The 115,343-nt window shown below is 28.7% G+C and carries 103 protein-coding genes, 1 tRNA gene, 3 riboswitches and 2 other annotated features (2 of these 109 cut by a window edge); of the genes, 93 read left to right on the top strand and 11 right to left on the bottom strand.

Translation table 11 applies throughout. The features are described 5' to 3' along the window. Together ABHC41_RS08085 and ABHC41_RS08080 are read left to right on the top strand one after the other, a co-directional pair. Positions 1 to 405, top strand: the 3' portion of a protein-coding gene (locus tag ABHC41_RS08085; protein WP_092923344.1) for an ATP-binding protein. Its footprint begins 189 nt before the window's first position; only the last 405 of its 594 coding nucleotides appear in the window; its start codon lies off the left edge, out of view; the stop codon is at positions 403 to 405. A gap of 138 nt (positions 406 to 543) precedes the next feature. Further along, entirely contained in the window at positions 544 to 1,068 is a 525-nt protein-coding gene (locus ABHC41_RS08080; protein ID WP_092923347.1) for a peptidylprolyl isomerase, read from the top strand. A gap of 288 nt (positions 1,069 to 1,356) precedes the next feature. Here ABHC41_RS08080 and ABHC41_RS08075 read toward each other — a convergent pair whose 3' ends face one another. Further along, positions 1,357 to 2,271: a manganese-dependent inorganic pyrophosphatase gene (locus ABHC41_RS08075; RefSeq protein WP_195238339.1), complete on the bottom strand. Its 915-nt coding sequence runs from the start codon at positions 2,269 to 2,271 to the stop codon at positions 1,357 to 1,359. A 589-nt stretch (positions 2,272 to 2,860) separates the two neighbouring features. Between ABHC41_RS08075 and adhE the strand changes: the two genes are divergently transcribed. After that, a complete protein-coding gene (adhE, locus tag ABHC41_RS08070; protein ID WP_092923353.1) occupies positions 2,861 to 5,497 on the top strand; it encodes a bifunctional acetaldehyde-CoA/alcohol dehydrogenase in 2,637 nt (878 codons plus the stop codon). A gap of 74 nt (positions 5,498 to 5,571) precedes the next feature. Here the strand turns inward: adhE and ABHC41_RS08065 are convergent, their stop codons facing one another. Further along, a complete protein-coding gene (locus ABHC41_RS08065; protein WP_092923356.1) occupies positions 5,572 to 5,907 on the bottom strand; it encodes a hypothetical protein in 336 nt (111 codons plus the stop codon). Between the two features lie 214 nt (positions 5,908 to 6,121). Beyond that, complete coding sequence (locus ABHC41_RS08060) at positions 6,122 to 6,373, bottom strand: hypothetical protein (RefSeq protein WP_092923359.1); 252 nt, start codon at positions 6,371 to 6,373, stop codon at positions 6,122 to 6,124. A 143-nt stretch (positions 6,374 to 6,516) separates the two neighbouring features. Between ABHC41_RS08060 and ABHC41_RS08055 the strand changes: the two genes are divergently transcribed. From ABHC41_RS08055 to ABHC41_RS08025, 7 genes are all read left to right on the top strand, one after another. After that, the gene (locus ABHC41_RS08055) at positions 6,517 to 7,245 is read left to right on the top strand and encodes a YkgJ family cysteine cluster protein (protein ID WP_092923362.1); all 729 of its coding nucleotides are present in this window, start codon (positions 6,517 to 6,519) and stop codon (positions 7,243 to 7,245) included. 12 nt (positions 7,246 to 7,257) lie between these two features. Beyond that, positions 7,258 to 8,169: an MBL fold metallo-hydrolase gene (locus tag ABHC41_RS08050; RefSeq protein WP_092923365.1), complete on the top strand. Its 912-nt coding sequence runs from the start codon at positions 7,258 to 7,260 to the stop codon at positions 8,167 to 8,169. Between the two features lie 57 nt (positions 8,170 to 8,226). Next, positions 8,227 to 9,027, top strand: coding sequence for a GTP pyrophosphokinase family protein (locus ABHC41_RS08045; protein WP_092923368.1), 801 nt, complete (start codon positions 8,227 to 8,229; stop codon positions 9,025 to 9,027). A gap of 121 nt (positions 9,028 to 9,148) precedes the next feature. Further along, entirely contained in the window at positions 9,149 to 9,841 is a 693-nt protein-coding gene (locus ABHC41_RS08040) for a metallophosphoesterase (RefSeq protein WP_092923369.1), read from the top strand. 92 nt (positions 9,842 to 9,933) lie between these two features. After that, on the top strand, positions 9,934 to 10,737 hold the full coding sequence (locus ABHC41_RS08035) for a hypothetical protein (protein ID WP_092923371.1): 804 nt from the start codon (positions 9,934 to 9,936) through the stop codon (positions 10,735 to 10,737). 112 nt (positions 10,738 to 10,849) lie between these two features. Next, entirely contained in the window at positions 10,850 to 11,413 is a 564-nt protein-coding gene (locus ABHC41_RS08030; protein WP_092923372.1) for a hydrolase, read from the top strand. A 31-nt stretch (positions 11,414 to 11,444) separates the two neighbouring features. Beyond that, positions 11,445 to 11,930, top strand: a complete 486-nt coding sequence (locus tag ABHC41_RS08025; protein WP_092923374.1) for a hypothetical protein — start codon at positions 11,445 to 11,447, stop codon at positions 11,928 to 11,930. Between the two features lie 89 nt (positions 11,931 to 12,019). Here ABHC41_RS08025 and fba read toward each other — a convergent pair whose 3' ends face one another. After that, positions 12,020 to 12,883 carry a class II fructose-1,6-bisphosphate aldolase gene (fba, locus tag ABHC41_RS08020; protein ID WP_092923376.1) on the bottom strand — a complete coding sequence of 288 codons (864 nt, stop codon included), beginning with the start codon at positions 12,881 to 12,883 and terminating at the stop codon, positions 12,020 to 12,022. Between the two features lie 174 nt (positions 12,884 to 13,057). Here fba and ABHC41_RS08015 point away from each other — a divergent pair, with 174 nt between their 5' ends. From ABHC41_RS08015 to ABHC41_RS07965, 11 genes are all read left to right on the top strand, one after another. After that, a complete protein-coding gene (locus ABHC41_RS08015) occupies positions 13,058 to 13,387 on the top strand; it encodes a DUF1904 domain-containing protein (protein ID WP_092923379.1) in 330 nt (109 codons plus the stop codon). Next, entirely contained in the window at positions 13,387 to 14,109 is a 723-nt protein-coding gene (locus tag ABHC41_RS08010; protein WP_092923382.1) for a pseudouridine synthase, read from the top strand. The genes ABHC41_RS08015 and ABHC41_RS08010 overlap by 1 nt, the downstream gene beginning before the upstream one ends. 22 nt (positions 14,110 to 14,131) lie before the next feature. After that, positions 14,132 to 15,487, top strand: a complete 1,356-nt coding sequence (rlmD, locus tag ABHC41_RS08005) for a 23S rRNA (uracil(1939)-C(5))-methyltransferase RlmD (protein ID WP_271893587.1) — start codon at positions 14,132 to 14,134, stop codon at positions 15,485 to 15,487. Positions 15,488 to 15,742: 255 nt separating this feature from the next. Continuing rightward, positions 15,743 to 16,447, top strand: coding sequence for a GntR family transcriptional regulator (locus tag ABHC41_RS08000; protein ID WP_092923388.1), 705 nt, complete (start codon positions 15,743 to 15,745; stop codon positions 16,445 to 16,447). A 109-nt stretch (positions 16,448 to 16,556) separates the two neighbouring features. Then, positions 16,557 to 16,868, top strand: a complete 312-nt coding sequence (locus tag ABHC41_RS07995; RefSeq protein ID WP_092923391.1) for a PTS sugar transporter subunit IIB — start codon at positions 16,557 to 16,559, stop codon at positions 16,866 to 16,868. A gap of 22 nt (positions 16,869 to 16,890) precedes the next feature. Further along, the gene (locus ABHC41_RS07990) at positions 16,891 to 18,207 is read left to right on the top strand and encodes a PTS transporter subunit EIIC (protein ID WP_195581618.1); all 1,317 of its coding nucleotides are present in this window, start codon (positions 16,891 to 16,893) and stop codon (positions 18,205 to 18,207) included. 33 nt (positions 18,208 to 18,240) lie between these two features. Further along, on the top strand, positions 18,241 to 19,551 hold the full coding sequence (locus ABHC41_RS07985; RefSeq protein WP_166506035.1) for a 6-phospho-beta-glucosidase: 1,311 nt from the start codon (positions 18,241 to 18,243) through the stop codon (positions 19,549 to 19,551). Between the two features lie 9 nt (positions 19,552 to 19,560). Further along, positions 19,561 to 20,286: a chitin disaccharide deacetylase gene (gene chbG / locus ABHC41_RS07980; protein WP_092923397.1), complete on the top strand. Its 726-nt coding sequence runs from the start codon at positions 19,561 to 19,563 to the stop codon at positions 20,284 to 20,286. A 12-nt stretch (positions 20,287 to 20,298) separates the two neighbouring features. After that, entirely contained in the window at positions 20,299 to 20,616 is a 318-nt protein-coding gene (locus tag ABHC41_RS07975; RefSeq protein WP_092923400.1) for a PTS lactose/cellobiose transporter subunit IIA, read from the top strand. 233 nt (positions 20,617 to 20,849) lie between these two features. Beyond that, the gene (locus ABHC41_RS07970) at positions 20,850 to 21,506 is read left to right on the top strand and encodes a hypothetical protein (protein WP_092923403.1); all 657 of its coding nucleotides are present in this window, start codon (positions 20,850 to 20,852) and stop codon (positions 21,504 to 21,506) included. Positions 21,507 to 21,568: 62 nt separating this feature from the next. Further along, a complete protein-coding gene (locus ABHC41_RS07965; protein ID WP_195238333.1) occupies positions 21,569 to 22,939 on the top strand; it encodes a DUF3298 and DUF4163 domain-containing protein in 1,371 nt (456 codons plus the stop codon). An 88-nt stretch (positions 22,940 to 23,027) separates the two neighbouring features. Here ABHC41_RS07965 and sleC read toward each other — a convergent pair whose 3' ends face one another. Beyond that, complete coding sequence (gene sleC, locus ABHC41_RS07960) at positions 23,028 to 24,302, bottom strand: spore cortex-lytic germination protein SleC (protein WP_092923409.1); 1,275 nt, start codon at positions 24,300 to 24,302, stop codon at positions 23,028 to 23,030. A gap of 113 nt (positions 24,303 to 24,415) precedes the next feature. Between sleC and ABHC41_RS07955 the strand changes: the two genes are divergently transcribed. The 10 genes from ABHC41_RS07955 to ABHC41_RS07910 all read left to right on the top strand — a co-directional run bounded on the left by ABHC41_RS07955 (position 24,416) and on the right by ABHC41_RS07910 (position 34,094). Next, positions 24,416 to 25,141 carry a PrsW family glutamic-type intramembrane protease gene (locus ABHC41_RS07955; protein WP_092923412.1) on the top strand — a complete coding sequence of 242 codons (726 nt, stop codon included), beginning with the start codon at positions 24,416 to 24,418 and terminating at the stop codon, positions 25,139 to 25,141. Further along, on the top strand, positions 25,138 to 26,436 hold the full coding sequence (locus ABHC41_RS07950) for an RsmF rRNA methyltransferase first C-terminal domain-containing protein (protein ID WP_092923415.1): 1,299 nt from the start codon (positions 25,138 to 25,140) through the stop codon (positions 26,434 to 26,436). Before ABHC41_RS07955 ends, ABHC41_RS07950 begins: the two co-directional genes overlap by 4 nt. A 220-nt stretch (positions 26,437 to 26,656) precedes the next feature. Further along, the gene (locus ABHC41_RS07945) at positions 26,657 to 27,457 is read left to right on the top strand and encodes a hypothetical protein (RefSeq protein WP_092923418.1); all 801 of its coding nucleotides are present in this window, start codon (positions 26,657 to 26,659) and stop codon (positions 27,455 to 27,457) included. A gap of 31 nt (positions 27,458 to 27,488) precedes the next feature. Beyond that, the gene (lepB, locus tag ABHC41_RS07940; RefSeq protein WP_092923421.1) at positions 27,489 to 28,022 is read left to right on the top strand and encodes a signal peptidase I; all 534 of its coding nucleotides are present in this window, start codon (positions 27,489 to 27,491) and stop codon (positions 28,020 to 28,022) included. A gap of 9 nt (positions 28,023 to 28,031) precedes the next feature. Continuing rightward, positions 28,032 to 28,793, top strand: coding sequence for a TIM barrel protein (locus ABHC41_RS07935; RefSeq protein WP_092923424.1), 762 nt, complete (start codon positions 28,032 to 28,034; stop codon positions 28,791 to 28,793). A gap of 36 nt (positions 28,794 to 28,829) precedes the next feature. Beyond that, the gene (locus ABHC41_RS07930; protein ID WP_092923426.1) at positions 28,830 to 30,497 is read left to right on the top strand and encodes a nucleoside kinase; all 1,668 of its coding nucleotides are present in this window, start codon (positions 28,830 to 28,832) and stop codon (positions 30,495 to 30,497) included. Between the two features lie 95 nt (positions 30,498 to 30,592). Next, positions 30,593 to 31,510, top strand: a complete 918-nt coding sequence (glsA, locus tag ABHC41_RS07925) for a glutaminase A (RefSeq protein ID WP_166506030.1) — start codon at positions 30,593 to 30,595, stop codon at positions 31,508 to 31,510. Positions 31,511 to 31,592: 82 nt separating this feature from the next. Beyond that, entirely contained in the window at positions 31,593 to 32,144 is a 552-nt protein-coding gene (locus ABHC41_RS07920) for a transcriptional regulator (RefSeq protein WP_092923432.1), read from the top strand. Between the two features lie 92 nt (positions 32,145 to 32,236). After that, positions 32,237 to 33,073, top strand: a complete 837-nt coding sequence (locus tag ABHC41_RS07915; protein WP_166506029.1) for a deoxyribonuclease IV — start codon at positions 32,237 to 32,239, stop codon at positions 33,071 to 33,073. Positions 33,074 to 33,098: 25 nt separating this feature from the next. Next, positions 33,099 to 34,094 (top strand): aldo/keto reductase, encoded by a 996-nt coding sequence (locus ABHC41_RS07910; RefSeq protein WP_176579621.1) that lies wholly within the window; start codon positions 33,099 to 33,101, stop codon positions 34,092 to 34,094. Between the two features lie 113 nt (positions 34,095 to 34,207). Here the strand turns inward: ABHC41_RS07910 and ABHC41_RS07905 are convergent, their stop codons facing one another. After that, complete coding sequence (locus ABHC41_RS07905) at positions 34,208 to 34,612, bottom strand: RusA family crossover junction endodeoxyribonuclease (RefSeq protein WP_092923441.1); 405 nt, start codon at positions 34,610 to 34,612, stop codon at positions 34,208 to 34,210. 64 nt (positions 34,613 to 34,676) lie between these two features. On the opposite strand from ABHC41_RS07905, the gene queG reads away from it, so the two are divergent. The 12 genes from queG (at position 34,677) to thrS (ending at position 49,533) form a co-directional block, all read left to right on the top strand. Then, entirely contained in the window at positions 34,677 to 35,576 is a 900-nt protein-coding gene (gene queG / locus ABHC41_RS07900; protein ID WP_166506028.1) for a tRNA epoxyqueuosine(34) reductase QueG, read from the top strand. Between the two features lie 94 nt (positions 35,577 to 35,670). Continuing rightward, positions 35,671 to 37,905, top strand: a complete 2,235-nt coding sequence (locus ABHC41_RS07895) for an ATP-binding protein (protein WP_166506027.1) — start codon at positions 35,671 to 35,673, stop codon at positions 37,903 to 37,905. A gap of 208 nt (positions 37,906 to 38,113) precedes the next feature. Beyond that, positions 38,114 to 38,740, top strand: a complete 627-nt coding sequence (gene nth, locus ABHC41_RS07890) for an endonuclease III (protein WP_092923450.1) — start codon at positions 38,114 to 38,116, stop codon at positions 38,738 to 38,740. A 199-nt stretch (positions 38,741 to 38,939) separates the two neighbouring features. Continuing rightward, positions 38,940 to 39,410 (top strand): tRNA (uridine(34)/cytosine(34)/5-carboxymethylaminomethyluridine(34)-2'-O)-methyltransferase TrmL, encoded by a 471-nt coding sequence (gene trmL, locus ABHC41_RS07885; RefSeq protein WP_092923453.1) that lies wholly within the window; start codon positions 38,940 to 38,942, stop codon positions 39,408 to 39,410. Positions 39,411 to 39,448: 38 nt separating this feature from the next. Continuing rightward, entirely contained in the window at positions 39,449 to 40,297 is an 849-nt protein-coding gene (locus tag ABHC41_RS07880) for a DegV family protein (RefSeq protein ID WP_092923456.1), read from the top strand. A 319-nt stretch (positions 40,298 to 40,616) separates the two neighbouring features. Next, positions 40,617 to 41,666: a BMP family ABC transporter substrate-binding protein gene (locus tag ABHC41_RS07875; protein ID WP_166506026.1), complete on the top strand. Its 1,050-nt coding sequence runs from the start codon at positions 40,617 to 40,619 to the stop codon at positions 41,664 to 41,666. 276 nt (positions 41,667 to 41,942) lie between these two features. Beyond that, a complete protein-coding gene (locus ABHC41_RS07870) occupies positions 41,943 to 43,511 on the top strand; it encodes an ABC transporter ATP-binding protein (protein ID WP_092923462.1) in 1,569 nt (522 codons plus the stop codon). Next, positions 43,504 to 44,595 carry an ABC transporter permease gene (locus ABHC41_RS07865; RefSeq protein ID WP_092923465.1) on the top strand — a complete coding sequence of 364 codons (1,092 nt, stop codon included), beginning with the start codon at positions 43,504 to 43,506 and terminating at the stop codon, positions 44,593 to 44,595. The genes ABHC41_RS07870 and ABHC41_RS07865 overlap by 8 nt, the downstream gene beginning before the upstream one ends. Next, positions 44,595 to 45,530: an ABC transporter permease gene (locus tag ABHC41_RS07860; RefSeq protein ID WP_092923468.1), complete on the top strand. Its 936-nt coding sequence runs from the start codon at positions 44,595 to 44,597 to the stop codon at positions 45,528 to 45,530. The genes ABHC41_RS07865 and ABHC41_RS07860 overlap by 1 nt, the downstream gene beginning before the upstream one ends. Before the next feature lie 169 nt (positions 45,531 to 45,699). Continuing rightward, positions 45,700 to 46,473, top strand: coding sequence for a putative sporulation protein YtxC (locus ABHC41_RS07855; protein ID WP_092923471.1), 774 nt, complete (start codon positions 45,700 to 45,702; stop codon positions 46,471 to 46,473). Positions 46,474 to 46,611: 138 nt separating this feature from the next. Next, the gene (locus ABHC41_RS07850; protein ID WP_092923474.1) at positions 46,612 to 47,214 is read left to right on the top strand and encodes a DUF445 family protein; all 603 of its coding nucleotides are present in this window, start codon (positions 46,612 to 46,614) and stop codon (positions 47,212 to 47,214) included. Positions 47,215 to 47,266: 52 nt separating this feature from the next. Further along, positions 47,267 to 47,485 (top strand) — a binding site (T-box leader). 128 nt (positions 47,486 to 47,613) lie between these two features. Then, positions 47,614 to 49,533 (top strand): threonine--tRNA ligase, encoded by a 1,920-nt coding sequence (gene thrS, locus ABHC41_RS07845; RefSeq protein WP_092923477.1) that lies wholly within the window; start codon positions 47,614 to 47,616, stop codon positions 49,531 to 49,533. A gap of 46 nt (positions 49,534 to 49,579) precedes the next feature. Here thrS and ABHC41_RS07840 read toward each other — a convergent pair whose 3' ends face one another. Further along, positions 49,580 to 50,983, bottom strand: coding sequence for an AAA family ATPase (locus tag ABHC41_RS07840; protein ID WP_271893614.1), 1,404 nt, complete (start codon positions 50,981 to 50,983; stop codon positions 49,580 to 49,582). A gap of 417 nt (positions 50,984 to 51,400) precedes the next feature. On the opposite strand from ABHC41_RS07840, the gene infC reads away from it, so the two are divergent. The 19 genes from infC to ABHC41_RS07745 all read left to right on the top strand — a co-directional run bounded on the left by infC (position 51,401) and on the right by ABHC41_RS07745 (position 70,920). Further along, positions 51,401 to 51,910 carry a translation initiation factor IF-3 gene (gene infC / locus ABHC41_RS07835; RefSeq protein WP_092923484.1) on the top strand — a complete coding sequence of 170 codons (510 nt, stop codon included), beginning with the start codon at positions 51,401 to 51,403 and terminating at the stop codon, positions 51,908 to 51,910. A 27-nt stretch (positions 51,911 to 51,937) separates the two neighbouring features. Next, a complete protein-coding gene (gene rpmI / locus ABHC41_RS07830) occupies positions 51,938 to 52,132 on the top strand; it encodes a 50S ribosomal protein L35 (RefSeq protein ID WP_092923487.1) in 195 nt (64 codons plus the stop codon). Positions 52,133 to 52,190: 58 nt separating this feature from the next. Further along, the gene (rplT, locus tag ABHC41_RS07825) at positions 52,191 to 52,547 is read left to right on the top strand and encodes a 50S ribosomal protein L20 (RefSeq protein WP_092923489.1); all 357 of its coding nucleotides are present in this window, start codon (positions 52,191 to 52,193) and stop codon (positions 52,545 to 52,547) included. A gap of 298 nt (positions 52,548 to 52,845) precedes the next feature. Beyond that, complete coding sequence (locus ABHC41_RS07820) at positions 52,846 to 54,222, top strand: TrkH family potassium uptake protein (protein ID WP_166506024.1); 1,377 nt, start codon at positions 52,846 to 52,848, stop codon at positions 54,220 to 54,222. Positions 54,223 to 54,275: 53 nt separating this feature from the next. Further along, on the top strand, positions 54,276 to 54,947 hold the full coding sequence (locus ABHC41_RS07815) for a TrkA family potassium uptake protein (RefSeq protein ID WP_166506023.1): 672 nt from the start codon (positions 54,276 to 54,278) through the stop codon (positions 54,945 to 54,947). Positions 54,948 to 54,949: 2 nt separating this feature from the next. Then, positions 54,950 to 55,747, top strand: a complete 798-nt coding sequence (locus ABHC41_RS07810) for an RNA methyltransferase (protein ID WP_166506022.1) — start codon at positions 54,950 to 54,952, stop codon at positions 55,745 to 55,747. 54 nt (positions 55,748 to 55,801) lie between these two features. After that, positions 55,802 to 56,032, top strand: a binding site (T-box leader). Positions 56,033 to 56,086: 54 nt separating this feature from the next. Then, entirely contained in the window at positions 56,087 to 57,106 is a 1,020-nt protein-coding gene (pheS, locus tag ABHC41_RS07805) for a phenylalanine--tRNA ligase subunit alpha (protein WP_195581622.1), read from the top strand. Positions 57,107 to 57,121: 15 nt separating this feature from the next. Further along, positions 57,122 to 59,512, top strand: coding sequence for a phenylalanine--tRNA ligase subunit beta (gene pheT, locus ABHC41_RS07800; protein ID WP_195581623.1), 2,391 nt, complete (start codon positions 57,122 to 57,124; stop codon positions 59,510 to 59,512). An 18-nt stretch (positions 59,513 to 59,530) separates the two neighbouring features. After that, positions 59,531 to 60,130 (top strand): cell division protein ZapA, encoded by a 600-nt coding sequence (gene zapA, locus ABHC41_RS07795; RefSeq protein WP_092923503.1) that lies wholly within the window; start codon positions 59,531 to 59,533, stop codon positions 60,128 to 60,130. Between the two features lie 107 nt (positions 60,131 to 60,237). Continuing rightward, a complete protein-coding gene (locus ABHC41_RS07790; RefSeq protein WP_271893618.1) occupies positions 60,238 to 62,649 on the top strand; it encodes a U32 family peptidase in 2,412 nt (803 codons plus the stop codon). Positions 62,650 to 62,749: 100 nt separating this feature from the next. Beyond that, the gene (locus tag ABHC41_RS07785) at positions 62,750 to 63,319 is read left to right on the top strand and encodes an HD domain-containing protein (RefSeq protein ID WP_092923509.1); all 570 of its coding nucleotides are present in this window, start codon (positions 62,750 to 62,752) and stop codon (positions 63,317 to 63,319) included. Positions 63,320 to 63,585: 266 nt separating this feature from the next. Beyond that, positions 63,586 to 64,713: an XRE family transcriptional regulator gene (locus tag ABHC41_RS07780; RefSeq protein WP_271893620.1), complete on the top strand. Its 1,128-nt coding sequence runs from the start codon at positions 63,586 to 63,588 to the stop codon at positions 64,711 to 64,713. Positions 64,714 to 65,080: 367 nt separating this feature from the next. Then, positions 65,081 to 66,514: a potassium/proton antiporter gene (locus ABHC41_RS07775; RefSeq protein ID WP_092923521.1), complete on the top strand. Its 1,434-nt coding sequence runs from the start codon at positions 65,081 to 65,083 to the stop codon at positions 66,512 to 66,514. A gap of 327 nt (positions 66,515 to 66,841) precedes the next feature. Next, positions 66,842 to 67,234, top strand: a complete 393-nt coding sequence (locus tag ABHC41_RS07770; protein ID WP_092923524.1) for a DUF3887 domain-containing protein — start codon at positions 66,842 to 66,844, stop codon at positions 67,232 to 67,234. A gap of 73 nt (positions 67,235 to 67,307) precedes the next feature. After that, a complete protein-coding gene (locus tag ABHC41_RS07765) occupies positions 67,308 to 67,466 on the top strand; it encodes a hypothetical protein (protein WP_166506018.1) in 159 nt (52 codons plus the stop codon). Positions 67,467 to 67,581: 115 nt separating this feature from the next. Beyond that, positions 67,582 to 68,085, top strand: a complete 504-nt coding sequence (locus ABHC41_RS07760) for a hypothetical protein (RefSeq protein WP_202819462.1) — start codon at positions 67,582 to 67,584, stop codon at positions 68,083 to 68,085. Positions 68,086 to 68,092: 7 nt separating this feature from the next. Beyond that, a complete protein-coding gene (locus ABHC41_RS07755; protein WP_092923527.1) occupies positions 68,093 to 69,007 on the top strand; it encodes a GNAT family N-acetyltransferase in 915 nt (304 codons plus the stop codon). A 177-nt stretch (positions 69,008 to 69,184) separates the two neighbouring features. After that, the gene (locus ABHC41_RS07750; RefSeq protein ID WP_092923530.1) at positions 69,185 to 69,706 is read left to right on the top strand and encodes a sigma-70 family RNA polymerase sigma factor; all 522 of its coding nucleotides are present in this window, start codon (positions 69,185 to 69,187) and stop codon (positions 69,704 to 69,706) included. Positions 69,707 to 69,717: 11 nt separating this feature from the next. After that, the gene (locus ABHC41_RS07745) at positions 69,718 to 70,920 is read left to right on the top strand and encodes a DUF4179 domain-containing protein (protein ID WP_092923533.1); all 1,203 of its coding nucleotides are present in this window, start codon (positions 69,718 to 69,720) and stop codon (positions 70,918 to 70,920) included. Between the two features lie 57 nt (positions 70,921 to 70,977). On the opposite strand, the gene ABHC41_RS07740 is transcribed toward ABHC41_RS07745, so the two are convergent. Next, on the bottom strand, positions 70,978 to 72,432 hold the full coding sequence (locus tag ABHC41_RS07740; protein ID WP_166506016.1) for an aminoacyl-histidine dipeptidase: 1,455 nt from the start codon (positions 72,430 to 72,432) through the stop codon (positions 70,978 to 70,980). A gap of 282 nt (positions 72,433 to 72,714) precedes the next feature. On the opposite strand from ABHC41_RS07740, the gene ABHC41_RS07735 reads away from it, so the two are divergent. From ABHC41_RS07735 to ABHC41_RS07720, 4 genes are all read left to right on the top strand, one after another. Then, positions 72,715 to 75,093: an endonuclease MutS2 gene (locus ABHC41_RS07735; protein WP_271893629.1), complete on the top strand. Its 2,379-nt coding sequence runs from the start codon at positions 72,715 to 72,717 to the stop codon at positions 75,091 to 75,093. Positions 75,094 to 75,190: 97 nt separating this feature from the next. Then, positions 75,191 to 75,634, top strand: a complete 444-nt coding sequence (locus tag ABHC41_RS07730) for a DUF523 domain-containing protein (RefSeq protein WP_092923543.1) — start codon at positions 75,191 to 75,193, stop codon at positions 75,632 to 75,634. A gap of 167 nt (positions 75,635 to 75,801) precedes the next feature. Next, positions 75,802 to 77,502: an arginine--tRNA ligase gene (gene argS / locus ABHC41_RS07725; protein WP_092923546.1), complete on the top strand. Its 1,701-nt coding sequence runs from the start codon at positions 75,802 to 75,804 to the stop codon at positions 77,500 to 77,502. 279 nt (positions 77,503 to 77,781) lie between these two features. Continuing rightward, a complete protein-coding gene (locus ABHC41_RS07720; RefSeq protein ID WP_271893632.1) occupies positions 77,782 to 78,738 on the top strand; it encodes a hypothetical protein in 957 nt (318 codons plus the stop codon). On the opposite strand, the gene ABHC41_RS07715 is transcribed toward ABHC41_RS07720, so the two are convergent. Further along, positions 78,735 to 78,935: a hypothetical protein gene (locus ABHC41_RS07715; protein WP_092923549.1), complete on the bottom strand. Its 201-nt coding sequence runs from the start codon at positions 78,933 to 78,935 to the stop codon at positions 78,735 to 78,737. The genes ABHC41_RS07720 and ABHC41_RS07715 overlap by 4 nt on opposite strands. A gap of 163 nt (positions 78,936 to 79,098) precedes the next feature. Between ABHC41_RS07715 and ABHC41_RS07710 the strand changes: the two genes are divergently transcribed. From ABHC41_RS07710 to ABHC41_RS07595, 24 genes are all read left to right on the top strand, one after another. Continuing rightward, positions 79,099 to 80,856 (top strand): B12-binding domain-containing radical SAM protein, encoded by a 1,758-nt coding sequence (locus ABHC41_RS07710; protein ID WP_271893635.1) that lies wholly within the window; start codon positions 79,099 to 79,101, stop codon positions 80,854 to 80,856. A 122-nt stretch (positions 80,857 to 80,978) separates the two neighbouring features. Next, positions 80,979 to 82,121, top strand: coding sequence for a tetratricopeptide repeat protein (locus ABHC41_RS07705; protein ID WP_092923555.1), 1,143 nt, complete (start codon positions 80,979 to 80,981; stop codon positions 82,119 to 82,121). Between the two features lie 97 nt (positions 82,122 to 82,218). Beyond that, positions 82,219 to 82,301: riboswitch (cyclic di-GMP riboswitch) on the top strand. Positions 82,302 to 82,450: 149 nt separating this feature from the next. Beyond that, positions 82,451 to 82,532: riboswitch (cyclic di-GMP riboswitch) on the top strand. A gap of 151 nt (positions 82,533 to 82,683) precedes the next feature. Next, positions 82,684 to 82,765, top strand: a riboswitch (cyclic di-GMP riboswitch). Between the two features lie 74 nt (positions 82,766 to 82,839). Next, positions 82,840 to 86,007, top strand: coding sequence for a SpaA isopeptide-forming pilin-related protein (locus tag ABHC41_RS07700; RefSeq protein ID WP_271893638.1), 3,168 nt, complete (start codon positions 82,840 to 82,842; stop codon positions 86,005 to 86,007). A 136-nt stretch (positions 86,008 to 86,143) separates the two neighbouring features. After that, positions 86,144 to 87,055: a bifunctional enoyl-CoA hydratase/phosphate acetyltransferase gene (locus ABHC41_RS07695; protein WP_166506011.1), complete on the top strand. Its 912-nt coding sequence runs from the start codon at positions 86,144 to 86,146 to the stop codon at positions 87,053 to 87,055. 402 nt (positions 87,056 to 87,457) lie between these two features. After that, a complete protein-coding gene (gene cooS, locus ABHC41_RS07690; RefSeq protein WP_092923564.1) occupies positions 87,458 to 89,380 on the top strand; it encodes an anaerobic carbon-monoxide dehydrogenase catalytic subunit in 1,923 nt (640 codons plus the stop codon). Positions 89,381 to 89,595: 215 nt separating this feature from the next. Continuing rightward, positions 89,596 to 90,375, top strand: coding sequence for a carbon monoxide dehydrogenase accessory protein CooC (locus tag ABHC41_RS07685; protein ID WP_092923567.1), 780 nt, complete (start codon positions 89,596 to 89,598; stop codon positions 90,373 to 90,375). A 136-nt stretch (positions 90,376 to 90,511) separates the two neighbouring features. Next, positions 90,512 to 92,188 carry a formate--tetrahydrofolate ligase gene (locus tag ABHC41_RS07680; RefSeq protein ID WP_092923570.1) on the top strand — a complete coding sequence of 559 codons (1,677 nt, stop codon included), beginning with the start codon at positions 90,512 to 90,514 and terminating at the stop codon, positions 92,186 to 92,188. Positions 92,189 to 92,275: 87 nt separating this feature from the next. Further along, positions 92,276 to 92,908 carry a cyclodeaminase/cyclohydrolase family protein gene (locus ABHC41_RS07675; protein ID WP_092923574.1) on the top strand — a complete coding sequence of 211 codons (633 nt, stop codon included), beginning with the start codon at positions 92,276 to 92,278 and terminating at the stop codon, positions 92,906 to 92,908. 67 nt (positions 92,909 to 92,975) lie between these two features. After that, the gene (locus ABHC41_RS07670; RefSeq protein ID WP_092923577.1) at positions 92,976 to 93,848 is read left to right on the top strand and encodes a bifunctional 5,10-methylenetetrahydrofolate dehydrogenase/5,10-methenyltetrahydrofolate cyclohydrolase; all 873 of its coding nucleotides are present in this window, start codon (positions 92,976 to 92,978) and stop codon (positions 93,846 to 93,848) included. 24 nt (positions 93,849 to 93,872) lie between these two features. Continuing rightward, entirely contained in the window at positions 93,873 to 94,550 is a 678-nt protein-coding gene (locus ABHC41_RS07665; RefSeq protein ID WP_092923580.1) for a methylenetetrahydrofolate reductase C-terminal domain-containing protein, read from the top strand. A 32-nt stretch (positions 94,551 to 94,582) separates the two neighbouring features. Continuing rightward, positions 94,583 to 95,464, top strand: coding sequence for a methylenetetrahydrofolate reductase (locus ABHC41_RS07660; protein WP_166506009.1), 882 nt, complete (start codon positions 94,583 to 94,585; stop codon positions 95,462 to 95,464). A gap of 94 nt (positions 95,465 to 95,558) precedes the next feature. Further along, positions 95,559 to 96,950, top strand: a complete 1,392-nt coding sequence (lpdA, locus tag ABHC41_RS07655) for a dihydrolipoyl dehydrogenase (protein ID WP_166506008.1) — start codon at positions 95,559 to 95,561, stop codon at positions 96,948 to 96,950. Positions 96,951 to 97,010: 60 nt separating this feature from the next. After that, entirely contained in the window at positions 97,011 to 97,781 is a 771-nt protein-coding gene (locus tag ABHC41_RS07650) for a carbon monoxide dehydrogenase accessory protein CooC (protein WP_092923588.1), read from the top strand. 19 nt (positions 97,782 to 97,800) lie between these two features. Further along, positions 97,801 to 98,745 carry an acetyl-CoA decarbonylase/synthase complex subunit delta gene (gene acsD / locus ABHC41_RS07645; RefSeq protein WP_271893646.1) on the top strand — a complete coding sequence of 315 codons (945 nt, stop codon included), beginning with the start codon at positions 97,801 to 97,803 and terminating at the stop codon, positions 98,743 to 98,745. Positions 98,746 to 98,773: 28 nt separating this feature from the next. After that, positions 98,774 to 100,150: an acetyl-CoA decarbonylase/synthase complex subunit gamma gene (acsC, locus tag ABHC41_RS07640; protein ID WP_240275529.1), complete on the top strand. Its 1,377-nt coding sequence runs from the start codon at positions 98,774 to 98,776 to the stop codon at positions 100,148 to 100,150. Between the two features lie 126 nt (positions 100,151 to 100,276). Continuing rightward, positions 100,277 to 101,089 carry a carbon monoxide dehydrogenase/acetyl-CoA synthase methytransferase subunit gene (acsE, locus tag ABHC41_RS07635; RefSeq protein ID WP_092923597.1) on the top strand — a complete coding sequence of 271 codons (813 nt, stop codon included), beginning with the start codon at positions 100,277 to 100,279 and terminating at the stop codon, positions 101,087 to 101,089. 41 nt (positions 101,090 to 101,130) lie between these two features. Further along, positions 101,131 to 103,257 (top strand): acetyl-CoA decarbonylase/synthase complex subunit alpha/beta, encoded by a 2,127-nt coding sequence (gene acsB / locus ABHC41_RS07630; protein ID WP_092923600.1) that lies wholly within the window; start codon positions 101,131 to 101,133, stop codon positions 103,255 to 103,257. 24 nt (positions 103,258 to 103,281) lie between these two features. Next, the gene (gene gcvH, locus ABHC41_RS07625) at positions 103,282 to 103,656 is read left to right on the top strand and encodes a glycine cleavage system protein GcvH (protein ID WP_092923603.1); all 375 of its coding nucleotides are present in this window, start codon (positions 103,282 to 103,284) and stop codon (positions 103,654 to 103,656) included. A gap of 225 nt (positions 103,657 to 103,881) precedes the next feature. After that, on the top strand, positions 103,882 to 105,822 hold the full coding sequence (acsV, locus tag ABHC41_RS07620) for a corrinoid activation/regeneration protein AcsV (RefSeq protein ID WP_240294393.1): 1,941 nt from the start codon (positions 103,882 to 103,884) through the stop codon (positions 105,820 to 105,822). Positions 105,823 to 106,044: 222 nt separating this feature from the next. Beyond that, complete coding sequence (locus ABHC41_RS07615) at positions 106,045 to 106,230, top strand: CooT family nickel-binding protein (protein WP_092923609.1); 186 nt, start codon at positions 106,045 to 106,047, stop codon at positions 106,228 to 106,230. 33 nt (positions 106,231 to 106,263) lie between these two features. Next, positions 106,264 to 106,683 carry a DUF3842 family protein gene (locus ABHC41_RS07610; RefSeq protein WP_092923612.1) on the top strand — a complete coding sequence of 140 codons (420 nt, stop codon included), beginning with the start codon at positions 106,264 to 106,266 and terminating at the stop codon, positions 106,681 to 106,683. Between the two features lie 12 nt (positions 106,684 to 106,695). Next, positions 106,696 to 107,001 (top strand): zinc transporter, encoded by a 306-nt coding sequence (locus ABHC41_RS07605; RefSeq protein ID WP_092923615.1) that lies wholly within the window; start codon positions 106,696 to 106,698, stop codon positions 106,999 to 107,001. A 264-nt stretch (positions 107,002 to 107,265) separates the two neighbouring features. Next, positions 107,266 to 107,356, top strand: a tRNA-Ser gene (locus ABHC41_RS07600). Positions 107,357 to 107,434: 78 nt separating this feature from the next. Next, a complete protein-coding gene (locus tag ABHC41_RS07595) occupies positions 107,435 to 109,000 on the top strand; it encodes a ClC family H(+)/Cl(-) exchange transporter (RefSeq protein WP_195238306.1) in 1,566 nt (521 codons plus the stop codon). A 75-nt stretch (positions 109,001 to 109,075) separates the two neighbouring features. Here the strand turns inward: ABHC41_RS07595 and ABHC41_RS07590 are convergent, their stop codons facing one another. Continuing rightward, a complete protein-coding gene (locus tag ABHC41_RS07590) occupies positions 109,076 to 109,990 on the bottom strand; it encodes a ribonuclease H-like domain-containing protein (RefSeq protein WP_166506003.1) in 915 nt (304 codons plus the stop codon). Positions 109,991 to 110,103: 113 nt separating this feature from the next. Here ABHC41_RS07590 and ABHC41_RS07585 point away from each other — a divergent pair, with 113 nt between their 5' ends. Together ABHC41_RS07585 and ABHC41_RS07580 are read left to right on the top strand one after the other, a co-directional pair. Beyond that, complete coding sequence (locus ABHC41_RS07585; protein ID WP_176579620.1) at positions 110,104 to 112,146, top strand: ATP-dependent helicase; 2,043 nt, start codon at positions 110,104 to 110,106, stop codon at positions 112,144 to 112,146. Positions 112,147 to 112,245: 99 nt separating this feature from the next. Beyond that, complete coding sequence (locus ABHC41_RS07580) at positions 112,246 to 112,701, top strand: hypothetical protein (RefSeq protein ID WP_195238305.1); 456 nt, start codon at positions 112,246 to 112,248, stop codon at positions 112,699 to 112,701. Positions 112,702 to 112,718: 17 nt separating this feature from the next. Here ABHC41_RS07580 and ABHC41_RS07575 read toward each other — a convergent pair whose 3' ends face one another. Beyond that, complete coding sequence (locus ABHC41_RS07575; protein ID WP_092923629.1) at positions 112,719 to 113,714, bottom strand: asparaginase; 996 nt, start codon at positions 113,712 to 113,714, stop codon at positions 112,719 to 112,721. A 972-nt stretch (positions 113,715 to 114,686) separates the two neighbouring features. Between ABHC41_RS07575 and ABHC41_RS07570 the strand changes: the two genes are divergently transcribed. Then, positions 114,687 to 115,343, top strand: the 5' portion of a protein-coding gene (locus ABHC41_RS07570) for a cysteine desulfurase family protein (RefSeq protein WP_092923635.1). The gene runs 495 nt beyond the window's last position; the window shows 657 of its 1,152 coding nt (coding positions 1-657); its start codon is at positions 114,687 to 114,689; the stop codon falls past the right edge of the window.

Genomic DNA, 115,343 nt, shown 5'->3' with positions numbered 1-115,343 from the left:
CAAAAGAGAATAGAAGATGAGTTATCAACATTTGATTATGCTCTAACAGACTATGCTACTTTCGTACCTTACATATATGGAAGATTTATGTTAGGAAATAAGGAAAGAAGTAAAAAAGAAATACAAATACTTAAAGATTTATACTGTCTAGCAATAGAAGATATACAAAACTATGACACTATAATATATGTGCCACGAGAGTTTGGATATGTGCAAGATGGTGTAAGATGGCAAGATGAAGAAATCGCTCTTAAAATAGATGAAGCTATATTAAGTTTCTTAAAAGCTGAGAATGTAAACTTTGTAGAAGTTAAAGGCTCTACAAAAGAAAGAGCTAAGCAAATATTAGAGTTATTAGATATAAAATATCAAGATACTCCACAATTAGATGGAGAAGAAAAATAAGCTACTATTATATAGTAGCTTATTTTACTTATACAAAAATAATTACTTTATAATTCAAATATGTAGAGAATTATTTCAAAGTTAGTATATAATAATAAATAGAAAATACATAAAGATAAGAAGAAAGGAATTAAAAAAATGGAAACTAAAAACCCAATAGTAACTATAGAAATGGAAAATGGAAAGAAAATAGTAGCTGAATTATATCCCAATATAGCTCCTAACACAGTTAAAAACTTTGTAACACTAGTAAACCAAGGATTCTACAACGGAGTAGGGTTCCACAGAGTAATAGAAGGATTTATGATACAAGGTGGATGCCCTAATGGAAATGGAATGGGTGGACCAGGATATTCTATAAAGGGAGAATTCAGAGGAAATGGATTCACTAATAACTTAAAGCATGAAGCTGGAGTATTATCTATGGCTAGAACTATGGCTCCAAACTCAGCTGGATCACAATTTTTCATAATGCATAAAAATTCTCCACATTTAGATGGACAATATGCTGCATTTGGTAGAGTAATAGAAGGAATGGACGTTGTTAATGAAATAGCTACAACTGCGACAGATAGAGCTGACAAGCCTAAGACTCCTCAAATTATGAAGTCTGTAACAGTGGAGACATTTGGAAAAGATTATTCAGATGTTGAAAAATGCTAGTTAGTTTCTAAAAGGTAAAAAATAACTATTTACAATCTAACTAAATTATTTTAAAATATTATAAGGTTTAATCCTAACCGAAACACACAAAACACACAAAATACAGAAATTAAACCATTTTATTAATCTACATTATTTATAAGTAGACGATTTAAATTTATAACATATGAAAAAGGAGCTAATCTATATTAAAGATAGCTCCTTTTTCTATATATTAAATATATTATAGTAAACAAAAAAGTATTTATAAAAGATTATAAAATCATTATAAATACTTTTTATTTATTATTATAAATTATTCTTAATAGCAGAAGTTAAATTTGGAACTAATTGTTTCTTTCTAGAAACTACACCCTCAGCAAATACTCCTTGATGAGCTTCAACATTAAATGCTTCAGATATTACTTTATCTTCAGCTTTGTATATTAGGTAAGAACCTTCTTTTATTATGTCAGTTATAGCAAGAACTAACATATCGTAATCAGTAGAGTTTATATAAGATAAAAATTCATCTTTTTTATCAAATATAGAATCTATATCTAAAGTGAATACTTGACCTATACCAACTCTTTTTCCACTCATATCAAATTCTTTAAAGTCCATATTAACTATTTCTTCTATGCTGTATTCATCTAGTGAAGTACCAGCTTTAAACATATCCATAGCATAGCTTTCCATATCAACATCAGCTATTTTACTTAATTCCTCACAAGCTAACTTATCTTTTTCTGTAGTAGTTGGAGATTTAAATAATAATGTATCTGATAATATAGCAGATAATAAAAGTCCAGCTATATGTTTTGGAACCTCAACATTATTTTCTTTAAACATGTTGTAAATTATAGTACAAGTACATCCAACAGGCATTACTCTAAATGATATAGGTACATCTGTAGTTATACCACCTATTTTATGATGGTCAATTATTTCTACTATATTAGCATTTTCTATAGCATCTGCACTTTGAGCGTATTCATTGTGATCAACTAAAACTACATTTTTATTAGTTAAATCATCTATATTTAATATTTGAGGAGCTTCAACATTGAAGTGATTTAAAGCGTATTGAGCTTCTTTTCTTACCTCCCCTAAAGCATAAGCAGTAGCTTCTTCACCTAATTGATTTTTTAGGTAAGCTAATGAAATTGAAGAGCATATAGAATCTGTATCTGGATTTTTATGCCCGAAAACTAGTAATGTCATACAAAAAAACTCCTTTCACAAAATTATGTATTAATTTTAAAAATAAACCTCTATATAAGAGAATAAAACACTATATCTATAATTAATAGTACCAATATTTAATATGTATTATAAATATATTTGTTAATAACAAAGATATTATATCAAAATAACTAAAAAAATTGTTTAAAAAATAAAAAATTTAAAAAAGTATATTATATTATTGCCAATTTTAGTAATAGCGATAACAAATAGGGTATTCCTGTGAAAATATATAGTATATTGAAATATTATTAAAATAAGTAAATTAAAAATTACTATAATATTCAATCTAATGTAAAAATACAAAAATAAATAGTTTGATTAAAAATTAACTATTAGAATTAAATGAATTTTAAATACTTAAAGTAAGATTTTAAAATAAATTTTAACTTATAAACAAAGATGCAGAAAATTAAAACAAACTATAAAAACGATTTCATAAAACAAATAAGATAAAAATTTAACAAAAAATATTGACAGTTTTATTTATGTGATGTATTATCTAAACATAGATAGTTTGTTAAATAACTAACACAGTTTTATATAAATTGCCTGGGAGGAAAGCATAATGACTAAAGATTTAAAAAAAGTTAAAAATGTAAAAGAAAAGCAAGAACTAACTGTAGAAAGTATGATAAACGATTTAGTAACAAAAGGAAATAAAGCTAAAGAGGAAATGTTAAAATTAGACCAAGAAGCAGTAGATAAGATAGTAAAAGCTATGGCTAAGGCTGGTCTTGATAAGCATATAGAACTTGCACAAATGGCAGTAGAAGAAACTGAAAGAGGAATATTTGAAGATAAAGTAACTAAAAATATATTCGCTACAGAATATGTTTATAATAGTATAAAATATACAAAAACTGTTGGTGTAGTAGAAGAAAATGATGAAGAAAACTACATGATGGTTGCAGAACCAATAGGAGTTATAGCAGGTGTTACACCTGTTACTAATCCAACTTCAACAACAATGTTCAAATCATTAATAGCTATAAAAGGAAGAAATCCAATAATATTTAGCTTCCATCCATCAGCTCAAAAATGTTCAGCAGAAGCTGCTAGAATTTTAAGAGATGCAGCTATAGAAGCTGGAGCTCCAGAAAATTGTATACAATGGATAGAAGAACCATCATTAGAAGCATCAAGTGCTTTAATGAAAAATAACAAAGTAGCATTAATATTAGCTACTGGTGGACCTGGAATGGTTAAGGCAGCTTACTCTTCAGGTAAACCAGCCTTAGGGGTTGGGGCAGGAAACGTACCTTGTTTTATAGAAAAATCAGCAGATATAAAACAAGCCGTTAACGATTTAATATTATCAAAAACATTTGACAATGGAATGATATGTGCTTCAGAGCAAGCAGTTATAATAGAAGAGCCAATATACAATGAAGTAGTAGATATAATGAAGGGATACAATTGCTACTTTGTAAACAAAAAAGAAAGAGAATTATTAGAAAAAACAGTTATAAATCCAGAAACTAAAACATTAAATCCTAATATAGTTGGGCAAAGTCCTTATAAGATAGCTCAAATGGCAGGATTTGAAGTACCTAAAGATGCTAAAATGTTAGTAGCTGAAATAGAAGGTGTAGGTATGGATTACCCATTATCAAAAGAAAAGTTAAGTCCTGTACTTGCTTGCTTAAAAGTTAAAAATGCTGAAGAAGGAATACAAAGATGTGTAGAAATGACTGAATTTGGTGGATTAGGTCACTCAGCGGTTATACATTCAGAAAATGATGACATAATACTAAAATTTAGCGAGAAAGTAAGAACAGGAAGATTATTAGTAAATGCGCCATCTACTTTCGGAGCAATAGGAGATGTATATAACGTGAATACACCATCATTAACACTAGGATGTGGATCTATGGGTAATAACTCAACTACAGATAATGTATCAGCGGTAAATTTAATAAACCTTAAGAAAGTTACTAAGAGAAGAGTAAATATGCAATGGTTTAAAGTACCTGAAAGAATATATCATGAAGTTGGATCTATACAATACTTAGAAAAACTACCACAAGTTGAGAGAGTAATGATAGTTACTGATAGAATGATGGTTCAATTAGGATATGTTGAAAAATTACAATATCATTTAAGAAAAAGAAGAAACCCAGTTATGATAGAAGTATTTGCTGATGTAGAGCCAGATCCATCTGTTGATACAGTGTTAAATGGTGCTGATGCTATGAGAAAGTTCAAGCCAGATACTATAATAGCTTTAGGTGGAGGATCTGCAATGGATGCTGCTAAAGGTATGTGGTTATTCTACGAAAATCCGGAAGCAGACTTTGAAGATTTAAGACTTAAGTTTATGGATATAAGAAAGAGAATATATAAATTCCCTAAATTAGGAAGACAAGCTAAGATGGTGGCTATACCAACTACTTCAGGAACTGGTTCAGAAGTTACTTCTTTCGCAGTTATAACTGATAAAGTTAATAATATTAAATATCCTTTAGCTGACTATGAGTTAACTCCAGATGTAGCTATAATAGATCCTACATTTGTAATGTCTGTGCCAGCAGCTGTTACTGCAGATACAGGATTAGACGTATTAACTCATGCTATAGAAGCTTATGTTTCTGTAATGGCAACTGATTATACAGATGCTTTAGCTATGAAAGCTATACAAATGGTATTTGAATATCTACCAAAATCATATAAAGGAGCAAATACTCAAGAAGGTAAAGAAGCTAGAGAAAAAATGCACAATGCATCTTGTATGGCAGGGATGGCATTTGCCAATGCATTCTTAGGAATTAACCATTCATTAGCTCATAAGTTAGGATCAGAATTCCATATACCTCATGGTAGAGCAAATGCTATATTATTACCATACGTAATAGAGTACAATGCATCTATGCCAACTAAGTTTGCTGCATTCCCAAGATACAAATCTTTTGTAGCAGATAAGAAATATGCTGAGATAGCTAAGATGTTAGGATTAAAAGCTAACACTACAGAAGAAGGAGTTAAGAGCTTAGTAGAAGCTATAAGAAACTTAATGAGAGAATTAAATATGCCAATGACTATAAGAGAATGTGGTATAGAAGAAAAAATATATATGGGAGCTATAGAAAAGTTAGCATTAGATGCTTTTGATGACCAATGTACTCCAGCTAACCCAAGACAACCATTAGTATCAGAGTTAGTAGAAATATATAAGACAATATATGGAGATAAGAAAACTAAGTAAATAGTTCAAAAATTAAGAAAGTATATTGAACATTAAAATATAAAATAAAGAGGGGCCTTATTAAGGCTCCCTCTTTATTTTATAGACTTGTACATAACAACTTTTTCATATTCATTTTTTATGCTTATTATAGAATTAGAGATATTAATTTCAAAATTGGCAAAAGCAGAGAATAAATCAATGTCTCTCATTAAATGCATAGTAATAATATCGCTCTCTTTGTTTAATCTTAATATAATAGACCTAACAAATGGAAACTGTACTCTTGAATTAAAGAAATTTGAATCTTCTAGTTTAATATCTAAGCTGCGATAGTTTAAGTCTATAAATAAGTCTAAATCATTTTCTTCTTCCCTTATGACTCTGTATTCAAAGTCTGTATCTAAGTTTAATTTACCGAAAGTTACCATTTTACAACCTCTTCTACCGAAAGTTTTTTTATATATTATACATTATAGAATGATAGCTAACTATACATTTGTAAAATGTTTTGAAAAATAAAAAGCCTTCGTTGGGGGAACGAAGACTTAATTTGGGGGAGATTGAGTTAAATATTTAATTTTATATTACTATTATGGACAGATAACTTTAATCTATACATAAATTTATAAAATATTTTTAAATCTATCTCTTCTTGTTTATAAACTTAGGTCCAAGGTATTTTCTTATATCGTCATCAGATGAAAAATCATCTATAAGAATTTCTCTACCACTTTCTTCTAGCACAACTAGAACTTCACAGTCACCTTGTAAGAAGAACTTTCTAACTGTTTCTTCTCTAACTTCCCTAACTTTAGTTATATTTTTCTTTTGTTTTTCATAATCCTTTGTATAATAACTATCCATCATGTTTATTATTTTTGTATATCTAGTCATGATTACCTCCTGTATGTTAAATTGAATATTTATTTCTTAAGTAAATATTTTTCTTCACTTAACTAATTCGTATCACACTAATAAAAAGTGTGATATAATAAGTTTTTGTATTAACCTAATAATTATAACAAGGAGTAATAATAATGGCTAGTATAAATAGAAATGATATTTTAAATTGTATAAATTATTGTAAGGAAAATGAGCTGTTTGATAAGTTAAATGATACTTACAAATCACTACCAAGTGGAGATTGTACTGGCTGTGGTAATTGTTGTATGGAATCAGTAGGTATAAATTTAATTGAATTTATTAATATATATAGCTACTTATTAGACAAAGATGAATTAAGAAAGACAAGTTTAAGTAAAATTATAGACTACTATTTTTTAGAATTTACTAAAAAGAGTGCGTGTCCATTTAAAGATGAAAATAACAGATGTTTAATATATGAAGTGAGGCCACTAAATTGTAGAATTTTTGGTCATTGGAAAAAAGAGGATTATAATAAAAATTTATCAAATATAACTAAAAGGAATAGAGAATATAGTGATCTTATGAAATCAAAGTATGGATTTGATATAAGTGAAAAAGTTGTTAATTACAAAATAAAATACTGTGAGGATTTTAAACCCCAAAATGGATATTTAGATAAATCGACTAGATTAAGTTTTGCAGATGAGCTAATGATACTAGATTCTAAGTTATATTCTAAAGGTATTATAGATATAGATTTTAAAGATAGAGGTATAGTTGAATATTTTATAGAAGCTTTATTAAAAGATGATACTGCTTACAATATAAAAATAAGATTATCAAAAGATGAAGAGGTAAGAGAGATAGCATTAAAAAGATTAAAAAAGATACTATTATAATTAGGTGATTAAATGGAGCTTAAAAAAATAAAAGGAAACACATTTTATATAAAGGGTGGAACTAACACTGGTGTTTATATTTTTGATGATAATAAAGCTTTGATAATAGATCCTGGGTTAGCTGGTTCAAGACCTAAGAGAATTATAAATATGTTAGAAGAAAAAAATATCAAGGTAAATTTTATAATAAATACACATGAACATGATGATCATTATGGAGCGTGTAACCAATTTAAAGAGTATTATAATGATATTTGTATATTATCATCAGATGAAGCTAAATTATATATAGAAAAGCCTTATCTATTTGGCAAATATATAATGGGTGGTAAATATAATAGATTTTTTGTGGATAAATTAAAAAATAAATCATTAGATGAAATAAAAGTAGATAAAATAGCAAAAGAAGGAAGTCTGTTATTAAATAATGAAGAATTTGAAATAATAGATTTAAAGGGACATACTGAAGGAAGCATAGGAATATTAACTAAAGATAAAGTTTTATTTACTGGAGACCTTCTAATAGGCTTAGATATGCTTAAAAAGTATGATTTCTTATTTTTGTATGATATAAAGAAAGAAATAGACTCAATAATGAAATTAAAAGAAATAGATTTTGATTATTTAGTCTTAGGGCATAGTAAAGAAGTAATAAGTAAAAAAGATTCTAAGTTTATAACAGAAATGCATTTAAATGCTATTGATAAGTACTTAAATAAAGTAAGAGAAGATTTAAATGTACCAATAACGTTAGAAGAATTATTAAAAAAAATTATAATAGATAATAATTTAAAGTGCAATTATAAAGAATATCATTTTTTTAAGTCATCTTTAGTTTCGATGATAAGCTATTTAGCTGATTTAGATGAAATAGACTATATATTAAATGATGGAGAATTGCTTTATTGTACCAAAAAAAAATAAATTATGCTAAAATAGATATGTTAAAAAAGACTCAAAATAAGATAAAGGGTGAGTACGATGGAATTTGAAAAATGGGATGAAATACTAACACCTTATGACCATGCAGTAGAAGAATTAAAAGTTAAGTTTAAGAATATAAGAAAAGAATTCTTAGCAAAAGGAGAATACTGTCCTATAGAGTTTGTAACAGGAAGGACTAAAAAAATAGCTTCTATAATATCTAAATCAAAGCGCCTAGGAATTGAAGATATAGAGGGTGAGATGGAAGATATTGCAGGTATAAGAATAATGTGTAAGTTTGTAGAAGATATATATACAGTAGTTGAACTTATACAAAATAGATGTGATATGAGTATAGTATATGCAAAAGATTATATAAAAAACTTTAAGGATAGTGGATACAGAAGTTATCATGTTATAATAAAATATCCTATAAATACGATAGCAGGTTCAAAAGAAATATTGTGTGAAATCCAAATAAGAACTTTAGCTATGAACTTTTGGGCAACTATAGAACATTCTTTAAAATATAAATATGAACATTACATACCAGAGGAATTAGCAGTTAGATTAAGAAGAGCATCTGATGCAGCATTCCTATTAGATCAAGAAATGAGCGAGATAAGAGAAGATATAATGAAAGCTCAAGTTATGTGCCAGGTAAAATCAGTTACAGTAAGAGATGTACTTAGTAAGATTCAAGAATTATATAATCTAGGAGAAACACATAAAGCGCTTATATATCAAAGAAGGCTAGATAAAATAGATAATGAACAAGATATAGAAGAAATATTACATCTTCAAAGTGAGGTAGATAATTTATTAGAATTTTACAATAACAATAATAAAGTTAGATAGAGGTTATCCATATTCATGGATAACTTTCTTTATATAATAGTATAGTAATTGAATTTAAATTTAAACTATAGGTATTAATATAGAATATATAAGAAAAGTTACATAAGAAAGGAAAAAAGACATGAACTTATATGCAATAGGAGATTTACACTTTTCAACATCAGTAAATAAGCCTATGGATGTTTTTGGAAAGAATTGGATAGGTCATGAGGAAAAGTTAATAGAAGACTGGAAAGAGAAAGTAAGTGATGAAGATTTAGTATTAGTATTAGGAGATACTTCTTGGGGAATAAATCTAGACGAAGCAAGAAGTGATTTAGATATAATAGATAATTTGCCGGGGAAAAAGATATTTATAAAAGGCAATCATGATTATTGGTGGACTACTGTAACAGCATTAAATAAGCAGTATGATAATATGAACTTTTTACAAACTAATTTCTATGAATACAAAGATTATGCTATTTGTGGAGGAAGAGGATGGATATGTCCGAATGATTTTAAGTTTGATGAAAATGACGCTAAAATATATAAGAGAGAAGAAAATAGGATAAGAATATCTTTAGAAGCTGCTAAGAAGAAAGGACATACTAAATTTATAGTTATCACTCACTATCCTCCTACTAATGATAAACTTGAAGAATCGTTATTCACTAAATTATATGAAGAATATAAAGTTGAAAAAGTTATATATGGACACTTGCACGGAAAAGAATCATTTAAAATGGGATTAAGAGGTGTAAGAAATGGAATTGAATATATATTAGCATCTTGTGATTACACTGATTTTAAATTAATAAAAATATTAGATTAATAATCTTAAAATTGTAAATACTATTATATATGGTTAAAATATGAAAATTGGGGGATTTTTGTTTAAATATACAAAAGAAGGAGATGTTAATGATGAGATGGATATTAGTATTCTTATTTTTGTATCTTATCCCCTTGATAATATTATTTAGAAATTATAAAAATTTGAGAAGATCGTACATATATAGTAGTATTTATGTTGTATTAGTTACAATGATAGTAGCAACAAATCTTTATATGAGTGGATTAAATAAAATCAGAGAAGCTATATATTATTACAGTTATGTTAATGATGAGCCATACGAATATAAGGATAATGTAGGCAAAGAAGAGAATATTGATGAAATTTATAAAGTAGATAAGCAAGACAGTGAAGTGTATGAAAGTAAAGGAGATAAATCAAATGAAGTAGCACTAGAATCAAAAGAAGTAGAATTAAATCAGGATAAAGAAGTAGAAGTTATTAAAAAAACTGATAAAGAAATAATTAGTGATTTCAAAAAAGAAATTTACAATATAGAAAGAAAAGCATTAATTCCTATGAGGGATTGTATTCCTTATACAAAAAATATATCTGAGAGTATAAAAAAATTACCGACTATAGAAAATGACTTAAAATATGCCAGCAAAAAATGTAAAGAAGTTATAGAACTTTATGAAAGTATGGATATACCTAGTCTTTCAGATGAACAATATACTACAATACTAAGCAATGCAAGAGATGATGTTAAAAAGGCTTATGAGCTAAGAGAAAAGGCTATGAACGAGTCTATAAACTTAGTAGAAAGTAAGAATCCAAAATATATTGGAAAAATAACAGAGTATTTAAGCTTATCTGATGAGCACATAGCAAATTTTAAGGATAGAATAGATAAGCTAAGTCTAAATATAAAATAACAAAAGCTTATCTTTTATGATAAGCTTTAAATATACTATAATGCATAAATTTTGATTTATAATATAACATATGATATAATTTTCGATTATAACGTTAATCAGGGAGGTATGTATGGGAAGATTAAATATATGTATAGATATAGATGGAACTATAACAAGTCCATATCATTTTATTCCGTACTTAAATGAGATATATAATAAAAATATAAAAGAAGAAGAATGTGTAACTTATAACTGGGAACAATTATATGGTGATACCATGGATGAAATATTAAATAAATTCCATAGTAGCTGTATGCATTCTTATGAAGAAGCAGAAATAGTAGAATATGCTAAGGACGTTATAGAAAAGTGGTTAGCTAATAGCCACAACTTATATTTTGTAACGGCAAGAGATAAAAGTCTTACAGAGATAACTACAAGATGGTTAAACGATAAAGGATTTTCTGATATAGATGTTCACTTATTAGGTAGTCACGATAAAATAGCTAAAGCTAAAGAATTAGAATGCAATATATTTATAGAAGACAATCCATCAAATGCAATGCAACTTGCAAGTGAAGGTATGAAAATACTACTAATAAATACCAACTACAATCAAGGTGTAGAACATGATAATATAACAAGAGTAGACACTTGGAAAGACATAGATAAATTCATAGAATTGTACAAGTAAACATAGCAATACTATAGGGGGAGGTGGTCTTATGGTCGAATTAAAAGTAGAAAATCGAAAAGGCAATATAAGCATAAATAGCAATGATGTTAAAGAAATCATCAAAATAAGACCAGATATAGAATATACAAGAGATATATCAAATACAATTAATCAAGATGGTATAATGGCATTTGACTGCAAACTGTCTCAAGATGTATTTAATATGCAAGATATAGAAGATGTACTAGATGAAATAGGAGAAGACTTAGACGAAAGCTATTTCCAAGTATTATTTGAAGATGTAAGAGCATATTTAAAAGATGCTACAGATGAAATTGAAGAAGAACTTCAGGATAAATATTTATTTGATAATGTAAGATGTTTCTTTGATATTTATAATATAGATGAATCTTTTACAGATTTTAAATTTGTATTTTTAGTTAGCTTCAAGGATATAAAAATAGCATCATTAGCTAACCTATCTAAAATAGTAGGAAAAAGACAGTTAGTAGGAGCATCAAAATTCTATAGCTAAGGATTATAAATAATATAAAAGATTAATATAGAAATAAAAAAGAGCATCTGTATACAAAGATGCTCTTTTCATTTAATTTTTAAAAGGAATTAAGCTTTATTTATTGATCCGAATAATTCCATTTTTTCTTTAACAGTAGTTTTTATAGATTCAAACCCTGGAGCTAAAAGCTTACGAGGGTCAAATCCTTTACCTTCTAAGTCTTTACCAGCTTCTATATACTTACGAGTAGCATCAGCAAATGCTAATTGACACTCAGTATTAACGTTTATTTTAGAAACACCTAATGATATAGCTTTTTGTATCATTTCAGCAGGTATACCAGTTCCTCCGTGTAATACTAATGGCATGTTTCCTGTAGCATTATTTATAGCAGCTAAAGCATCAAAGTTTAATCCAGCCCAATTTTCTGGATATTTACCATGTATATTACCTATACCAGCAGCTAGCATATCTATTCCTAAATCTGCTATTAATTTACATTCAGCTGGATCTGCAACTTCACCAGCACCAACAACACCGTCTTCTTCTCCACCTATAGAACCAACTTCTGCTTCTAAAGAAAGACCTTTAGCATGAGCTAATTCAACCATTTCTTTAGTTTTAGCTATATTTTCTTCGATTGGATAGTGAGAACCATCAAACATTATTGAAGAGAAACCAGCTTCCATAGCTTTTTTAGCTCCATCGTAGCTTCCGTGGTCTAAATGAACAGCAACTGGAACAGTTATGTTTAATTCTTCCATCATTCCTTCAACCATATTGACTATAGTTTTAAAACCACACATATATTTAGCAGCACCTTCAGATACTCCTAATATAACTGGAGAATTGTTTTCCTGAGCAGTTAATAATATTGCCTTAGTCCATTCTAAGTTATTTATGTTGAATTGACCTACTGCGTATTTTCCTTCTCTAGCTTTTTGTAACATGTCTTTAGCTGAAACTAACATATATAAACCCTCCATACAATTAATTATTAAAAATAATCAAATATAAAATTTACCCATCAATTAATATTATAACCCTAATACAAAAAAAGTACATAGTAAATTGTAATAACTAGTAATTAAAAGTATAATAATATCTATAACTAAATAAATTTTAAGAAAAGAGAGGAATTATATATGCCACAAATAAAAGTAAGAGGTATAAATGAAAATGATATATGTAAAATAAGTGAAAATATGATAGATAAATTAGTGGAAGCAGTAAAATGTCCTAGAGATTATTTTGAAATAGAATGTATAAAATCTGTAGCAATAAGAGACGGAAAAATAGCAGATGTATATCCATTTGTGGAAGTAGCTTGGTTTGATAGAGGACAAGAAGTCCAAGACACAGTAGCTAAAATAATAACAGATAGTATAAGGGATGGATTAAAAGTAGAAAGTATGGATTTAGCATTTACTGTTTTTGAAAAGGAAAAATACTATGAAAATGGAGAACATTTTTAATGGCTAAAAAATTACGTATAGATAAAATACTTTCTAATATAGGATATGGTAGTAGAGCGGAAATAAAAAAATACTGTAAGCAAGGTATGATATCTGTAAATGGAAAAAATATAAATAATCCAGGGATTCAAGTTGACCCAGAAAATGATAAAATACTTTTTAATGGAGAAGAAGTAAACTATAGAGAATTTGTGTACATAATGTTAAATAAACCAGATGGATATATATCGGCGACTTTTGATAAGCATGACCCAATAGTATTAGACTTAATAGATTCATCATACTATGTTTTTGAACCATTTCCAGTAGGTAGGTTAGACAAAGATACAGAAGGGCTATTGGTATTAACAAATGATGGACAACTTGCACATAGGGTATTATCACCAAAAAAGCATGTACCAAAAACTTACTATGCTAAAATAGAAGGAATTGTAACAAAAGAGGATGTAGTTGCTTTCTCAAAAGGAGTTACGCTTGATGATGGATATGAAACTATGCCGTCACAACTTAAAATATTAAAGAGTGATGAAATATCAGAAATAGAACTTACTATACATGAAGGAAAATTCCACCAAGTTAAAAGAATGTTTGAGAGTGTAGGTAAAAAAGTAGTATACTTAAAAAGACTGTCTATGGGAAAATTAGAGCTAGATAAAAATCTAGAGCTAGGAGAATATAGAGAATTAACAGAAGATGAAATAAAATTATTAGAAGAAAGATAACAATTGAGCGGAGGTAGTTTTAGTGAAAAGAAGAGACATAATAGAGTTTGAAATAGATAAAATGGAGTTCGGTGGAACTTCTGTAAGTTTATATGATGGAAAAGATATATATATGAAGGGCGGAATAACTGGACAAAAAGTTAAAGCAGTAGTCCAAAAAGCTAGAAGTAAAAAAGCTGAAGTTAAAATGCTAGAACTTCTAGAAAACTCACCGCTAGAAACAGAAGAGCCATGCAAACATTTCAATCAATGTGGAGGATGTAGTATATTATCAGTTCCTTATGAAAAACAACTTCAAATAAAAGAAAGACAAGTAATGGATTTATTCTTACAACAAGAGTTATTTGGATTCAAATTCTTAGGAATACAAGGAAGTCCTGAGCAAAGAATGTACAGAAATAAAATGGAATATACTTTTGGAGATGAGGTTAAAGATGGTCCACTATCTTTAGGTCTTCACAAAAAAGGAAAGCATATAGATATAATAACTGTTGATGGATGTTATTTAGTAGACCAAGACTTCATAAATATATTAAAAGCTACTGTAGATTACTTTAATGAAAAGCAAATACCATATTACAGAACATTTAATCACAAAGGATACTTAAGAAACCTTGTAGTTAGAAAAGGTATAAATACTAAAGAGATGATGGTAAACATAGTTACATCTTCTCAACTAGACTTTGATATGACTGAGTATAAAAACATGCTTTTAAATTTAGGTTTAGATGCAGAATTAGTAAGTATACTACACACTATAAATGATGGATTAGCAGATGCAGTAAATTGTGATGAATTAAGAGTTCTTTATGGAAGAGATTATATACAAGAAGAAATATTAGGGTTAAAATTCAAAATATCTCCATTCTCATTCTTCCAAACAAATACTAAAGGAGCAGAAGAGCTTTACTCTATAGCTAGAGAGTTTGTTGGAGACCACAGTGACAAGGTAGTATTTGACTTATACAGTGGAACTGGTACTATAGGACAAGTTATGGCAGGATCTGCTAAGAAAGTTTATGGTATAGAAATAATAGAAGAAGCTGTAGCAGCTGCCAATCAAAATGCAAAATTAAACGGTTTAACAAACTGTGAATTTATAGCAGGAGATGTTGCTAAAACAGTAAACAAATTAAAAGAAAAGCCAGATTTAATAATAGTTGACCCACCAAGACCAGGTGTACACAAAGATGCTATAAGAGATATATGTGGATTTGATTCTAAGGAAATAATATATATATCTTGTAATCCAAAGACATTAGTATTAGATTTAGTTGAATTTAAAAACTATGGATACGAAGTAGAATTAGTTAAATGTATGGATATGTTCCCAAATACACCTCATGTTGAAACTGTTGTTAAGTTAAAAAAAGCTTAATATAGATTATATCAATAAGACTACCTATAAATTTAGGTGGTCTTATTTTAAGTGTAAAGCAATTAAAAACTTTGTATACTTTGAATAATTTGATTTGAAATATTAACCAAAGACTATATAAAAGATATAATAAAGGAGTGTTATTATAAAAATTATATCAAAAGAGTTTATAAAAGTTACAAATTAATATATTATTAAATGTATATACAATTAAATAGGCAATAAGTTCATGTCTAAAGCCGAGGGAGGAAAGTTATGGGTCAACCTATATATAAAATAATAGAGAACTATGTAAAAGAATTAATTAATTCAGGAAAATTAAATCAAGGAGATTTAATACCATCAGAACATCAATTATGCGAAGAATTTAATGTAACAAGAATGACTGTTAGATCAGCACTTAATAATCTAGTTAAAGAAGGATATATAGCAAGGAGGAGGGGTATAGGAAGTATAGTTTTAGGAAGTAAGGTATATGACAATATATCTTCTATAAGTGGTTTTACAAAAGAGATGAATAGCAAAGGATATAAAGTATCAAGTATATTAGTTAGTTTAGAAAAAATAGAATCAGATGATGAAATTTCTGAAAAGCTAAATATAAGTGAAGGTGATTATGTTTGGGAGATAAAGAGAGTTAGACTAGCAAATGATAAGAGATTATCGTATATGATTACATATATGCCAGATAAACTATTTCCAAATATAAATGAAACTCACTGCAAGGGTTCTTTATATGAATATGTTGAAGAAGTTAGCGGACGTAAGATAGCTATATCAGAAAGAGAAGTAGAGGCTGTCATATCTAATGATGAGTTAGAAGAAAATCTAAAATTGGATAGAAAAGAACCGTTATTATATATAAAGCAAGTTTGCAGACTTGATAACGGTGAAGCATTTGAATACTCTCATACATACCATTATGGTTATACTTTAACCGTTAACGCTATATCTAAATAAAAATACATATAGTGTGAAAATGTTTTCTTGAAATGTCTATACATTTAATATATAATAAATGTATAGACATTTAAATTTTAATAAAATATATTTTGGGGAGGTACAAAAAATGGTAAAAATAATGTTAGCTTGTTCAGCGGGGATGTCAACTAGTTTACTAGTTACAAAAATGGAGGCTGCAGCAAAGGAAAAAGATATAGAGGCAGAAATATGGGCTATATCAGAAGTTAACTTAGATAGGGAAATAGGAAATTGTGACGTTTTATTATTAGGACCGCAAGTTAGATATATATTAGGTAAAGCGACAGAGATGGCTAAGCCACACAATGTACCAGTAGAGGTTATAAATATGATGCACTATGGAACATGTAATGGTAAAGCTGTATTAGATAGAGCAATGGAGTTATATAATTCAAAGTAAATTAAAAAGGGGGATAATCAAAATGGAAGCATTAATGAACTTTATGGAAAGACATTTAGTTCCAATAGCATCTAAGGTTGGCTCACAAAGACACTTAGTAGCAATAAGAGATGGTTTCATTGCTATGATACCAGTAACTATGGTTGGGGCATTTGGATCACTTATAAAAAACTTACCATTAAAACCTTACCAAGATATGTTAGCTAACACTACAGTTGGTCAACAAATATCTGCACTTGGAGGCGATTTATGGTGGGGATCACTTGCAATGATGTCATTATTTTTAGCTGTGTCAGTAGCCTATTCTTTAGCAAAATCATATGAAGCAAATGGTTTACAAGCAGGACTTCTAGCATTATGTGGATTTTTAGTGTTATCTCCTCAAACTGCAGACATAGTAACTGAGGCAGGAGAGGCAGTTTCAGGGTGGGGGTTTATACCTTGGGGTTATGTGTCAACTAATGCACTATTTACTGCTATGGTAGTAGCACTAGTAACAACAGAAATTTATGTAAGATTATCTAAAGTAACTTGGTTAACTATAAAAATGCCAGATGGTGTACCACCAGCAGTTTCTAGATCATTTGCAAAATTATTACCAGGAGTAATAGCGTTATTTATAGTAGGTATAATAGGTATAATAGTAAAACTTTTATCAAACGGATTATTTATAAATGATTTATTATCAACATATTTATCGAAACCTTTAACTGGTATGGCTGACTCTTTAGGAGGGGCTGTGTTTACAGTATTGTTTATCCATGTTTTATGGATATTTGGATTACATGGTGCAAACATAGCACTTCCTGCAGTAGAGCCAATATTAATGGAATTAGGTGGTAAAAATGCTGAGTTAGCATCAGCAGGAGCAACAGAAGGTTACCATGTATTTGCAGGAGCATTTTTAGATGCATTTGTATACTTAGGTGGTTCAGGGATGATACTTGGATTAATAATAGCATTAATAATAGCAGGTAGAAGACGTAAAGAAATGATAGCTTTAGGTGGACCACCAGCATGTTTCAATATAAGTGAGCCTATGATATTTGGTATGCCAATAGTATTAAATCCAATATACATGATTCCATTTGTACTAGCGCCAGTATTATGTACAATAACTTCATACTTAGCTATATCCAGTGGGATAGTAGCACCAGTTTTAATGGCAAAAATTCCTTGGATAACTCCTCCAATATTTAGTGGAATAATGGCTACAGGGCATTGGACTGGTGGAGCATTAGCAGCAGTTAACTTAATAATATCTGTTGTTATATATTTACCATTTGTAGTTGCAGATGAAAGAATGGCAAAAAAAAGATTAGCTAAACAACAAGGTTAGTTAATAATCATAGAGATTGGGTGGTAGAAGATTATGAAAAAAGGTCTTAAGATAGTTACAATAGGGGGAGGATCAAGTTATACCCCCGAATTAATAGAAGGATTTATAAAAAGATATAGTGAGCTACCAGTTAAAGAACTATGGCTTGTAGATATAGAAGCAGGGAAAGAAAAATTAGAAATAGTAGGTAATCTTGCCAAGAGAATGATTAAAAAATCTGGATTAGATATTAAAATTAACCTTACATTAGATAGAAGAGAAGCTTTAAAAGGTGCAGATTTTGTAACAACTCAATTAAGAGTTGGATTATTAGATGCTAGAATAAAAGATGAAAGTATTCCTTTATCACATGGAGTAATAGGTCAAGAAACTAATGGTGCAGGAGGGCTGTTTAAAGCCCTTCGCACTGTACCAGTTATACTAGATATAATAAAAGATATAGAAGAGTTATGTCCAAATGCATGGTTAATAAATTTTACAAATCCAACAGGTGTAATAACTGAAGCAGTATTTAAATACACAAACTTCAAAAACTATGTAGGATTATGTAATGTTCCTATAGGTGTTAGAAATGGAGTTGCAAAGTTATTTGAAGTAGAAAGTGATAGAATATATATGGATTTTGCTGGACTTAATCATATGGTATATGGGCTTAATGTTATTTTGGATGGCAAAGATGTCACAAAGGAAGCAATAGATAAGTTTGTAAGTTCTAAAATAAGTATGGAAAATATAAAGGCAATAGATTTTAACCCAGAGTTTGTTAAAGCTTTAGGTGCTATACCTTGTCCATACCATAGATATTATTATAAAACTAAAGAGATGCTAGATGAAGAATTAGAAGAATTTAAAAAAGGTAAAGCAAGAGGTCAAGTTGTTAAAGAATTAGAAGGGCAACTATTTGAACTTTATAAAGATGAAAGTTTAGACATAAAACCACCTCAACTTGAGAAAAGGGGAGGAGCATATTATAGTGATGCAGCTTGTAACTTAATAAGTTCTATATACAATGATAAAAGGGATATACAAGTAGTTAATACATTAAATAATGGAGCCATAAGAAACTTTAGAGATGATCAAGCTGTTGAAGTTAGTAGTGTAATAACTAGCGAAGGACCAAAACCTTTATCAATGGGATATCTTCCGCAGTGTACTGATGGTTTAGTAAGTGATATAAAATCTTTTGAAATATTGGCAGCCAAAGCAGCCGTATATGGAGATTACGAAAGTGCATTATTAGCACTTTGTATCAACCCATTAATACCTTCAGATGATTTAGCAAAAACTATATTAGATGAGATGTTAGAGGCTCATAAAGAGTACTTACCTCAATTTAATAAGTAGGTGAAATTTATGACTAAACTTATAGTAAATGCAGATGATTTTGGATATTGTAAAGCTGTAAATTACGGGATAATATCAGCGTATAAAGAAGGAGTAGTAAAATCTACAACAGTTATGGCTAATATGCCAGGATTTGAGCATGCTATGAAACTTTTAAAGGAAAATCCAGGTTTGGCATGTGGAGTCCATATGACTATTAGTTGTAATAGACCAGTACTTCCTAATTTGGAAAGCCTAGTAGACGGAAATGGAAGATTTTTTAGGCGAATCACTAATGATGTAATAGATAAGATGAACTTAGATGAAATTTATGAAGAACTTTGTGCTCAAATAGAAAAAGTAAAGAAATACACTGAAATTTCTCATCTTGATAGTCATCACCATGTTCATACTTTAAAGAAACTACAGCCAGTTATTGAAAGGATAATAGAAAAGTATAAGTTACCAATAAGAGGTGGATTTGAATATAATCTAGAATATTCAAAAGTAGTACCTATGTTAGATACTTTTTATAGTGATAATGTGGAAATTGATTACTTTAAGAAGAATATAAATACTTTAAAAGAATATGACGCTTTAGATATAATGACTCATCCAGCATACTTAGATGCATATATTTTAAACTCTACATCTTATGCAATGCAAAGAACAAAAGAGCATGAGATATTGACATCAGAGGAAGTTAAAAAGTATTTAAATGATAACTTTGAATTGAGTAGTTACAGGGACATTTAGGAGGTTTTTTAAATGGATGAAAAAATATTTGAAATATCATTTGGCATAATAGGATATGCAGGGGACGCAAAAGGATTAGCTTTTGAAGCAATAGCCCAAGCTAAAAAGGGGAATATAGAAGCAGCAAGAGAAACTATGAAAAATTCTAAGGAAGTAATAACTAAAGCTCATAGATTCCAAACAGAGCTTATACAAGGTGAGGCTAATGGAAGCAAAACAGAAGTGAGTGTTTTATTAGTTCATGCACAAGATCATTTGATGAATGCCATGAATTTTCAGCAGTTAGCAGAAGAGTTTATAGATTTATACGAAAAATTAGAAAGTAAGTAAAATATTTTTTTATACAAAAGGGTATTGAATTAAATTCAATACTCTTTTGTATTTTATAAAAAGTATATTGATTATATTCTTTAAGATAGTTTGTCATATATTTTTAAATATATATTAAGTTGTATTAATATAGTCAAATTATGATATAGCAAATTGTGTAAATTAGAGGAGTATTAATACTTAATGAAGAAAATATACTAAGTAAATGTAAAGTATATCAAGGGGGGACATTAATGAAAAAAGGGGATTTTATATGGGGAGGAATTCTTCTTATCTGGATACTTATATTAGTTATACCAGTTAGTAGGGATTTATTCATTACTGTAACAGGAGAGTATCCATATGTAAGTGGATTTATTAAATTTGCGGTCTTAGCTACAATGGGAGAGTTACTAGGTATGAGAATAAGTTATGGGTACTGGAAGCAACCAAATGGAGTTATGTTTAGAGCGATTATTTGGGGTGTAATAGGTATTGTTATAACATTAGGATTGCCAGTATTCTCTAAAGGTGTAGAGGCTGCTCAAGAGATGGGAAAGCTTCCTTTTAAAGAGTCTATTTTTGCACATGCATTTTTGACAAGTGCGATTATGAATATATTACAATCACCAGCAGTATTTTTATTTCATAAGTGTACAGATACGTACATAGATATAAGACATTATAAAAATGGAGGAAGAGTAAGTCTTAGAGATATAACAAATAAAATCGACTGGTATACGTACATTGATTTCACAGTGTTAAAAACTATACCATTTTTCTGGATACCTTGCCATACGATTGTATTTTTATTTGAACCACAATATCAAGTTATAGTGTCTGCATTTGCATCTATAGCACTAGGGCTTATACTAGCAATGGCAAATAAATCAAAATTAAAAAGTTTTTAGTAGAATAAAAATATAATAAATTCAAAACATAGTAATGCAATTATGTTTTGGAGGAATTATAAATGAATAAAAAAAGAAATATAAGAGTATTTATGTCATTAATATGTATAGCATTACTATCTTTAATACTTTTATATAATACTGAGTTAGTAGATATATCAAGTAAAGTAAAAGCTAACATAGTAGATAGTATAAAAACAGTAAAGGTTACTGAAGAAAGAAGTAAAATAGAATGTAAAAATTTATCAATAACAGTTAGAATGCCTAAATTATATTGTGATAATAAAAATGCTGAAAGGTACATTAATTCTTTTATCAGAAATAATATAAATAGTTATATAAATCATAAGAGGCAAGATATAGAATTACAAAATAATAAACAAAAAACTAATATATTATTAGAATATAATTTAGCGTTTCAAAGTAAAGATGTAATCAATATAGTTATAGTAAAAGAAACTAAAAGTGGAAAAAATAAATTTTCAACCAACAAAGAAAGTTATGTTTTTGATTTAAAGACAGGGCAAAGAATATATATAGATAATCTTTTAGGAGAAGATGAAAACTATAAAGAATTAATAAAATCTTATATAAATAAGACTATAGATGAAAATAAAATAGATATAGACAAAAATCTAGTAATTATAGATAAGGAAACTAATTTTATAATTGTAGACGGGGGATTATCAATAATATTGGACCAAAATAAAGATGGTAAGATGAGAGAATATGAATTTAAAGTTCCATATGATGTTTTTAATAACAAGGTAAAATCAATAAACACAAAAAATATAATTGCAAATGTAGATACGCAAACAATTACTCAAAATAATAAATATATAAATAGTATATTAAATATTCCTATAATAATATCTTCAAATAAGGATATAGATAAAGAATTAAATTATAAAATTAGAAAAGATATAATGGATTTTTATAATAAAGTTTATGAGAGCGCTAAAAACTATTTTGATAATGTTGATGTATCAAAAGATAAATTTGTTGCAAATGTGGATTATGAAGTTAAAAAAAATAGTGATGATATATTAAGTATAAAAGTAACTTACCATCAATATAGTGGAGGAGCTCATGAAGACTATGAAGATATAAGTTATAATATAGACATGAGAAGTGGAAAAATATTAAAATTAAGCGATTTATTTAAGCCAAACTCAGATTATATAAAAGTAATAAATAATGAGATTAGAAGGCAAATAGAGGAATTAGTTAAAAATAATAAGGAGTATGAAGGTATATATCAATTTGAATCAATAGAAAAAGACAATAAGTTTTATATAGAGGACAATAATATAGTTATTTACTTTGATTTATATAAAATTGCACCATTTGCAGCAGGGATACCAGAATTTAAAATAAATAATAGTATAATAAGTCATATGTTAAAAGAAGAATACTTAGAAATACTAAAATAGATAATAATAAAAAGCTTTACTATTTATATCTAATAAAAATTAGATCATAATCAGTAAAGCTTTTATTATTTAGAAATATATTTTATATCTATATTGTAGGATTTAAAGAAGCTATTTTAGTTACAGCTACATATATTCTAGATATTTCGTACCATGTTTTAAAATCAACAATACCATTTTTAGGTAGGCCAAAAATTCCTTGAAATACTTTAACAGCCTCAGCAGTAGATTCTCCAAAAATGCCATCTTCTTTAACTTTAGGTATTAGAGGGTATGAATTAGAGATTGCATTAAGTTGGTTTTGAATAGTTTTAACATAGTTATTATTAGAACCTACTTGTAAAATTTGGCCAGGGAAAGATATAGGAACACCACTTACGATAGGTGCTTTTTCAAAGATTATTTGCTCACCATAAAATGATCTTAATATACTTTCATAGTCTTTACCTTCATCTCCAAGGTATTTACTTCCCCATTGAGTCATTTGATTTGGGCATTGAGATTTTACACCATCACAATATTGAGCTAAAAGGGGCTGTCTAGAGGTAGGTGGTCTTTTTATAAAAGTATTAAATATATCATCAACTACAACATTAATAGTATCAAAGAAGTTTCTATTATTAATAAATTTATGGTCAAAAGCAGTAGTAGAAGTAATAGTATAGCTATAGCCTTTATTTCTGTACCATTCAGTAAATACTCTATTTAAAGTGAATGAAACTATAGCTATTACATTAGCATAAATAGTTTGTTCAGGCCACGTAGAATATATTTCAGAAGAAGCTACGTTTTTTATATAGTCTTTAAAAGGTATCCAATAGTTAGGAGCTGAAGTATCTTCAGGCATTCCATCATGAACGACTATAAATTCTGGAACTACTGGATTATCAAGAACAACAAACCCAGTAGGAGGTGGTAGAGGTTTTAAACTACTTTCAGGGATTTTAGGCGGATAATCTCCATATAGGGTATGGTCTGGAATATCAAATACTTGTTCATTTTGTCTGGAATAAGAATTTCTAGATCTAGTTTTTAAATTAACAGGAACTGTTTGTCGAGCTTCTACAGTAGCTAAGATCTGCGTACCGTCTATTAAAACTGTTTCATAACCATCTTTAGACACCTCAACAGAATAAATGCTATATGGTCTTATAGGTGAAGAAGGATCTAGTGAATAATTTACATCTGGAGCATCTAGTGTTAAACCTGTGATTTGACCAGAAGAGTCTGTTTTTAAGTTTTCGTAAACTTTAGTTAAACGTTGCTCTGACTCTGGAATAGAGTAGATATTAACAGTAGCATTTTCTATTGGTTGATTAGTATTGCTATCTATAACACTAACCGTTAAGAAACCATCTTGCATGCAATCACCCCTTAAAAATAGTATCTTATTATTTTATAGTATGAATAAACATCTTATTTTGTTAAGGAAAATGGAAATAATATAGATTATACAAAAAAGAAAGAAGTGATTATATGAACATAAATATATTTACATTGGCCATAGCACCAACTATAGCTTATATATTTTGGATATACCTAAAAGATAAATATGATAAAGAACCTATAAATAGGTTAGCAAAGTTTTTTTTATTAGGAGTATTTATGGGGATAATTGCTCTTATTGTAGAGCTTTTATTATTGAAATTAGATATATTAACAGGATATACAAGTATAATATATATATCTTTTATAGTAGCAGGTATGACAGAGGAAGGATTAAAGGCAATTGTATTGATTCCAAATCTTTTAAGAGAAAAATATTTTAATGAAAAACTAGATGGAATTATTTACTCCATGTTTTTGTCATTAGGATTTGCAACACTAGAAAATGTATTATATATCTTAAAAGAAGATAAAAGCACAGTGATGGAGGTTGGATTGATTAGAGCTATAATATCTACACCAGCTCACATGTTATTTGCAATAACCATGGGATACTATATATCTAAATATAAATTTAGTACAGAGAAATTTAAAAAAAGAGAATATTTAATACTATCTGTTTTAATACCAATTTTAATACATGGAGTTTTTGATTTTATATTGATGATAGAGTATAGATGGTCTATTATATTGTTTGTGGTTTATATAATTTTTTTATGTAAATTAAACTTAGACAAATTAGATAAATACATAATTAGTTCAAAAAATAGATTTAAGAGAAGAAAAAAGAGAACGAGGAAGGACGATAAGAATTGACAAAGCTACCTGAAAGATTTTTAAGTGATATGAAAGAAATACTAAAAGATGAGTATGATGAATTTATAAAAACATATGATGATAAAAAAACTACCGGCCTTAGAGTTAATACATTAAAAATAAGTAAAAATGACTTAGATAAATTAAATTTATTTAAACTAGAACAAATACCTTGGGTAAATGAAGGCTTTTATTATGATGAAGATATAGATAGACCCGGCAAAAATCCACTACATGAGGCAGGAGCATATTATTTACAAGAACCATCAGCTATGAGTGTTGTGCCAAAGTTGGATATTAAAGAAGGTGAAAAAATTCTAGATATGTGTGCTGCTCCAGGAGGAAAATCAACATACATACTATCAAAACTAAATAATACAGGATTATTAGTATCAAATGAAATAAACCCAATGAGAATAAAAGCACTAGGAGAAAATCTAGAGAGATTTGGAGCTAAAAATTGTATAATAACAAATACAGACTCAAATAATCTAAAGAAGGTATTTAGAGGATACTTTGATAAAATAGTAATAGATGCTCCTTGTTCAGGGCAAGGAATGTTTAGAAAAGATGAAGTTGCTATAAGTGATTGGAGCTATGCAAAAGTATTAGAATGTCAATCTATTCAAAGAGAAATAATAAGAGATGGATATGAGATGCTTAAAAATGGAGGTACGTTAGTATATTCTACATGTACATTTGCGAAAGAAGAAAATGAAACAGTTATAAATGAGTTTATAGAAGAATATGAAAATGCTAAGCTTATAGAGATGGAAAGATTATGGCCTCACAAGATAAAAGGAGAAGGTCACTTTGTAGCTAAAATACAAAAAAATGAAGAAGAGGATATAAAAACTAAAGAATTAAAAGTTAAAAGATTAGATACAGAATTAAAGGATTTTAGAGAATTTGAAAAGAAATTTTTAAATGAGTCAATAGGAAATAAATTTGATATAAGAGGAGAAAACTTATATCTATTGCCAGAAGAAAGTCCAGAAACTAAAAAATTAAAAGTTTTAAGATATGGACTTCATTTGGGAATACTAAAGAAAAATAGGTTTGAGCCATCACATGCATTGTCTCATTATTTAAATCCAAATCAAGTTAAGTATACAGAGAATTTATCAATACAAGATGAAGAAGTATTAAATTATTTAAGAGGAAATACCATAAATACAGGACAAAGTAGAGGATGGGTATTAGTAACAGTAGAAAATATACCACTAGGGTGGGGAAAAGAATCCAATGGAGTATTAAAAAACCACTATCCGAAAGGTCTTAGAATAAAATACTAAAGTAGCTATAAAAAGGTACTAAGTTATAACTTAGTACCTTTTTATAGTATATATGTAGACACACTTATTTTAAATTTATAGATAAATATAATTATTATATATATTATTCAAAAAAGCCTTAATATATTATATTTAATATGAGCTTTTTTACATAATATAAACCTTCTAGTTTAATAATAAACATATGTGTATTAAAAAGAGGTACAACTAGGAGGGAAATATGAATCCATTAGATAAAAGTAAAGAGTATGTTATATATAAATTTTTACAAAGATATGATTATGATGCGGTAATTGATGTATTAGAAGAAGTTGGTATAGTCGAAGGAGATCTATACCTATTAATGGAATCATCTAAGTATGCTATAAACTTTGACTTTAAAAAAGCATCGATAAGTTTAAAAAAGATGAGCAGTGAGATGTTAAGTAGAAGAGAGATAAAAAGATTGGTTTCTAACCTAGAAAATCTAGAAAATGGAGAACCTGAAGACATATTATCAGAGCTCATAGAAAATATGAAGATACAAATTGTTAATGAAGAGTATATTGATTTTTTGGGAAGGTTATATAGATTAAAGGAAGCATTATTTAAATATATATTTGTAAGTACTAAGGAAAATAAAAAATATAAAGTAAATATGCATGGTTATATGGTATCAAAGAAAAATATTCTATATACATTAAAAAAGAAGTATAATATATATAATGGAAATCTAATAACTGGGGTGACTAACTATATAAATAGGTATATTAAAAAAACAAAAAGAATGGAAAAGGTTGTTGATATATTAAATGGAGAAAGACTAGAAAATTTAATTAAGATTAGACATGAAAGCCCAGTTGGACATGGATTTAAAGGGGTTAGCAAAGAAGATATTGAAGAGTTATATGGCAATCCCATGGAAGTAGTTCAGGACTTAGTTAAAGCATGTGAATTACTAGACTTAGGTATAAAAATGGATAAATATGATAATATAAATGAGATGGCTATACAAATGATAGGAAGTTACACCAATTATTAACTAAATTAAAATTTAGGAGGAGATTATTAGAATGAGTGAAAAATTAAAAAAAGAAGCAATAGAGTGGATTAAGGTAATAGCTACTGCTCTTATTTTTGCATTTATAATAACTCAATTTATAAGACCTACTTTAGTTAAGGGAGAATCTATGTATCCTACTTTAAAGGAAAATGATTATTTAATAATTAATAGAATGGCTTATAAAATAGGAGAGCCAAAAAAGGGAGACATAATAGTATTCCATACGAATTTACTTCAAGACAATGGAAAACCTAAAGACTTAGTAAAGAGAGTTATAGCAACCGGAGGAGATCATATTAAGATAGAAAATTCCAAAGTATATGTAAATGGAAAGTTATTAGATGAACCATATATACATGATAATTATACAGATGGATATATAGATATGACAGTTCCAAAGGGTGAAGTATTTGCAATGGGAGATAATAGAGAGAAGAGTTTAGATAGTAGATATGAAGATGTCGGGTTAGTAAATGAAAAAAATATAATGGGTAAGGTAATGATAAGGTTATATCCATTTAATAAAATAGGAACTGTAAAATAGGTGAATTACATGAAAATTGGTATATCAGCATTATTATATAATCTTGATGAAGCAATAAATTTGTGCAAAGAGATAGATGAAATAAAACATATAGAACTTGGTATAGATAACTTATATGAGTGTGATGAGATATACAAATATATAGACAAGCTTAAAGAATTAAATGTATCTTTAAGTATTCATTTACCTATGGAGTTAAACTTGTGTGAGAATATAGAATTTATTAGACAATCTTGGGTAAGATTTGTAGAAGAAATGAACTATAAATTAAAACATTTAAATATTTGTTACTACAATCTTCACCTAGGGTATGTTATATCTGATAGATTAGATAAAAATAGAGAAAAATATTTAGATATATCATGTAGTATGTTAAATGATATTATAAATAAGACGAAAGCTAATATATCAATAGAAAATACTTATTCTAATAATGGTGATTTATCAAATGTAGGTAACAAACTATATGATTTTGAATATATATTTAATAAAGTAGAAAATGAAAAATTATGGTTTTGTTATGATACAGGCCATAATCTAATCAATAGGGATAATTATATAGACAAATTACATAACAAGATTAGAATAGTTCATTTAAGTGACAATGATGGAAAGAAAGATATACATATAGGGATAAATAAAGGTATATTAGATAAAAAAGAAGTTAAAACTATCATTGACTTAGAACCAGAGTTCTTAATATTAGAGATAAAATATCATGATATAAAGGAAAGTATAGAATATATAAAAGAGATTAAAAAAGAGGTTTAAATACCTCTTTTTAAGTATAAAAGAAAGGAGATTACTATGAAAAATATAACTATCAATGTAGAAGGAAATGAAAAAGTTTATAAAATAGAAAAAGATTCTCCAGGAGTAAAACTAGAAAGTATAGTAAAAGAAATAGATAAAGACTATAAAGGATACATAACATTAGGAGTTATAGACAACAAACTAAGAGAATTAAATTATAGTATAAACAAAGACTGTAAATTAAGTTTTTTAGATACAACTAGCGAAGATGGATTAAGAGTATACTTTAGAACTGTGTCATTTATATTTATAATGGCTTGTAACGAAGTATTTAAAGATTGTCGAGTAGTAATAGAACATTCTCTATCAAAGGGATTATATTGTGAAGTTCATAAAGATGGAGAATTGATAGAGAAAGATGTAGAAGCTATAAACAAAAAAATGAAAGATATAATAGAGTCTAATTATAAAATAGAAAGAATAGACACTAATAAAGAAGAAGCAATAAAAATATTTAAAGATAATAAAATGTATGAGAAAGCAGAGCTTCTTAAATACAAGGAACATGATGATGTAAAGATATATAAGTGTAACAATCATATAAATCATTTCTATGGATATATGTTACCATCTACGGGATATATAAAGACATTTGATTTAAAACCATATAAAAATGGAATAATAGTATTAGGTCCAAGTGAAGAAAATAAAAATATACCAACTAAATTTAAAGAACAGCCTAAGTTATCGAGTGTATATCATGAAGCGGAGAATTGGTCAAAGCTTATGGGAGTAAGTAAAGTAACTACACTTAATGAGGTAATAGAAAGAAAAGAGTATGGAGAAATTATAAGAACAGTAGAAGCTCTACATGAGAAAAAATTATCTCAAATAGCAGATATTATAAAAGAAAAAAATAAGAGAGTTATATTAATAGCAGCTCCTTCATCATCAGGTAAAACAAGTTTTGCTCATAGATTATCAATACATCTTAGAGTCAATAATCTAAATCCTGTATCAATATCTTTAGATGATTACTTTGTTAATAGAGAGCATACTCCACTAGATGAATTTGGAAATTATGATTTTGAGTCTATATATGCAATAGATTTAGAGAGATTTAATAAAGATTTAAAAGATTTACTAGAAGGTAAGGAAATAAGTTTACCTAAGTTTAATTTTAAATTAGGAATAAGAGAAGAAAAAGGAAAGAAGTTAAAAATAAAAGAAAATCAGCCAATAATATTAGAAGGAATACATGGATTAAATCCTATGCTAACATCATCAATACCAGATGAAGATAAATTTAAAATTTATATAAGTGCCCTAACTCAAATTAATTTAGATGACCATAATAGAATACCTACAACGGATTTAAGGTTAATAAGAAGAATGGTTAGAGATTATAATTTTAGAGGTTATAGCGCAGAAAAGACAATAATGCAGTGGGAATCAGTAAGACGTGGAGAGAAGAAAAATATATTCCCATATCAAGAGGAAGCGGATATAATATTTAACTCTGCATGTATTTATGAATTAGCAGTATTGAAAAAGTACGCAAAACCATTACTAGAGGAAATTGATAAGGAAAATAGTTCATATATAGAAGCTAATAGACTTTTAAAGTTTCTTCAATATTTTGTTGAGTTATCAGACATATCAGATATACCACCAACATCAATATTGAGAGAGTTTGTAGGTGGAAGTAAAATAGTTGATTAATACTATAAAACCCCTGATGTTGACAGAATATCAGGGGTTTCTGTATTATATATTTATTAGATATTTGGAAACGTAATTAAATTAGGAGGAGAAGTATGGAAAAGATTCTTGAAGAAGTATTAAATTCAAATAGGAAATATACAAATTATGGACAGGTAGCAGGATACATACCAGAATTAAAGAAAGCCAAAAGAGATGATCTGGGTATATGTGTAATAGATAAAGATAACAACATATATAAAGCTGGTAATTGGGATACTAAATTTACGATTCAAAGTGTATCTAAAATAGTTGTTCTTGCGATGGCGTTGATGGATAATGACTGGCAATATGTTTTTTCTAAAGTAGGTAAAGAACCTAGTGGTGATCCATTTAACTCAATAATGAAATTAGAAACAAATGATACTAAAAAGCCAAGTAATCCAATGATAAATGCAGGTGCTATAGTAACTACATCTTTAATAAAAGGTGCTAGTTTAGAAGAAAAAGAAGAAAGAATGTTAAAGTTCTTTAGAAAATTAGCTAAAAATGATAACTTGGGAATAAATTATGATGTGTATAAGTCAGAGAAAATGACCGGAGATAGAAATAGAGCTATGGCTTATCTTTTAAGAAATGACGGGTTTATACAAGGAGATGTAGAAGAATTATTAGATTTATACTTTAAACAATGTTCGATAGAAGTTGACACATTAGATTTAGCACGAATAGGAGTTAATCTTGCATCTTATGGTGTAGACATAGAAACTGGTGAAAGAATAATAGATGAAAAAGTATCAAGGATAGTTAAGACATTTATGGTTACATGTGGAATGTATGACGCATCAGGAGAGTTTGCTATAAAAGTTGGAATACCTGCAAAATCAGGAGTTGGTGGAGGAATACTAGCATCTGTTCCAAATACTATGGGTATTGGAGTATACGGACCAGCTCTAGATAAAAAGGGAAATAGTATAGCTGGTATAAAGATACTAGAAGAATTATCTCAAAAGTTAGAACTTAACATATTTTAAATTATAGAATTTTTTGACAACTACAAGTCCTTAATATATAATTATCTTATAAATAAAACAATTTTTTTATAGGGGTGGGGGAATGAAGGAAGTACTAGTGCTTAGGGACTTAGAATGTATAAAAGCAATTGCACATCCTAGAAGAATAGACATTTTAAAAACATTTGATAAATCACCACTATCAGCAAAGCAATTATCACAATTATTAGATGAGCCTCATGCAAAAATTAACTATCATATAAAAACTCTTTATAAGGTAGGAATTTTGGAGTTAGTAGAAGAAAAGATAAAATCTGGAATAGTAGAGAAGTACTATTACCCGAGTGCAAAAAATATAGTTATTGGGCAAAAGATTCTTAACTTCTCACTAACAGATGAAGAACAACTTAGTATATCTAAGTTTGAAAACATGAGCGAATTATTTTATAGTGCAGCAGAGGGAAATAGGTTGCTTGATGAAAGTATAGTTGAATATCAAAATATATCACTTACGGAAAGTGAACTTATAGAGTTAAATAATGCAATTAAGATAAAAATACAAGAAATCGTAGATTCTAGAAATACTGATGAAAATGAAATAGGATATAACATATCAGTATTGGCAATACCAGTAGAAGAAGCGATTAGCATATAATAAGTATCGACCTTTGTTGATACTTATTTTTTTGGGTATAATTAAAATATAAAATAAATCAAAATATGATAAAAGACATAAGGAGAGTAAATATGATTATAATAGGACCACATATATCAATAGCAAAAGGATATGCAAAAGCTGCAAAAACAGCAGTCGAAATAGGAGCTAACACATTTCAATTCTTTAGTAGAAATCCAAGAGGAGGAAATGCCAGAGAATTTGATACAAAAGATATAGCAAACTTTCAAGAAATAAGAAAAGAAAATAACTTTGGCCCATTATTGGCACATGCACCATATACTATGAACTTGGCAGCTGCTAAAGATGATGTATATGAATTTGGAAGAAAAGTCATAAAAGAAGATATAGAAAGAATGGATTCTTTAGGAATAGAGTATATATGTTTCCATCCAGGCAGCCATGTTGGTGGAGGGATTGATGCTGGAATAAATAAGATAATAGCAGCACTAAATGAAGCCTTAACAGGAAATGAAAATATAACAGTTCTTTTAGAAACTATGTCTGGAAAAGGTACTGAAATAGGATTTGAGTTTGAACAAATAAAAAGAATTATAGATGGTGTAGAACATAATGAAAAACTAGGGGTATGTTTAGACACTTGCCATATATTCTCAGCAGGATATGATATAGTAAATAACTTAGATGAAGTTTTAAATCAATTTGATGAAATCATAGGATTAGATAGATTGAAAACAATACATTTAAATGATAGTATGATGGGATTTGGTGAAAAGAAAGATAGACATTCAGTAATAGGAGAAGGTAAAATAGGATTAGATGCTATTATTAATTTTATGACACATCCAAAGATAAAGGATTTACCATTTTTCTTAGAAACACCTCTTGAAGATGAAGGTCATAAAAAAGAAATAAAAATGCTAAGGGATATAATAGAAACTAAATAGTAAAGTTTAAGTGGAGGGAAGTAGATTGAGAGAATTAGGTAAAACTAATATGAAGGTTAAAAGAGTAGGATTTGGGGGAATACCTATACAAAGAATTACCCAAGAAGAGACTAATAAAGTAATAAATGAACTTGAAGCACAAGGAATAAACTTTATAGATACAGCTAGAGGATATACAGTTAGTGAAGAGTATATAGGAAATGCAATTGAAGAAAAAAGAGAAAAATTTTTTATAGCCACAAAGAGTATGTCTAGAGACTATGAGGCTATGAAAAATGATATAGAAATAAGTCTTAAGAACTTAAAAACAGATTATATAGATTTATATCAACTACACAATGTAAAAAGTGAAGAATATGATGAAATATTTGCAGATAATAAAGCATATAAAGCTTTGTTAGAAGCTAAAAAAGAAGGAAAAATAAAACATATAGGAATAACTAGCCATAGTTTAGAAACTATAGAAAAGGTAGTTGAAAATGATAAATTTGAAACTATACAGTTTCCTTATAATATAGTTGAGAATCAAGCAGATGAAGTATTTAAAAAAGCTAATGAGAAGGGTATAGGAATAATAGTAATGAAACCTTTAGCAGGAGGAGCACTAGATGATGCAACTTTAGCTATTAAGTATATATTATCAAAAGATTATATTGATGTTGCTATACCAGGTATGGAAAGTATAGAGCAGGTAAAGCAAAATAGTGCGGTACTTAATAATCTAGAATTAAATGAAGATGACAATAAAAAAATAGAAGAAATAAAAAGTACATTAGGCAAAAGATTTTGTAGAAGATGTGAATATTGCTTACCATGTCCAGTAGGAGTAAATATCCCAGCCAATTTTTTACTAGAAGGATATTATACTAGATATAACCTTAAAAAATGGGCAAAAGAAAGATATGCATCTACAGTTGGTAAAGCTAATGAATGTGTAAATTGTGGGTTATGTGAAACTAAATGTCCATATAATTTACCAATAAGAGAAATGTTAAAAGAAGTATGCGCTAAACTTGGTTAATAAAAAGAGAACTTAATTTAGATTAAGTTCTCTTTTTAGATATAAAATCTTATAGCTTATATAGTTTTTAGAAAAAATAATCAAAGTAAAAATCAAAAAGTTTATGTTACTATTTATTTTTTAAGAATGCTATAAGAAACATCATATTCAGAAGCAGGATAAAGTTCTATTTCAACACGAGGATTTTCTTTATCTATAAAATCAAATAATAATACAGGTTTTAACTGTTTATCATTTTTTATTATTCCACTTTTTTCTATTCCATCACATATACTTTTAGGATAGTTATGTAAATCGCCCATACGTTTATTAGGGAAATATAATTTTAAAATAGTTATTAAATCTTCTTCTATAGTTTCTCCATCATATTGTTGGTTTATATAACCTGCTATCATGTTTTCATAGGCTAAATATTTAGAGTGTTTACCTTTTGATGGCATCCATGCTTGACCATGGACGTTGTGAAGTTTAAAATTAGACTTACTTATTGGTCTACCTGGGATTGTTAATTTAATCAATTTATCACCATCCTTACATCTTAAATATTATAAAGCTAATAAAAAATTAATGGAAGGGAATTTTATGAATAAAGAAAAATTAAAAGAGTACTTTAAATCATTGGGCTTAGATACAGTAGGCATAACAGGAGTTAATGTAAACTATGAATTAGAAAAAAAATTAAAAGAAAGAATAGAAAAAGAACATATTACTGGAATGGAAGAACCTATTTTAGAAAACAGAATTAATCCTAAAAATATAATGAAAGATGCTAAATCTATAATAGTATGTGCCTTTCCATACCATATAGATAATGAAAAAGAGTCAAATTTATCTAGATACTGTAGAGGTTTAGATTATCATATAGTAGCGAAAGAATTATTACAGAAAGTATGCGATTATTTAGATGAGAATATCGAAGGATTTGAATATAAAATATTTGTAGATAATGGTCCATTAGTAGATAGAGAATTAGCTTATTTGTCTGGAATAGGGTATTTTGGAATAAATAATAATATAATAACAGATAAATATGGTTCTTATGTATTTATTGGTTATATTATAAATAATTATGAATTTTCTTTAGATAAGCCATTGGATAAAGAATGTATGAAATGTGGAAAATGTGTAAAATATTGTCCGGGAAATGCTCTTTTAGGAAATTATGATATGAACCCTAGAAAGTGTTTATCATATATAACTCAGAAGAAAGAAGAATTATCTTTAGAAGAAGTTAAAGCAATTAAAAATAGTGGGAAAATTTTTGGATGTGATATATGCCAAGAAGTATGTCCTCACAATAAAAATATAAAAGAAACTCATATAGAAGAATTTATGAAAGATTTAATATTAAATTTAGATTTTGAAGAAATTGATGAAATATCAAACAAAGAGTTTAAAAGGAGATATGGAAATAGAGCTTTTAGTTGGAGAGGCAAAAAAATAATAAAAAGAAATATAGAAATAATATTAGAAAAGTCTTAGTCTTTTAGATTAAGACTTTTTTTATAGATATATCTACGAAACTTTTACAAGCTATACAACATAAAATGTATAAAAGAGTTGAGGAGGTATACATATGTTAGTGTATAAAAACACATCAGAAATAGAACCTCTAGAAAGTATATTGGGGCAAGAAAGAGCTATTGAAGCTATGGAGATAGGTCTTAAAATAAACAACCCTGCGTATAATATATATTTAGCTGGAGAACCAGGAACAGGAAAAACTACTTATGCAATGAAAGCTCTTAAAAAATATTCATTAGAAAAAGATACACATAAGGATTGGTGTTATGTGTATAATTTTGAGCATCCAAGAGAGCCAATAGCTATAGGATTAAGAAAGGGATCTGGGAAAATATTTAAAAAAGATATAGAGAAATTAATTGAGACTTTATTAGATGAATTGATAGAAGCTTTTGAAAGTGAAGATTTTGAATTAAGCAAAAATCAACTTGTAGAAGAGTATGAAATAGAAAAAGATGCTTTGCTTAAGCAGATAAAGAAATATGGAGAAGAAAAAGGATTTAAGCTAAAAACTAGTAAAGTTGGAATGGTATTTATGCCAATAGAGGAAAATGGAGAAGAAGTAGATGATGATGAATTCTATAAATTAAAAAGAGAGTTAGAAAATATGGCAATACAAGTTGCATATAAAATAAGGGATTTAGAAGATGCAGCAAAAGATGCATTGCTTGACCTAGAAGAGGAAACTGCAAAGTATATTATTGATCCACATATAGATAACCTTAAAGAAAAGTATAAAGAGTATGAAAAGGTAAATTTATATCTAGATAATATGAGGAAAGATATATTAGAGTATGTTTATTTATTTTATATGAGTGAAGAAGAATTAAAAGATAAATATGATAAAGAACATTTTATAAAATATAAAGTAAATTTATTTGTAGACAATGGTGGAGATAAAGAAAACGAATCAGCACCAATAATCACAGAAATAAATCCTAGTGTATCTAATTTATTTGGAAAAGCAGAATATGATTATAATAATGGAAGTATAAAAACTGATTTTACAAAACTTATACCAGGGGCCATACATAAAGCTAATGGAGGATATCTAGTATTATACACAGATCAACTGCTTAGATATGGGTTATCTTGGGATATTCTAAAGAAAACGATTCAAACTAGAAAAATAAGTATAGATACGCAAACATCTATAACTCCAGAAAGCATACCTATAGATGTAAAGGTAATTCTTATAGGTGATAATTATATGTATAATCTTTTATATCATTATGATAAAGATTTTAGTAAGTATTTTAAGATATTAGTGGATTTTGATAATGAAATGGATGAAAGTGAAATTAATAGAGATGGAATAGCTAGATTTATAGCATTACAATGTGAAAAAAATAAATTAAAACATTTTACCTATGAAGCAGTAGAAGAAGTTATAAAGTTTTCTATAAGACTATCAGGTGATAGTTTTAAAATATCTACTCAGTTTAACAAAATACTAGAGATTATAATTGAAGGTGATGCTTATGCCACAATTAGAAATGCAGAGTTTGTAGATAAAGATGATGTAAAAAAAGCAATAAATGAAAGAAGGAAAAGACTTAGCAGGATAGAAAGTAAAATGGATGAATCCTTAGAAAATGGATTTACTTTAATAGAAACAGAGGGGTGTAGAGTAGGAGTTATAAATGGGCTCTCTGTACTAAATATGGGTGAATATTCATTTGGTAGACCATCTAGAATAACAGTAACTACTAGCCCTGGAAATAAAGGCATAGTAAATATAGAGAGAGAAGTAAACATGAGTGGTCCAATTCATAATAAAGGCGTATTAATATTAGGTGGATATCTATCTGAAAACTTTGCAACGGACTTTTTATTATCTCTAAATGCATATATATGCTTTGAACAAAACTATGGTGGAATAGATGGTGACAGTGCTACAGGAGCAGAATTATATGCACTTATATCTTCTATAAGTAAAATTCCTTTAAAGCAAAATATTGCAGTTACTGGTTCTATGAACCAAAAAGGGGAAATACAAGTTGTAGGAGGAATAACTGAAAAAGTAGAGGGATTTTATTATACTTGTAAGAAAAAAGGATTAAGTGGAGAACAAGGAGTTATAATACCTAAGAATAATAGAAGAAATTTAGTTTTATGTGATGAAGTTAGTGATGCTATAAGAGACAATAAATTTAAAATATACGAAGTAGAAAATGTAAAAGAAGCTATAGAGATTTTAACGGATATGAGTTTTGAAGATGTTAAGAAAAAAACAATAGAAAGGCTTAAAGAATTTAGCAATATAAATAAGAAGTTAAAAGACTAGTTTTATTATAAATTTCATGGGTAAGATATAAAAGGAAGTAAAATTATTTAAAATTTTACTTCCTTTTATAGAATATCAAAATACTACAGTATATAAAATTAACATATAGATTTAAATTTTATATAGAGATTAATAATTAAAATTTTACACATATATATAAAAATAATATAAATAATAAATAATATACAAGATAATGAGGGAGTCTAAGATGAAAAATATAAATAAGATATTAGATATATTAGAAGAAACTTATCCTGATGCTAAATGTGAATTAAATTATACTACGCCATTTGAACTTTTGATTGCTACAATACTATCAGCTCAATGTACAGATGTTAGAGTAAATAAGGTAACAGAAGAGATGTTTAAAAAATATAATACTCCAGAAGCTTTTGCTAAATTAAGCATAGAAGAAATTAGTGAAGAAATAAAAAGTTGTGGATTATACAAAAGCAAAGCTCAAAAAATAAAAGAAACATCAATTAAAATTTGTGAACTTTATAATGGACAAGTTCCAGATAGTCTAGATGAATTAATTAAGTTGCCTGGAGTGGGAAGAAAAACAGCTAATGTTGTACTTAGTAATGCTTTTGGACAAGATGCTTTAGCTATAGATACTCATGTATTTAGAGTTGCTAATAGAATAGGTATGGTAAATACGACAACTCCAGAAAAAACAGAATTTCCATTAATGAAAGTTATACCTAAGAAAAGATGGTCTCATTCTCATCATTTATTAATTTTTCATGGAAGAAGAATATGCAAGGCAAGAAAGCCAGAGTGTGAAATATGTCCTATACAAAAGTATTGTAAGTACTATAAAGAAAATAAATAGGACCTCTTGTTTTAAATACAAGAGGTTTTTATGTTTTTATGAAGAATTAAATTAGAAGACTGCATTATTGTTATAAACGTAATTTCTGTTATAATATAATTTAGAATATTAGAGTTTTAAGTGATAAGGCATAATAAAATTGAACGTACTTTAATATAGGTAAGTATAGTTGTTATTTAAATAAGTAAGGAGGGAAAATATGTCATTAAATATAGTTTTAGTAGAGCCAGAGATACCTCAAAATACTGGAAACATAATAAGAACATGTGCAGCAACAGGCACAAACTTACACTTAGTTAAACCTTTAGGATTTTCTCTAGAAGATAAGTATTTAAAAAGAAGCGGACTTGACTATTGGGATATAGCCAATATAAAGTATTATGATAGCTTTGAAGAAGTTGTAGAAAAAAACCCTGAAGGTAAGTTTTTCTTCGCAACTACTAAAGTCAATCAAGCTCACTCAGATGTTGATTATGTAGATAATTCATTTATAGTTTTTGGAAAAGAAACAAAAGGATTACCAAAAGAATTAATAGAAGCTAACTTAGAAACATGTATAAGAATACCAATGTTAGACATTGAGAAAGCAAGGTCGTTAAATTTATCTAACTCAGTTGCTATAGTTGTTTATGAAGCATTAAGACAATTAGATTATCCAAAAATGAGATAATAAACTAACCTTACTATAAAGTAATAAGGGGGAAGTACATGAAAGATATAAAAATAATATGTGATAGTTTATCAGATATACCTAATGAATTAATAGAAAAATATGATATAGAAGTAGTACCATTAACTGTAATCTTAAATGAAAAAGAATATAAAGATGGTGTAGATATATCAAATGATGAATTTTATAAAACTCTTAGGGAAGAGAATGTATATCCAAAAACATCTCAAGCTACATATGCTCAATTTAAAGAAGTATTTGAAAAATACGTTAATCAAGGAAAAAGAGTACTATATATAGCAGGTTCATCAGTTGCAACAGGAACTTATCAAAGTGCTGTTATGGCTAAAAATGATACAGATGGAGAAATATATACATATGATTCTCAAGCATTTTCTTATGTTATAGGAATATTAGTAGTTGAAGCTGCAAGAATGGCATCAGAAGGATATGATATAGATGAGATAATGAAAGCCATAGAAGAGTTAAGAGATAAGACTTATGTTTTATTCTCAGTAGATACGTTAGAATATCTACAAAAAGGTGGAAGAATATCTTCAACTAAAGCGGCTATAGGAAGTATATTAAATATTAAGCCAATATTAGATATAAAAAATGGTTTAGTTGCTCCAGTTTGCCAAGTTAGAGGCAAAAAGAATGTCATATCTAAGATGATAGAATTAGTAAAAGATAATTGTGGAGAAAATCTACAAGACCAAACAATATGTATTGGATACAGTGATGATTTTAAAGAAAGAGAAAGATTAACTGAAGCTGTTAAAGCTGAATTTAATCCAAAAGATATACTATATTTCCAAATAGGATCTTGTGTTGGTTCTCATGCAGGTCCAGGATTAACTGGAATAGTATGCATTAAAAATAAATAGTGTAACATAAAAAAGAGTCTTAAGCTTAAGACTCTTTTTTTATTTTTCTACTTATAATGACTTAATAAAATAAAATGGCTTAAAACTAATAGTTTGAAATTAAATAATAATATTTTCTGTAAAGTGATATATAAATTATATTTTACATATATATTTAATTAATAAATGAATTATTATGTTTAAAATAAGTCTTAAACACAAATTTTTAAGAAAAATAATATAATTTGCCATAAAAATAAATTTTTATGTAGAAAAAGTTTTTAAAATAGTGTACAATATAAATAAATAGTACACTATATTTAAAATTGGGAGGAAATACATGAAACTTAAAAAGTTATTAACTTTAGGGTTAACTGTAGTTATGAGTGCTAGTATGTTAGTTGGATGCTCATCTAGCAAGAATGCAGACTCTTCAGAGGCTGCTGAGGGGAATGAAAAAGTAATTAGAGTAGGTATGGTTACTGATGTTGGTGGAGTAAACGATGAATCATTCAACCAATCTGCATGGGCAGGCCTTGAGAAAGCTAAGAAAGAGTACGGAGATAAAATAGAAGTTAAGTACTTAGAATCTAAGCAAGATGCTGACTATGTTCCAAATATAGAAACATTTGTAGATCAAGATATGGATTTAATAATAGGTGTAGGATTTAAATTAGCAGATGCTATAAAAGAAGCAGCTGAGCATTATCCAGAAAATCAATTTGCTCTTATAGATGCTGCTTATCCAAAACAACCAAAAAATGTTACATCATTATTATTTGAAGATAACGTATCAGCTTATTTAACAGGATTAATAGCTGGTAAAATGACTGAAACTAATAAAGTTGGTTTCATAGGTGGTGTAGAAGGAGAAGTTATAGATAGATTTGATTACGGATATAGAGCAGGTGTTAAAGCTGCTAACCCAGATGCAAAAGTAGTAGTTCAATATGCAAACAGCTTTACTGATTCAGCATTAGGAAAGTCTATAGCTAATCAAATGCACAAAGATAATGTAGATATCATATTCTCTGCTGCAGGTGCTGCAGGTATAGGAGCTATAGAAGCAGCTAAAGAAAATAATAAAAAAGCTATAGGTGTTGACCAAGACCAAAACAAGTTAGCTCCAAACAATGTAATAACTTCAGCTATGAAGAATATAGATGTTGCAGTATTTAACTTAGTTAAGTCTATGATGGATGGAACTTATAAAGGTGGACAAGTTATAGTAAACACACTAGACATGGATGGAGTTGGAATAGCTCCAACTAGTGATAAGAATGTTCCACCAGATGTTTTAGAATATGTTCAAAAAGAAGCAGAAAAAATAAAATCTGGTGAAATAAAAGTTCCACAAAATGAAAAAGAATATAAAGAATTAAATAAATAACATTAAAGGCTATCCTGTAAGAATAGGATAGCCTTTAATATTTAAAAATAAATTATATATAAATTGGAAAGAATAAAACTATGTAATAAATCGTATTTTCCATACAATTAGATAAATATGATGTATAAATAAGTTTTAATTTATATATAATGTACAACAAAAAGCGATAAAAAATGACTTTTTTATCAAAAATAGTTAAAATAGTTTGTTATATATACGATATTTTAGTATAATAAAAATACTAGAAATTTAAATTAAGGAGGGTAAGAAAGAGCGATGAATAATAGTAATGTTAACTACAGTCAAAAAGTTGTAGAAATGAAAAATGTAACAAAAAAATTCGGAAACTTTGTCGCAAATGATAATATAAATTTGACTGTACATAAAGGGGAAGTACATGCTCTTTTAGGTGAAAATGGAGCGGGTAAATCTACTTTAATGAACATATTATATGGATTATACCAACCAACATCAGGAGAAATATACATAAATGGTAAATTAGTTGAAATGGATAATCCAAATGTTGCTATAGCAAATGGTATAGGGATGGTTCATCAACATTTCATGTTAGTACAACCATTTACAGTAGCTCAGAACATAATATTAGGTACTGAGCCTACAAAAGGACTTGGAGCTGTAGATATAAACAAGGCTATTGATGATGTAAAAGCTATATCTGAAAAATATGGTCTATATGTTGATCCAAATGCAAAGATAGAAGATATATCAGTTGGTATGCAACAAAGAGTAGAAATACTAAAAGCATTATATAGAGGGGCAGAAATATTAATACTAGATGAACCAACAGCAGTTTTAACGCCACAAGAAATACAAGAACTTATACAAATAATAAGAAACTTAACAAAAGAAGGTAAGTCAGTAATAATAATAACTCATAAATTAAAAGAGATAAAAGCAGCTGCAGACCACTGTACAATAATTAGAAGAGGTAAATATATAGATACAGTAAAAGTATCAGATGTTACAGAAGATGATTTAGCAGCTATGATGGTTGGTAGAGAAGTTAACTTTAAAGTAGACAAAAAGGAAGCTAAGCCAAGTAATGTTGTTTTAGAGATAAATAATTTAACTGTTAAAGACAATAGAAAAATATCAGTAGTAGATGAATTATCGTTAGAAGTAAAAGCTGGTGAAATATTAGGGATAGCTGGTATAGATGGAAATGGGCAATCAGAATTAGTTGAGGCTTTAACAGGCCTTAGAAAAGCTGAATCTGGAAGTATAAAAATAAATGGAAAAGAATTATTAAATAAAAATCCAAAAGAAATGTTTAACAATGGTATTAAAAATATACCAGAAGATAGACATAAGAGAGGATTAATACTAGACTTCACAGTAGCAGAAAATACAGTTTTACAAAACTATAAAGATAAGAGATTCTCTAAAAATGGAATATTAAATAAAGCTGCAATAGAAAAATATGCAGATGAAATAATAGAAAGATTTGACGTAAGACCTACAGATCATACTGTTAAATCAAGAGCTTTATCTGGAGGTAACCAACAAAAGGTTATAATAGGTAGAGAGGTTGACAATATAGAGGTAGCAAGAGCCACTACTAAAGAGGCACAATTATTAATAGCAACTCAACCAACAAGAGGATTAGATGTTGGAGCTATAGAGTTCGTTCATCAAGCATTAGTTAAACAAAGAGATGAAGGAAATGCAGTACTATTAGTATCATTAGAACTAGATGAAGTTATGAATGTATCAGACAGAATAGCTGTAATATATGAAGGAAAAATAGTTGGAATCGTCGATGCAAAAGATGCAGATGAAAATACATTAGGATTAATGATGGCTGGAGGTGAAGATAATGAGTAGTAAGGTAAATAAGAAAAAACTATCTTTAGCTGATAATACTATTTTATTTTCTATTATCTCGATAGTTTTAGGACTATTAGTAGGAGCAATAGCATTAATAATAGCAGGGTTTAATCCAATAGAAGCTTATTCAGCTATGATAGATGGTGTATTTGGAAAACCAAAGTTTATAGCTTGGGCTATAATAAGATCAACGCCACTTATATTAACAGGTCTATCTATTGCATTTGCATTTAGAACAGGACTATTCAACATAGGAGCTGAAGGGCAATTTATAGTAGGTTCTTTAGTAGCAACTATCGTAGGAGCTGGGGTACAATTACCAGCAATAATACACGTACCACTTACTCTTTTAGCAGCAGCATTGGCTGGAGCTGTTTGGGGGGGATTTGCTGGTTGGTTAAAATCTAAGTTTGGAATAAATGAAGTTATATCAACTATAATGCTTAACTGGATAGCATTTTACTTAAGTAACTATATGATAAAAAATACTTGGTTAGCTAGACCAAACAGTGAAGCATCAATTAGTATACATGACTCGGCTAGCATAGGTATAAGTTGGTTAAATGGATTAGTAGGACCAGCTACTAAAGTTAACTGGGGTATAGTTATATCAATAATACTTGTTTTAATAATAGCATTCATATTATTTAAAACTACTTTAGGTTTTGAATTAAGAGGAGTTGGATACAACAAATTTGGTGCTGAATATGCAGGTATAAATGTTAACTCAGCAATATTAAAATCAATGGCAATAGCAGGTTTACTTGCTGGTATAGCTGGAGCTATACAAGTTATGGGTGTATCAAATAACATAACAATATTAGCAGCTCAAGAAGGTTATGGATTTGATGGTATAGCAGTTGCTTTAATTGCAAATAGTAATCCAATTGGAGTTATATTCTCAGGATTATTATTCGGAGGGCTTAAGTATGGATCAACTAAGATGCAAGCTATAGGGGCTCCTTCAGAAGTAGTAAATATAGTTATAGGATCTATAGTATTCTTTATAGCATTAAGTAGTGTATTAAGAAATTTATATATAAAAATGAGAGATAAAAAAAATAAAGGGGGAATTGCATAATGGAAGATTTAGCTTTAATCATTAGTACCACTTTAATGTACTCTACGCCCCTTATATTTGCAGCATTAGGTGGAGTATTTTCAGAGAATTCAGGTATAGTTAATATAGGACTAGAAGGAATGATGACAATAGGAGCATTCTCAGCAGCAGCAGCAGGTGTTCTTATAGGAAATCCTTGGATAGCATTTTTAATTGGTGGATTAGCAGGTGGACTATTTGCTTTAATACATGCATTTGCAACAATAACTTGTAATGCAGACCACACAATATCAGGGGTTGCAATAAACTTATTAGCTCCTGGGGTAGCATTATTTACATCTAAGATAATGTTTGATGGTGCAACAATGACACCAACAATACCAATGGAAAATAAAATACCAAGACCTTTACATGGTTTATTTGAAACAGGAAGTATATTAGATACAATATTTAATTCATATGCAACAGTATTTTTAGCATTTATATTAGTTGCAGTAGTTTATTATGTACTATATAAAACTAAATTTGGTTTAAGAGTTAGAGCAGTTGGAGAACATCCAGGTGCAGCAGATACATTAGGTATAAGTGTTGCTAAAACAAGATATGCAGCAGTTATAATATCTGGTATATTAGCAGGTTTAGGGGGAGCATCAATGAGTTTAGCTGTTGTTTCTTCATTCAGACCTACATTAATATCAGGTCAAGGATATATAGCATTAGCAGCAGTTATATTTGGTAAGTGGAGACCTCAATGGGCAATGGTAGCTTGTCTATTATTTGGATTCTCTACAGCATTATCAGTATTCTTTGGTAATCCGTCATTGCCATTTAGCATAAATGAAAACTTATTATCTATGATACCATATGTTGTAACATTAATAGTTTTAGTTATCTTCGTTAAGAGTTCTAAAGCACCAGCAGCACTTGGTAACCCTTATAAAAAAGGTGAAAGATAATCAAAAAAATGATAGCTTAAAGCTATCATTTTTTTTAAAAATTAATATAATATGAATTAAAAATATAAAAACACATATAATAAAATCTATAAGATATATTGATATAAACAACTATCTTGAAATAATTATCTAGGTTCCTCTTAAATCAAGAAAGGATCACAAGTTAGGTATGAAGACAATAAAAGTGAGTTTATTATCAGAAGAAAAACTTTATGCTAAAAATATTTTTTCTAAAAGCAAGAATATATCAGAGGATAATGAAATTGTAGAAATTGAACTTGATATTAATGAGAATAACAAATCTACTATAAATGGGATATCTAGTATAGTAATGAAAATTATAAGAGATAAAATATTAAAAGACCATATAGATAAGGAATATAGTAATATTTATCCAGATGAAAAAGATGAAATATATATATATTCTTTAGAAATATTAAAAAATAAGGAACCATTTATAGAAGAATCCATACGGCAAAAGCTGCTAGATTATATAAGGACAAATGACTACATAAATTTAGATGGATTTGTTAATTTTAGGATGAAAAATTTTAAAAAATACATATTAGCTGTAACAGATAGGGCAGTAGAAGAATACATAATTAAAAAGGACCAAGATGAATTTATAAAGGTTCTTAAATATTTTATAGAAATTCAAGATGATAAAATTGACTTAGTGAAAGTGCATATAAAAGACGAAGATACTTTTCTTATATATGATAAAAATGGCAATAGAATAAATGAAATGAATAATGAAGATATTGTAAATATGGTTATAGAAGAAAACTTAAATTCAGAAGATTTTTTAATAAGCACTTTACTAAGTTTATGCCCTAAGAAAATAGAAATACTAGATACATTAAAAAATAATATATCTAAAGAAATGATAAATACCATAAAATCTATATTTGGAGATAAGGTTAGTATAGTATATCAAAATTAAAGAATATAGATAATTCTTCTTAACTAATGTAAGTTATGTTAATATTATACAATAATTAGATAGCTTTATTTATTAAATGAAAAAGCTTATAATTATGTAAGATATGGACAGAATTAATATTAGTAAGGAGATTGCAAAATGGATAATTTATTAAAAGTTTTAATACTTGCGATTATAGGGGGCGTAATAGGATATATTACTAATATAATAGCAATAAAGTTAATATTTAGGCCTATTAATCCAATAAAAATACCTATAATTAATACAGAAATAATCGGTATAATACCAAAAAGAAGAAGTGAAATAGCAACTAATATAGGTGAGATTATACAAGATGAATTTTTATCTATTGATGAAATACTTAATCAAGTTATTACAGATGAAGATAAGGATAAAATAGCAGAGTATATACAAATTAAAATAAAAAGTATATTAAATGAAAAAATGTCATTTGCACCAAGTTCAATAAAAAATCTTATACAATCTTATGTATCAGATATGATAGAAGAAGAAATAAAAAATAGTATAGATGATTTAAGTAGTGAAATGATAAATAAGGCTAGTAAAAGAATAAATATCCAGCAAATGATAGAAGATAAGATTAATGAACTTGACTTATATGAATTAGAAGAAATAATTCTTAAAGTTGCTAAAAATGAATTAAAGCATATAGAGATCTTAGGATTTGTATTAGGTTTTGCAATAGGAATAGTGCAAGGAATAATAATAGTAATTCTATAATATTATGGTTGATAGAACTATTACTATCTGATATAATGATACTAACTTAATAGAAATTGCGATGAAAAGGACAAGTAAAATAGAAACAATTTCCAGAGAAGATGAGTCACCGGCTGAAAGCTCGTCTAAATATGTCTATTTGAAAACTACCTTGGAGCAGAATTTAGTAGCATATGTGAAAGTATTCGGTTGACTACCTTATAGTCGTCTTAAGAGGGTGTATTATATACATCAACTTGGGTGGAACCGCGAATTTATACTCGTCCCAAATATATATATTTGGGTCGAGTTTTTTTAATTTCATGAAATAATAAAAATGATTTAGGTAATTATATTTAGATATCAGTATATCTAAATAAATAGGAAATAAATTAAAAAATAATAGAGGAGGTAACAAAAATGGTTAAAGTAACTTTAAAAGATGGTTCAGTAAAAGAATTTGAACAAGGTATCTCTATCATGGATGTAGCAAAATCTATAAGTGAAGGCTTAGCTAGAGCTATAGTAGCAGCATCTGTAAATGGAGAAGTAGTAGGTTTAGACTATAAAATAAATGAAGATTGTGAATTAAACTTATTTAAATTTGATGATGTAGAAGGAAAAGATGTATTTAGACATACATCAGCTCATATGTTAGCTCAAGCTATAAAGAGATTATATCCAGAAGCTAAGCTTGCAATAGGACCAAGTATAGAAAATGGATTCTACTATGATATAGACTTAGAGCACAGATTATCAGCTGAAGATTTAGAAAAAATAGAGAAAGAAATGAAGAAAATAGCTAAAGAAGATTTAGCTATAGAAAGATTTGAATTACCAAGAGAAGAAGCTTTAGCTTGGGCTAAAGAAAATGGTGAAGATTATAAAGTAGAGCTTATATCAGAGTTACCAGAAGGGGAAGTAATATCTTTCTATAAGCAAGGGGACTTTACTGATTTATGTAGAGGGCCACATTTACCATCAACTAAGAAGGTAAAATCAGTTAAGTTATTAAATGTAACAGGAGCTTACTGGCGTGGAGATGAAAAGAACAAAATGCTTCAAAGAGTATACGGAATATCTTTCGAAAAGAATAAAGATTTAGAAGAATACCTACACATGTTAGAAGAAGCTAAAAAGAGAGACCATAGAAAATTAGGTAAAGAATTAGAGTTATTCTTCATACCAGAAGAAGGTCCAGGATTCCCATTATTCCTACCAAAAGGTATGGAACTTAAAAATGCATTATTAAACTTCTGGAGAGAAGTTCATAGAAAAGATAACTATGTAGAAATAGAAACTCCAATAATATTAAACAGACAATTATGGGAAACTTCAGGTCACTGGTTCCACTACAAAGAAAATATGTATACTGTGGGTATAGATGAGCAAGATTTCGCTATAAAACCAATGAACTGTCCGGGAGGAATGTTATTCTACAACTTCAAGCCACATTCATACAGAGATTTCCCTATGAGAGTTGCTGAATTAGGTAGAGTTCATAGACATGAATTATCTGGAGCATTACATGGACTTATGAGAGTTAGAGCATTTACTCAAGATGATGCACATATATTCATGTTACCAGAACAAATAAAAGATGAAATAAAAGGTGTAGTTTCATTAATAGATAGTGTTTATAAGGTATTTGGATTCGAATATCATATGGAGTTATCTACTAGACCAGAATCTTCTATAGGAACTGATGAAGAGTGGGAAGTAGCTGAAAATGGATTAAGAGAAGCTTTAGAAGAGTTAAATTTACCATATAAGTTAAATCCAGGAGATGGAGCATTCTACGGACCTAAGATAGACTTCCACTTAAGAGATTGTTTAGGAAGAACTTGGCAATGTGGAACAATACAATTAGATATGCAATTACCTCAAAGATTTGATATAACTTATATAGGTCAAGATGGTGAAAAGCATAGACCAGTAATGATACACAGAGTTGCATTCGGAAGTATAGAAAGATTTATAGGTATATTAATAGAGCACTATGCTGGTAAATTCCCAGTTTGGTTAGCTCCAACTCAAGTTAAGATATTACCTATATCAGATAAATACAATGATTATGCTAAGGAAGTTAAAAAAGCTTTATTTGACAAAGGTATAAGAGTTGAAATAGATGATAGAGCAGAAAAAACAGGATTCAAGATAAGAGAAGCTCAGCTTCAAAAAGTACCTTACATGTTAATAGTAGGAGAAAAAGAAGAAGCTGATAAGAAAGTATCTGTTAGATCAAGAGATAATGGAGAAATAGGAAGCTTAGACTTAAATGAATTCTTAGAAACTATATTAAAAGAAATAGAAGAAAGAACTAATATAGAGTTAGCCTAATAAAGAAAAAGGGTATTAATAAAATTTTATTAATACCCTTTTTTGATTAATTTATAAATTGTTTAGTTATCAAAGACTTTAATTCTTCATGAGTCATAGTTTCATTATCAAATAAATGTTTAGAAACTACATGTAGATCATTTATATTATCCTTTAAAAGACTTAAAGTTTCATTGTAACAATTTTGGACAATATCATTGGCTTCTTTTTGAACTTGTTCAGACATAAATGTTTTTACATTTCCATCTATAGTCATAAATCCTAAGTTACTCATACCATACTCACAAACCATTTGATTTGCTATATCTGTTACCTTTTTTAAGTCATCTTTTGCGCCTGTTGATTTATGATTAAAAATTATTTCTTCAGATGCTTTACCTGCTAATAAAATTTTCATTTTACCAATTAATTCTTCTTTTGTGTAGATATATCTATCTTCATCAGGTAATTGGAGAACATACCCTAATGCTTGTCCTCTAGGTATTATTGATATTTTTTGTATAGGACAAATTCCAAGTATATTGCTAACAATAGCATGTCCTGCCTCATGATAAGATACTATTTGTTTTTCTTTTTCTATTAACTTAGAGTTTTTAGATTCAAGTCCTGCAATAACTCTCTCAAGTGCTTTATCAAAGTGATCAGTTGTTATAACATCACTATTATCTCTAACTGCAAATATAGCAGCTTCATTAGCTATATTTGAAAGATGAGCACCGTTAAATCCATGAGTTTTCTTAGCAAGTAATTCCAAATCTACAGATGGATCAAGAGGTTTATTGTTTGTATGAACTTTTAAAATTTCACATCTAGTATGATAGTTAGGAGAACCTATGTGTATATGTCTGTCAAATCTTCCGGGTCTAAGGAGAGCTTCATCTAAAAGATCAAGTCTATTAGTAGCTCCTATTATTATGACATTTGAGTCTTTAGTGAATCCATCCATTTCAACTAATAATTGATTTAGTGTTTGATCTTTTTCGTTATTACCTTCAAGATGTCTTTTTGCTCCAATAGCATCTATTTCATCTATAAAAATGATGCTAGGAGATTCTTTTCTAGCTTTTTCAAAAAGTGTTCTTACACGCTTAGCACCTACACCAACGTATTTTTCAACAAACTCAGAACCAGTAACATTGAAAAAAGATGAATTTGTCTCACCAGCTACAGCGGATGCAAGTAATGTTTTACCTGTACCAGGAGGTCCATAAAATAATACTCCTTTTGGTATTTTAGCACCCATTTTTTTGTACTTATCAGGAGACTTCATAAAATCTACTATTTCAAACAACTCTTCTTTTACTTCATCTAAACCAGCTACATCACAAAATGTAGTTTTAGGTTTAGTAGAAGCCGAGTCTTCCTTAGGAGATTCTTTCTCAAGTTTAGTTTGAGCAAATACAGGTACTGGTTTGTTAATCTTTTTAAAGAAATTGTCTAACATTTTCATAGTCATACACCTCAGATAAAAAATTGTTTATTGGTTTTATAATTTCTAACAAACCAAAAACCATCGAAAAATCATTTGTTTATATTTAAGTATAACCAAAACTTTGTTTAATCATTACTAAGAATATAAATTTTAGGTTAGTTATACATATTATGAGAATTAAAAAATTTAAAAAATAATAAAAAAATAGTTGCAAATAATATTTAGAAGTGATATATTATATAGAGTAATTAATAACAAAAGCAAGTAGAAGTCCGCTTCTCACCTTTCGACTTAGGTTGTCTGGTAAATATAAGTTCAAAACTTTAAATATATTATTTCAATATGTTTAGGTTTATATAAATTTGTTGACTTATATGGCGGGTGATTATATCATTCGCCTTTTATTTTATATAAAAAATTTGGAGGTGTCCTACCATTAGCAAGGAATTAGCAATCAACGAACAAATAAGAGAAAAAGAAATAAGAGTTCTTTCACATGATGGAGAACAATTAGGAATAATGTCAGCTAGAGAAGCTCAATTAATAGCTAACGAAAGAAACTTAGACTTAGTTATGATATCACCTAATGCACAACCACCGGTATGCAGAATAATGGATTATGGTAAGTATAAGTACGAACAAGCTAGAAAAGAAAAAGAGTCTAAGAAAAAGCAGAAAGTTGTAACTGTTAAAGAAGTAAGACTTAGACCAGGTATAGAATCAAATGATTTAAATACTAAGGCTAACAACGCTATAAAGTTCCTTAAAAAAGGAGATAAAGTTAAGGTTGAGCTAAGATTTAGAGGTAGAGAATTAGGACATAAAGATCTTGGAAAAGAAGTAATGCTTAAGTTTATAGATATAGTAAAAGAGTTTGGAGAACCAGCAAAGCCACCAAAATTTGAGGGCAATAACATGGTTGTAATCATAGATCCAAAAAAATAGATGATAAACTGAGAGGAGGAAATAAAAATGCCTAAAATGAAAACTCATAGAGGAGCTGCTAAAAGATTCAAAAAAACTGGAAGTGGAAAATTAAAGAGAGCTAAAGCTTTCAGAAGACATATATTAACTAAGAAAGCTGCTAAAACTAAGATGCAATTAAGAAAAGCAGGAATAGTTAGTGAAGGTGATGCTAGAAGAATAGCACAATTATTACCATACTAAAAATCGGATTAAATTAAAATAGAAATTTTAAAAGAGAAAAACAAAGGAGGTCACAGAGATGGCAAGAGTTAAAAAAGCAATGAACGCTCGTAAAAAGCATAAGAAAATATTAAAGCTTGCAAAAGGATTCAGAGGATCTAGAAGCAAGTTATACAGACCAGCTAATACATTCGTAATGAAGGCGTTAAAGAACGCATATATAGGAAGAAAGTTAAAGAAGAGAGACTTCAGAAAACTTTGGATACAAAGAATAAACGCTGGAACTAGAGCTCATGGATTATCATACTCAAGATTCATGAACGGATTAAAATTAGCAGGTGTTGAAGTTAACAGAAAGATGTTATCTGAAATGGCTATAAACGATCCTCAAGGATTTGCTAAATTAGTAGAAGTTGCTAAGTCAAAATTAGCTTAATTAAATAGTTAAGTTCATAAAAAGCCTTTGAATAAAATTCAAAGGCTTTTTTTATATCCATAAAATTATAGATTTTATACTCTATAAAAAAATAAAAAATTATATAATATGAATACGTTTTGTTAAAAATATGTAAAGGAAGTTTATAAATTGTGAATATTTTAAATAGGCCAATTTACATATCCTTTATTGTTTTTATATAGGTTTTGGAATATAATATAGTAATAATTGAAAAGAAGGATGTATCTAATGAGAAAAAACTTATTAGCTATAAAGTGAGAAGGAGGCATAAATACAGATGAAGACCATATTTAAGCGATTTATTGCTCTTATAAATAAAATGCAACCAACTCAAGTAATGGTTTTAGGGTTTGCTAGCGTTATATTAATTGGAGCGCTTCTATTAAATCTTCCTATAGCAACTCAAAGCGGAGAAAGCATCGGATTTATAGATGCCTTATTTACTTCAACATCAGCTGTATGTGTAACAGGATTAATAATGGCAGATACGGCAACTTATTGGAATGGATTTGGACACGTAGTAATAATACTACTTATTCAAATTGGTGGTTTAGGATTTATGACAATAACCACGCTATTTGCACTTATAACTAAGAAAAGAATAAATCTGAAAGAAAGACTATTAATCCAAGAATCTTTAAATCAATTTGATTTGTCAGGGTTAGTTAAGTTAACAAGGTATGTATTATTAATGACATTTACCATAGAAGGTATAGGAGCATTAATATTATCAACAGTATTTATACCTCAATTTGGGCTATTAAAAGGAACTTGGTATAGTATATTTCATGCTATTTCAGCTTTTTGTAATGCAGGATTTGATTTAATGGGGCCAGTTTCAGGTAAGTTTACATCATTAACATACTATGTAAATAACTTTACAGTAAGTGTTACAATTTCATTACTTATAATATTTGGGGGATTAGGATTCCCTGTAATTTTAGATATAATAAAAAATAGAAAATTATCTAAATTAAATTTACATTCTAAAATAGTATTAATTACAACAGTGTCATTAATATTAGTAGGTATGTTACTTATTTTAGTATTAGAATACAACAATCCTAAAACAATAGGAAAGTTAGGATTTGGTGGAAAAATGCTTGCATCGTTCTTCCAATCAGTAACAACTAGAACAGCAGGATTCAATACAGTCAATTTAACGGCAATGCATGAGAATAGTTTATTTATAATGATAATACTAATGTTTATTGGTGCATCTCCTGCATCTACAGGTGGTGGTGTAAAGGTTACGACTATAGCTACTTTAGTTCTAACTGTTAAATCATTTATACTTGGAAAAGAAGATATAGAAGTAGGATCAAGAAGAATTGGAACATCAATAGTTAGAAAATCATTAGGAATATTTCTTATAGGTATAATTGTTGTTTTATCTGGAACTATAATTATAACTATAACTGACCCAAGTTTTAGTTTAATAGAAGCAGGGTTTGAAGTAGTATCAGCATTTGCTACAGTTGGATTAAGTCTAGGTGGAAGTCCTAATTTAAGTACATTAGGAAAAATATTTATAATGTTATTTATGTTTATGGGAAGAGTTGGATCTCTTACAATATTTATGGCGATAATGTCTAGAAAAACAAAGAATAATCCTCCTATAAGATACCCTGAAGGGAAGATAATAGTTGGATAATATAGCCTTTACTTATAGTAAAGAATAATTTAAGTGTGGAGAGGACGAAGGAAATGAAGCAATATATAGTTATAGGTTGTGGAAGATTTGGAGCATCAGTTGCTACAACTATGCATCTTTTAGGTCATCAAGTGATGGCTATAGATAAAAGTGAAGAAATTATACAAAATATAGCAGATAAAGTAACTCATGCTGCTATAGTAGATGTAACAGATGAGCAGTCATTAAGATCTTTAGGACTAGGTAACTTTGATGTTGCAATAGTTGCCATCGGTTCAGATATAAGAGCATCTATAATGGCTACACTTATAGCAAAAGAAATGGGTGTACCTCATATAGTATGTAAGGCAAAAGATGAACTACAAGCTAAAGTTCAATATAAAATAGGAGCGGATAGGGTAGTATTCCCAGAAAGAGATATGGGTGTTAGAGTTGCACATAACTTAGTTTCTGATAATATACTAGATCATATAGAATTAGATCCAGATTATTCAATTGTAGAGATAGTAACACCAAATAGTTGGGTAGGAAAGACTTTAGTTGAATTAAACTTAAGAGCTAAGTTTGAAATAACTGTATTAGCTATAAAAACAGGTAAGAGCATAAATGTTACTCCAGCTCCAGATGAAGAGTTAAAAGCAGGTAGTATTTTGGTTGTAATAGGTCAAAATAGCCATATAAGTACTATCGCATCAGAAAATGAAGAATTTATTAGGAGAAAGTAATAATGCCTACAATAATAACAGCTAAAGATAATAATAAAGTAAAATATACGAAATCACTACTTAAGACTAAAAATAGAAATAAAGAATCTAAATTTATAATTGAAGGATATAGAATACTAACTCTTGCAGTAGAATGTAAGGCTAGTCTAGATTATGTATTTATAAATGAAGATTTTGAAAATAAAGAAGAACATCTTAAATTTTTAGATACCCTAAAAACTAATAATATAAAAATTTATAAAACGACTAATAAAATATTCAATGAATTAATAGATACGGAAAACACTCAAGGTATTTTAGGAGTAGTAAACTTTAAACAAAGAAATATAGAAGAGTATTTAAAAGATGAGCATAAATTTGTTTTAATATTAGATAGAATACAAGACCCAGGTAATATGGGTACGATAATAAGAACAGCAGATGCTGCAGGGGTAGATGCAATAATTGCATTAAAAGGATGTGTAGATATATACAATCCAAAGGTTATAAGGTCTACTATGGGTTCTATATTTGATATGAATATAATACATGCTACTCAAGAAGAAGCTCTTAGAATTTTAAAATTAAAGAACTTTGATATAGTATCAAGTTATTTAAATACAAACAATTACTACAACACAGTTGAATATAATTACAAAACAGCTTTAGTAATAGGAAATGAAGCTAATGGAATAAATGATGAATTAGTATCAAAATCAGATATGTTGGTCAAAATACCTATATATGGGAATGCAGAATCATTAAATGCAGCTATAAGCTCTGCAATATTAATGTATGAAATAAAGAAATACTTAGTTTAACATCTTGTAAATATTATGCATAGTATGATATAATTAAACGCAAAAACAATATTATCAAATACTATGAAAGAGAAAAGTATTTTGAATTAACTTAGCACAGAGATAAGTACCGTAGGCTGTGAGTACTTTCTAAGTATCCAAAAGAAGTTCCCTCTGGAGTATTAAAGCTGAAATTATAGTAGGCTTTAACGTTAAAACGCGTTAAGTTTGTTAGAGGTGGTTTAATAATTTATAATTATTAAGCTACTAGGGTGGTACCGCGAATAATAGTCTTTCGTCCCTAGATAGGGATGAAGGGCTTTTTTTATACAAAAAACTGCGAAAGGGTGAATTAATATAATGCAAGAAAAATTACTTAATTTACAAGAAGCTGCATTAAATGAAATTAAAGATACTTCTAGTATAGAAGTTGTTGAAAGTTTAAGAGTAAAGTACATGGGTAAAAAAGGTGAGATAACATCAATCCTAAAAGAAATGGGTAAATTATCAGCAGAAGAAAGACCTGTAATAGGTAAAGTTGCTAATGAAGTTAGAGCGGCTATAGAAGGTGCTATATCTTCAAAGAAAGAAGAGTTAAAGTTAGCAGAAAAACAAAGAAAATTAGCAGAAGAAGTTATAGATGTAACTATGCCATCAAGAACAGTTAAAGTTGGTAAAAAGCATCCAATATCTCAAATAATAGATGAAGTAAATGAAATATTTATAGGAATGGGATTCTCTATAGCAGAAGGGCCAGAAGTTGAAACTATAGAAAATAACTTTGATGCATTAAATGCACCAAAAGATCATCCATCTAGAGATATGAGTGATACTTTCTATATAAATGAAGAGTTATTACTTAGAACTCAAACTTCACCAGTTCAAGTTAGAACAATGAAGAGTCAGGAATTACCAATAAAAATAATATCTCCAGGAAGATGTTTTAGATTTGATGCTCCAGATGCTACACATTCACCAATGTTCCATCAAGTTGAAGGACTTGTAGTTGGTAAAGATGTAACAATGGCACAATTAAAAGGAACTTTAGATATGTTCGTTAAGAAGTTATTTGGTGAGCATACAAAAACTAAGTTTAGACCACACAACTTCCCATTCACAGAGCCAAGTGCAGAAGTAGACGTTACTTGCTTTAAATGTGAAGGAGCAGGATGTCCAATGTGTAAAGGTGAAGGTTGGATAGAAATACTAGGAGCAGGTATGGTTCATCCAAATGTACTTAGAAACTGTGGAATTGACCCAGAAGTTTATAGTGGATTTGCATTTGGTATGGGACTTGATAGAATAACAATGCTTAAGTATGAAATAGATGATATAAGACTATTATTTGAAAATGATATGAGATTTTTAAATCAATTTTAATTAGGAGGATTTAAGATGTTAGTACCTTTAAAATGGTTAAGAGATTACGTTGATATAGATTTAGATACACAAGAATTCGCTGATATGATGACTATGACAGGATCAAAAGTTGAGAAAGTAGAGTTCTTTGGAAAAGAAACAAATGGAGTTGAAGTATGTAAAATACTTGAAATAGAACAACATCCAGATGCAGATAGATTAAAAGTAACAAAGGTTGAAGTAGCTGATGGACAAATACTTCAAATAGTAACTAATGCAACTAACATAAAAGTAGGAGACTATGTACCAGTTGCTAGAATAGGTGCAGTATTACCTGGAGATTTCAAAATAAAGAAAGGTAAGTTAAGAGGAGTATTATCAGAAGGAATGTTCTGTGGTGCAGAGGAATTAACTATACCTTCTCAATACGTTGAAGAACATAAAAAAGATGGCATATATATATTAGACCATGAAGAATCTTTTGAATTAGGAAAAGATGTTAGAGAAGTTTTAGGAATAAACGATGCATTAATAGAATTTGAAATAACTTCTAATAGACCAGATTGTAGATCTATAATAGGATTAGCAAGAGAAGCTGCCGTTACTGTAGGAAAAGAATTAAAATTCCCAGGAATAAAAGTAAATGGTTCTGATGAAGAAATGCAATTTGAAATAGATATTCAAACAGATTTATGTAAGAGATATTGTGGAAAAGTTGTAAAAGACGTTAAAGTTGGGCCATCTCCATACTGGATGCAAAGAAGACTTATAGAAGCTGGAATGAGACCAATAAACAACATAGTAGATATAACTAACTATGTTATGTTAGAGCTAGGTCAACCACTTCATGCATTTGACTTAGAAGATATAAAATACAATAAAATGACAGTTAAATTAGCTGAGCAAGGTGAAAAGTTTACTACGCTAGATGGTGTTGAAAGAGAATTAACATCAGACATGTTAGTTATAGGAAATGAAGAAAAAACTTTAGACTTAGCAGGAATAATGGGTGGAGAAAATTCTGAAGTTAAAGATACAACTACATCAATATTCCTTGAAGGTGCAAGCTTTGCAAAAGAAAGTATAAGAGCTACATCTAAGAAATTAGGACTTAGAACAGAAGCTTCATCAAGATTTGAAAAAGGTATAGATGTTAATTTAGCAGAGACTGCTGTAAATAGAGCATGTCAATTAATAGAAGAATTAGGATGCGGTAGAGTTCTTAATGGAATGCTTGACTACTATCCAGTAAAAGAAGAAGTTCAAAAGATAACTGTTAACCCTGTGAGAATAAACAAATTATTAGGTGTTAACGTACCTATGGACCAATTTATAAGCATATTAGAAAGATTAGAGTTTAAATGTAACCTAATATCTTCTGAAAAATTAGAATTAGAAGTTCCAAGCTTTAGACTAGATATAGCTGAAGATGCAGATATATTAGAAGAAATAGCTAGAATATACGGATATGAAAATATACCAACAGCTACTTTAGAAGGAAATGCTACAGCAGGTGTAAAAACTGATAAACAAAAGTTCACAGATAAGATAGTATCTAGTTCAATAGCAGCAGGCTTAAATGAAATATTAACATATTCATTTGTAAGCCCAAGAGGTGTTGATAGAATAAATTTATCATCTGAAGACTCTAGAAGAAACTTTGTAAAACTAATGAATCCATTAGGTGAGGAAACTTCAGTTATGAGAACTACACTAATACCTAATATGTTAGAAGTATTATCTACAAATGTAGCTCATAAAGTTGAAGAAGTATCAGCATTTGAATGTGGAAATACATTCACACCACAAGAAGGATTACCAGTAGAAACGAAGAAATATTGTATAGGAATGTATGGAAAAGATGTAGATTTCTTCTCTATAAAAGGTGTTGTAGAAAGTGTACTAAATAATGTAGGGTTCAAAGGATATGAAATAGAACCAGAAAAAACTAACCCAACATTCCATCCAGGAAGATGTGCTAAAGTTATGTTTAATGGAGAATGTATAGGTACATTTGGAGAATTACATCCAGACGTAATAGAAAATTATAACTTAGGACAAAGAGTTTATGTTTGTGAAATGAATGTAGAATCTGTATTTGAAAATACATCAACAGAAAAAACTTATACTCCATTACCTAAGTATCCATCTACATCAAGAGATATAGCTTTATTAGTTAAGGATGAAGTATATGTTAAAGAAATAGAAGATATAATAAAAGCTAATGCAGGTGGATTAGTTGAAAGCTACAAATTATTTGACGTATATAAAGGTGCTCAAATAGAAGAAGGATACAAGTCTATAGCATACTCTATAACATATAGAAGTATAGAGAAAACTTTAACTGATGAAGATGTGGCAAAAGTACACGATAAAATATTAAATGAGTTAAGTGAAAAATTAGGTGCAACACTAAGATCTAACTAATACAAGGGGGATATTAGTATGAACAAAGTTACCGTTAAGATACATGGTGCAGAGTATCCTATGGTTGGAGAAAAATCTGAAAAACATATGATAAGTGTAGCAGCATTTGTAGATACAGAAATGAATAAAATAGGTGAGGCTAATAAAAGATTAAGCTCATCTCAAGTAGCTATATTAGCAGCTATAAATATAACAGATGAATTGTTTGATTGTGCAGATACACTAGAAAAAGTAGAAAAAGAAAATGAAGAATTAAAGAAAAAAGTTGGAAATAGTGGGGAAGAATATAAGCTTGAAATAAAAGAGCTTGAATACCACTTAGAAAACAAAGATAAAGAAAATAAGAACCATATATCTAAGATAGAAGAACTTAATAAGTTAATAGAGGAACAAAAGAAAGAAATAGAGCAACTAAAAAATGGTACTAATTTATCTAAACAAGAAGTTGAAGATTTAAAAAATGAAATAAAAGAGCTTAAATCATCTGTTGAAATGGCAGAAGAAAAAGCTAATGTTGCAGAACAACTTTCTTCTAAATTCCAAAATGATGCATATAAATTACAATTAGAAAAAATTGAAATAGAAAATGAATTAAAATATCTTAGAGCAATGAAATAAGTTTACTTATATTTAAAATTAAACCTTCAGGGGGACCTGAAGGTTTTAATTTTAAGACTTAGGGACATTATAAATATAGAAAAAATATTACGTATAGGAGGAGAAGTATGAAAGACATAGAATTATTAGCACCCGTTGGTTCCTTTGAAGCGTTAAAAGCAGCTGTTCAAAATGGTGCAAATGCAGTTTACTTAGGAGGAAAAGAATTTAGTGCTAGAGCATCAGCAAATAATTTTGATAGAGAAGAATTAAGAGAAGCAGTAAAATATGCTCACATAAGAGGAGTACAAGTTTTTGTAACGGCTAATACATTAATAAAACAAAATGAAATAGAAGATTTTTTAAAGTATGCTAAATATCTATACGACATAGATGTAGATGCAGTTATACTTCAAGACATAGGTATAGCTAGAATTATTAAAAATGAGTTACCTGATTTTGAAATACATGCAAGTACACAAATGGTAGCACATTCTTTAGAAGATGTTAGATATCTAGAAAATGCTGGATTTGATAGAGTAGTACTAGCAAGAGAAGTTAAAGTAGATGAAATAAAATATATATGTGATAACTGTAAAGCAGATATAGAAGTATTTGTTCATGGAGCACTGTGTGTATGCTATTCTGGACAATGTTTAATGAGTTCTATGATAGGTAACAGATCAGGAAATAGAGGAAGATGTGCTCAACCATGTAGACAAAGATATGAACTTTTAGATGTTTATACTGGAGAAGTAGTAAATAGCAATGGAGACTATTTATTAAGTCCAAGAGATTTAAGCACAATAGAAGAAATAGATAAAATAATAGATGCAGGAGTTCATTCTCTTAAGATAGAAGGTCGTATGAAAAGACCTGAGTATGTAGCTACTGTTATAGAGAGTTATAGAAAAACTATAGATGAATACTTACAAACTAAAAAAGTGAATGTTTCAGATGAAACAATAAGTGATTTATACACTATATTTAATAGAAAATTTACAAAAGGACTTATTTTAGGAGAAGTTGGCGCAGATGTAATGAATTCACAACTTCCAAATAATCAAGGATTATATTTAGGTAAGGTATTAGATTACAATAAAAAAGCTAAAAGACTAAAGATAAGACTTGAAAATACACTTAAAAAAGGCGATGGAATAAATCTTGGTGGTGGAACTATAGGAAGAATCATCAAAAATGGTGAGATAGATACTATAGGATATAAGGGCGAGATAATAGAACTAGATTTTATAGGTGAAGCTAAAAGAAATCAAATAGTATTTAAAACATCAGATAGTGAACTTATGGATAGAGTACAAGCTACATTTACTCAAGATAAAGAATTTGTTAAAAACATGATAGATTCATATATAAGTGTTAAGCTAGATAAAAAACCAATACTTACATTAGCTGATAAAAAAGGAAATACTGCCACAATAGAAGGAGACAAAATAGTTGAAGAGGCTATGAAGGTAGCTTTAAGTGAGGAAAAAATAGAAACTCAGCTTAGAAAATTAGGTAATACTCCTTATGAAATGGATAGTGTAAATATAGAATTAGATGAAAATGTAAGTTTACCAATAAGTATACTAAATCAAATGAGAAGAGATTGTATAGAGCTTTTAGATAAAGAAAGAGTTAAAATAAAAAATAGAGATTTTAAAAATAGAAGATTATCATATAATCCAATTAAATTTAATCGAGATACGGTAAGTAATTTATCTGTTAAAGTTAAAAATTTAGAACAATTACAAAGTGCACTTGAGTGCGGTATAGATAAAATATATTATGAAGATACTAAAACATTAGAAGAAGCTATAAAAGCTGGACTAAAATATAATATAAAAGTTATATATTCAGCTCCTAGAATAATAAGAGGCAAGGAATACAAGCAATTAGAAAAAGCTAAAAATATAGGAGTAAATTCTATACAAGTAGGTATATGGGGAGCTATAGATTATTTTAAAGGTAAAGAGCTAAATATAGATTACTACTTAAATGCATTCAATAGTGAAACTATAAATTACTTTAAAGAAATAGGTGCAACTAATCTTTGTATATCTCAGGAATTAAACATAAATGAAATAAGAGAAACAATAAAATATACAGATATTAATATAGAATCTGTGGTTTATGGATATACTCCACTTATGATAACAGAATACTGTCCAATGGGAGTAGTAGTTCGAGATTGCAAAAAAGATAAAAGAGTTGCTAAATGTAGCCAAAGCATATATGCACTAAGAAACTCTAAAGGGGAAGAGTTTAGATTATCACAAGATATATTCTGTAGAACAACTATATATAATACAAATGTTACTTGTATGTTAGATAACTTATACGAACTAAATGAAATAGGTATAAATACATTTAGATTAGATTTTACATTAGAAGATAGTCAAACTGTTAAGAAGGTAATAGAGGCATATCAAGAAGTATTAAGTAACAACTACAAATTAGGAAGTAAAGCTACAAAACTTTATAATGAATTAGATGCTAAAGGTGTAAGTGCAGGTCATTATTACAAGGGAGTAGAATAAATTAAATTTGTATAGTAAGTATATGTATTATCAACAATATCAAATATATTTACTTAAAAAATTATAATAGATTTAATATTTATATAGGAGGTATTGGGAAATGAGAGAACAAGCAGTAGGATTAGTAAATAAATATTTAAAATCTGAACATCTAATAAAGCACTCATATGCAGTAGAAGCTGTAATGAAAGCTTTAGGAAATAAACTAGAACCAGAAAAATCTGATGACTGGGCATTAGCAGGATTACTACATGATTTAGATTCAGATATGTTAGATTATAAAAATAATCCAGAAGAATCTAAATTGCATGGGATCAAAACTATCGAATTACTTAAAAATGAAGGTTTTGGAAATGATTACATATATCAAGCAATAAAAGCTCATAATGAAGATAATGGAACAAAAAGAATAAGCACAATTGATAAAGCTATATATGCAGCAGATCCAATAACTGGATTTATAACAGCCATAGCTTTAGTTTATCCAGATAAGAAATTATCTAGTGTAAAAGTAAAGTCTATAACTAAGCGTATGAAAGAACTTAAATTTGCAGCAGGAGCAAACAGGGATGCAATGAGAAGCATAGAAGAATTAGGCATTCCATTTGCTGAATTTGCACAACTATCACTAGAGGCAATGCAAGGAATAAGTGATGAGCTAGGACTATAGAGATATAATATACATAAATTGACTATAATTAATAAATATGATAATATTATCAACAGTATAAAAGTTGAATAATGCTCTGGGTATTAGTATCCAGAGCATTTTTAAATATATATAATATAAAGTTTAGTATAAATTAAATTTAGTAAATTCGTATAACTTAGCCAATATAAAATATTTTTATTATGTATGGCTAATATAGATTTGCATAAAATTTATTAATTTAACTTTTGTATATATAAAATAAACTTGAAAGAGAGACGGATATTATGAGCAGAAAAAAAGTTTTTAATGGTAAAAGATTAAAAATAGCTAGAATGTATAGAGGAAAAACTATAGATATGCTAGCTAAAGAAATAAATATAAATAAAAAAGATATAATTGCTTTTGAAGAGGAAAAGTACAAGCCAACTCCAGAAAACGAAATGAAATTAGCAAATGCTTTAAGGTTTCCAAAAGAATACTTCTTCCAAATGGATAACATTAAAGTTGTAGTTGATAGTACTCATATAAAGCCAGAATCGAGAATACCTAGAGTAGAAGAAATTTCATACAAAGAAAAGTTAGTAATGGCACATAAAATATTATCTTTTATAGAAGGATATATACAATTCCCAGAAATGAATATACCAACTAACTTAAATAGAAACGATGATATAGAGACATTAGCAACAAAAGTAAGAAGACATTTTGAATTAGGTGATGGACCTATAGGAAATGTGTTAAGCGTATTAGAGTATAATGGGATAATAGTAACAGATACTAATATAAATACAAAAGGAGCATTAGCATTTACGCAAAAACAAACAACTGATAAAAATACTAGATACATAGTATCTTTAGGAAATGATAAAAAATCAGCGACTACAAGAAACTATGATTTAGCTTATGAATTAGCATATATGGTTAGTGTTGAAGCGGGGATACAAGCTAAAAAATTCTCAAAAGATGAATTTGCGTGTGCATTTTTATTGCCAGAAGAAACATTCTTACCAGATTTAAAAGATGTTAATGAGATAGAGGATTTTGTAGAATTAAAAGCAAAATGGATAGTTCCAATATGGGCTATGATATTAAGAGGATACCAGCTAGGTGTTATTAATTACAAGAAATATATGTACTTAATGAACCAAATGGATAAGAAAGGTTGGAGCAAGAAGGAACCATTAGATGCTAATATAAAAGCAACAAGTCCAGTTTTACTTAGAAAATCTGTGGATATGATACTTGAAAGTGGTATTATGAGTGGAGCTACTTTAGTGGATAACTTAGCAAGTTGTGGATTAAGCCTTTATCCTGATGAAATAGAGTCATTATTAGGACTAAAAGAAGGAAAATTAGCACCTAAAGTTAAGAGAGATAATGTAACAAAGGTTAATTTTAAAAATAAAAAATAATACCAAAAGAGTAACAAAGCCTAAGTTATAATAAGCATTTGTTACTCTTTTAAATTGTAATAATTTATTAAATAAAATATCTTAAAATAATAGTAGAAAATTAGAATATTTTTTTAACAAATATTTAACACAAAAAACATATACAAAGTATAGAATTTTATGTTATTTTAAACTTAAGGATAAGAAATCGAACCTAACATAAAAGAATAAATTTAACATAAAATAATTATATAACAACAGTAAGATAAAAAATAAAGTTTTTAAATATAATTCCAGTATTATTTAAAATCCTGCCTATAAAAATTCTAAAACCTTAAATTTAAATTCACTAAACTTAATTAATTATAATAAAGGAGGTAATAATTATTTGATAAACTTAATGATTATGTGTTCATTAGTTCTATTAATATGTATAACATCAAGTAAAATTTTATATAAATTTGGAGTCCCAATTCTTCTAATTTTTATAGGATTAGGAATGTTGACTGGATCTGATGGTATTGTTGGAATATATTTTGATAACTATGAATTAACAAGACAGATATGTTCTATAGGATTAGTTTTTATAATGTTCTATGGAGGATTTGGTACTAGTTGGGATATGGCAAAACCAGTTGCTGTTCCATCAATACTTCTATCAACAGTAGGTGTTGTTATAACTGCTGGTTTAACAGGAATATTTTGCTTTAAGGTATTTGATACTTCTTTATTAGAAGGATTACTTATAGGATCGATAGTTGCATCTACAGATGCGGCATCAGTTTTCGCAATATTACGTTCTCAAAAGTTAAACTTAAAGGGATCTATTGCTTCAATATTAGAGATTGAAAGTGGAAGCAATGACCCTTTAGCATATATGTTGACTATAATTATTTTAGGATTAATGGCAGATAAAGGATATGATACCATAATACCAATGCTTTTAAATCAAGTTGTAGTTGGAATTTTATCGGCTGTTTTATTAGGTAAGCTTACAATTTATTTATTAAGAAATACCAAGTTTGAAATAGATGGATTTTATCCTATATTTGTTATGGGAATAGCAGTACTATCTTATGCTTTAAGTGAGCATTTTGGTGGAAATGGATATTTATCTGTATATATGACTGGTATTATGATAGGTAACAGTAAGATACCACATAAAAAAAGTATGTTCCAATTTTTTGATGGAATTTCATGGATTATGCAAATAATGTTATTTTTCATATTAGGACTGCTATCATTCCCATCGCAAATACCTTCTGTAATGATAAAAGGTATTTCCATATCTATATTTATGATTTGTATAGCAAGACCAATAGCAATTTTTAGCATACTAAGTTGGTTTAAAATTCCTTTAAAGCAACAAGCTTTTGTATCTTGGGTAGGTCTTAGAGGTGCTGCTTCAATAGTTTTTGCAATATATGCAGTAACTTATGGAGTTCCTGTTGAAAGTGATATTTTCCATATAGTATTTTTTGTTGCTTTGTTCTCTGTTGCGATACAAGGTACACTTTTACCTACAGTAGCTAAAAAGCTCGACTTAATTGATGATAAGTCTCCAGTATTAAAGACATTCAATGATTACAGGGAAGAGATAGGTACAAATTTATTAGAAATAACGGTTCAAAATAATAGTGGCATTGCAAATAAAGCTATAATGGATTCAAATATACCTGAGGATATACTTATCGTAATGATAAAGCGTAACAAGGAAGTATTGATTCCAAATGGATCTACTCAAATTCTTCCTCAAGATGTGTTAGTTATAGCTGGAAATGATTTTGAGGTATTGAATGACTTATTATGTAAAAGCAATTAATATTTATGTATATAAGTAAATTTATGCTACAGGATATATTTAAATATCGCTCGAAAAATAGTTTTTTGTTAATATAGGGAAAGAATTTTAGGATTATATTTAAATTCTTTATTCAATAATAAATAATTTGATAGGGGTATATGCCCCTATTTTTTTGCTTGTAATAAATTTTATTAATAGTAAAGAGATTTAAAATGTAATATAAGTACAATTTACTGTGTCCTATGTATATTTATTTGATTATCAAATGTATTAGGAATTATAATAAAATTAAATAAACTACCAAACGAAAATATTGCAATACTAATAAAATAAGGGGGATGTGTTATGAAAAAAATGAAAATGCTATTATTAGTATTTTTAACAGGAGTTGTACTAGGGGGATGTACTACTTCAAAATTAAGTGAATCTTATGATGAAGAATTGTTAAAAGAAGATGCTCAAGGAATAGTTAATATGATTTGTAATGACGAGTATAGTAAAGTTATAGATAAAATGAGTGAAAATTTAAAAACTCAAATAAATGCAGAACAATTAAAAGAAGCGTGGCAACCTATGAAAGATAAACTAGGTAAATTTAAGTCTATTAACAAAGAAGAATTAATAGGTAATGAAGATTTAGCTACTGTAGTAGAAGTTGTGGAATTTGATAATGGTAAAGCACAGTTTACAATCACTTATAATGAAGATATGAAGCTAGAGGGGTTATATATGAAGTAATGTAGAGAAAAGATATGTAAGTCAATTTTAATATATTGATTTATATATCTTTATTTGTATAGGGGATGATATTATGATTTCTAATAAATATGAAAAGATAGTCTTTGGGATAATGATAGCGATGGCTATGGGGTTAATTATATTTCTAAATATGGACCATAGTCTTCATAAAATGCACTTCGAAGAAGATAAAATAAGGATAAAAATAGATAGCATATATAAAGGATATTAAAAGTGCAGAGCTATTAGATGACATTCCTATAGGAAATAAAGTAAATGGTACTAGCACAGCAACATATTTAAGGGGAACTTTCCAAATAGACAGAGATGAAAAGGGGAAGTTATATGTGTATCGTAATAGCAAACCATATATAAAAATCACAACAAGCGATAAAACTCTAATATACAATGATAAAGATAGTAATAAAACAATAGAAACATATAATCAATTAATAAAAAAGTATAATTTAAAAAGTAGCACAAATTCGGTTAAATATAATAATTTCAAGTCTAGCCAAACAAGCTATACTCAAAAAGATGATATAGTAATAGCTATATCAATGATGCCTGCAGTTTTGTTTTTTGTAGGAATAGGAATATATTCATTTAAAAGAAAAACTCCTATGCACTTTTGGGCAGGGACTATAGTTAAATCAGAAGAAATAAGTAATATAAAAGCATATAATAGAGCAAATGGAATTATGTGGATTGCGTATGGGTTATCATTTTTATTGATACCACTACTTGGTTCTATGGTAGGAGGTATAGTTATTGCTATACTATCTTCATTTATGATAGTAGGAATGGTACTTTGTTATAAATGTATTTATAATAAATATAAGGTTAAATAGATTAAAAATGAAAGATGAGGAATTGAAACAAAAGGGTAAATTTATGGGATATATAAAATCATACACTAATTTAAGTAATATAGAAAAGAATGAAGTTTATAAATTCATAAAAGTTAAGGAAAATTCAGTTAATTTATTAGAAGAATTGGATGATAAATTTAATATAAAAATATATGAATATGGTGAAGGTGCATTATTTTATTTTGAGGAAAATAAAGTAGTGGCGAGTATATGCGTAGTTTTAGAAGTAGCAAAAATATTAAAAAGTGCATATATTCACCAAATAAAATGTGCTAAGGATATAACAGATAAAGTTGAAATAATAAGAAAACTAGTAGAAGAATCTGTTAACATATCTAAAGCAAAAGGAGCGACGGATATAAGATTAGGAATAAATAAACAAGAAATATCTAATGAAGAGATAAATAAACTAAACTTTAAAATAGAATACAATTCTTTTGAAATGGTATTAAAGGATAGGTGTAAGAGGAATAAATTATTGAAGCTAAAAAGTTTAAATGAAGAAAATAAGTTAAGGTATATAGATATTTATAATGATTCATTTAGTGATATGCCACATGGTACAGTAACAAATATTGACACTGTAAACAAAAATATAGAAAAAAGTAAAAATGATAATAATAGATATTTTATAGTATTAGATGAAGAAGATAATGAAATCGGATTTATAGAAATTATTATTGAAAGTGACAAGGGATTATTTGATATTGGATTATGTAAAAAATATAGAGGCAAGGGGTATGGAAAGAGAATAATAGAAACAGCAATACAGTTTTTAGCAGAGAGACAAGTTAAAGAAATTGCGCTTATAGTCATAGAACAAAATAAAATAGCCTATGAAATGTACAAAAAAAGAGGATTTGAAGTAAGCCAGATAATGGGCGGATGGGTTATATTGTAATTAATTTTATTAATAAATTTATAAAATTTTTATAAAGCAGAGTTTTGTTAATGTGAAACTCTGCTTTAATTTCGTGTAAATAATAAAAAATTTTGAACTAAGTTGATAGGATTTTTATATAGATTACGTATTAGTTAGTATAAAAGCTTTTATAAAAGAGGGTAAGGAGGAATTATTTTGCAAGATGAATTGATTATTAAGTATATAAGGAAAAGGAAAGAAGAAGGAATGGAGATGTTAATAGATAGTTATAGGGGTCTAATAACATCAGTAATTAGAAGACATTTAGGTGTACTTATAAATTATGAGGAAGAGTGTGTAAGTGATGTACTTTTATCTATATGGGATAGTATAAAAAGTTTTGATAAAAGCAAGAATGATTTTAAAAACTGGGTATGTGCAATATCAAAATATAAAGCGATAGATTATAAAAGAAAGTATATATCAAAAATTGAAACTACTGATATAAGTCAAGAATTATATTACATAGATACTGATTTAATGAAAGCTGAAATTGAGGAAGAAATAAAAGAGATACTAAGTCATTTAAATGATAAAGATAGGGAACTTTTTATAAAACACTATTTAGAAGGTGAAAGTTTGGAGAGTATAGCAGTGAAAAATAACGCAAAGGTGTCTAATTTATATAATCGTTTATCCAGAGGGCGAAAAAGAATTAGGGAAAGTATATCTAAATAGGGAGGTTAAGTATGAAGGACGATTTTGAAATATTAAATGATGTAAAAATGAATGTAGATGATTATGAAGAAGTAAAGTTTGATAATAATGATGAGCTTAAAAATAAAATGAAAATAAAAATTAGAAATAGAAATAAGAATAAAAGATTTAAAAGAGGTATAGTAGCAGCTTCATTATTAGCAATTTTAAGTAGTGGTATTATTCTAGATAATAATATATGGGCAGACATAGAAAGATTTTGGTATTCATTAGGTGATATTGTAAATATGAAAAAAGAAGAACTTGAAGATTATAAGTACAATATAAATAAGGTAGCGATAGATAAAAATGTAAAGATTTCACTTAAAGATGTAATTTTAGATAATGGAAGCTTGATACTAAACTTAAATGTTGATTACAGCAAATTTAATCCATTCAAAGATTTCACAGAGAAGCAACAGAAAGAGTGGTCATTTGATAAATGGGGAAGAGAGGAAACACTATTAACGGTAGGAGAAATAAACAATATATATATAGATGGAGTTAAGTATGAAGGTCAATCTTGGGCAATAGGAGATCATTATCAAAAAAAAGAAAAATCAGTAGATGTTGTTATGGAACAAGGAATAGATATGACTATTAAAGAAGGCAACGACATTAATTCTGAACGAGTTAAAAAAGATGAATTTCCTTATGTTATAAACAAAGATAAAATATATAATTTCAAAATTCAAATTAAAAAACTTCATCTTGAACAAGATTGGGAATCTCAATATAAATCTTATGATGAGGTTAAAAAAGCTGGTGGTCCACATTCTGGGATTATAAGAGGAAACTGGGAGTTTAATATAGACATAAAGGGAGAGGATTTAATAGATAAATCTAAATCATATTCAATAGATGAAGTTATAGAATTTTCATTAAATAATAAAGTAGCTAGCATAGAATTTAGTGAAGTAATAGCTTCGCCTCTATCTGTAGAAATAAAGTATAAGTTTCTAGGAATAAATAATGTTGATTTTGATCGTATAAGATTAAAAGTAAAAGATGAAAATAATAAGGAAATAATTCCAGATGGGATGAATGTAAATAATGGAACGCATGAAGTAGTTGAGAAATATAAAAATACATCTAATAATTATAGCGAATTAAAAATCGTACCAACTATTGTAGATGATAAATATAATGTTAAGGAAGTTCTTGAAGATAAAGCTATAAAGGTAAAATTAGATTAAACATAAAATAAGTAGGGCAAATTCCCTACTTATTTTATGTTTAACAAGAAACTAATCTTAGTTATGTTCATTCATTGATTTTAATATAGCAACTAAGTATTCCCAAGTACGAGTAGTTGAAGATATACTTAAATGCTCATTTGGTGTATGAACTTCAAACATGTTAGGTCCAAAAGATATAGCTTGTGCATGAGGCATTTTGTCTAATAATAATCCACATTCAAGACCAGCATGTAAAGCTTTTATAATAGGCTTTTTACCATTTAATTTTTCATAAGTATGGACACATATATCTTCTAATTTAGAACCTTTAGCATATTCCCATGCTGGGTAATCACTTTCTAAAGTAAATTCTCCACCTAAAGTTTGAGATAATAAGTTCATTTTATTAGTTATATTTTCTTTTAAAGAAGTAACTGAACTTCTAACAGCACATTCAAAAGTTACTTCATTTTCAAGAGTTCTAACAACACCTAAGTTAGTAGAACTTTCAACAAGTCCTTCTATATCCATACTCATAGTTTGGATTCCATTAGGTATTAAGTTTAAAGTTCTTATTACATTATTTTTACAATCATTAGTAAGAACCTTTTCAACAGTAGTTTCTTTACATTCTACAACTATGTCAGGATCAGAAGAAGCAAATTCATGTATGAAAGTGTTTTCCATTTCTTTTATACATGCCATAGCTTTTTCTACATCATTCTTATCAACTACTATAACAGCTTCGCACTCACGAGGTATAGCATTGTTTTTAGAACCACCTTCAACTTTTGCTAAGTCAAAGTCAACACATAATGAGTTTAAAAGTCTTCCCATTAATATATTAGAGTTAGCTCTTTGTTTTATTATATCCATTCCTGAGTGTCCACCAAGAAGTCCTTTTATATCAACTAGTAGAGCTTGTTTGTTAGCATCTACATTGGTAAACTCAGCATTTAATTTAGAGTGAGCAGTAACCCCACCAGCACAACTTACAAGTAAGAAACCTTCTTCTTCTGAATCAAGGTTTATTATGTATTGTCCTTTAAGATTAGAACCGTCAAGAGCCATAGCTCCACTCATTCCAGCCTCTTCATCTGAAGTTATTAAAACTTCTATTTGAGGATGTGCTAAATCATTAGATGCAAGTACAGCCATACCCATAGCAACAGCTATACCGTTATCAGCACCAAGAGTAGTTCCTGTAGCATATATCATGTCATCTTCTATTCTTAATTTTATTGGGTCTTTAGTAAAGTCATGTTCTGTGTTTTTATTTTTTTCACAAACCATATCCATATGACCTTGAAGTATAACACCTGGACAGTTTTCATATCCTTTTGTAGCAGGTTTTCTTATTATGATATTTAACGCATCATCTTGGATAGTTTCTAAGCCTAAGTCTTCACCAAATTTTTTTAGATAATCACTTATAGCTTTTTCATTTCCAGAACCACGAGGTATCTGAGATATCTCTTCAAAATAATTAAAAACAAGCTCTGGATTTAAACCTTTTAATACGTTTTCCATAAGTATTCACTCCTTTTAGATGAAATTAAATATTTAAGTATATGCTAAGTAAAAAGCATGAAACTTAAATAATATAATTATATTATAACACTAAATCTAATATATTCCAAAATAAATAGTTAGTTTTGAAACTAATAAGTTTATATATATAGCAAAATACAGTTTTTATCCTATTATAAACAACTATATTTATGTATAATATTAGTTAGCTATACAAATAGTATAATACAAATATACATAAAATAAACGTAATTATATAGATATAGATTCAAGGAGGAAATAATGAATTCAAAAGCACTAAAGGTTTTAGAATTTGATAAAATAATAGACCTATTGAAAAGCAAAGCATCATCTTCATTAGGTATGAGATACATAGAAAAACTAACACCAAGTTCTGACTTTAATGAAGTTAAGTCAAGATTAGAGGAAACAAGTGAGGCACAAGCCATACTTATAAAAAGAGGTTTTGTTGGATTACAGGGAATATACGATATAGAAGATAAGGTAAAGAGAGCAAGTGTAGGGGCAGCATTAGACCCAGGTAGCTTACTAATGATAGGAAATACTTTAAGAGTAGCCAGAATGCTTAGTAATAATTTAGCATCTAGTGAAGAAGAAGGTTTTAACTACCCAATAATACAATCCCTATCAAATTCTTTATACACATATAGAGATTTAGAAGAAGAAATTTTCAATGCAATAATAAGTGAGGTAGAAATATCTGATAATGCATCTAGTGAGCTTAGAAATATAAGAAGAAGAATAGTGCAAAAGAATCAATCTATAAGATCTAAGTTAAACTCAATAATATCTTCAACTACATATCAAAAGTACTTACAAGATGCAATTATATCTGTAAGAGGAGATAGATTTGTTGTGCCAGTAAAAGCTGAATATAGATCACAAGTAGCTGGTATTGTCCATGATCAATCATCATCTGGAGCAACATTATTTATAGAGCCTATGAGTATAGTTGATATGAATAATGAATTAAGGCAATTAAGACTTCAAGAAAAAGAAGAGATAGAAAAAATATTAGCAGAATTATCTTCTAAGGTAGGAGAAATAAGTAATGAACTATTAGCTAACCAAGAGATATTAGGAAGATTAGACTTTGCTTTTGCTAAGGGAAAATTATCTATACAAATGAGAGGTATAGAACCTACTTTAAATGAAGATAAATTTATAAATATAAAAAAGGGAAGACATCCATTACTAGATAAAGATACTGTTGTTCCAAACTCAATTTATTTAGGGAGAGAATTCCATACATTACTTATAACAGGACCTAATACAGGTGGTAAAACTGTAACTATCAAAACTGTTGGTTTATTTGCACTTATGAATCAAAGTGGACTTCACATACCTGCTGATTTTGGAAGTAGTATGTGTGTATATGATAATGTATTTGCAGATATTGGTGATGAGCAAAGTATAGAGCAAAGCTTATCTACATTTTCATCTCATATGACAAATATAGTATCTATATTAAAAGAAGTAACAGAAGACTCTTTAGTAATATTTGACGAGCTTGGAGCTGGAACTGACCCAATAGAAGGAGCGGCTCTTGCAATAGCTATACTTGAAGATGTAAAAAGCATTGGAGCTAAATGTATAGCTACAACACACTATAGTGAATTAAAGAACTATGCACTTACTAAAGAAGGTGTTGAAAATGCAGCTGTTGATTTTGACTTAGAAACTTTAAGTCCTACGTATAGATTACTTATAGGTGTTCCAGGGAAATCAAATGCCTTTGAGATTTCTAGAAAGTTAGGGCTAAGTGATTATGTAATAAGTAGAGCTAGAGAGTTTATAGATAGTGATAATATAGCAATAGAAGATGTGCTTCAAAATGTAGAGAAAAATAGAATTAAAGCTGAAGAAGATAGAGAAGAAGCCGAAAAATTAAAGTCAGAAATAGAAAAGCTAAAGGCTGAGTACGATGAAAAGCTTGCGAAAATGAGTGAACAAAAAGAAAAGATAATGGAAAGAGCAAGACAAGAAGCCTTTAGAATAACAAGACAAGCAAAAGAAGAAGTAGATTTAATAGTAAAAGAACTTAGAGAACTAGAAAAAGAAAGAGCATCTAAAGAAAAGAATCAAAGGATAGAGGCGCTTAGAAAAGAAATATCTAGTTCAATGGGAAGTCTTCAACCAACTGTTAAGAGCATGATTGTTCCTAAAGTATCAAGTAAAGAAGTAAAAGACTTAAAAGTTGGGGAAGAAGTAAAAGTTATAACTTTAAATCAACAAGGTAGCGTTGTTTCAGTTGATAACAATAAAAAAGAAGCTGTTGTTCAAATAGGAATAATGAAGATGAATCTACCGTTTAAGTCTCTTCAAAAAGTTAAAAAAGACCCTAAAACAACAATCACTAAATCAACAAGAAGTATAATAAAAGCTAAATCAGGAAGAGTAAAAAGCGAAGTAGATTTAAGAGGTATGAATTTAGAAGAGGCTATAATGGAAGTTGAAAAATATTTAGATGATGCTTATGTAGCTGGCCTTGAAATGGTAACTGTTATACATGGCGTAGGAACTGGAGTATTAAAATCTGGACTACAAGATGTATTAAAGAGAAATAGACATGTTAAGTCTCAAAGAGCTGGACAATATGGAGAAGGTGGAGCTGGAGTTACTATCGTAAATCTAAAATAAAAAATGATTTGTTCACTATATCGTTAGATGTTTAAAATATATAATTTTGCGATATAGCAAATTTTTTATAAAAGTAATATATATAAGGTGGTACAATATGATTTTAGTATCAGCATGCTTACTTGGAATAAATTGTAAGTACAATGGAGAAAATAATAAAAATGAAAATGTAAAAAAGTTCTTAGAAGGTAAAGAGTTTATAATAGTGTGTCCAGAACAATTAGGAGGAATGAGCACACCAAGAGAACCTTCAGAAATAGTTAAACTAGATGGATATGATGTTATAAAAGGAAAAGCAAGTGTAATTAATAAGCAAAGATTGGATGTAACTAAAAAGTTTAGAAATGGAGCAGATGAAGCTTTAAAAATAGCTAAATTATATAACTGCAAAGAGGCTATATTAAAAGATGGAAGTCCATCTTGTGGTTCAAGTTATATATATGATGGAAGTTTTGCAGGTAAAAAGAAGGACGGCTTAGGAGTTACTGCTGCATTATTAATAGAAAATGGAATAAAAGTAATAAGTGAAAAAGAACTATAAGTAAAGTAAATTTTTATTTTAAATTTAAATGGAATAATTAACTTATACAAAATTGTATTATAAATAAGAATATTGCTAAAATATAGTTAATAAATAAACCAAATAACTTGAAAAAACTCATAAATTGATTTACCATAAAATAATAAGAATATGAGAGGAGAAATATAATGCAAGATTTTAAGATAGAAATAGCAAACTGCTTAAAAGAAAACATAGAAGATTTAACATTAGAAGAAATAGTTGGTCTTATAGAAGTACCACCAAACAAAGAAATGGGAGATTATGCATTTCCTTGCTTTAAATTAGCAAAAGTATTTAGAAAAGCTCCAAATATGATAGCGGCAGAATTAGCAGAAAAAATAGAAGCTAAAGGAGCAATATCTAAGGTATTACCTTTAGGAGGATATGTTAACTTCTTCGTTGACAAATCTCAATTAGCTAAAAATGTTATAAATGATGTTTTAACTCAAAAAGAAAAGTACGGACACAGTGATTTAGGAAAGGATAAGACAGTTGTAATAGACTTCTCATCTCCAAATATCGCTAAGCCATTCCATATAGGGCATATAAGAACTACTGTTATAGGAAATTCTTTATACAAAATATATGATTCTCAAGGATACAATACAGTAAGAATAAATCACTTAGGAGACTACGGAACTCAATTTGGTAAGTTAATAGTAGCTTTCAAATTATGGGGTAGTAAAGAAGCTGTAGAAGCCAACCCAATACCAGAATTATTAAAATTATACATACAATTCCATGATGAAGCTGAAAAGCACCCAGAGATGGAAGATGAGGCAAGAGCTTGGTTCACTAAATTAGAAAATGGAGATGCTGAAGCTAAAGCATTATGGCAATGGTTCAGAGATGAAAGTTTAAAAGAATTTGCTAGAGTTTATGACTTATTAGATATAGAGTTTGATTCATATAATGGAGAAAGTTTCTACTCTGACAAAATGGACTCAGTAATAGAAACTATAAAAGAAAAAGGATTATTAAAAGAATCTCAAGGAACAAATGTTGTTGAGTTAGAAGAATTCAATATGCCACCAGCTCTTATAACTAAAAATGATGGTTCAACATTATACATGACTAGAGATTTAGCAGCTGCAGTTTATAGAAAGAATAATTACGATTTTGACAAGTGTATATATGTAGTTGGTTCTCAACAAAGCTTACACTTCCAACAATTATTCAAAGTTCTAGAATTAGTTGGATTTGAGTGGGCTAAAGATATGGTACATGTACCATTTGGTATGGTTGCTTTAGAAAATGGAACAATGTCTACAAGAAAAGGTAGAGTAGTATTCTTAGAAGACGTATTAAAGCAAGCTATAGAAAAAACAAAAGAAACAATGTTAGCTAAAAATCCTAATGCATTAAATGTTGATGAAATAGCTAAGCAAGTAGGTGTTGGAGCTGTTGTGTTCCAAGAGCTATCTAACAGCAGAATAAAAGATTATACATTCTCATGGGAAAGAACTTTAAGCTTTGATGGAGAAACTGGACCATACGTTCAATATACTCATGCAAGATGTTGTGCAGTTTTAAGAAAAGCTAATGAAGAAATAACTACAGATATAAATTATGAATTATTAAATGATGAAGATAGTTCAGAAGTATTAAAGGTTATAGCATCTTTCAACAAGTCTATACTTAATGCTTTAAGAAAGAATGAACCACACATAATAACTAGATTTGTATTAGATTTAGCACAAGCATTCAATAAATTCTACCATGACAATGCCATATTAGTTGAAGATGTTGAATTAAGAAAAGCAAGACTTGCTTTAGTTGCTGCTACTAGACAAACAATAGAGAATGCTCTTAAGTTATTAGGTATGCATGCACCAGAAAGAATGTAATTATAATATTGATTAAAAATTAATATTATAATTTTGATATAATATACAGTGGTAGCTAAAACTATTAATTTTAGTTACCACTATAATATTTTCTAATATATTATCAAATATATTTATTTTAAATTTATGTAAAAATATAAATAGTAATAATTTATATAGTTTATTAAATATAATCAAGTTTTAAAATGGCAGTGAAAAACTGTCTCTTTTTTTTGGTTAGTCAAAGCAAAGTATATTAAGTATAATAGATGATAACAATAAAGTAATATAGAGTTTCATATGAGAAAGGTTAAGAGTATGATAGCTAATACTACAATAGAAAATAATATAAAAAATGCATATATATCTGCATTTGAAATGAATGACAAATCATTAAAAGATTTAATAATAATAAATACAAAATGTCTTATTGATGATAAAATACAGAGATATGTATATATAGATAGCAATAGACTAAGAGATGAATTAATATACTATAAATTTTATGGAGAGAAGTTAAGTACTAAAAATATAATAAATATATTACTTCCAGTAATACTTTCAAACACAAATGCAGATAAAAGTGAAGAAGTTGTTATTGATTTAGTGAGTAAGTATATAAGGTTTCTTAAAATAGAAGAAAATACATATGAGTATATATTAAGTGCTATTTGCTATAATATTATAATCCATAAATTAATAGAAAATAAAAATGTAGAATATGAAGAATTATTGCAAAGTGCAAAAGAAAAAATTATAGGATTTACAATGGAATTAGATAAATCTCAAGTAGTTAAGTTTCAAATGGAACGAATTAAAGCAATACAAATAATAGACAAGTATATAGATTTAAAAGTATATGAATACGAAGAAGATAAAGTATTAATAAATATGTTAAATGTATTGTATGATATATATATTGAAGATAGGAAAATAAGTGATAATGGAATATTAAGTATAAAAAAATCTATACTATCTATACTAAACTTCGAAGAGAATTTAAATATAAACAATATAGACTTCACCTTATCAATGGCTGAATATGTAATTAAACTAAGAAAATATATAATTAACAAAAAGATTTATAATAATCGTGTAGATCCAAGATCCCTAATTAAATTAGAAGTAGGGGAAATTACTATAGATCCGATATTTAATCAAATTGAAATTATAAAAAAAGATTTTAAAAATGATATTCTTGAGATAGGAGTCAAAGCTAAATCAGGAATATATAATCTTAAATTTAAAAAATCTTAGTTAGTATTTTCTAGGTAATTAACAAAATCTTCTTCGCTAGTATCAGTTAAAAAGCATAGTTCTTTTATTATACTGTTTCTTAAATCTATAAATTCATTAAGTCCAGTATTTTCATTTGTATACTCTAAGGCTTTTATAATAAGCAATAAGTCCCTTTTTGATAAGGCATTGATAGATACTTGATCGATTAATTCCATAAAAAACTTCCTTTCTAAATTAGATATAATTATGATACTATTATTCTACAAAAAGGTTTAAAAAACCTTCTATTAAAGAAAAAAATGATAATATACTACATATAGTATTTTAACCTAAAATGTACAGAAAATCATAGCATAAATGAAAAAAGAGGTGAAATAATTGAAAATTTTATTAACAACGTTAAATTCAAAATTTATACATACAAATTTAGCAATAAGATATTTAAAGGAGTTTGTAAAAGACTTAGTAGAAGTAGATTTAAAAGAATATACAATAAATAATGATTTAGATTATATATTAAAAGATATACACAAACATGATTATGATGTAATACTATTTTCAACTTATATATGGAACGTAAACGATATAGTTAGATTATGCCATAATATAAAGAAAGTAAAGCCAAGTATAAAGATAGCTCTAGGTGGGCCAGAGGTAACTTATGATAGCGAAAGCTTTATGGAAAAGCACTCATTTGTAGACTATATACTTTATGGAGAGGGAGAATTAGTTTTTAGAGATTTGGTAATGTATCTAAAAGGACAAAAATCTTTAGATGATGTAGAAGGTATAGTTTATAGAAATAACGATGAGATAGTTGTAACTAAACCTAAGGAATTATTACAAAATCTAGATGAAATACCTAGTCCTTATGATCATTTAAATCCAGCAGAATATGAAAATAGAATTGTTTACTATGAAACATCTAGAGGGTGTCCTTTTAATTGCCAATACTGCTTATCTTCAACACTTGAAGGATTAAGATATTTTAGTATAGATAGAGTAAAAAAAGATTTAAAGGCATTAATAGATGCAAGGGTATCTCAAATAAAGTTTATAGACAGAACTTTCAATGCTAACAAGAAGTTTGCACAAGAAATAATGAATTTCCTTATGGAAAATGACAATGGTTATACAACATATCATTTTGAAGTCACAGCACACTTATTAGATGAGGAAACATTAAACTTCTTAAAAGATTGCAAAGAAGGGTTATTCCAATTTGAAATAGGAGTACAAAGTACAAACCAGAAAACTCTTGATGCAGTTGGAAGAAGAGATGATTTTGAAAAATTATCTTATGCAGTTAAAAAAGTAGCATCGTATAGAAATATACATCAACATTTAGATTTAATAGCGGGACTTCCATATGAAGATTATGCAAGCTTTGAAAATTCATTTAATGATGTATTTAATTTAGGTATAGAGCATATACAATTAGGGTTCTTAAAGATGATAAAAGGAACTGGTATAAGAAATACTGCAAAAGAACATGGATATAGATACAAAGATTATACACCATATGAAGTATTATATAATGATTATATAAGTTATAGCGAAATGATAAAGTTAAAAGATATAGAAGAAATACTAGAAAGATACTATAACTCTAAAAACTTTGTATTGTCAATGAGATACATAATACATAATTATTATGAGCAAAGTCCATTTAAATTCTTTGAAGAATTTGCAACTTACTTTGATGAAAATGGGTATTTTGATGTAGCACAAGGTAAGAATCAATTATATAAAATATTATTAGATTTCTACAACGATAAGATAAATGATAAAAATGAATTATTTAATGATATATTAAAGTATGATTATATATCATTAGGTAAAACTTCAAATTTACCTCAAATATTCAATAAAGAAGATGTAGAAGATTTTAAAAATAGATGTCATATGTTCTTACAAAATGAAGATAACATATTAAAATATATACCACAGTTTGAAAATAAACCAGCTAAGCATATAATAAAATATGTTCATTTTGAACCATTTAGATTCGATATATTAAAGTTAAAAGAAGATATACATGCTGATATAAAAGAGATAAAAAATATAATTTTATTTGTCTATGATGATGATAACAAAGTTTTTGAAAAGTCAAAGTCATATAGTGTTAACATATAATATTAAATGCTAATTATTACATATTGGTATTATATATTATGAAAACATATCACATAAATTTTTAATGGGTATAAACATTAATAGATTAAAAATTATTATGTGAAGTTACAAAGGAGGAAAAAATGAAGTTTAAAATAGAAAAGTATTTATTAAAGAAAACAGAAGAATTATCTTTTATAACTATAAAACATGGTGGAGAATTTAACTTAGAAGGTTACACTATACCTAAGGGTGGATTAGATGTACCTATAAAAAATGAGGTATTAGTTAAAGGAATAAAAGAAAAGACAGCACAAGATAAGATAAATACAATGTCTATAGCAGATGCTATGATATATATAATGGGTATTGATAGCCAATTTAAGTATAATGAAGAATACAGAAAATTTTTAGATGCTTTTAGCAAAAAAGTAAATATAAATATAAAAGAATATATGGGCTATATGTCTAAAAAATACTTTGATATTGGTGAGATAACTGATTCGTTAATATACTTAAAAGCTATGATAAGTATGTATCCAAATGACATAGATGGATTATATCATTATTCAATAGTTTGCCAGGAACTAGCAAAGCAGTATCAAAAAGATATGGACAAAGAAGCTATGAATAAGTTTTTATTAGAAGCCTTAGAAAAGTTGGAAATGGTTATACAATTAGATGAAAACTTTGCTTTAGCTTACTATCATTTAGGATACCATTACTACAATCAAGGTCAATATTTAAAGGCTAGAGTTATATGGGAAGAAGCACAAAAATTAGGGTTAGATGCAGACTTAATGGCAGAGGTTCAAGAAAATATAGGAAAGATGGACTTTAAAGTTCAATATGAAGAAGGTTATAATTTAGTATTCCAAGGAAAATGTGAAGAAGGACTAGAAAAATTATTACCTCTTGAACAAGATCATCCTGATTGGTGGAACTTATTATTTATGATAGGATTAGCTTATAAAAATATGGGTGAATTTGAAGAAGCTAAGAAATATTTTGAAAAAATACTTATAACTAAACCACATCAAGTAGATACAATGGTTGAACTAGGCCTTTGTGAAGCTAGTATGTTCAATATAGATAAAGCTATAGAACACTTTGAACAAGCAGCTAAAATAAAAGAAGATCCAGAAATATTATGCAATTTAGGGATGGCATATCTAAACAAAGGTGATATAGATGATGCTATATATTATATAGAAAGAGCTTATGAATTAGATCCACAAGATGAAATTACAGTGGCATGTTTAAGAGAACTTGATAAATATAGATAAAAAATAAGTTAAAATTTACTATAAAAAAATCTAAAATTGACTTTAACTAAATTAAAGGGTATAATAAATCACTGAGATTATATAATTATATTCAAAAGTTAAAATTAGGAGCGAAGAAGTATACCTTGTATATGGGCACTTGAGGTATATGGAGTTAATAGTGCAACCGACTATTCAGATAATATTTAAATATTATTCGAATAGTCTTTTTTATTTTAAGATACAAGTTTATTGATAAGACATTAATGAAAATTAAATGAAAGCTAACAATTTTATATAGCATAAATGCGAACAAATTAAAATAATTAAAAGGACATAAATACATATAAGCTAAAAATAGGAATGAAGAAGTATACCTTGTATATGGGCACTTGAGGTATATGGAGTTAATAGTGCAACCGACTATTCAGATAATAAATCATTATTATCTTGAATAGTCTTTTTTATTTTAAAATAAAAGTTTATTGATAAGACATTAATGAAAATCAAATGAAAGCTAACAATTTTATATAGCATAAATGCACACAAAGCAAAATTATTAAAAGGGCATAAATACATATAAGCTAAAAATAGGAATGAAGAAGTATACCTTGTATATGGGCACTTGAGGTATATGGAGTTAATAGTGCAACCGACTATTCAGATAATAAATCATCATTATCTTGAATAGTCTTTTTTATTTTAAAATAAAAAGATTTAAAAAGGGTGGTGAAATTTATTGAAAAATAAATACAAGTTAGGAAAAAAAATAATATCGATACTTACGTCAGTACTAATGGTTATAAATGTGTTAATTAATACACATTTTGCGTATGCTGAAGAAGTTAAGACAGATAATCAAGGGGATACAATAGAAGTATCTATAACATGTGATAAAAAAGAGATTGAGCCTGGAGAAAAATTGAATTTTAAACTAGAGTATAAGGCTAAATATGGTCCAGGGAGTATAAAACCAGGTGATACTATAGAATTTGAAATGCCTAGTTGGCTTGAAAGATTTAGCTTTAAATTCCCCCCAGAGCATTTTAAAAGTGTACAAATGGAAGGTAATAAAGTAGTAGCAACTTTTGGGGATGATGTTTATGATGCAATAGGAGGATATGTTAATGTATCAGCATATGCAGATAAAACGGAAGAAGTAGATAATCAGAAGATAGAGGTATGGGTTGATGGAAAACCAGTTACTAGCATAGAAATAGCTATAAAACCATCTAATGAAACAGAGCCTATAATAGATAGACAGATTCTTAAAACTATAAATAATTATGACCATGTAGATTCAGATGGAAATACGGTAGGAAATATATATTATCCAGTACTAGGAAAAACTCAACAATATAGAGTATATGTTAATGAGAAATTTTCAAATATATCAAATGCAGTATTAACAGATAATATGCCTGAAGGAATGGAGCTTATACCAAGTTCTGTAAATGTAATTAAAATAGAAAGAGATAGCGCAGAAACAGATGTCACAGATAGCTTAAATATAAGCAAATCATCTAATAGGCTTAGTATAAACTTTGGAAATATTAAAGATAAATATATTGTAACTTATAAGACAAAGATTACTCAAAATTTGAGTTCTTATAAGAATACAGCAGTATTTAATAAAAGCGATGGTAAGTTAAATAGTACTGTTATATTAAAACAAAAAAATGAAGCAAAAGATGTTATAAGTAAGTATAGTTATACCTCTGCTAAAAATTCAGAAGGTAAAAATGTAGCATCTATGAACGAAAATGTAAGATATAGAATAGATATTAATGAAAATAGGTCAAATCTTAAAAATGTAACTTTAAATGACTTTACACCTAAAGGAATGGAACTTTTAAAGGACAGTATAAGTATAGGTAAATACAATAAAGATGAAAGCTTTGAGTGGGTAACAGATCAATTTAAAGATAAAATAAACACTAATAATGGAAATTTAACTATAAATTTTGGAAACGTAGATGATTACTATATTGTTTGTTACGACATGAAGATTACAAATGTTGAAGATTCATACTCAAATACTGCAAAGTTATCATACAATGGAACTAGAAATAGTGTTGATGATACGGTTAAATATGAATACAATGCAGGAGCTATAAATGCTCACAAATCTGTTGATAAGACTAAATTAGAAAAAGATGATGACCAAAGTGTTGTATATTCTATAAACTTTGAGAGTTTTGGTGTATTCCAAAAGGGATATATAGATTTAGTAGATAAATTAGATCCGAACGTAAAGATCGTAAAAGTTGAAGTTCCAGATGCTTTTTCTAGTAAAATAGATAAAGCAAATAATACAGTCAATATTATCAATGATAAGGGACAAATAAATTACAAAGAAAATTTAGAAGTAAAAATATATACTGATTTTAGCAATGTAAAAGATGGAACAACTGTATCAAATATAGCTAAAATAAATGGTAATCCAAGTAATAAAGTTGAAACTAAAAAGGGATATGCTTTTGAAGCTATTAAAGTTGATAGTGAAAATAAGGAAAGTAAGCTTAGTGGAGCTATATTTAATCTAAAAGATTCTAATAAGAAAGTTATAGGAAAATTAACTAGTGATGAGAATGGATTAATTAAATCAGATGTAGATAATGTAGGAACATATTATTTACAAGAAGTAAAAGCTCCAGAGGGATATTCAGTAGATGGAAAAGACATAAAGTTTACTATAGAAAAAAGTGATATAGGAACTGTTAAAAATATAGGAACTATAACAAATGAGAAAACAAATGGAGAAGTAGAAATAAAGAAAGTAGATAAAGATAATACAAGTAAAGTGTTACCAGGAACAGAGTTTGAAATACAAACACAAGATGGGCAAAAGGTAACAACGATAATAACTGGAAAGGACGGAATAGCAAGAGCAAGTCTAAAGCCAGGAAAGTATAAAGCAGTAGAAACAAAAGCATCCAAAGGATATATATTAACAAATGAAGTACAAAACTTCGAAATAAAGTTTAATCAAAAGGAAGATGCAAAATTAGTATTTGAAAATGAGAAGCAAGAAATTCCTACTGAAAAAATTAACAATAAGTTAAATGAATCAGAGAATAAATCAAGTGGAGAAGTAGAAATAAAGAAAGTAGATAAAGATGATACAAGTAAGGTGTTACCAGGGACAGAGTTCGAAATCCAAACACAAGATGGGAAAAAGGTGACAACGATAATAACTGGAGAAGACGGTATAGCAAGAGCAACTTTAAAGCCGGGAGAATATAGAGCAGTAGAAACAAAAGCATCAGAAGGATATGTATTAACAAATGAAGTACAAAATTTTGAGATAAAGCCTAATCAAAAAGAAAATATAAAATTAGTTTTTGAAAATAAGAGGGAAGAATTGCCTGTAAAAGATACTAATAATAAGCAAAGTGAATCAGAAGATAAATATAATAATGATAATAAAGTAGTAGATGAAAAAACAAATGGAGAAGTAGAAATAAAGGAAGTTGATAAAGACAATCCAAGTAAAATGTTGCCAGGAACAGAGTTTGAAATCCAAACACAAGATGGAAAAAATGTGACAACAACAACAACTGGAAAAGACGGAACAGCTACAGTAAGTCTAGAACCAGGCAAGTATAAAGCAGTAGAAACAAAATCATCAGAAGGGTACCCATTAACAAATGAAGTACAAAATTTTGAGATAAAGTCTAATCAAAAAGAAAATGTAAAATTAGTTTTTGAAAATGAGAAAGATGAAGTGTCTGAAAAAAATACTAATAGCAAGACAAAGGAATTAGAGCATAAATATAATAATGATAATAAAGTATTAGATAAAACTACTAATACTCCTAAAACAGGAGAAGAATCTATAATAGGATATATTGCATTAGTTATATTAGCTTTAGTGGGGATTGTATTTATAAACAAGAGAAAGTAAATAAAAAAATAGTATTAGTGTATTATGCTAATACTATTTTTTTAATTTTATAGAATATTTAGACTATACTACTAGAAAACTATTTTAGTACTAAATGTGATATTATTTAAATATATATAACAAGGGGGAGTATGAGATGATAAAAGATTTACACGATATGTTAGACAAACTAAAGCAAGAAGAAAAAGTAATACTTTCAGTTGCAGCAGCAGAAGATAGAGAAGTTTTATTAGCTATAAAGGATGCAGTTAATAAAGAAGTTATACAACCTATATTAGTAGGACAAGCAGATAAAATAAAGTCTATATCAAATGACATAAACTTTGAGTTAGAAGGTATAACTATAATAGACTCGCCAAGTATAGAAGAAAGTGCAAAGATTGCCGTAGAGTTAGTGTCTAAACAAGAAGCTGATTTTGTTATGAAGGGATTACTTGATACATCAATACTATTAAAGTCAGTGCTCAATAAAGAGTATGGACTTAGAACAGAGAGTTTACTTAGTCATGTAATGATATATCAACTTGAAAACTACCATAAGCTTTTAATATTAACAGATGGCGGAATGAACATATCTCCAGATTATGAACAAAAAGAAAAAATACTAAAAAATGCAATACAAGCGGCAAAATGTTTAGGTGTGGATGAGATAAAGGTAGCATGTTTAGCAGCAAAAGAAAAAGTAAATCCAAAAATGCAAGCTACAGTAGATGCTAGACTATTACAAGAAGCTTGTAAAGAAGGTAAATTTGGAGAAGGTGTTATAGTTGAAGGTCCACTTGCGTTTGATTTAGCTATATCAAAAGAATCAAGTGAAATAAAAGGATTTAAAAGTGAAGTAAGTGGAGATACAGATATATTACTAGTTCCAAATATTGAAGTTGGAAATGGAATAGGAAAATCATTTACATATATGGCAAATGCGAAATCAGCAGGAATTATAATGGGAGCAAAAGCCCCAGTAGTATTGGTATCAAGAGCAGATAGTCATGAATCTAAGTTATATTCTATAGCATATGGAGCGCTTATTGCCAAGAGCATGAAATAATATATACAAATAATGCAAACAATACTATAATATAAATAGGTAAACGTTTTACAAAAATGATTTAAATTAATAAAAATGATTTAAATTAATAAAAATGATTTAAATTAATAAAAATGATTTAAATTAATAAAAATTTTAAATTAATATATAATTTTCAAGAAATAATATTTGGAAAATATAAAATATACTTCTTATATAAAGTTTTATATAAGAAGTATATTTTATATAAAAAAATAACTTATATTGAGCAAACTAATTTTGTTAAAAAAATATTTAAAAGAATACCAAATTAACAAAATTTAGTATATAATCAAATTAGGGAATCAATAACTTTAGTCTTACAATGGACATAATTTTTTATCACCTCTAGGATTAAAAATCAAGGAAAAAGGGGATAGGAATATGGATAAAAAAATGATGACTATCGATTTGAACAGTCAAGCTATGTTAGATAAGGCTGCAAAAGATGGTGTAGAAACTATGTATGATAGAAAGCTTTCTATGAAGGCTCAATGTGGATTTGGTCTTCAAGGAACTTGTTGTAGAATATGTGCAGCTGGACCTTGTAGAATAACTCCTAAAACTCCACTTGGATTATGTGGAGCTGATGAGCATGTAATAGTAGGTAGAAACTTTGCTAGAATGGTTGCAGCGGGGACTGCAGCTCACTCTGATCATGCAAGGGGTATAGCTCATACATTATCTTTATCTAGTAGAGATGGAAACTACACTATAAAAGATGAAGTTAAATTAGTTAATTTAGCTAAAGAATGGGGAGTAGAGACTGAAGATCGAGATATATATGATATAGCTCATGAAGTTGCAGATATAGCTTTAATGGAGTTTGGTAAACCACATGGAGTATTAAACTTCTTAAGTCGTGCTCCAAAGCAAAGACAAGAAATATGGAAAAGATACGCAATAGAACCAAGAGCTATAGATAGAGAAATAGCCACAATAATGCACTCAACTCATATGGGATGTACAGCTGATATAGATAGTTTAATAAACTTATCAATGAGAACTTCATTATCAGATGGATGGGGTGGATCAATGATAGGAACTATATTCAGTGATATACTATTCGGAACACCAACAGTTAGACAATCAGAAGCAAATCTAGGAGTATTAGAAGATAATAAAGTAAACATAATATTACATGGACATGAACCATCATTATCAGAGATGATAGTTTTAGCATCTGAAGATCCAGAATTAGTAGCATTAGCTAAAGAAATGGGAGCAGATGGAATAAACTTAGCTGGTATGTGTTGTACTGGTAATGAGGTTACAATGAGACATGGTGTAAGAACTGCAGGAGACTTCCACCAACAAGAGTTAGCTATCGTAACAGGTGCTGTAGAAGCAATGATAGTTGACGTTCAATGTATATTCCCTGCATTAGCAAAAGTCGCAGAATGTTATCACACTAAATTCATAACAACATCTCCAAAGGCAAAAATAGCAGGATCAACTTATATAGAATTCACAGAAGAAACAGCTCTTGATGATGCCAAGAGAATAGTAAGAGAAGCTATACTAAACTTCAAAAATAGAGATAAAGAAAAAGTTGAAATACCACAGTTAAAATCTTCAACAACTGTAGGATTCAGTGAACAAGCAATAATAGGTCAATTAGATAGAGTTGTAAACTCTCAAATAGATCAAGCGGGAACTGTTAAACCATTAGTAGACTGCTTAAAATCAGGAGTATTAAGAGGGGTAGTTGGTGTTGTTGGATGTAACAATGCAAGAAGTACTTCAAATAAAGCTCATGTTACTATAATGAAAGAATTAATTAAAAACGATATACTTGTAGTTACTACAGGTTGTGGTGCTTCAGCTGCTGGTAAATTTGGACTATTAACTAAAGAAGCTAGAAGTATGGCTAGTAAGGGGCTTGCAACAGTTTGTGAGTTAGTTGATATACCTCCAGTAATACACTTAGGTTCTTGTGTTGACTGTAGTCGTATATTATCTGTAGTGTCAGAAGTTGCTAAGTTCTTAGATATGGATATGTGTGATATTCCAGTAGCAGGTGTAGCACCAGAATGGATGTCAGAAAAAGCTGTTGCTATAGGTACTTATGTTGTAGCATCAGGGATAGATACATACTTAGGAATTATGCCTCCAGTTGCTGGTTCTGACAAAACTGTTGAGATATTGACTCAAACATTACAAGATTCAGTAGGAGCTACATTCAAGGTAAATGAAAATCCTGAAGAATTAGCTCAAATGATAATACAAGATATAGAAAAGAAACGTGTTCATTTTGAAAAATTAGTAGAAGAAAAAATGAATGAAGAAGCTACTGTTGAAGCTTAATAATGCAAAATAAGTAATAATTATTTATTAGTCTAAAAACGATAAGTGGATATAAATATAACAAATATCTACTTATCGTTTAATATAAATAAAAGACTAAAAATAATTAAATTTAAATAAATGTAGACATACAAAGGGATTGACCAGATTTAAATAAAGAAAAACAGAAATAAACATTAAAAAATAAAGTAACTAATGACAAAAGGTGGTATAATATGAAAATAGCAATAACAGGTAAGGGCGGAGTAGGTAAAACAACTTTTTCTTCAATGCTATCTAGAATGTTTGCAGAAGATGGATATAGAGTACTAGCAGTTGATGCTGATCCAGATGCAAACTTAGCTTTAGCACTAGGATTTCCAAGAGAAGTCTATGAGTCAATAGTTCCAATCTCAGAAATGAAAAAACTTGTTTCAGATAGGACTGCTGCATCAGTAGGATCATTTGGAAAAATGTTTAAAATGAATCCTAAGGTAGATGACATACCAGAAAATTTATGTAAAGAACATAATGGAGTAAGGCTACTTACATTAGGAACAGTAGATTCTGGTGGTAGTGGATGTGTTTGTCCAGAACATGTACTACTAAAAAGGCTATGTTCACACTTAATATTACAAAATAAAGATGTAGTTGTTATGGATATGGAAGCAGGTATTGAACATTTAGGGAGAGGAACAGCTGAAAGTGTAGATGCATTTATAGTAGTTGTTGAGCCTGGAGAAAGAAGTCTTCAGACCTATAGAAAAGTAAAAAAGCTAGGACAAGATATAGGAGTTAAAAAAGTATTTGTCGTAGGAAATAAAATTAGAAATAAAGAAGACGAGGAATTCATAATCTCTAACCTAGAGGATGGGGAACCATTAGGATTTATATACTATAACCAAGATGTTATAGACGCAGATAGATCAAACAAATCTCCATATGACACAAGTGAAGAGACTAAAAATCAGATAAAAGCAATTAAAAACCATCTAGTTAAATTGCAAAATATATAACTGAAATGTCAAAAATCTAACTTTTAAGTGTCATAATAATTATGTTAAACACTATATGTATTTAAAACCATTAACTTTGTGGTATACATACATAGTGAAATATAAAATTATTAAATTTGTAGGAGGAGATTGAGTAATGGGATTTAAATCAGATATAGAAATAGCACAAGAAGCTAAGCCACAAGATATAAGAGAGATAGCTAAAAAATTAAATTTATCAGAAGATGATATAGAACTATATGGTAAATACAAAGCTAAAGTAGATTACAACTTATTAAAAAGAGACAATGGTGGGAAAAAAGCTAAATTAATATTAACTACAGCTATAAACCCAACTCCAGCAGGAGAAGGAAAAACTACTACAACTATAGGTGTAGCTGATGGATTAGCTAAATTAGGAGAAAATGTATTAGTTGCATTAAGAGAGCCTTCTTTAGGACCTGTATTTGGTGTTAAAGGTGGAGCAGCTGGTGGAGGATATGCGCAAGTTGTTCCTATGGAAGATATAAACTTACACTTTACAGGAGATTTCCATGCAATAGGAGCTGCGAATAACTTATTAGCTGCTATGCTTGATAATCACATCCACCAAGGAAATGAATTAGGAATAGACTCTAGAAGCATAACTTGGAGAAGATGTGTTGATATGAACGATAGACAACTAAGAAATGTTGTTGACGGTTTAGGATCAAGAGGTGATGGTGTAGCTAGAGAAGATGGATTTGATATAACAGTTGCTTCAGAAGTAATGGCTGCTTTCTGTTTAGCAAGTGATATAGTTGATTTAAAAGCTAGATTAGGAAGAATAATAGTTGGATACAACTTTAATGGAGATCCTGTAACTGCTGAGCAATTAAAAGCTAATGGAGCTATGGCTGCATTATTAAAAGATGCATTAAAGCCAAATTTAGTTCAAACATTAGAAGGAACACCTGCATTTGTACATGGTGGACCATTTGCTAATATAGCTCATGGTTGTAACTCTGTTATAGCTACAAGAATGGCTATGCACTTTGCTGACTATGTAGTAACAGAGGGAGGATTTGGTGCTGACTTAGGTGCTGAAAAATTCTTAGATATAAAATGTAGAATGGCTAACTTAAAGCCAGATGCTGTTATAATAGTTGCTACAGTAAGAGCATTAAAATATAACGGTGGAGTACCAAAAGATCAATTAAATAATGAAAACTTAGAAGCTTTAGAAAGAGGAATTCCAAACTTATTAAAGCATGTTGAAAATATAACTCAAGTATTTAAATTACCAGCAGTAGTGGCTATAAATGAATTCCCAACTGATACAGAAGCAGAAGTTAACTTAGTAAGAGCTAAATGCCAAGAACTAGGTGTTAACGTTGCATTATCTCAAGTATGGGCAAAAGGTGGAGAAGGTGGAATTGAGCTAGCTAAAGAAGTTATAAGATTAACTAGCGAGCCAAATGAATTTGAATTCTGCTATGAAGATGATTTATCAATAGAAGAAAAAATAAATGCTATAGCTACTAAGATATATGGAGCTGATGGTGTAGATTTTACTCCACAAGCTCAAAAAGAATTAGCAAAATTAGAAAAAATAGGATGCGGAAAAATGCCAATATGTATGGCTAAAACTCAATATTCTTTAACTGATGATCAGACTAAGTTAGGAAGACCAACAGGATTTAGAATAACAGTTAGACAATTAACAGTATCAGCAGGTGCTGGATTTATAGTTGCTTTAACTGGGCAGATAATGAAGATGCCAGGACTTCCAAAAGTTCCAGCAGCTGAAAGAATAGATGTTGATGAAAATGGAGTAATCTCAGGATTATTCTAATAAAGGAGAATGAAACAGTAGAGTATGACTATAGTCATACCCTACTGATTACATATAAAAACCTTAGATGATTCAAGGGGGAAGAAAATGAAAATATCAGAAAAAACTTGTGTTGAATTTGTAGAAGTTTTAGCTTCTAAATCAGCAGTACCTGGAGGAGGAGGAGCAGCTAGTCTAGTTGGAGCTATAGGAATGGCTTTAGGTAGCATGGTTTGTAACTTAACAATAGGTAAGAAAAAATATGCTGAATATGAAGAAAGCATAAAAGAAATCTTAGCTAAAGCAGGAGATATAGAAAAGAAATTATTAAGCATGATAGATGAAGATGCAGAAAACTTCTTACCTCTTTCAAAAGCTTACGGTCTTCCTACATCAACTGAGGAAGAAAAGAAGATAAAAGAAGAAACAATGGAGAAAGCTTTAAAGGTAGCTTGCGAAGTTCCAATAAATATAGTAAGAGTATGCTTTGATGCAATAAAATTACATGAAGATTTAGTAGATAAAGGTTCAAGACTTGCAATAAGTGATGTAGGTGTTGGAGTACAATGTTTAAGAGCTGCTATACTTAGTGGCCAATTAAATGTAGTAATAAATATTAATTCAATAAAAGACGAAGAATATGTAGCTAAAGTTAAAAATGAAGTTGATACTTTAGTTGAAGAAGGCGTAAAGATATGTGATGAAGTTTACGCTAAAGTTGAAAAAGCATTAGGTAAGTAATTATTTAAATAGAAATCAAGAATTACATAAAGTATATAAATATAAATTAATAGGGGGAATTGGATCCATGGAAACAACTATAACAAAAGGACAAATAATAAAAGGAAAGCCAGTTGCTGACCAAATAAGTGAAAACTTAATAAAAGAAGTTAATGAATTAGTTAAAGAGGGTATAAATCCTAAGTTAGCTATATTAAGGGTAGGTGCAAATGGAAGTGACTTAGCTTACGAAAGAGGAGCATTAAAAAGATGTGAAAGCATAGGAATACAAACTCAAGTTGTTGAATTACCAGAAGATGTAACTCAAGAAGAATACATAAAAACATTAAAGGGATTAAATGAAGATAAAAATGTTAATGGTATATTATGCTTTAGACCTCTTCCAAAGCAATTAGATGAAGAAGCTATAAAGTACATAATATCTCCAGAAAAAGACGTAGATAGTTTCAGCCCAATAAACTCTGCTAAAGTTATGGAAGGAGATAAAACTGGATTCCCTCCATGTACACCAACTGCAGTAGTTGAAATATTAAAGCACTATGGTGTTGAATTAAGTGGATCTAAGGTAGCTGTATTAGGTAGATCAATGGTTGTTGGAAAGCCTGCTGCAATGCTTTTATTAAATGAAAATGCAACAGTTACTATATGCCATTCAAGAACTAAAGATTTAGCTAAAGTAACTTCTGAAGCTGATGTATTAGTTGCTGCTGTTGGTAGAGCGAGAATGGTTAAAGAAGATTTCGTTAAAGAAGGAGCAGTTGTTATAGATGTTGGTATAAACGTAGATGCAGAAGGAAACTTATGTGGAGATGTTGATACTAACGCAGTACTTGATAAAGTATCTATGATAACTCCAGTTCCAGCAGGAGTAGGTTCTGTAACTACATCTATACTTGCTAAGCATGTAGTTAAAGCTTGTAAGTTACAAAACAACAAATAAGATAAGTTTTTAGGGGGAATAGAGATGATAGTTTCTGAAAATAAATCAATGCAAGAAATTTTAGGATTCTTAAAGAAAGCTCAAAAAGTTGTTATAGTTGGATGTAATGAATGTGCAGCTACTTGTAAAAGTGGTGGAGAAGAAGAAGTTTTAAAAATGAAAGAAGCTTTAGAGTCAGAAGGAAAAACTGTTTTAGGATACACTTTACTAGAACCTGCATGTAATCTTTTAAAATCTAAAAAGGATTTAAAAGTATTAAAAGAAGAATTAAAAGAAGCTGATGCTGTTTTATCTATGGCTTGTGGAGATGGAACTCAAACCATAGTTAAAAATATAAAGAAATTACCAGTATATCCAGCAAATAACACTATGTTTATCGGGGAAACAAAGAGAGTTGGAGAATTCGAAGAGTCTTGTAAGGCTTGTGGAGAATGTGAACTTGGATGGACTGGAGGAATATGTCCAGTAACTGTATGTGCTAAGGGATTAATAAATGGTGCATGTGGTGGAGCTAAAAATGGAAAATGCGAAGTTAGCCCAGAAAATGATTGTGCTTGGATAATGATATATGAAAAGTTAAAGGAATTAGATCAATTAGAAAATATGGTTGAGATGAGACCAATGAAGGATTATTCAAAGCAAAACAATCCAAGACACTTAAACTTAAAGAAAAAAGAAGAAGAAGCTTCAGCTGAGGCTTAGATCGTTTAAAAGGTTAAAAGGGGGATTTTTTCATGAGCTTATTAAGAGAAACATTAGAAAGTGGGAAGTTTGCAGTAACAACTGAAATGGCACCACCAAAAGGTACAGATCTTTCTCACTTAATAGAGTGTGCAAAACCATTAGTAGGAAGAGTTCACGCTGCAAATGTAACAGACTTCCAATCTGCAGTTATGAGAACTACTTCGCTTGCTACATGTAAATTATTAAAAGATGTAGGATTAGAACCAGTAATACAAATGACTGGTAGAGATAGAAATAGAATAGCAATACAAGGAGAAATGTTATCTGCTGGTGTATTTGGAATAAACAATATGTTAGCTTTAACAGGAGACCATACAGTAGTTGGAGATCATCCACAAGCTAAAGGAGTATTTGATTTAGATGCTGTTGGTATACTTCAAACTGCTGAAACTTTAATGAAGGGTACTGACTTAGTTGGTAACGCATTAAAAGGATCACCAGAATTTTTCTTAGGAGCTTCTGTTACTCCAGAATATGCTCCAATAGAAGTACAATTATTAAAAATGCAAAAGAAAATAAATGCTGGAGCTAAGTTCTTCCAAACTCAAGCTGTATATGATATAGAACATATGAGAGAGTTTAGAAAGTTAACTAGAGATATGGATTGTAAGGTATTAGCTGGTATAGTACCTTTAAAATCTCCAGGAATGGCTAAGTTTATGACTGCTAATGTTCCTGGTATATTTGTTCCAGATGATCAAATAGAAAGATTAAGAGCTGCAGGAAAAGAAAATTGGGTATCAGAAGGTATAAAGATGGCTGGAGAGTTCATAAGACAATTAAAAGAAGAAGATTTATGTGATGGTGTTCACATAATGGCTATAGGAGCAGAAGAAAATGTTCCAGCTATATTAGATGCTGCAGGTTTATAATATATAGATAAATAGCTATGTTGCTTAAGTTTTCTAACTTAAGTAACATAGTATAAATAGATTTTATTAACGGATATAAATGGGGGAAAAAAATATGAAAATAGCAGTTGTAGGTGGTGGACCAGGAGGATACGTTGCTGCAATAAAGGCAGCTATGCTTGGTGCTGAAGTAACAGTAATAGAGAAAAAGAGAGTTGGAGGAACTTGCTTAAATGTAGGGTGTATACCAACTAAAGCATTATTAGCATCTTCTTCTATGTTAATGAATATAAAAGAAGCTAAAGATTATGGAATAAATATAGATGGTGAAATCAATGCAGATTTCAAAGCTATAATGGGAAGAAAAGATAAAATAGTAAACCAATTAATAGGTGGGATAGAATTTTTATTTGAAAAAAGAGGAGTTAACTTAGTTAATGGATTCGGAAAATTAGTAGATAAAAATACTATAGAAGTTACTAAAGAAGATGGAAGCTCAGAAATAGTTAAGGCTGATAAAATAATATTAGCTAACGGTTCTGTTCCAGTAGTTTTACCAATGTTCCCATATGATAAAAAGAGAGTTATAACTAGTGACGAAGTACTAGGACTTGAAGAATTACCAGAGTCTATGTTAATCGTTGGTGGTGGAGTTATAGGTTGTGAAATAGGTCAATTCTTAAGAGCTTTAGGAACTGAAGTAACTATAGTCCAAAGAGGAGATCAAATATTACCTTTTGAGGATAAAGATGTAGCAAAACAGTTGCAGAGACAGTTTAAAAAGGATAAAATTAAAGTGTTAACAGATAGTGGAGTAGAGAAATGTGAAGTTGTAGAAGATGGGGTTATATCTACACTTTCAAATGGAAAAGAGATAAAAACACAATATGTTTTAATGGCAATAGGTAGAAAACCAAATCTTGAAGGTTCTGGAATAGAGGAAATAGGTATAGAGCTTAATAGAGGTAAGATTGTAGTAGATGAAAACTTACAAACTAATATAGAAGGTATATATGCAATAGGTGATTTAATAGATACACCATTCTTAGCACATGTTGCTTCTAAAGAGGGTATAGTAGCTGTGGAAAACGCTTTAGGCAAATCTAAAACTGTTGATTATACAGCAGTTCCAAGATGTGTATATACAGAGCCAGAGCTAGCTGCTGTTGGAAAAACAGAAAGACAATTAGAAGAACAAGGTATAGAATATCATGTTGGTAAGTTTGAATTTAGAGGATTAGGTAAAGCTCAAGCTATGGGTCACTTCCAAGGATTTATAAAGGTTCTTGCAGATAAAGAAGACAAAATAGTTGGAGCATCTATAGTAGGTCCTCATGCTACAGACCTATTAACAGAATTATCTCTTGCAGTACACTTAGGATTAACAGTAGAGCAAGTAGGAGATGTTATACATGCACATCCAACATTATCAGAAGGGTTAATGGAAGCTCTTCATGATGTACATGGAGAATGTGTTCATGCAGCTCCTAAATTAGCAAAAGCATAAGATAAAAACAGAGTAAAGGGGAAAAGCTCTGTTTTGACAAATAAAGGGGGAAATCTTGGTATGGGATATAACATAGCAGTAGCAGGAAAAGGTGGAACTGGTAAGACTAGTCTTACAGGGCTTTTAATTAATAATTTAGTAAGTAATAAAAAAGGACCAGTATTAGTTGTAGATGCAGATGCTAATGCTAACATAAATGAAGTATTAGGTATAGATGTTGAAGATACGATAGGGTCTATAAGAGAAGAAGTAAATCAAAGGGAAAAACAAGGTAATGCTTTTCCAGGAGGAATGACTAAGGCTCAATATTTACAATATAGATTAAATACTTGTATGTCAGAAGGCGAAGGATATGACTTAATAGTAATGGGAAGATCTGAGGGTGAAGGTTGTTATTGTTATGTTAATGGGATATTAAGAGAGCAAACAGACAAACTAGCAGATTCTTACGAATATTTAGTTATAGATAACGAAGCTGGAATGGAACATTTAAGTAGAAAAACTACTAAGCACATAGACAAATTGCTATTAGTTAGTGATTGTTCTAGACGTAGTGTTCAAGCTGTTGCTAGAATAAGAGATTTAGCTAGGGAATTAAAGCTAAGTGTTTCAGATATATATTTAATTGTAAATAAAGTTCCAAATGGAATATTAAATGATGGGATAAAAGAGGAAATTGAAAAGCATAATCTAAGTCTTATAGGTGTAGTACCTATGGATGAAATGATATATGAATATGATTCTAATGGTATACCTTTAGTAGAATTACCAAAAGAATCAAAAGCTAAAGTTGCTATAAATGATATAGTAACTAAATTAGAATTAAAATAGGCTTAAGGGGGAGTAAACTATGGCATTCAAGATGTCTGTTCAAAAGTATTCTGGTAAAATATCAGAAGTAGAAATAGGGACAGGAGAAAAAGCGATAAAAATAGGTGGAGAGAATATTCTACCATTTTATAACTTCGATGGGAATGGTGGAAATACTCAAAAAATAGGAATAGAAATAACTGACATATATCCAGAAGGATGGAGCGATGCTTTTAAAGAAATGTATAAAGATGTTTGTGATTGTCCAGTTAAGTGGGCTAAGCATGTAGAAGAAAATACAAAAGCAGACTTTATATGCTTAAAGCTTGAAAGTGCAGATCCAAATGGATTAGATAAAACTCCAGAAGAGTGCGCTGAGGTAGCTAAAAAAGTTGTTGAGGCTGTTAGTGTACCAGTAGTTATAGCTGGATGTGGAAACCATGAAAAGGATGCTAAGTTATTTGAAAAAGTAGCGCAAGCAGTAGATGGGCATAATTGTTTATTCTTATCAGCTACAGAAGACAACTACAAGGCAGTAGGGGCTGCGGCTAGTATGGCTTATAGTCATAAAGTGTCTGCTGAGTCTTCAGTTGATATAAACCTAGCTAAACAATTAAACGTATTATTAGGACAATTAGGCGTTAAATCTGAAAATATAGTTATGAACATAGGTTCATCAGCTGTAGGATATGGATATGAGTATGTTGCATCAACTATGGACAGAATCAGACTTGCTGCATTTGGTCAAAATGATAAAACATTACAAATGCCAATAATAACTCCAGTTTCAAAAGAAACTTGGAATGTTAAAGAATCTATAGCAAGTGTTGAAGATGAACCAGCTTGGGGATGTGTAGAAAAAAGAGGTATAGCAATGGAAATATCAACTGCTGCAAGTGCATTAGTTGGTGGATCAAATGCAGTTATACTTCGCCATCCAGAGTCAGTAGAAACTATAAAAGAATTAGTTAGCGCATTAGCTTAATAAATTGTAAGGTTAGGGGGAAAAAATCATGGCATTAAAAGCTTTAGATATATTCAAATTAACACCAAAGAAAAACTGTAAGGACTGTGGATTTCCAACTTGTATGGCTTTCTGTATGAAAGTTGCATCAGGAGCAGTAGAGGTAGAAAAGTGTCCACATATGTCTGATGAGGCATTAGCAAAATTATCAGAAGCAACTGCACCATTAATGAGAGGTGTAAAAGTTGGAGCTGGAAATTCTGAATATGAATTAGGAGCAGAAACTGTATTATTTAGACATGAAAAAACATTAGTAAATAGAAATAGATTTGCAGTAGCATTCTGTGAATGTATGACTGATGAGCAAGTAGATGCAAAACTTGCTAACATGAAAGCTGTTGACTACGTAAGAATAGGTGAAGAAATGAGAGTTGAAATGGCTCTAATAGAATACTTTGAAAATAAAGAAGGATTCTTAAGGGTAGTTAACAGAGTTAAAGATAGCGGATTAGATTTAGCTTACATATTAGTATGTGAAGATGCTGAAGTTGCTAAAGAAGCCGTTGAAATATTAAAAGATAAAAAACCAGTAGTATACGGAGCTACTAAAGACAACTATCAAGCTATGATAGATGTAGTTAAAGGAGATAAGTTAGCTTTAGGTGTTAAAGCATCTAGTTTAGAGGAATTGTACTCTACAGTAGAAGCTATACAAGCTGCAGGATATAGAGAATTAATATTAGATGTAACAGGAGAAAATATAAAAGATACATTTACAAATGCTGTTCAAGTTAGAAGAATAGCATTAAAAGAACAAGACAGAACATTCGGATACCCATCAATAGTATTTGCAAATAAATTAGCTAAAGAAAATCCTAATATGGAAGTTGCTTTATCATCTGTATTCACAGTTAAATACGGTTCTATAATCGTAATAGATGATATAGACTATTCTAAGGCATTACCATTATTTGCTCTAAGACAAAACATATTCACTGACCCACAAAAACCAATGAGAGTTGAAACAAAAGTTTATCCAATAAATAATCCAGATAAGAATTCTCCAGTAATAGTTACTGTTGACTTCGCTTTAACTTATTTCATAGTATCAGGAGATGTAGAAAGATCTAAAGTTCCTGTACATTTAGCTATCCCAGATGCTGGAGGGTACTCAGTATTAACAGCTTGGTCTGCTGGTAAGTTTAGTGGAAGTTCTATAGCTAACTTCATAAAAGAATCTAATGTAGCAGAAATTACTGATAATAGAGATTTAATAATACCAGGTAAGGTTGCAGTTCTTAAGGGAGATATAGAAGAGGCATTACCAGGATGGAATGTAGTTATAGGACCTGAAGAATCTATGGAATTACCAAAGTTCTTAAAAGAATACAAAGCTAAGAAAGATGAAGCTTTAGCTAAGGCATAATATTAAAATCAATAACAAATGCTAGTCAATGAACTACATATACTCAAATAGAGGTATATAGTTAATTGGCTAGTATAAAATTTAACGAAAAAGACTTTTAGAGTCTAATTAAGGGGGATAATTACTATGGAAAAGTTCATGATAATAGGGGAAAGAATACACTGTATATCACCAGTAATAAGAAAAGCATTAGAAGAAAGAAATCCAGAACCAATACTTAAAAGAGCTAAAGAGCAATTAGAAGCAGGAGCTCACTATATAGATTTTAATATAGGGCCAGCTGAAAGAGATGGAGAAGAGTTAATGACTTGGGGAGTTCAATTACTTCAAAAAGAATTTAACAATGTTCCATTAGCATTAGACACTGCTAATAGAAAAGCTATAGAAGCAGGTCTTAAAGTTTACAATCCTATAAATGGTAAAGCTATAATAAACTCTGCAGACGCAGGTGGAAGAATAGATTTAATAGACTTAGCAGGAGAATACCAAGCTAAAGTAATAGCTTTATGTGCTAAAGAAGGTATACCAAAGGATAATGATGAGCGTATGGCTTACTGTCAAGAAATGTTAGAAAGAGGTTTAATGGCTGGATTAGAGCCAGAAGACATGTTATTTGACCCATTATGCTTAGTTATAAAAGGTATGCAAGACCAACAAATGGACGTTTTAGAATCTATAAGAATGATGACTGAAATGGGATTATTAACTACAGGTGGATTATCTAACGTATCTAATGGTTGTCCAAAGCATGTTAGACCAATACTTGATAGTGCTTGGCTTGCAATGGCAATGGCAAATGGATTTAGTTCAGCTATAGTAAACCCATGTGACGAAGAAATAATGAGAACAGTAAAATCTTGTGACATAATAAGAAATGCCTCTTTATATGCTGACTCATATTTAGAGCTTAATGAAGGTGGATTTGCATTTAATGCATAATAAAGAAAAGAGATAAGAAGCTTAAAAAGGGGGAAAATAGAGTGAATTTATATAATACTATTTTTAATGGTTCAGAACAAGCTTTGGCTGCTGCTAAAGGCGCTGTAAGCGAAGCAATAGAAAAACATGGAAGAGAACATAATGTAGCATTCCCTGATACTGCATATTCATTACCTTGTATATACGCAGCAACAGGACAAAAAATGAATACGTTAGGTGATTTAGAAGGTGCTTTAACTATAGTAGAAGGTTTAGTAAATAGAACTCATTTATTAGAGCATGCACTTAATGCTGGTTTAGCTACAGCTTTATCTGCTGAAGTTATAGAAGCTGTAAAATATGCTACAATAGATGCACCATATAGTGAACCTTGTGCGGGTCATATAACTGACCCTATAATAAGATCATTAGGTGTACCTCTAGTTACAGGAGATATACCAGGGGTTGCTGTTGTACTTGGAGAATGCCCAGATGCAGAAACTGCAGCTGAGATTATAAAAAATTACCAATCTAAAGGATTACTTACTTTCTTAGTAGGAAAAGTAATAGATCAAGCTATAGAAGCTGATGTTAAGATGGGTCTAGAACTAAGAGTTATCCCTCTAGGATATGATGTAACTTCTGTTATCCATGTTGTATCTGTAGCAGTAAGAGCAGCATTGATATTTGGAGGATTAAATCCAGGAGATTTAGCAGGATTATTAGATTATACTGCTAAGAGAGTTCCAGCATTTGTTAATGCATTTGGACCATTAAGTGAATTAGTTGTATCTTGTGGAGCTGGAGCAATAGCTTTAGGATTCCCAGTTATAACTGATCAAACAGTATTAGAAGTTCCAATGAATTTATTAACTCAAAAAGATTATGATAAGTTTGTAGCTACTTCATTAGAAGCTAGAGGAATAAAGATAAAGGTAACTGAAATACCTATACCAGTATCTTTTGCTGCTGCATTTGAAGGTGAAAGAATAAGAAAAAATGACATGTTTGCTGAATTTGGTGGAAATAAAACTGAAGCTTGGGAACTTGTTGTTAAAAAAGAATTAAGTGAAGTTGAAGACCATAAAATAGAGGTTATAGGTCCAAATATAGATGAAATAGAGTCTGACGGTGTTGTAAGATTACCACTTGCTGTTATAGTTAAAATAGCTGGTAAAGCAATGCAAGAAGATTTCGAACCAGTTTTAGAAAGACGTTTACACTACTTCTTAAACTATATAGAAGGTGTAATGCATGTTGGTCAAAGAGATATGTCTTGGGTAAGAATATCTAAAGATGCTTTTGAAAAAGGATTCAGATTAGAGCATATAGGAGAAGTTTTATATGCTAAGATGCTAGATGAATTTGAATCAGTTGTTGATAAATGCGAAGTAACTATAGTAACTGATGCACAAAAAGTATCAGAAATGAAGGGTGAAGCTATAGATAGATATAATGCTAGAGATGAAAGATTAGCTTCATTAGTTGATGAAAGCGTTGAGGAATTCTATTCTTGTAACCTTTGTCAATCATTTGCACCTGCACACGTTTGTGTTGTTACTCCTGAAAGACTTGGATTATGTGGAGCAGTTAGCTGGTTAGATGCTAAAGCTACTAAAGAACTAGATCCAACAGGACCATGCCAACCAATAGTTAAGGGCGAATGCTTAGATGAAAGAACAGGAATATGGCAAGCAGTTAATGAAACAGTATGTGAAATATCTCAAGGTGCTGTTGAAAATGTTACATTATATTCTATATTAGAAGATCCAATGACTTCTTGCGGATGCTTCGAGTGTATATGCGGTATAATGCCAGAAGCAAATGGATTTGTTATAGTTAATAGAGAGTTCTCTGGTGAAACTCCTGTTGGTATGACATTTGGAGAATTAGCTTCTATGACAGGTGGAGGAGTTCAAACTCCAGGATTCATGGGTCACGGAAGACACTTTATATCTTCTAAGAAGTTTGCTTATGCTGAGGGTGGACCAACTAGAATAGTTTGGATGCCAAAAGAGTTAAAAGAATATGTAGCAGATAAGTTAAATGCTAGTGTTCAAGAATTAACAGGTATAGAAAACTTTACAGATATGATATGTGATGAAACTATAGCTAGTGATTCTGAAGGAGTATTAGCATTCTTAGAGGAAAAAGGTCATCCAGCTTTAGCAATGGAATGTGTAATGTAATCAACTAATAAGGGGGATAATCAAATGAAAGTTATACCAAGTTTAAGATATTCAGATAAACATACATGGGTTAGAGTGGAAGGAGAATTTGCTTATATAGGAATAACTGATTTCGCTCAAGATCAATTAGGAGAAATATTATTTGTTGAAATGCCAGAGCTTGAAGATGAATTAACTCAAGGTGAAGAATTTGGTGTTGTTGAATCTTCAAAAGTAGCATCTGACTTAATAGCTCCTATATCTGGTGAAGTTGTTGAAATAAATGAAAAATTAGATGATGAGCCAGAGTATGTAAATGAAGATGCATATGATGCATGGATAGTAAAAGTTAAAATATCTGATGCAGATGAATTAGAAAACTTATTAACTGCTGAGAAATACGAAGCTATAGCTGAGTAGTTATAAATAAGGAGTACAGAAGATTTAGTAAATCTAAAACATCTGTACTCCTTTGATTTTATACAAAATAAATGTAGTAAATTTTATTAAATTTAAGGCATAGGTTTTTAAATTGATAGTACTATAATTTTACACACAAAAGATACTTATAATATTATGAATTTGAGTACTTATAAGTTGGATTAGGGTAAAATTATACTATATAACATATTGGGGGATAGGTATATGATTAGAGTAAATTTTAAGTCGCACAATAAAGAGGTTGTATGCAGCAAAGGGGAAAATTTATTAGAAATAGCAAGAAATAATAAAATATTTATAGATGCTCCATGTAATGGAAACGTGTCTTGTGGGAAATGTAAGGTTAAGCTATTAAAAGGAAAAGTAGATACAGAAAAAACACTACATATAAAAGATGAAGAATGGGAACAAGGATATATACTCGCATGTAATACTAAAGTAATAGAAGATATAGAAATAGAAGTTCCATCAAAATTATCTTCATCTATGCATGGTATGAAAATAGAAGGTAGCGATAAGAAAAAAGACCAGGAAATATTTGATAGAGCAAAAAAAATAATAGAAGATAATAATTTTGATTTTAAAACTAATATAGAAAAAACACATATAGAATTAGATAAACCAACTATAGATGATAATATATGTGATATTGATAGAATAGAGAGATATGTTAGAAATAATTTAGGATATGATGAAATAGATTATACAGTAGAGTTACTTAGAAAAGTTCCAGAGGTTATAAGAGAAAGTGATTTTAATGTAACTATAACTTATGTCAAGAAGAAGAATAAAATAACTATATTAAATATAGAACCAGGGAACAATGAAAATCAATTATATGGAGTTGCTATAGATATAGGAACTACATCAGTTGTAGTATGTTTAGTAGATTTATATTCAAAAGAGATTATAGATAAGGCATCATCAGGTAATGCACAAATAAAGTATGGTGCAGATGTTATACATAGAATTATATACTCAACAAAGAAAAATGGACTTAAGCATTTAAGAGATGCTGTTATAGACGAAACTATAAATCCATTATTAGAATCTATCTATATTAAAAATAATATAGATAAAGATAATGTAGTAAGCCTTGTAATAGCAGGAAATACAACTATGTCTAGTTTATTTTTAGGAGTTCACACAGATTATTTAAGACAAGAACCATTTATACCTCCATTTTTAAAATCACCAAAATTAATAGGAAAAGACATAGGTTTAAATGTAAATGACAGTGCATATATATTCTTAGCGCCATCAGTAGCTAGTTATGTAGGAGGAGATATTACAGCAGGGGTATTATCAGCGGGAATATGGACAAGTGAAGAAAATATATTATTTATAGATTTAGGAACTAATGGAGAAATTGTATTTGGAAATAAAGATTATATGATGAGCTGTGCTTGTTCTGCAGGTCCTGCATTTGAAGGTGGAGGTATAAGTTGTGGAATGAGAGCATCAAATGGTGCTATAGAAAAAGTTAGTATAGATAAAGAAACTTTATATCCAAAGTTATCTATTATTGGAGATGATAAACCTATTGGTATATGTGGTTCAGGAATAATAGATTTAATATGCCAAATGTTACTTAGTGGGGTAGTAGATAGAAGAGGTAAGATAAATAAAGATTTAAACAATGACAGAATAAGATTTAATGAACATGAAATAGGGGAATACGTATTAGCATTTAAAGAAGAGTATGGTATTGAAAATGATATAACAGTAACAGAAGTGGATATAGATAATTTTATAAGAGCTAAGGGTGCAATATATTCTGGAGCTGCAACACTAATAGAAAGCTTAGGGATGGACTTTAGTGCTATAGATAAGGTATATATAGCTGGTGGAATAGGAAATAATTTAAATATAGAAAATTCTATTTTAATAGGATTACTTCCAGATATAGAAAGAGAAAAGTTTGCATATATAGGAAATAGTTCATTAGTTGGTTCTTATCTTGCTCTTGTAAGCAAAGATGCTAAAATGAAACTACAAGATATAGGTAATGAAATGACTTATGTAGAATTAAGTGTCTATCCAACATATATGGATGAATTTATATCTGCATGTTTCTTACCACACACTAACATAGAACAGTTCCCAACAGTTAAAGAACTGTTAGGAGATAAAGTGAAAATATAAGTATATAATTAATTAAAATCAATTGCGTTATATAGTACAAGGTGATATACTCAAAGTATATAATGTATAGTGATTTGAAATCATGAAGGTTTCTTTATAGTATTGAAATATTAAATACTAAAAGAGACCTTTTTTTGGAGAAAATCACAAACGTTTTCAAGAGGGTAGTTATAAAGTAAACAATAATAATTTAATATTAAGTTAAAATATGGAGGGGTTATTATGTGTGAATCAGCAGCTTATGTACAAAAAGGGGATAAATTAGAAAGAATAATGGAAAATGTAGTAAGTGTAGATCCATTTGAAGGGAAAGTGTACTTAACTGATTTATTGGGAGAACAGAAAATAGTAGATGGAAGTATAAAAGAGATAAGGCTAATGGAACATAAAATAATAATATCAGAGTAAAAAATAAACATAAGAAAAACAGGGGAAGATAGTATGATAATAGCAGTTATAGATGGAATGGGTGGCGGTATAGGGGCCCAGATAGTATCAAATCTGAGAGAAGAATTACCATCATACATAGACATATATGCACTAGGTACTAATTCAATAGCAACAAGCTCTATGATGAAATCTCATGCAAATAAGGGAGCTACAGGGGAAAATGCAATAGTAACTTCTGTAAAGAAGGCAAATATAATAGTAGCACCAGTATCTGTTTCAATGCCAAATTCTATGATGGGTGAAGTAACTTGCAAAATGAGTGAAGCTATAGTAGATAGTGAAGCTCTAAAGATATTTTTACCTATATTGCCTGAAAATATAGAGGTAGTAGGAGTGGAAAACAAGCCATTAGCGCTGTTAATAAAGGATAGTATAGATTTAATAAAGAAAGAATTTAACATAAAAAAATAAGGGGGAGTATATATGTTAACTAATGATAGAATAAAATTACATCATGCAGATGATCATGATCACCCACATGGGCATTGTCATGATCATTCACACCCACATACACATGGTGAAGATGGAGAAAGTAAAGACGAAAAAACTTTAAAAATATTACTACTTCATTGGGTAAATCATAATGAAAGCCATGAGGAAGGATTTAGAGAGTGGGTAGACAAGGCTAGGGCTATAGGAAAAGAAGAAACAGCTAATAGTATAGAGAAAGCTATAGAATATATGCAAAAAGCTAATGAAATGCTTATAGAAGCTAAAAAGCATATGTAATTAAATATAATAGATATATAGCATACTTAGAATAATTAAATTTAAAAGTATGCTATATACTTGATATGACAATAAAGTTTATAGTAAATTTTTATGCATGATAATGTATATTTTAGTTTAAATTATGTAATCTGTGTCTGTTGATAATTTTAAATACATATTATTTAGTATATTGTAAAAAAATCATAAAAATTAAAGAAAACGTATTGACTAAAATTATATAAAAATATATAATAAATATGTAAACAAATACGTAACAAATATGGAGAAGTACTCAAGTGGCTCAAGAGGAACCCCTGCTAAGGGTTTAGGCTGGGTAACCGGTGCGAGGGTTCGAATCCCTCCTTCTCCGCCAGTAAAGACTATCGATTTTTTTAAGCGATAGTCTTTTTTCCTTTTCAGTGAATATAATATAAATGAAAGGAGTAATTTTATGATAAGTACTAATAAGGAAAGAGCTTATAATATATTAAAGAGAAGTCAAAATTCTAAGTATAGGTTAATAAGAGATTCTTTACTTGTAGGGATAGCTGTAGGTCTAATAATTGTTGTATACAGAATACTGGGTTCAAAACTAATGGAATTATTCAAGGGTCTATATTCTAAGGGTAGAGAAGATATACTATTTATACCAGTTATATTTATGATATTAATAGCTTTAGGATATATTGTAGCTCAACAGGTAAAAAGAGAGCCGATGATATCGGGAAGTGGAATACCTCAAGTTGAGGGAATTCTTACCAGAAGAATTAAAATTAACTGGTTTAGGGTTTTAGTAAATAAATTTATAGGAGGCTTACTTTGTTTAGGAGTAGGTTTTTCAGTAGGTAGAGAAGGTCCATCAGTGCAAATGGGTGCATGTGTAGGAGAAGGTATATCTAAAGGATTAGATAAATTAGATAATGAGGAAAAGTATTTTGTAACATGTGGAGCTAGTGCAGGTTTATCAGCAGCTTTTAATGCACCTTTAGCGGGAGTTATGTTTGCATTAGAAGAAGCACATAAGAACTTTTCTCCATTAGTTTTAGCATCTGCAATGACAGCATCTATAACAGCGGATTTTGTGTCAAAGCAATTTTTTGGATTAATGCCATCATTACATACCGCAAAATTAAATGCAATGCCTTTAAAATACTACTGGGTCTTAATAATATTAGGAATTGTAGTAGGAATAAGTGGTGTATTATTTAATAGTGGTATATTAAAAACTCAAACTATATTTAAAAATAGTAAATTAAGCAAAGAAATAAAGATAATGATTCCATTCATATTAACAGGAATTATTGGTCTTATATCACCAGTTTTATTAGGTGGAGGTCATGAACTTATTATGACATTGCAAGAACAGAACTTTACATTAAATTTACTAATGATATTACTTATAGCAAAATTTATATTTACATTTATATGTTTTGGATCAGGGGCTCCAGGAGGGATATTTTTCCCATTGTTAGCATTAGGGTCAATAGTAGGTAATATAGTAGGAATTATAAGTGCTATGTATATGGGAATACCATCAACTTATATAATTAACTTTGTAGTTCTAGCAATGGCAGGTCACTTTGCAGCAATAGTAAAGGCACCTATAACAGCAATTATATTAATACTAGAAATGACGGGATCTCTTGATCATTTGTTACCACTTTCGATAGTTGTAATAATAGCTCAATTGACATCAGATTTACTTAATTCTCATCCTATATATGAAAGTCTTTTAGAAAGACTTCTTGAAGGTGGGGAATATGAATGTGAGACTGGTGTAAACAAAAAGACATTATTTGAAACAGTGGTCCATATTAATAGTGATTTAGATGGAAAATGTGTAAAAGATATAATTTGGCCTAAAAATTGTTTAATAGTAGGGATAACTCGAGGAGATGTTGAGATAATTCCTAAAGGTTCAACAAAGATAATGGCAGGTGATTATTTAACTATAATGGCAAACCAATGTGAATGCTCGAATGTATTAGATGATGTAGTCAATTTAGCGCAAAATTAAAATTGTATAATATGTTATAGTTCAAATTATAAATTATTGTAATAACTAAGTTATAATAAAAAAAGAACTAAAATCTTATAAAGATTTTAGTTCTTTTTTTATTATATACTCACATAGGTTATAAATATTTAAGTCTAAAAAATTATCGTTAACTTTTAAGGGAATTATTTTATTTAATTGATAAAATAAAACTATATTATTGTCTTTATCTATACCTTTATTCAAACTTATACTAAGTAAAATGTGCTTATCATCTGATAATATAGAGTAATTATCGCTATAAATATTTATAGGTACTTTGTTACCATCAAATATATTATATTTAAGTGTTAATTTAGAATTATTTATCTTAAAGGATAATGGTATAAGTTTTAAGAATAAATCTTTATTGTTAATTACAATGGGCTTTAGTTTCTCTTCTAATATATCTTTTATTTTATAAAGGTACCCTAAATAGTATATATCTTCATAGTTGTGAAGTAATATTTTGCTTTTTAAATCATCAGACTTAGAAGACACAAATTCCTTGTATAGTTTTACGCTTTCTTTTCCTGAAATAGTATCTTCTCTAGATATACCAATGTATTTTTCTATAGTTTTTAGTTTACAATCAGAAAGAGATAGTAAGCCTTTAAATGGCCTTACAATATTTAAAATATCAATATCATCATTTTTATTTAACTCAAAATCAATATTATATTTATTAAAACGAGAATTTAAAAATGGAATATCAAAGGCTAATCCATTAAAGGTTATATGAGTATCAAAGGTACTGATATCATTTATAAATGCTAATAATAAATCTTTTTCATCATCTTCAGTTTGAGCAAAATATTGTTTAATTATGGTTTTATTATCTTTATTAAATAAAATTCCTATAAGTATAACTTTACAAAACTTAGGGCTAAGACCTGTAGTTTCTATATCAAATACGAAGGAATCTGAAGGAATATTTACGAAATTATCTAATGTATTAGTTATGATTTCCATAAAATTTCTCCTTTTTGAAATTATATATTATAATATAGTTTAGCTATATAACTAATATAAAAAGTTATATTTATATTATAGATTAATGAAAGAATACTTCAAGGTGGTAAGTTATGATAAGTATAGATAAATTAAATGAAAATCAAAAGGTTGCAGTAGAACATGTAGATGGACCTTGTATGGTATTAGCAGGTCCTGGATCAGGTAAAACGAGGGTTATAACATATAGGATAGCAAATATGGTAGTAAATAAAGGTATAAGCCCTCGTAGTATACTTGCTATAAGTTTTACAAAAGCATCCTCAGTAGAAATGAAAAATAGAGCGTTAAGTTTAAGTAATGATCATAGAATGAATAAGGTTACGTATGGAACATTCCATTCTGTATTTTTTAGAATACTTAGGTACTTTGAGAAATATAGCTTAGACAATATATTTGATGAAAAATCAAAGAGGCTACTACTAAAAGGCATATTGAAAAGCTTAAATATAGAAAATGCAGATGATGATGAAACTATAGGACAGGTAATAAATGAAATATCCTATGTAAAAAATGAATTGATGGATATTAGAGACTTTACATCAGAGCTATTAACTAGTGATGAATTTTTAAAAGCTTATAATCTATATGAAGAGCATAAAAACCAACATAATAAGATAGACTTTGATGATATGTTAATAAAGACATACCATTTATTAAAGCACAATAAATCGGCACTAGATATGGTTCGTGGAATATATAGATATATATTAGTAGATGAGTTCCAGGATATAAACAAGGTTCAGTTTGAGGTACTAAAACTAATAGCTAATCCTAACAATAATATATTTGTAGTGGGAGATGAAGATCAAAGTATATATGGATTTAGAGGTGCTAGGCCAGACTTTTTATTAGAGTTTGAGCAATATTTTAAAGGAACTAAAAAAGTATTATTAGATATAAATTATAGGTCAAAAGATGAAATAATAAATATAGCTAATAGATTGATAGAAAAAAATGAGAATAGATATGAAAAAGTTATAAAATGTCATCAAGGAGAAGGTGGAAATGTTAAATATATATCTCCTAATGATTCAGAAGAAGAGGCAGTATTTATAGCTAAAGATATATTAGAAGAAATGAAAAAAGATTATGTTGAGTATACTGATTTTGCTGTAATATATAGAACTAATATACAATCAAGAGCGCTAGTAGATGTATTTATGGATATGAGAATACCTTTTATAGTGAAAGATTCGATAATTACTATATATGATCATTGGGCAGCTCAGGATATATTAGCTTATTTAAGAATAGGCGTAAATCCAGATTCAAATAAAGATTGGGTTAGGATAATAAATAAACCATTTAGATATATATCAAAAGAACATGTAAATATGGTTAAGGATGAAAAAAACTTTATAAATGCTTTAATAAATAAATGTAACCTTCATCCAAAACAAGTTAAGACTATAAATGATTTGGATATAGATTTAAGTTATTTAAAAACATTAAATCCTAAAAATGCAATTTCTTATATAAGAACAAGTTTAGATTATGATAGATATATACTAGATTATTGTACAAATAGAAAAATAAAGACAAATGGTTTAATAGAAATATTAAATGAACTAGAAAGTTCTGCTACAAATTTCAATACAATACAAGAATATTTAGATCATATAGAAAGAGTAAAGTCAGAATTGATAGAAAATAAAAATAATCAAAATTCTGATGGAGTAATATTTACTACTATGCATAGTGCTAAAGGATTAGAATTTAAAAATGTATATATAATAGGAGCTACAGAAGGAACTATTCCTCATGAAAAGTCTTATGATATAAATGATGAAGAAAAAAAAGTTAATCAGATTGAGGAAGAGAGAAGGCTTATGTATGTGGCTATAACAAGAGCTGAGGAGAATATATATATAAGCTCTCCATCGAATAAATATGGAAAAAAAGTATCTAAATCTAGATTTATAGATGATATTAAAGGAGCGACTAAAAAAGAAATAGAAAGCTTAACAATAGGAGACAAAATTTATCATAAAAGATTTAAGGAAGGTACAATAGTACAAAAAAATAATAACTTAGTTAAAGTTAAGTTTAGTGATGGAGAAAGAACCTTAGATTATAAAGTGTGTTCAATAAAAAATGTAATTTATAAAATATAGCTTTAGTCAAATATAAAATAAGATAACTTAAATATCTTGTCAATAAGCAAAATTACTTGATTGGAGGTAAGTAACTAGAAATATATATTAGGAGAGAGTATGAGTAAGAAAGTATTAAGAAAATTAGCATATAGTCTAACATTATTTATTCAGATAGCATTAGCCGTATCTATCTTTATAATAGAGTATTTAACTAACAAAAATGCTGGAATTATGCAATATGTGCGATATAATAAGTTTATATTTGAACATGGAATTTTAAATACAAATAACCTACAAGTGATAAAAATAATATCGATAATACTATTTATAATATTTGGAACGATATTTATGCACTGTATTAAGAATAAGAAAAATACATTTATTAGATATCAAATTACTATATCTATGATAATGAGTATAATAGTTAGTATGGTTATAAGTAGTAATTACTTTATAGGTATGTTAGCTTATCATTATTTCATAATAACATTTATTTTAGTATTACTTATACAGATGTTGGTTGTAGGTATAACATTTTATATAGATAATAAACAAAAAAATAGGACTTTATAAAGTCCTATTTTTTTGTTTTAATAATATATACCTTTTTCAAAGAAATCTTTTATCTCATCTAAATCATTTGTTTTTCCTAAAGCTAGCATAAGCTTTATTCTAGCCTTTTGACCAGGTAACTCTCCTCCAAAAATACATCCTAAGTTCTTTAAGTCTCTTCCAGAACCTAAGTATCCATAACTATCAAATACCCTTCCAGAATGACATCTAGAAACTATTACAACAGGTATATCTTTCTCCCTAGCATATTTTACACCTTCATACATCTTAGGAGGTATATTACCTCTACCCATAGCTTCTATGACAATACCCTTGTATCCATTATCAGTAGCGAATTTTATAAGTTCATCATCCATACCAACTCCAGATTTAAATAGAGCAACTTTAGACTCAACTTTATCTGTATCTATTATAGATCTATTGACAACATCCTTATATAAAACTAATTCGTTACAATCTATTATACCAAGAGGTCCAGATGTTAAAGATTTAAAAGTATTTAATGATAATGTATTAGTTTTAGTAGCTTCAGAAGCTAAAAGTACTTCATTGTTTAAAACTATAAGAACACCTTTTCCTATAGCATCATCAGATATAGCAGTACAAACAGCAGCAGATAAGTTACTTGGACCATCATATCCAAGCTCTGAACTACTTCTCATAGCTCCTGTGACTATAACAGGTTTTATACTAGTTATAGTTAAGTCTAAGAAATAAGCAGTTTCTTCTAAACTATCAGTACCATGAGTTATAACAACACCGCATATATCTTCTCTAATAAGTAAATCATTAACATAATCCTTTAACTCCATCATTCTTTCAGGAGTCATATGAGGACCAGGTATTTCATCAAAGTTTAAAACTTCTATTTCAGCAACTTTATCTATATTAGTTACCATAGACATTATTTGCTCACCAGATAAAGTAGGAATAGCAGCTCCAATTTCTTTATCTACAGTCATTGATATAGTTCCACCTGTGAAAACTATAGCAACTTTTTTCTTTTTAGTCATGAATGTCCCTCCTTAAAAATATATACATATATATCATAAGTAAATTATATCAAAAAAAAACTATATAAGCATGTTAAATAAAGTTAATTATTTATTAAAAAGAAAGTAAAACTCATAGAAATATAGATAAAAAGTTAGAGGATTGCAAAAAAAGACGATAAATGTAAAATAAAAATGAAATTATACTTAGTATATAAAGAACTTTTAAAATTTATAAGAAAATATTCAAAGTCAAAAATTTTAGTAAAATATATACTCATTAAAATAATTTATATTTTATTATATAAAAAAAAAGAGCTCGGGGAAGCTCTTTTTTGCTATCAAGTTGATTTCCGTTATCAACTTGATAAAATGGATATAAAGTTTATCCGTTCAAAAGGGGTATTGGGAATAGAGATTTTAATTAAGGTTATCAGGGGGATAACCATGTCTATATACTATCAAATTTCGACATAAAAATCAATACTTTTCAAGAAAGTTAATTTATTGTCAAACGAAAATTATAAAAATAAAACCTACTTCTTTTCCGATCTGAAGTAGGCCTTAAATGAATTAAATATTCATTTAAAAGGGGTATTGGGAATAGAGATTTTACTAAGGTTATCAGGGGGATAACCATGTTTATATATTATCAAATTTCGACATGAAAATCAATACTTTAAAGAAAAATATTGAAAAAAATTACAATTCTACAAAATAGTGATAATTTATAATTATTAAGTTAAAATTATAAGTGAATATATAAAATAAAACAACAATTATATTTAATATATATTTAGTAATATTATTATTAAACCTTAAAAAATAACGTAAATATGATATAATAAATAAGTCTATTTAGGTTAATATATAATAGATAAAATTTTTATTTCAATTTGATAAAATAATTTATAAATTGGAAAGAATAAATAAAACATATTTGAATAATTTTGAATTTATATAAATACTTAATACAGGAAGCTGGTGAAAAATATGGAAATATATTTAGATAATAGTGCAACAACTAAACCATATAGTGAGGTTATTGAAAAAGTTGTTTATGCACTTAGCCATGATTACGCAAACCCATCATCTTTACATAGAAAGGGTGTTGAGGTAGAAAAGAATATAAAAGCCATAAGAAGTGAGATTGCTAAAACTTTAGGTGCTAAGGATAAAGAAATTTACTTTACATCAGGAGGAACAGAATCTAATAATACTATAATTAGAGGTGTAGTCAATCTACATAAAAAAAGAAAAAACCATATAATATCTACGAGTATAGAGCATCCATCAGTTTTAAATACATTAAAGGATTTAGAAAACGATGGATGTGAGGTAACATATTTAGATGTTGATAGAGAAGGTAAAATAGATTTAGAGGAACTTAAAAAAGCTATAAAGCCTACTACATGCTTAGTAACTATAATGCACGTAAATAATGAAGTAGGATCCATACAACCTATCCAAGAAATAGGTAAGTACCTTAAGTCATTAAAAGACAAAGTTTATTTACATGTAGATGCAGTTCAATCATATTCTAAGATAAACTTTAGACCATCAAGATATAATATAGATTTTATGAGTGTTAGTGGGCATAAATTCCACGGGCCTAAAGGTATAGGATTTATGTATATAAAGGAAACTAAC

The organism is Romboutsia sp. 1001216sp1 (genome assembly GCF_039841805.1).
Classification (GTDB): Bacteria; Bacillota; Clostridia; order Peptostreptococcales; family Peptostreptococcaceae; genus Romboutsia_C; species Romboutsia_C hominis.
Note: the sequence above shows the minus strand (reverse complement) of the source record. Positions and strands in the feature narration are given on the sequence as shown.

What these genes read in the sequence shown, in the direction of transcription:
- ABHC41_RS08080 (WP_092923347.1), top strand. Translation starts at nt 544, where the DNA reads ATGGAAACTAAAAACCCAATAGTAACTATAGAAATGGAAAATGGAAAG.
- ABHC41_RS08075 (WP_195238339.1), bottom strand. Translation starts at nt 2,271, where the DNA reads ATGACATTACTAGTTTTCGGGCATAAAAATCCAGATACAGATTCTATA.
- adhE (WP_092923353.1), top strand. Translation starts at nt 2,861, where the DNA reads ATGACTAAAGATTTAAAAAAAGTTAAAAATGTAAAAGAAAAGCAAGAA.
- ABHC41_RS08065 (WP_092923356.1), bottom strand. Translation starts at nt 5,907, where the DNA reads ATGGTAACTTTCGGTAAATTAAACTTAGATACAGACTTTGAATACAGA.
- ABHC41_RS08060 (WP_092923359.1), bottom strand. Translation starts at nt 6,373, where the DNA reads ATGACTAGATATACAAAAATAATAAACATGATGGATAGTTATTATACA.
- ABHC41_RS08055 (WP_092923362.1), top strand. Translation starts at nt 6,517, where the DNA reads ATGGCTAGTATAAATAGAAATGATATTTTAAATTGTATAAATTATTGT.
- ABHC41_RS08050 (WP_092923365.1), top strand. Translation starts at nt 7,258, where the DNA reads ATGGAGCTTAAAAAAATAAAAGGAAACACATTTTATATAAAGGGTGGA.
- ABHC41_RS08045 (WP_092923368.1), top strand. Translation starts at nt 8,227, where the DNA reads ATGGAATTTGAAAAATGGGATGAAATACTAACACCTTATGACCATGCA.
- ABHC41_RS08040 (WP_092923369.1), top strand. Translation starts at nt 9,149, where the DNA reads ATGAACTTATATGCAATAGGAGATTTACACTTTTCAACATCAGTAAAT.
- ABHC41_RS08035 (WP_092923371.1), top strand. Translation starts at nt 9,934, where the DNA reads ATGAGATGGATATTAGTATTCTTATTTTTGTATCTTATCCCCTTGATA.
- ABHC41_RS08030 (WP_092923372.1), top strand. Translation starts at nt 10,850, where the DNA reads ATGGGAAGATTAAATATATGTATAGATATAGATGGAACTATAACAAGT.
- ABHC41_RS08025 (WP_092923374.1), top strand. Translation starts at nt 11,445, where the DNA reads ATGGTCGAATTAAAAGTAGAAAATCGAAAAGGCAATATAAGCATAAAT.
- fba (WP_092923376.1), bottom strand. Translation starts at nt 12,883, where the DNA reads ATGTTAGTTTCAGCTAAAGACATGTTACAAAAAGCTAGAGAAGGAAAA.
- ABHC41_RS08015 (WP_092923379.1), top strand. Translation starts at nt 13,058, where the DNA reads ATGCCACAAATAAAAGTAAGAGGTATAAATGAAAATGATATATGTAAA.
- ABHC41_RS08010 (WP_092923382.1), top strand. Translation starts at nt 13,387, where the DNA reads ATGGCTAAAAAATTACGTATAGATAAAATACTTTCTAATATAGGATAT.
- ABHC41_RS08000 (WP_092923388.1), top strand. Translation starts at nt 15,743, where the DNA reads ATGGGTCAACCTATATATAAAATAATAGAGAACTATGTAAAAGAATTA.
- ABHC41_RS07995 (WP_092923391.1), top strand. Translation starts at nt 16,557, where the DNA reads ATGGTAAAAATAATGTTAGCTTGTTCAGCGGGGATGTCAACTAGTTTA.
- ABHC41_RS07990 (WP_195581618.1), top strand. Translation starts at nt 16,891, where the DNA reads ATGGAAGCATTAATGAACTTTATGGAAAGACATTTAGTTCCAATAGCA.
- ABHC41_RS07985 (WP_166506035.1), top strand. Translation starts at nt 18,241, where the DNA reads ATGAAAAAAGGTCTTAAGATAGTTACAATAGGGGGAGGATCAAGTTAT.
- chbG (WP_092923397.1), top strand. Translation starts at nt 19,561, where the DNA reads ATGACTAAACTTATAGTAAATGCAGATGATTTTGGATATTGTAAAGCT.
- ABHC41_RS07975 (WP_092923400.1), top strand. Translation starts at nt 20,299, where the DNA reads ATGGATGAAAAAATATTTGAAATATCATTTGGCATAATAGGATATGCA.
- ABHC41_RS07970 (WP_092923403.1), top strand. Translation starts at nt 20,850, where the DNA reads ATGAAAAAAGGGGATTTTATATGGGGAGGAATTCTTCTTATCTGGATA.
- ABHC41_RS07965 (WP_195238333.1), top strand. Translation starts at nt 21,569, where the DNA reads ATGAATAAAAAAAGAAATATAAGAGTATTTATGTCATTAATATGTATA.
- sleC (WP_092923409.1), bottom strand. Translation starts at nt 24,302, where the DNA reads ATGCAAGATGGTTTCTTAACGGTTAGTGTTATAGATAGCAATACTAAT.
- ABHC41_RS07955 (WP_092923412.1), top strand. Translation starts at nt 24,416, where the DNA reads ATGAACATAAATATATTTACATTGGCCATAGCACCAACTATAGCTTAT.
- ABHC41_RS07945 (WP_092923418.1), top strand. Translation starts at nt 26,657, where the DNA reads ATGAATCCATTAGATAAAAGTAAAGAGTATGTTATATATAAATTTTTA.
- lepB (WP_092923421.1), top strand. Translation starts at nt 27,489, where the DNA reads ATGAGTGAAAAATTAAAAAAAGAAGCAATAGAGTGGATTAAGGTAATA.
- ABHC41_RS07935 (WP_092923424.1), top strand. Translation starts at nt 28,032, where the DNA reads ATGAAAATTGGTATATCAGCATTATTATATAATCTTGATGAAGCAATA.
- ABHC41_RS07930 (WP_092923426.1), top strand. Translation starts at nt 28,830, where the DNA reads ATGAAAAATATAACTATCAATGTAGAAGGAAATGAAAAAGTTTATAAA.
- glsA (WP_166506030.1), top strand. Translation starts at nt 30,593, where the DNA reads ATGGAAAAGATTCTTGAAGAAGTATTAAATTCAAATAGGAAATATACA.
- ABHC41_RS07920 (WP_092923432.1), top strand. Translation starts at nt 31,593, where the DNA reads ATGAAGGAAGTACTAGTGCTTAGGGACTTAGAATGTATAAAAGCAATT.
- ABHC41_RS07915 (WP_166506029.1), top strand. Translation starts at nt 32,237, where the DNA reads ATGATTATAATAGGACCACATATATCAATAGCAAAAGGATATGCAAAA.
- queG (WP_166506028.1), top strand. Translation starts at nt 34,677, where the DNA reads ATGAATAAAGAAAAATTAAAAGAGTACTTTAAATCATTGGGCTTAGAT.
- ABHC41_RS07895 (WP_166506027.1), top strand. Translation starts at nt 35,671, where the DNA reads ATGTTAGTGTATAAAAACACATCAGAAATAGAACCTCTAGAAAGTATA.
- nth (WP_092923450.1), top strand. Translation starts at nt 38,114, where the DNA reads ATGAAAAATATAAATAAGATATTAGATATATTAGAAGAAACTTATCCT.
- trmL (WP_092923453.1), top strand. Translation starts at nt 38,940, where the DNA reads ATGTCATTAAATATAGTTTTAGTAGAGCCAGAGATACCTCAAAATACT.
- ABHC41_RS07880 (WP_092923456.1), top strand. Translation starts at nt 39,449, where the DNA reads ATGAAAGATATAAAAATAATATGTGATAGTTTATCAGATATACCTAAT.
- ABHC41_RS07875 (WP_166506026.1), top strand. Translation starts at nt 40,617, where the DNA reads ATGAAACTTAAAAAGTTATTAACTTTAGGGTTAACTGTAGTTATGAGT.
- ABHC41_RS07870 (WP_092923462.1), top strand. Translation starts at nt 41,943, where the DNA reads ATGAATAATAGTAATGTTAACTACAGTCAAAAAGTTGTAGAAATGAAA.
- ABHC41_RS07865 (WP_092923465.1), top strand. Translation starts at nt 43,504, where the DNA reads ATGAGTAGTAAGGTAAATAAGAAAAAACTATCTTTAGCTGATAATACT.
- ABHC41_RS07860 (WP_092923468.1), top strand. Translation starts at nt 44,595, where the DNA reads ATGGAAGATTTAGCTTTAATCATTAGTACCACTTTAATGTACTCTACG.
- ABHC41_RS07855 (WP_092923471.1), top strand. Translation starts at nt 45,700, where the DNA reads ATGAAGACAATAAAAGTGAGTTTATTATCAGAAGAAAAACTTTATGCT.
- ABHC41_RS07850 (WP_092923474.1), top strand. Translation starts at nt 46,612, where the DNA reads ATGGATAATTTATTAAAAGTTTTAATACTTGCGATTATAGGGGGCGTA.
- thrS (WP_092923477.1), top strand. Translation starts at nt 47,614, where the DNA reads ATGGTTAAAGTAACTTTAAAAGATGGTTCAGTAAAAGAATTTGAACAA.
- ABHC41_RS07840 (WP_271893614.1), bottom strand. Translation starts at nt 50,983, where the DNA reads ATGAAAATGTTAGACAATTTCTTTAAAAAGATTAACAAACCAGTACCT.
- rpmI (WP_092923487.1), top strand. Translation starts at nt 51,938, where the DNA reads ATGCCTAAAATGAAAACTCATAGAGGAGCTGCTAAAAGATTCAAAAAA.
- rplT (WP_092923489.1), top strand. Translation starts at nt 52,191, where the DNA reads ATGGCAAGAGTTAAAAAAGCAATGAACGCTCGTAAAAAGCATAAGAAA.
- ABHC41_RS07820 (WP_166506024.1), top strand. Translation starts at nt 52,846, where the DNA reads ATGAAGACCATATTTAAGCGATTTATTGCTCTTATAAATAAAATGCAA.
- ABHC41_RS07815 (WP_166506023.1), top strand. Translation starts at nt 54,276, where the DNA reads ATGAAGCAATATATAGTTATAGGTTGTGGAAGATTTGGAGCATCAGTT.
- ABHC41_RS07810 (WP_166506022.1), top strand. Translation starts at nt 54,950, where the DNA reads ATGCCTACAATAATAACAGCTAAAGATAATAATAAAGTAAAATATACG.
- pheS (WP_195581622.1), top strand. Translation starts at nt 56,087, where the DNA reads ATGCAAGAAAAATTACTTAATTTACAAGAAGCTGCATTAAATGAAATT.
- pheT (WP_195581623.1), top strand. Translation starts at nt 57,122, where the DNA reads ATGTTAGTACCTTTAAAATGGTTAAGAGATTACGTTGATATAGATTTA.
- zapA (WP_092923503.1), top strand. Translation starts at nt 59,531, where the DNA reads ATGAACAAAGTTACCGTTAAGATACATGGTGCAGAGTATCCTATGGTT.
- ABHC41_RS07790 (WP_271893618.1), top strand. Translation starts at nt 60,238, where the DNA reads ATGAAAGACATAGAATTATTAGCACCCGTTGGTTCCTTTGAAGCGTTA.
- ABHC41_RS07785 (WP_092923509.1), top strand. Translation starts at nt 62,750, where the DNA reads ATGAGAGAACAAGCAGTAGGATTAGTAAATAAATATTTAAAATCTGAA.
- ABHC41_RS07780 (WP_271893620.1), top strand. Translation starts at nt 63,586, where the DNA reads ATGAGCAGAAAAAAAGTTTTTAATGGTAAAAGATTAAAAATAGCTAGA.
- ABHC41_RS07770 (WP_092923524.1), top strand. Translation starts at nt 66,842, where the DNA reads ATGAAAAAAATGAAAATGCTATTATTAGTATTTTTAACAGGAGTTGTA.
- ABHC41_RS07765 (WP_166506018.1), top strand. Translation starts at nt 67,308, where the DNA reads ATGATTTCTAATAAATATGAAAAGATAGTCTTTGGGATAATGATAGCG.
- ABHC41_RS07755 (WP_092923527.1), top strand. Translation starts at nt 68,093, where the DNA reads ATGAAAGATGAGGAATTGAAACAAAAGGGTAAATTTATGGGATATATA.
- ABHC41_RS07745 (WP_092923533.1), top strand. Translation starts at nt 69,718, where the DNA reads ATGAAGGACGATTTTGAAATATTAAATGATGTAAAAATGAATGTAGAT.
- ABHC41_RS07740 (WP_166506016.1), bottom strand. Translation starts at nt 72,432, where the DNA reads ATGGAAAACGTATTAAAAGGTTTAAATCCAGAGCTTGTTTTTAATTAT.
- ABHC41_RS07735 (WP_271893629.1), top strand. Translation starts at nt 72,715, where the DNA reads ATGAATTCAAAAGCACTAAAGGTTTTAGAATTTGATAAAATAATAGAC.
- ABHC41_RS07730 (WP_092923543.1), top strand. Translation starts at nt 75,191, where the DNA reads ATGATTTTAGTATCAGCATGCTTACTTGGAATAAATTGTAAGTACAAT.
- argS (WP_092923546.1), top strand. Translation starts at nt 75,802, where the DNA reads ATGCAAGATTTTAAGATAGAAATAGCAAACTGCTTAAAAGAAAACATA.
- ABHC41_RS07720 (WP_271893632.1), top strand. Translation starts at nt 77,782, where the DNA reads ATGAGAAAGGTTAAGAGTATGATAGCTAATACTACAATAGAAAATAAT.
- ABHC41_RS07715 (WP_092923549.1), bottom strand. Translation starts at nt 78,935, where the DNA reads ATGGAATTAATCGATCAAGTATCTATCAATGCCTTATCAAAAAGGGAC.
- ABHC41_RS07705 (WP_092923555.1), top strand. Translation starts at nt 80,979, where the DNA reads ATGAAGTTTAAAATAGAAAAGTATTTATTAAAGAAAACAGAAGAATTA.
- ABHC41_RS07695 (WP_166506011.1), top strand. Translation starts at nt 86,144, where the DNA reads ATGATAAAAGATTTACACGATATGTTAGACAAACTAAAGCAAGAAGAA.
- cooS (WP_092923564.1), top strand. Translation starts at nt 87,458, where the DNA reads ATGGATAAAAAAATGATGACTATCGATTTGAACAGTCAAGCTATGTTA.
- ABHC41_RS07685 (WP_092923567.1), top strand. Translation starts at nt 89,596, where the DNA reads ATGAAAATAGCAATAACAGGTAAGGGCGGAGTAGGTAAAACAACTTTT.
- ABHC41_RS07680 (WP_092923570.1), top strand. Translation starts at nt 90,512, where the DNA reads ATGGGATTTAAATCAGATATAGAAATAGCACAAGAAGCTAAGCCACAA.
- ABHC41_RS07675 (WP_092923574.1), top strand. Translation starts at nt 92,276, where the DNA reads ATGAAAATATCAGAAAAAACTTGTGTTGAATTTGTAGAAGTTTTAGCT.
- ABHC41_RS07670 (WP_092923577.1), top strand. Translation starts at nt 92,976, where the DNA reads ATGGAAACAACTATAACAAAAGGACAAATAATAAAAGGAAAGCCAGTT.
- ABHC41_RS07665 (WP_092923580.1), top strand. Translation starts at nt 93,873, where the DNA reads ATGATAGTTTCTGAAAATAAATCAATGCAAGAAATTTTAGGATTCTTA.
- ABHC41_RS07660 (WP_166506009.1), top strand. Translation starts at nt 94,583, where the DNA reads ATGAGCTTATTAAGAGAAACATTAGAAAGTGGGAAGTTTGCAGTAACA.
- lpdA (WP_166506008.1), top strand. Translation starts at nt 95,559, where the DNA reads ATGAAAATAGCAGTTGTAGGTGGTGGACCAGGAGGATACGTTGCTGCA.
- ABHC41_RS07650 (WP_092923588.1), top strand. Translation starts at nt 97,011, where the DNA reads ATGGGATATAACATAGCAGTAGCAGGAAAAGGTGGAACTGGTAAGACT.
- acsD (WP_271893646.1), top strand. Translation starts at nt 97,801, where the DNA reads ATGGCATTCAAGATGTCTGTTCAAAAGTATTCTGGTAAAATATCAGAA.
- acsC (WP_240275529.1), top strand. Translation starts at nt 98,774, where the DNA reads ATGGCATTAAAAGCTTTAGATATATTCAAATTAACACCAAAGAAAAAC.
- acsE (WP_092923597.1), top strand. Translation starts at nt 100,277, where the DNA reads ATGGAAAAGTTCATGATAATAGGGGAAAGAATACACTGTATATCACCA.
- gcvH (WP_092923603.1), top strand. Translation starts at nt 103,282, where the DNA reads ATGAAAGTTATACCAAGTTTAAGATATTCAGATAAACATACATGGGTT.
- acsV (WP_240294393.1), top strand. Translation starts at nt 103,882, where the DNA reads ATGATTAGAGTAAATTTTAAGTCGCACAATAAAGAGGTTGTATGCAGC.
- ABHC41_RS07615 (WP_092923609.1), top strand. Translation starts at nt 106,045, where the DNA reads ATGTGTGAATCAGCAGCTTATGTACAAAAAGGGGATAAATTAGAAAGA.
- ABHC41_RS07610 (WP_092923612.1), top strand. Translation starts at nt 106,264, where the DNA reads ATGATAATAGCAGTTATAGATGGAATGGGTGGCGGTATAGGGGCCCAG.
- ABHC41_RS07605 (WP_092923615.1), top strand. Translation starts at nt 106,696, where the DNA reads ATGTTAACTAATGATAGAATAAAATTACATCATGCAGATGATCATGAT.
- ABHC41_RS07595 (WP_195238306.1), top strand. Translation starts at nt 107,435, where the DNA reads ATGATAAGTACTAATAAGGAAAGAGCTTATAATATATTAAAGAGAAGT.
- ABHC41_RS07590 (WP_166506003.1), bottom strand. Translation starts at nt 109,990, where the DNA reads ATGGAAATCATAACTAATACATTAGATAATTTCGTAAATATTCCTTCA.
- ABHC41_RS07585 (WP_176579620.1), top strand. Translation starts at nt 110,104, where the DNA reads ATGATAAGTATAGATAAATTAAATGAAAATCAAAAGGTTGCAGTAGAA.
- ABHC41_RS07580 (WP_195238305.1), top strand. Translation starts at nt 112,246, where the DNA reads ATGAGTAAGAAAGTATTAAGAAAATTAGCATATAGTCTAACATTATTT.
- ABHC41_RS07575 (WP_092923629.1), bottom strand. Translation starts at nt 113,714, where the DNA reads ATGACTAAAAAGAAAAAAGTTGCTATAGTTTTCACAGGTGGAACTATA.